Below are 115,343 nucleotides of genomic sequence, written 5' to 3'. Positions count from 1 at the left end.
GAGCTTGATGACGAGACCATCGAGTTGCTTGAAGCGAAGAACTACCATGCCGCGGGCACGCTCCACGCCGTCGAACATGCCATGATCGCGCTGTTACCGCTCTTCGTGCTTGGCGACCGGCGCGACGTTGGCGGCCTCTCGATTGTGCCCATGCACCCACAAACCAAACGAGCAACTATCTTTATCTACGATGGCTTCCCGGGCGGCGTCGGCTATTGTGATCAGGCCTTTATGAGCTGGAAAGAGCTCGCTCGCGCCACCCTGGAAATGCTCACAGCATGCACCTGTGCCAGCGGGTGTTACTCCTGCATTATGTCCCCGAAATGTGGCAATCAGAATCGCCCTCTCGATAAAGCCGGGGCTATTTTCCTGCTTCAACATCTGCTGCACTCCCATTTTTGAGTATGACTTTCGTCATATGGTCACAACATGCCTTTCCGCACTACCAGAAAAAGTGGGCCTCTTCTATACTTCGATAGAGTGATAAACGAAAAATGGAAGCAGACAAAAGGAGTACGATTGCAGTGCAAGAATCTCTCACTCAGCAGCAAGAACGCTCGCACCAGGCCCGCTCCACCTCTATCGAGGTCCAGAAACTACAGAAGAAGTTCGGGAAACACGAAGCAGTCAAGGAGGTCTCGTTTACGATCGCGACAGGCGAGATCTTCGGCCTGCTTGGCCCCAATGGTGCAGGAAAAAGTACCACTATCAATATGATGTGCGGCTATATCCAGCCTGATAGCGGCGATACAACCATAAACGGCATCTCAGTCGCCCATAATTCTCGCCAGGCGAAGCGTCAACTGGGCGTCGTCCCGCAAGAAATGGCGCTCTACACCGATCTGACCGCCATAGAAAACCTTGATTTTTTCGGCGAAATCTATGGCATTCCGGTTCGCGAGCGCCGCGAACGTGCTGAAGACCTCCTGCGACTTGTGGGGCTCTACGAGCGCCGTAAGGAGGCTATCAGAAATTTCTCCGGCGGCATGCAGCGACGCATCAATATAGCAATTGCGCTGATGCATCGCCCCTCATTTTTAATGATGGACGAACCAACCGTCGGCGTCGATCCACAATCTCGCGAACACATTTTTACGACGATCGAACAACTCCGTTCAGAAGGCACAACTATCCTGTACACAACCCACTACATGGAAGAAGCCGAGCGCCTCTGTGACCGCATCGCCATTATGGATGAAGGCCAGATTATCGCGATGGGCACACTGGAAGAGCTTCTCGCCTTGCGTGACCACACCCAGGAGCTTCGACGCCCTCACGGCTTACAGGAATTGTTCATTCAATTGACCGGAAAAACGCTTCGAGACTGAGGAAACAAAAAGTATGAAAACATTATGGGCAATTGCGAAAAAAGATATTATGCATGTTGTAAAGGATAAAACTGCTCTACTTCTGATGATTGCAGTGCCGTTGGCGGTCATCACGGTGATTGGTCTCGCCTTCAGCAGCCTCTTCAATGCGAATTCCGGGCAATTGACGATCTCAGTTGCCTTGAGCGATCAGGATAACGCCACCGTTGGCAAAGCAATCAAGCAGGCTCTCAACATCCATACAAAGGACCTTGACATCACCATCACGACCTATCCGAATGCGGAACGGGTTCGCCAGCAGGTTGAAGCCTCCAATGAGAGCGTTGGCATTGTCATCCCGACAGGAGCCAGCGAGGCCATAAACAAGGGCGCTTCACAGGCCATTCCATCGGATAAGCGGGTTCAGTTCTACACCCTGCCCAATAATAGCAGCGATGCCCGTGTGAACGTTATTCGCATGATAGTTGATAAGGTGCTTCAAACGCAGCTCATCAGCAATGAATCGGTTCGACAGGTCTATCAGGTCTGCAATCAACCGGGCAACCATTGCGCTCCGAACACGATCAACGGCCCGGCAATCAGCGGCGCCGTCATCCAGGCAACGAACGCAACGGAGAACGCGCTACAGCCTGTTTCAGCAGGAAAAGCGCCGGAGATCAACACCTTTGATCAGGTTATTCCGGGCTATGCGATCTTCTTCGCGCTCTTCGGGCTCAACTCGGTTGCCGCGACCATCTTGCAGGAGAAAGAAAGCGGCACCTTCCGCCGCCTGCTGATCGCCCCGATTCACAAATATGCGCTGCTTGGCGGCAAGCTGCTTGCTCAATTTGTCGTCACACTGGTGCAAATCGGCATCATCTTTGCCATTGGCTACTTCGTCTTTCATATGCACGTGCCCGATTGGCCTGCATTAATTCTATTGCTCTTCGGCACCAGCTTCGCCGCTACAGGCCTGGGTATCCTGATTGTCTCGCTGGTGCGCTCTCGACGCCAGATTAATCCGGTGGTGACGCTTGTGACGCTTGTTACCTCGGCACTTGGTGGCTCGTGGTGGCCTCTCTACATGGAACCCGAGTGGATGCGCAATGTCGCGAGAGTCGGTATTACTGCCTGGGCAATGGAAGGCCTGAATAACTCGATGCTCTTTGGAAAGAGCTTCATGGAGGTTTTGCCCAATATCATCGCATTGTTCGTCTATGGGCTGATCTGCTTCCTTATCGCGCTCAGGTTCTTCCGTTTCCAGGAGAAAACCGCGGCAGCCTAGCCCACATGGGGCGGCATTACAAGCCGTCCCATCTCTTACCTGTTGACAACACAGCATATCTTTCGTACTCTTTGGAAAAGGCAGGTCATTAGAAAGACAGAGCTATGACTATCAGCATTCTGCTATGTGAAGATCAGACCTTAATGCGTCAGGGACTTCGCACCATTCTTGAACTGGAACCGGGCTTTCAGGTTGTCGGTGAGGCAGCAGACGGCAACGAAGCAGTCCAGCGCTATCAGGAACTTACGGCGGCGGGCAAGCGTCCGGACGTCGTACTCATGGATATTCAAATGCCACGCATGAGCGGCGTTCAGGCGGCAGCGATCCTCACCACTCATGATCCAGAGGCCCGCATCATCATGTTAACGACATTCGATTACGAGGATTACGTGTATGACGCGATCAAGGCCGGAGCAATGGGTTATCTGCTCAAGGACGTGCCAGCGAACGAGCTCATCACGACCATCCTTCAGGTCCATGCCGGTGAGCCCTCGATTCAGCCACGTATCGCGAATAAGCTGCTCATCGAATTTGGGCGTCAGGGCCGGTCACCACGCTCAACCCAGCCTGACAAGCTGAGTCCCCGCGAGATCGAAATTCTGAAACTAATCTCAGAGGGAGCAAGCAACCGCAAAATTGCCGAGCAATTGTCACTGGCAGAGGGAACCGTGAAGAATTACGTCTCAACCATTCTGGACAAACTCCATACTGAAAACCGCACTCAGGCCGCTCTACTGGCTCGCGAGCGCAAGTTATTCTAAAGGGTCCGCGCATCATGCATATCAATCTGGAAGAGGAAGACCGTCTGTATCTTGGAACGCTCAAGAAGTTTCTACGCGTGCTCGCGCTTATTGTCACTTTGTTCATGTCGTTCCTTTCTTACAATGTTCTTTCAGGTCATCCTGCTTATTTTCAGGATTGGCGTGGCATTTCCTGCATTTTTCTCACGCTTGTCCTTGTTTTCCTCTTTGATCTCGTTACTGTATTTGGTTTCAGACTGCGCCGGTGGCCTCCCTCGTTTCCGCTGGCGCTGCTCTACTGGATACTGGCATATCTCTGCGTTTTCCTGCTCTCGTGCATCAACCCCGGCTATTCAGGCGCGTTCTACATCGCTTTCGGGCTGACCCTCGGGCTCTTTGGTGAAACATTGTTGATTCCAGCAGGCATTATAACCGCCCTCTCTATTTTCGCGTTTCAGGGAGCAATCTGGCCAATCAACAGCGAAAATCTGCTCTGGCTCTTCTCGATGGCACTCCCCATCGCCAGCATGATTGGCTTCCAGTATCTTATACAAAACCTGCTGAACGAACGCTACAAGCGTACCACGTTGATGAAACAACTGGCACAAGCAAACGCAGAACTGGAGGAGGCTCACCAACAACTGGCTCAATCGATCGAGCAGCAGCAGGAACTCGCCGTGCTACGTGAGCGCACGCGGCTGGCTCGTGAGATGCATGATACCATCGGACATGCACTGGTGCTGATCTCGGTCAAGCTGGAAGCCGCTCAACGCCTGCGCGAGCGCGACCCCGCCCGCTGCGAGCGTGAAATAGAGGAAACAAAGGAGATCACACGCGGCACCATGACAGCCCTGCGCGCCTCAATCGCAAACCTGCGCTCGCCTACGCTCGAACGCGAGCACATCTATCATGCCCTCAAGCGCTCCATCGGTGAGCTGGCACAACGCACGGGCATCCATGTGAGCTACACCCTTCCCGCCGAAGACGAGCCAGTTCCAGAAACGGTCTCCGAGGCGCTCTGGAAGGTCAGTCAGGAGGCCTTTACCAATATCGAAAAACATGCACATGCCCGAAATGTAACACTTGAACTCAGCAAGCAAGCAGACCAGTGTGCAATGAGTATTCATGATGATGGCGTCGGCCTGCCTGAGGAGTGCCTTCAGCGTGATCCTGTACAGAACGGACATTATGGGCTTCGAGGCATTCGCGAGCGTGTAGAAGCGCTAGGAGGACATTTTACGCTGCATTCCACCAGAGATCAGGGGACAACGATTGAGATTCTTCTTCCCATAACAGCAGATGCAAAAGAGGAGAACGAAAAAGAGAAAGAGCGTGCCAAATATCACAAGGGATAAGCGTTTTGTAGAACGAAAGGAATCCAGATAAGAACCCGATAGAGACACGCTCGTCTTCCCAGTTATGCCACAAAAGAGGTTGCTTGTCAACCCTCCATCCATCTGAAACAGCTATGGCTCTCGCTCGTCACCCTGCGGCTGATCCTGCTCCAGAAGCCGACGCGCATAGACTTCACCACCACGTAGCGCCTCGTAGATCAATGCCCCACACGTCGTCCCGAGTAGCGGCCCGAGCCAGTAGACCCACACCGTCGCAAGCGCCTGACCTCCTACCAGAAGCGCCGGCGCGAGGCTTCGGGCGGGATTCATACTGCCACCCGTCAGCGAGTCCGCAAACAAGCCTCCAACCGTAATCGTCAACCCGATCGAGAGCCCCGGCACAGCGCGACTCACACGTGTATCCGTCAGTGCCGCCAGCACCACAATCATCAGAAAGAAGTCTAGCAGCGCTTCGATAGCGATTGCCTGCACGATCCCCACCTGTGGAATGGTCGCGCCAAAGAGAGCATGCGCTGATTGGAGCGGGATCAACAGAAAATGCACACAACTCGCAGCCAGCGCTCCACCAACCTGAGCCAGCCAGTACAGCCAGACAAAGCGCCACGGGAAACGACGCGCTACCGCAAGCCCGAAAATCACCGCCGGGTTCAGGGGCGCACCCGAGATATGACCAAGCGAGTAGGTCATGATGAAAAGTGTGAAGCCAAAGGTGAGATGGACAGACAACAAATGTTCGGGATTTTCCAGCAAAATGCGCGTGCCACATCCAAGCAAGACATAAGCAAACATTCCGAGAAATTCAGCGCCACAACGCCTGAGCATAGGCCAGCCTCAGCAATCATTCAAGCATCCCGTTCCCTCTCTATTGTACAGCCACCCGAGAATCAGATTCGCTGACGCCGCACCAGGACAGCCAGTAGCAAGAACAACACGCCACCCAGCACAAACCAGATAGCATAGAAAAACATCGCGGCAACCGAGCTATCCACGATCCCCACCAGCCCGCGCAAGCCCAGACGCCACCCAGGCCGCCGTACGCAGCATCCAGAACGGGACGCTTTGCCCCCATCGCTGCACCAACATCAATGCCAGCAGCATCGCAATAATACACCATGGTATTGCTCCTGTATTGATAATCAGTAATACGCCCCCCGCCTGTTGAACTGACTGCCCCGGCAAAAGCCCGAAAGAGCCTCCCGCAGCTCAATAGATATGCAGAAGAGCAGCGCCCATACGCTTGCACAGTAGCCAATCCAGGCCACCCCACGCGATACGCTTCGTTCCATCTTCCGGACCTCCTTTTTTACGGTCCCTACTGGCAGATTTTACCCCTACAATACGCTTGATCGGGCAGAAAGTGCTAGCCAAAAATGAGAAAACGGACCGCTCGTAAAACAACCCGCTAGAGTGCAGTCCCTTGCTTCAATGAGTGCGAACGCGATAGCGTAGTGAAATGCTCATCAAACCATTATTTCTCTTTTCCAATCACCCAAAAAAGAAAGCAGGGACATGAAACATGTCCCCACCCTTCTTTCTTACATTGATCCTATTATCCGCATAAGCTGCTGTAGTTCTTTTTCCTCGTCTTTCACCGGTACCTGCATAATCAGCAGCTCATCCACTCCCTGCGTCAACAAAGCATCCAGGCGCTCAGCAACCTGCTGACCGGTTCCGCTGATTACCAGCTCATCAATCAGGGCGGGAAAGCCGGCATTATCCTTGCCAAGCGGAAAGCCCGCAGCCTCAAACATGTTCCGATAAAATGGCAGCGTGGTATAGCCCTGCAAGCGCTTCTGTGCGACATCCTGGATGGCAGTGCGATCATCACTCATCGCGACTATCACATGAGCAACCAGCGGAGGTGTCGGGCGCCGGGCCTCCTGAGCGCCCTGCTGAAGGGCCGGGAGCGAGGTTTTCAGCAGGTAAGGGACGGGACAGAGCCAGGAAATCGCCCCGTCGGCCACCTGACCGGCAAGGCGAAACGACTGCTCACCAAGCGCCGAGATAAGCACCGGAGTTGGCGAGGCAGATGGAAGCTGCGCATGAACATGATAGTTGTTGCCGTCGTAGTTTACTGAGCCCTCATTCAGAGCGGTGCGAACAATGGTAGTATATTCATGCAGATGTTCCAGCGGCCTGGAGAAATGCACGCCGTAGACCTTCTCCATGATCGGGCGGTGACTGGGTCCGATGCCAAGCCGGAAGCGCCCCGGAACCACATCGTTGATTGTGACCGTCTCAAGCACCATCGCGAGTGGATTGCGAGGGAAAATAGGGATAATCGACGTGCCCAGGCGGATACGTTGCGTTTGTGCACCGGCCAGCGCGAGCGTCATCAGTGTATCCCCGGGAGTCGGGGACTGCGTCATCCAAACCTGCTCTACTCCTGCCGCTTCTGCCTCTTTAATGCGCTCAATCGTTTTCACTGTTCCTTCATTCTGTATGTTCAGACCGAGACGAAGCCGTTTCGGCTGTTTCACACTTTCGCTCGCTGTATATGGTAAAGTATGTTCTGCCATACAATGTATCCTTTCCAATAGCTCTTATAGAGTATAACCTGAAAAAGACGCCCTGTATTCCCGGTCCTGCCAGCAGCATGCAGCGCATCAAAAATGCAACTTCGGGACAGAGCGCCTCTATTCGTAATATAAGAGAAGGAACAAAATCCAGGTATCATACAAAGAAGAATGAACACCTGATAGAAAAGGCCGGTCAGCAGCGAGCCACAGGAACTACACAAAAAGTTCAGCCCCTTCGCTTTTTAATACGCATGCAGAACATGCAGCATATACTCTTTCCGATTGAGCGGGTTCCAATCCAGCCGTGGCCGTGTCGGGTACTCTCCCTCCAGCTTGCTGAATCCAACAGGTTGCGTAATGAAGACCCCTTCACCTTTCGTCAGGGCGTGTAACTCTCTTTTGAGCGTTTCCGCCGTCGCAACGGGCATGCGTCCCTTCAACAGAAACTGCTCACGGCGCAACTCAGGCTGCTCGAAGGTCGCCCGCAGAGATGCCAACCTGAACATCACTGTGCTGATCGTCTCCGTGGGCGCGTTCAACTCGAACTGTAGAACTGGCTCATAGACAGCCGTACCCGCCTGGCGCAGCGCCTCCATCAGCACCAGCGGCGTCACCTTGCGGAAATCGCCGGCCGTCGAAATCGGGCTTGCGTAACCGGTATGGGTCAGCACAACGACCACATCCGTCACCTCCCACCCGTAAAGCCCCTGTCGCAGCGTCTCGAACACCGTCTCTTCAATAGCGCGATGAAATGCCAGCGGGAGCGCTCCAAGCTTCACTTCAAGCCGATAGGTGATGCCGCTGCCCGGCGCTCCGGGCTCAATCCTGATGCCAACGGTGGCGTAAAACAGATTCTCGCCTTCGCCCATCACCTCCAGGCCCTGCCCGACTCCGACCGGCTTTTCTATGCAGACAACGCCAGTTTCCGAGAACTGCACAGTGAGCCCGTATTGCTCCTGTAACATGGCCTCAATAACCTCTTTTTGGACCTCACCAAAAATGCGGAGGTAGGTAATATTATGGAGCTCATCGCGTATCACATGGATCAACGGGTCCTCCTCCGCCAGTTCGATCAATGCCCGATAGAGCAGGATATTCTTCTTCTTTGGAACAGCCTCAATGCGCGTCTCAAGCTGCGGCTCCGCAAAATGTACCTCTCTGATGGCCTCGGACCATTCGCCCACAATATCCCCGATTTTGACATCTTCCAGCCCCCAGAGCTTGCAGAACTCGCCCGCGCCAACCCGCTGCACTTGCTCTGTATGCCCATCCACGAAGATGTGAAGCTTCTTGACCTTCTCAAGATGCGTCTTCATATCACGCGCTCGTCTGCTCAACGGCACATGCGTCCGAACGACCAGGCAGCCGGAGAAAAGCCGTACATATGCAACCTTCTCCCCCGACGTCTCTTTTTCAAGCTTAAAAACGACTCCTGATAAAGGGGCATCCTCTTTTCCTTCAGTAATCGGGAAAAGCTGCACAATGCCATCGAGCAATTCTGGAACCCCGATGCCCGTCATAGCCGAGCCAAAAAAGACGGGGTAGATTTTCGCATGCTGTATTTGTTGAATGAGCAGCGCCCTGACCTGCTCCTCACTGAAGGGTTCATCATTCACATAGGCCTCAAGGATAGCTTCATCATTGGACGCAACCAGCTCAAGACAGCTATCGAGGAATGCTGCATCATCCCGGCGCACGATTCCCGCCTGCTTCGTTCCATCATTCGTTACAGAGTAGAAGGGGATCACCTGCTCAGTCAACTTTTCCTTGATTGTCTCAATCAGTGTCTCCCCCTGTGCGCCACCGCGATCGATCTTATTTACAAAAAGAATCGTAGGAATGCCCAGACGACGCAATACCGACATGAGCACTTTTGTCTGCGCCTGCACTCCTTCCACCGCGGAAAGCACCAGAATAGCGCCATCAAGCACACCAAAGGAGCGCTCAACCTCCGCAATAAAGTCGGCATGGCCCGGGGTATCAATCAGATTGATCTTGACATCCTGCACAAAAAATGAAACGACTGATGCTTTAATCGTGATTCCGCGCCTTCGCTCCAATTCCAGTGAGTCCGTCTGTGTATTCCCCTGATCAACCTTCCCGATTTCCGTAATTACATGTGTTTCATAAAGGATTCGTTCTGTCAGACTGGTCTTTCCTGCATCAACATGCGCCACAATTCCAATATTGAGCGTCTTCATCAAAAAGGAGACTCCTTTTCTGCAAGCAATAAGGATCAAATTGGAGAAAAATGAAGAAGTTCTAGAATGTGGAGGGTGCCCCGGGAGCTACAAAAAAGGGCAGCTTTCTAGAATATGCTCAACGTACCTTGCAGAAAAGATGAATTGTCAATCAGGCAGCAATACGCTGCTTACGGCAATAAACTCAAGGATATTCTGTCTTTAGCGGTGAGTTGAACAGAAAGGGGCACCTTGAAGATTGATCTTTCGCCGCATGATTTCCCCCTTTAGCAGTCAATGTATTTTCCTCTTCAGTATAGAGGATACACCGACCAGTTGTCAAGCACTTTTTTTACCAGATGTACCCGGCACATAGCATGCAAACAAATGCTGCTGTGGCAGGAATGCACGTACAAAGTAAAAATCGCTCCAAAGAATAAAGTATACAACTTTTCCCTTTCCATTACTATAGCTTCCGCAATAGACAGAGAGACAAAAATAGGCTACACTGTGCACAAGCGAGATGAATGCAATGGAAAGCGACTTGATGTATGGGCATACAAAACTTTCTTGATCTCCTACAAAACAAAAAGAGGGCACAGCATCGAAAACAACTGGCAACAATCCAGGCCGAACCCAACCCGATAACCCGCCTGTCCCTCTTGCGCAGTGCGTGTCAGGACATTCAACAAGCACCCGAAGACTACCTTGATTTCGGCCTCCGCTACCTGGAAAGCTTCTTCTATCCAGCCTTGATCCCACTTCTCACAGGCGACGATCTGCTGTCCATCGACAAAGCGTGCAGGCTCCTGACACAGCACTCGGGCAAAAAAGGCCTGAACGTCGCCCCGCTCGGTTTTCAGCTCGTTGAGCTCTATGAGAAGCATGGCAGTCTAAAACAAGCACATGATCTCCTGGCCTTTCTCTACAGCAATCCGGCCTCCACCCAGGAGCAAAAAGCACAAAGCATTCGGATGCTTGCTCAAAAAGGCGCATTCGACAAGCAATATATCAGCCTGTACGTCAACTACCTGCAACAGGTCGCATCACCCACAGCCGACATGCTGATACTCACGCAGCTTGAGGGCGCCTGCCGGGCCGATTTCTCGACCGAAACGGAACAGCTTCAACGCATCTATGCCATCGCAAACGCCCTTGTCACTGCAAGTGCCGCGTCCAGTCCCGGATTGCTCGTTACGCTCCATTCGCCTCTGCAACAGACATTAGAGCGGACACAGGGACTCTATCAGCTTCGCATCAGCAGAGAACTGAAGCAGGCATTAGAGCACTTCAAGCAGGCCTACGCGCTGGACAGCACCGACAAACAGAGCTTGCTTGGTCTGATCATCACACAGATACAGCTCAAACAGTACAAAGACGCCCAGAATTGGCTTCAAGAGCCCCGTCATCGCCCATACCTGCAACAGGATGAAGCTTTTCGCGCACTCAATGATCTCTGTCTCCTATCCGATTGGCTACAGAAGCCGCTTCCCGGGCCACCTCCCTGCACTATTGCTCAGTTTGAGCAGTTCAGGCATCATCCGCTACAACCCTATGTTGAAAACGCGCTCAATGCAGCTCTCGGGCGGTTGTATCTTCTACAAGGGGATGCACACAAGGCGTTCGAGCTGCTCTTTCCGCTGGTCACCCGGCGCGGTGAGCAGATCTACTATGCAGCCTGGGCCGCCATGCTGATTGGTAATCCTCAGGCGATGGTCGAGTGCTATACACAGAACGTCAACACAAACCGTCGCTGGCCGGTGGCGCTGCTGCTTCTCGATACAGATGCAGCGCTGGCTGAGCAGCAACATATCCAGGTGAAGCAGAAACCCAAAGAGCAGATCGAGAGCCGTATATCAAAAGTCATTGTCTCTCGTCTGGAACTGATCAAGAAGACGAGCGATATCACTGGATTGCTGCAAAAGGATTTATATACGCTTGAGGAACGCCTTGAGCTCTACAGGGCAAAGCTGGCAGAGGTGGCCCACGAAGGGAATATCGCGCTTTTTGAAGAGCTGGTCCAGCATCCAATCATCCAGCATCTACCGCACGCCTGCCAGCTTTTCTGGCGGGGTCTGCTGGCGCTCCGCAAGCACGATACCGAGCAAGGGATCAGGGATCTACACGAGGCAGCGATCACGTTCCAGTATCACCGAGCAGCTCTCTTTCTGGCCGTCTACTATGTCAAGCAGCACAGATTCAAAGAGGCACGACCATACATCACGCAAGCGCGTAAAATACAGCATGACTACACCACGAACCTGCTCTCCGCTTACATCGAGGCGCGAACGGGCTCCCTTGATACCGCGCTCCGCCAGAGCGAAACGCTGACCAGATACCAGCGAGCCGATGCGTTCTACCTGCACGGCCTCTTCTCGCTGTATCGCGCAGCGCAGAACGGCACTCCGCGCCAACTGATCGAGCATTATCGCACTCAGGCCGCGATCTCCTGGCAGCGTGCCCTTGCACTGGACCCACACTCCACCAACCTGCCAGCGCTGGAAAAATGCGCCTCATTCCTTGTCTATCCTGCCAAACGAGCACGCGACTATCGTCAGCTCTGGGAACTTGCTCACGAGCTCAAGCCGCCTCAGCCCTGGATAAGCTGGCATGCCGCTGTATTCCTGCTCTGGTATGGCACCGTGCAGGAAATCGCTGAAGCGACGCTGGAACTGCCAGCACTGCTCAAGATTACCCAACTGGAAGAGGAACCGGCGCTCCGCATCGCGCAAACGGTGGCAGCGCGTATCACCGATGGAGCCGATGCCCGGCAAGCAGACACATTATACACACTCCTGACACAATTTGCAGGACAAAATCCATCAATCCAATCACACTCGTTCTACTCGGCAAGCTTTTGTGCGACGTTTCTCCCCCGCTATCTCACTGCCAACAAACAGCGGAAGCAGGCGCTGCTGGACGAGGTATTGCGGTTAAAGAAGCGACAGACGCAGGGCAATGACTGGCTGCTTTCTCTGTTGCTCGCGTTCGTCCTCAGCCAGCATGAGCGGAAAGGGGACGCAATCAGCCTGCTGAACGAGATCTCAAGCGGCGATTCCTGGCTTGATACCGTCTGCCACTATCTGGCAAGTCTGCTTACTGATCCCGCTTCCAGCGCCATTCCCGAGAGTATTCAGCATCCAAACACTGAGATACAGCGTGCCTTCCTCAACACGTTGCGTGTTCAGGTGGGACTCGCACAAGGAGCTACGGAGCCGCTCTACACGGCGTTGCGTGATCCAGAGCGCTGGCAAGAGCTGGATAGTGAAACGATTATCGCCCACCTGCCCGCCTTCAGTCAGCAGGCCCAACAACCGGCCTTCGTTTCCGACATTGTGACGCGACTGGCACAGCAACCGCTCAGGGATGAAGACAAGGCGCAACTGGCCCGCATTGCCACCGCACTTGGAGAGACAAGCGTGGCCGTTTCGCTATGGGAACAGGTGCTCAAAGCAAACAAGCAAGAGGCCTGGCAACAGGAATATATCCGCCTGCAAAGCTTCCTGGCTGTACAGGCCTACAATAATGGCGCGTTTCTTGAGGCCGCTGCATCCCTGCGCAAGGCCGGTCAACAGATCAGCGACCGCAAAAGTCGCGCCTACCAGCAGCTTCAAGAACATGCTCGCTCGCTTGAGCTACAGGGGACAACTATTCACCTGCTCAGGTTCCTCTTCCCCGCGCTCGATATTCCCGTAGACACCATCGGGCGCTACAATTATATCGCGCAAATCATTGGGCAAAGCCCGATCCTGTATGCTGCCCTGTTTTATAAACGGAAACAGCAAATAGAGCAGGAATGGCAGGATGTGCTTTCAAAATACAGTGGAGAGATCCCATTTATGCATACGCTTGGCATCCTCTACCGTGAATCCGCGCTGGCCCAGCAGGCAAAGGGCACAACAGACGAGCAGGCATGGACCATCAGCACGGCGCTCTGGGTGCTGCTGCTCTGCTCGGACTCCTTCTGGTCGCACTTCGCGCACAGGAGTTCAAGCGCCGAGCCCGCCCAAATCGAGCAGGTCAGGACGAACATGCTGCAATCTATCCTGACACACCATAGCACGATCAGCAAAAAAGCCTTCAGTGCAGGCGACCATCAGCAAGCAGCCGCCCATCTCCGCTGTCTCACGCTCTGTCTAAAAGGCAAGCAGGCGTTACTTCAGGAACTCAAGCGGTATCACATTACCTATGCGATTGAGGTCAACGAGTCCAGAATGCATCAGGCAAGCGCGCAGGCGGAAGATCTCTTCGAGAGCTGGGTCGCGTCTCTGGTCGCAGAAGCCGAGCGCGAGGCCGAAAACGCCGAAGCAATCAAAAAGTTGCCCGAAGGCATACGCAAAAACTATCAACCTGCCCTCAAAATACTACATGATTTTCTTGCCCTGGAAATTCCATCGAAGCGCGTTCTGCTCAACGCGCTGAACTGGTATAACCAGTGGAGCTATGATTTGCATCTATTGCATGGCGAAAAAGTCATGTACGACAAGTTACAGGAAGCAAAACCTATAGCGGATCAACTGCATGTGCTTTGCGACAAAAAAGCGATCTACACGCGCGAGAACCAGATCCTTGCCACCTTTTACAACTATTATGGATTTACCCATGATGATCCACAGAAAGCCATTACATATCTTGAAGAATCCATTGCATGGTGTCCTAACTATATCGGCACGGAAGAGCTTTTGCAGAGCGCCAGACAGGTCGTTCTCGCACAGCTTGATCAAAAGGTGACAGCACTGATAAAAACCTATCACTTTACCGAGGCGTTGCAAGAGATTCAGGATGCAGAGCCTTATATTCAGAATCCCAAAGAGATCAACATTTTGCGAGGGATTGTCTACGCCGCTAAAGCATACTGGTGCGGCCTACGAGGGCTCCGTTCCGAGGCACAAACAAATATCAATACGGCGCTTCAATACGCTCCAGATGAAGAGGCTATACAAGAAATGAAGCAGACCATTGAGAGATTAATACGATATGCACGATAAATAGACAAAACTATAACTGAAAGGAAGGTTCCATGCCCGACCAGGAAAAGCCCAATCCTTTCTGCGTGCTCAGGCTCCCGACGGGCTCCACGCTGGCTGAAATCGTCGCTCGTGGCGAGGATCTGCACCAGATCGCCGAGAACAAAGAGCAGGCGATGCTTATCCACTGGGCAACCGAGCAACTCAAGAGCAATCCCGAAACACGCCTTGAATATGAGCTCCTCGAGCTTCCCGACACGCGGTACGAGAACGAGGAATGGGAGAACTTCGCCCGCAAACAGCGCCGCAAGCCAATCACGCTGGCCGCGCTGGCAAAAGAGTCGCAGCCGACACCGACGCAACAGGTCAATATGCCAGTATTACTGCAATCCCTTCTCAAACTCGCACAGAAGGTTGAGAAAGCGGACATAGAAAGCGTGCTCGATCACGCGCCCTGTGTTCCAGAATGCACAACACCAGCAATGGAGGAGTGGAATGTCATCAGTGAACTCATTTCCTGATTGGAGCGCTTTTCAAAGACGCGAGACTCTGAATCGAGCGGATGAGATGATACCACCCACAGCCGCGATCGAACAGGTTCTCCATATACTGCATAGTGAGCGGATGGCATTTCGACAACAGCAGGAAGCCTCTCTCTCAGCCACCTTCGATCTACTGGCAGAACAGGCGGTGCTCCTCTATCAGCTTGACATGCTGCTCGCCCGATACAAGGAACGATTTGAGAATGCTCCGTCCCCGCCGGAAGAACGACCTCCGTTCAAGCATATTCATAAGTCGCTCTCGATTCTGAAAGAACAAATGCGCGACGTGCTTACAAGGGCAGGCATTGAAATCATCGTCCCTCTGGGAAAGACCTATGCCGACGTTAAAAATATAGTCGAGATCGAGCACTGGCGACATCATCCCGACTACACCGAAGAACTGGTCATAGAAGTGCAAGAACCAATTATCCGTATGCAGACAGGCGATACCGTTTTGATCCGCCAGGGGCGCGTGATTATGGGCGCTCCCGAGACAGCGAAGGAGGATGCATGACCAAACAATTTGTCAGCAAAGCAGTGGGCATCGATCTCGGCACAACAAATAGCGCTGTTGCGATTATGAATCGAACCGATACTGAAATTATTATTCACAAGGATGCTCGTACTCGCCGCGAAACCACACCAAGCTGCGTCTGGAAAGATCCCAGAACGCACCAGATCGTGGTAGGCTCCAAAGCATTTCAACGCATCGGCACAACTCCTGAGCCGATTCGATCAATCAAGCGCTTAATGGGCCAGCAGACGCAAGTTCGCCTCAGCGACGAACTACTGACCCCCGAACAGGTATCAGCCCTGATCCTGAGCGAGATGAAGCGGCAAATCGAAGAGGATGCGGCAGCGCTCTCTACCGATGACACCACCTGGATCGTTGACCGCGCCATTGTCACCGTCCCGGCCTATTTCGATCAACCCCAAATCGAGGCGACGCGCAAGGCCGCCGAAATAGCAGGCCTTCAGGTTCTCGAGCTGCTCCACGAGCCAACTGCCGCCGCAAGCTACTATTGCTGGCAGAATCAGGTGCAGAACGGTGTCTTCCTGGTCTACGACTTTGGTGGCGGCACATTCGACGTCTCGATTCTTCGCTGTACCGAGGGCTCGTTCGAGGTTCTGGGCATTAGCGGAAACAACCGTCTGGGCGGAGATGACATCGATGCCACACTAGCTGAAGAGCTGCGTCAGCGCCTTATCACCGAGGGCTACGAGCTGGATCTAGACGTCAAGAACGATCCCGAAGATCGTCACCGCTTCGAGAAGCTCAAATTGCTTGCTGAAGGCGTCAAGAAAGCGCTCTCCACCGCCGATGAGTTCATTTTGCGCAGCCAATCGAACCTCTATGATAAAAATGGGCTTCCGGTCAACATCGATATCCCGTTTGAGATCGGCGACTTTGAAAAGCTCATTCAACCAATTGTAGAACGAACAATCCCCTATTGCCATCAGGCGCTCGATCTTGCGCGCCAGAAAGCGGGCATCACGCTTGCCGACGTGGATGCGATTATTCTTGCGGGCGGCACAACCCATATTCCACTGGTACGCGAGCTGGTGCGCAAGCATTTCTGTCAGGACCCGGCCATCAACGAGCCGCGCGCCAAATGCACAGAGCCAGTCTATAAGAAAGTTGATACCATCGTCGCGCTTGGGGCCGAGATCCGCGCCGCCGCAACGGGTGGGCTGGTGATCTACGATGAGCAACGCAGCATCCGCGCCCTCTTCCGCGGCATCAGTGCAACCTCGTCGAAACAGATCAACATCGGCGGTACCATTGAGGCACTCAAGCCGGGAATCGACCTTACGGGCGGCTTCATTCGCCTGACCATTGCCAATGTAAGCTTCGATGATGAGCAGGAGCTGAAAAATGGCGGCATCTTCGGCTTTACGCGCGTCCCACTTCAGCCGGGGATCGAGAATCAGCTTGTCTTCGAGATCTTTGACAGCAGCGGAACACCACTTGCTCGCCTGCATCGCACAATCTACCAGAGCCAGGACGCTCTTCGTCCGACCGGCGGGTCAGTTGGCACGGCCCTCCTTTCAAAATCGATTTACCTGGAAGTGAGCCGCGATGGCAAGCCCTATCGCAAGGAACTCATCAAAGCCCTTTCGGCCCTCCCTGCCAGCAAAGAAGACGTTTTCTCTCACCCCGGCGACACAACGCGACTGCGCCTGCCGCTCTACCAGAACAAGAAGAAAATCAAGGAAATCGTCGTCGATGATCTGCCGTTGCTCCCGAAAGGCACGCCTGTTCGCTTCACCCTGCATGTTGACGAACTTGCCAGTATCACCGTTCGCGGCAACGTCTCCGATAAGACCTTTGAGATGCATATTGACCCGCCACCCAAGCGCGACCTCCCACGCGAAAACGAGGTCCTGGCGCTCGATGAGGCCTTTCAGAATATCGCGCCCAGACTGTCCGATAGCCGACAACACATCGCCGATCAGTACCAGAAGGCCCGCAGGAGCTACGAGGAGGCGCTGAAACGCGAGGAGATCGAGCAGGCAATCCACGATTTTGAAGAAATGGAAGAGCTTATTGAAAGCAACAAACCAGTCGAACAGCAGCTCGAACCGCCTGTAGAGGTCTTTGAGGAGTTGATCCAGGATTGCAACGAGATCAATCGTCTCCTGGATGCGTATTTCGCGCAGCATGGCCAACGCCCACATAACTATAACGGGCCCGACATGCAACACGAGATCGAGAAGCAAAAACGCAAAGGCGAACAGGCCATTGTGGCTCACGATCAGGTCTCCTACGCTGATGTGCTGGTCGCGCTGCATGCGATCCGCGATCACCTGGGCATCGTCTACGGTCAGATCGTCGAGAACCCGGAGACGCTCACCGAACCCGAGCGAGCAGCCAGACAAATTCGCTATGCCCTGCTCGATGCGGATGAGATCGAGCAACTGGCGCGCGCCAAAAAACAAAGCGATGTCCAGAACGAGATCATTCTGCTTCGAAACCAGCTCAACGCGTCCACCCGCGACCTGCAAAGCAATCCGCTATTGGTGCTGCGTCGCGTCGCTCAGGTTCGCGCCCGCCTGCAACAGATCAAAACTATGGTAATGAATGCAAAAGCGGTTGGCTCAAGCATCGGAGAATTGGTCGAGGATATCTCGGCAGATGACGCCAAAAGGAGAACGCAAGAATGAAGCTCTTCTGCCCCGAGCCGAGTTGTCGAGCGGAAAACCTCCCCACAGCCGATATATGCGCACGCTGTGGTCTCCCGCTAAAAGCATACGCGCAGACCCTTGATTACGCGGCCCGGCTCTTTAACAGAGGACTGGACCTCGTCCAGCAGCATCAACTGGAGCAGGCGCGTGAATGTTTTGCCGCTCTCGTCTACTGGTACCCGCATGACCGAGAGGCACGGAACGCGCTTGCGATGACCTGCCTGATGCTCAATGACCTGATCAGTGCAACCGAGCACTGGCAAAAGGTGCACGAACAGGCGCCTTCTGATAGTATCGCCAATCAAGGTCTGGCGCTCACCACCTCCTGGCAGAAGGGGCCACATCTCATGAACGTGCTTCCTGAGTCGATGCCAGCGCAGAGCGGCAAGGGTACAAGAGTTGTGATCGTCAAGAAGAAGCGCAAGAAGAAATAAAACGCTTACCAGCAAGCGCCAGAAGTCCCACGGCTTGAGCCGGGAGGAGTGTCAAGCTTATGTGGTCCAGGAGTCGGGAGCCTGCCAGAGCAGCACCTTCCGCTCCAGGCCACCCGAGGCAATGCACGCGGTAGCAGGTGCCCAGGCAAGAGCCCTGATACCGCCTGTATGGCCGCAATAGACATATACCTGCTTCCCGCTGATGGCCTGCCAGACATGAATCTGTGCGTCGTCGTCTCCCGAAGCAATCAACCCACCATCAGGCGACCAGCAGACCGCAAATACACCGGCAGTATGCTGCTGATAGCACTGCACCTCTTGCCCGCTCTTGATATTGTAGACGCGCACCGTTGTATCATAGCTTGCAGCAGCCAGATACGTGCTATCAGGCGACCACGCTAGCGCATAGACCCCGGCCTCACAGCGATAGCTCATCAGCTTCTTGCCCGTCAGCGCCTCATACACATGCACCCGCGTATCGTAGCTCGCCGAGGCCAGATACAGGCCATCAGGCGACCACGCTAGCGCGAGCACCTCATCTACATGCCCGATAGAGGCTGTCAGATTTTTGCCGCTCTGCGCCAACCAGAGTTGAATAGTCCTGTCACTGCCTCCCGAGGCCAGATAGCGCCCATCAGGCGACCACGCTAGCGCGAGTACCTCATCTACATGTCCCCGGCAGATAGTCAACGTCTTCTCTCGTTCAACCTCCCAGATCTGAATACGGCGATCGCGGCCTGCAACAGCCACCAGAGTCCCATCAGGCGAACAGGCAATCGCGGTTGCCTCAAGCAAAGCACCGCGCCTGCACCCCAGATCTTGCCCGGTCTCTGCATCCCAACGATGCAAGGCGTTCTCGCGGCTTGCCAGCAAAAGTTGTGTGCCATCAGGTGACCATGCAAGCGATGTCATCAGATCAGCCTGCCCATCTAGCTCAAGCAGTGTCGTCCCGACAGGAGGCCTGCACGCCTGCTCGAAAGCCTCAACGAAATCGCTCACACTGGCAAAACGCATCCCGGGATTCTTCTCAAGCGCCTTGAGCACCACTTTCTCGACCGCCTCCGGCACGTCGGGGTTTTGCTCAACAATTGAGGGCGGCTCGGCTTTGAGATGCTGCGCCATGATTTCTGTCCAATTCCCCCGAAACGGTGGGACACCAACCAGCCACTCATATACAATAGCCGCCAGTGCATATTGATCGCTTGCGCGCACCGGCTGCCCCTGAATCTGCTCGGGCGCCATATACACCGCGGTCCCGGCGATCCCGGGAGCCGCCGCCGGATTCCAGCTCAGCGACGTGGTGACAATCCCGAAATCACTCAGGAGAATCTTGCCATCCGAGCCGACAAGCAGGTTCTCCGGCTTGACATCTCGATGTACCAGCCCCTCATTATGCGCGTATTGCAGCGCTGAACCGATTTGCCGAACATACGAGAGCACCGTCTTGAGCGGAAGCGGCTCCCGATGCGGGTGCAACTGACGCAGCGTGCCCCCTTCGATATAGTCCATGACAATAAACGGCGTCTCGCCATCAATGCCAAAATCCCTGATGCGCACAATATGCGGATGTTCCAGTCGCGAAGTGCGAGCTTCGTTCAGAAAGCCCCGGAGGCTCTCTTTCCCGGTCTGCGAGTTCAGGATCTTCACCGCATAGCGCTTTCTCCCGGGGATCTTTTCGGCAAGAAATACCTCTCCGAAAGCGCCCTTCCCCAGAGGCTGCAAGAGATAGTAATTATCAATTATTGTCTTTTTTGCCTCTGCCATACACCTGATGGTTTCCTTCCATACCAAGAATGGGGGTACCATTTTCACCGCCAGCACGCTTTTCTCATGCCGAGGATCGTGAAGGGAAGCAACACACAAAGCTTCCGATTTCATTGTACAACCAGAGGCAGGTTTTGGACAGTGAAATAGACCACAAAAGAGCGCTTCTGCTGAAATGGCGCTCTTTCACGGTCAGACATAGCACAATGAAACACAGTGGCATACTCCGTTCATGACCGGGATAAGATCATGCACGAAGGGACATTTTCAGGGTTGCGCAACCCCGAGATCGGTTCCATTATCAGCCCCGCCGCCGCTATAGGCATTGGTTCCCTGATTGATTGGTTTACGCCTTCTGATCTCCTCTTCCGTCGCTTCTTCAACCCGCGTCGGTGTGTCAACACCGCCACCGGTCAGTTTGCCGCTGGCATCGCGCAGTGTCTCTTCGCTGACTGCATCACCAGCATCATTCGTTTCCGATATATTCGTCATATCGCTCAAGCGACGAATCTCCTCCATCGTGCGCCGGTTTCGTCCCTCATTTTTCTTTTTTCCTGACATACCTTTTTCCTCTTTTCTTCTGAGCAAACGCGCATCAAACAACGCTTCCAGGTAGTCTACATCCTCTACACGAACCGGCGGCACAGATGATGACAGCAAGCGCTCACCGCCGTTTGTTTCAGGAAGAGTGGAGCCAATCAAGCAGCGTTTGCTCAAAACGGTCGGGCTCCTCATACATCGGGTTATGCCCGCTCCGCTCAAAGATGACCTTCCTCACGTGCTTGTTGGCAGCCTCGATCCCGTCCCAGAGCGCTACAGGCCCGATCAGGTAATCATAACGTCCCAGGCAGAGCAACACCGGTCGATCAAAGTGCAGCAGATGCTGCTTCATATCAATTGAGGCAAAGGCATTTCCCCACAAATAATCGATGATCGGCATATTTGGATGAACGCCCTCCCACAGCGGAGCCGTATCAAAGTGATAGTCATAGAATGCCTGAGCTCTCGTCCGAATCAGCAGATGCACAAAGCGATGCTCCGGGTCACGTTGCACGTCGCGCTGGAAGAGGGCGAAATCACGCTCAAAGCGCTCCTTTCGCTCTGGCTCGGCAGTCTCAACGAAATAGGCAACACTCTGTTCCTGTCGCGCCGGACTATTCGTCGGAGCCGAATTGAGTAAGACGACTCTACGCGCCGCTTCAGGGTACTTTTGAGCATATTCCAGCGCTAAAAAGGCGTGCCCGGAATGCCCCACAATCACGACATCGCCCAGGCCGAGCTGCTGTCTTGCTTCCTCAATATCATCAACAACGCGCTCAAAACGGTAATCTTCCGGCCCATAAGAAGCGGGAGCGACTCCGAAGCCGCGATGATCGATAAAAATCAATTGCACTTTTTTTCGTAGTGCAGGCGCAAAAAGACGCGAATAGTAGAGCGCACTACCAACCACCAGGAGCGGCGTTCCTTCCCCTTCAATCCGATATGTGAGCGTGAAACCGCCTACAGAAAGCGTACCTTGCCTTTCCATAGCCCTTTCTCCTTATACACTTTTCTACCTATCAGTATTTCTAAGCATGCCAATATCCACAGGCAACACCATAAGGAGTATTCCCCGACTGCTTCAAAGTCAGAAGCACAAGGAACTTCCACCTATCTCACCAGGTGCAAAAGCGCACAGTTCTGCGATCGGTTGTCTGCCTGTGTGTGCCACCAACAAGCATCGAAGCCGCCAACTGAAACAGGAAGCGAGCCTGTTGTGCTTCTACCCGGCAACGCTTGCCTTCGACGCCTGCAACATACGAACGAATGAGACAGGCTCAGAAGCCCACGCAATGCTGGCCAACTGATATCAACGCAAGAGAGCGCTTGATTGACACAATCACATATGCATGTTCATCAATCGTCATGGGTACCACCTGCGGCTGACACAGCCTCAAGATAGCGCTCGATATTTGTCCGTAGATCCTGAAGAGTCTTGATATGCTGGTCAATCTCTTCGATTTTCTGGTAAAATTGAGCAAGCTCGGTGTCATGAGGCGGAGTGCTTGTTTCCACGTGTTGCGTAAAACAGGGAGCAAGCAATTGAATATCATCCAGCGTAAAGCCCAGAGCAAGCAGCGAGCGGATCTTCCTGACCTGCTCGATTGCTTCCGGTTCATAAGAACGGTACCCATTTTCCTGACGCGTTGCCCGTAATACCCCCATCTGATCATAATAACGAAGGGAACGAATGCTCGCGCCCGTCTTTTTAGCCAGCTCTCCGATATGCATTGCGTTGTTCCTCTTTCTGCGCAGATCTTACACCCTGACAGTCATGTGAGAGTCAAGCCCTTTCCCGGGTTCCCTCTAAACTCATCTTATCATATCAACGCCACCATTGGCTTCATCAGCTTCAAAACAGGAAAACGCAACTATATCTTGTGCTCCTTCACACGCAATGCCAAACAACAAGGCAGTTCCCTTAACACCTCTATTCTGCTATACTCATTTTTGTCTATTTTACAACCAGAAAGGCCCTGTATTTTACCAGGGATATGAAAGCCCGAAAGGAACAAACACACCATATTCAATTATGTGAGCAGGGAAGCTTCCCCTATACGCAACCCATTTCAGTCATTTATCAACCCTGAAGCTCTGAGAGGTCTCCTGCTGGATCAGCATCGGCTCGTCCTTTGGCTGCTCTACGGTACGCAACAGGGCATAGCCGCTGAAGGCCAGCGCACAGAGCAGCGGGTAGGGAGCGATCTGAAAAAGAAACGTCTGGGTGGTCGCAATGCCCGCACTGATCTGCGGGTTATTCAGCAATTCTATGAGTGGGGCAAGAACACTGTTTTTGGGCATGACCTGCCGCGCAAGATCATTGAACAGAGAAAGCACGCAGGAAAACAGCGCGATCCCTCCGACCACCCAGAAACTCCATGCAATCGTTCGAGCATAGCGAATAACCCGCATCCGCCGAATACATAAAGCAAGCCAGAATGTGCCAAGTCCCATCGCGAGCGGTATCAGCACGTCAAACGGCTCCGCGATGAAGATCAGCAGGAAGCGCATAACACCCCACGGGACCGCCAACCAGTTCAGAAAGGCAAGCCCAAATGAGACAAAGAAGGTCGATCCAAGCGATAAGATAAGTGAGCTATACAGAAGGAAGAAACCCACTTTATCCCACTTTTTCAGCGTTTCACTTGAATGCGCATGTAAAGCATAGAAAAATGGGAATAACACAATAACTGTAATACGACAAACAAGATCAAAGAGATAGGGCACTGCTAGTAATAGAATGAGCGGCAGGTTTCTCGACAAATCAAAAGGAATTACGATATAGAATATCACATAGGAAAGGAAAAATGAGAAAATAGACCCCAGAGATGCCAGAAACAGCAACCTGCCAACCCTACGAGAACGCGCTATCGGTTCCATATGTTCCTCTTCTCAATTACATTAGCGAGGTAGAATATACTTTCTACTTCTATTATACGAATCCCGCAAAATAGCAATGGGTTTATTTCGCTTTCCTGCACTCGATATTCCCTCTATTTCCTCCCAAAAAGAATAATGCCGAACGAGTCATCCTCCTCAAAAGTGGTAACTCGTTCGGTCAACCGTCATTTTAGCCTGCCATGCGTTCCAGCATATCGGTTGCAGCAGCTACAGAGGGCGGATGAAGCACATTGCGTTCCGAGAACTCTTCCGCCTGTGGGTAGCCACTTTTGCGTATTTTTTGCGCCGCCGCTTCAACATCATATTCCGTCCGCCGAAATTCATAACCGTCGGGACCAAGCAGCAACCAGTACGCCCCGGGCTGATCCATAAACGGCATTCCGACACTGCCTGCATTGAGAATCTGGATATTGCCGGTCCGAAGCTCAAACTGCATATGTGTATGCCCACAGATCACCTGTTGCGCATCCACCTCTGCAAACAGCGCTGCCAGCCGCTCCGATGCCGTCCGAGGGGTAAAAATCTCGAGGTCACTCCGAGGAGTCGCATGGCAGAACAGGATCTCATCAAGGCGAAGCGTTTCAGGCCAGCTCGCAAGCAGATCGCGCTGCTCATGGTTGAGCTGGTCAGCGACCCAGCGCGTCACCTCCTGCCCCTTCTCTGACAGGTTGGCAGGCAGCGGCAAGCCATCAAAAGCGGTCACAACCTCGCGATCGCCATTCCCCCGCAGGAAGCGAACCCGCTCCCCAAGCGACAAGAGCCGTTCCAGCACTGCGAGCGGCTGCGGTCCAGAAACGACATCTCCACCAACCACAATGACGTCAGGGCGTACCGTCTTGAACTCGTCCAGCACGGCTTCTAATGCAGGCAGATTGCCATGAATATCATAGAGAGCTGCGATTTGCATCATTTTTCCTCTTTTTGAGTATCACTATACCAAAGAAGAGCAGGCACGGAAAAGCCTTTTTCTATGCTTAAAGCATAGGATGATAGAGAAATCAGCGCACCGAATACATCGAACAGGATTGCGCCATATCGTGAAACCAACGTCTATCAAGCCTTCCCTGGCTTTCTTGATAGCATATACAGTACAAGGATGAAATGTACAGATAGATGTTTTTCCTCCCCAAAAACTACCTTCATAGATATAGCATATATAATAAAATAAAACAAGCTATGAAACAGAAAACACTCTCTTTATTCAGAATAATGTGGTATACTGTAAATAGATTCGTCAAGGGCGTACAGAAGCCCGTTCACAGGAGATATAATGACTGATACTGTAACACTTCGAGAAGTTATAGAAAGCGATCTCCCCATCTTCTTCACGCATCAGCAAGATTCTGAGGCCGCATACATGGCTGCATTCACGCCTAAAAATCGAACCGACTGGGATGCATTCTCTCGTCACTGGACAATGATTCGTAATGCTGACTCGATTAAAAAAACAATCCTTGCCAATGGAGAGGTTGCAGGGCACATCCTACAATTCGAGCTTATGGGCGATCCAGTGGTTGGTTACTGGATTGGCCGGCAGTACTGGGGGAGAGGGATCGCCACACAGACGCTTACACTCTTACTCGATATCGTTAGCGTGCGTCCGCTCTACGCGATGGTCGCAGCCGATAATATCAGATCGCGTCGTGTCCTGGAGAAATGTGGCTTCACCATGCAAGGCAGCGAGAGAAGCTACGCGAACGAACGCCAGGAGATAATAGAGGAGTTGATATTCAAGCGAGAGGCCTGACGACTATTTGAAGAAATTTTGGCGACTCCTTTCGCATCAGAAAGGAATCGCCAGTGTCACGCTCATTGCTGATTGACCGTAACTGCTCCCTGATTCACCTGTCGCGTAGGATATACAACCATCTCTGAAACATCGACGTGGGCAGGCTGCTCAAGCGCATAGATCATCGCATTCGCCACATCCTCCGATGTCAGAGGCTGCAACCGCTGAAGCGCTGCCCTTACCTCATCGCTATATCCCGCTACTGTAGCGAACCCGGTTGTTACCGAACCCGGGGCAATGTTCGTCACTCGAACCCCCTGTGGAGCCACTTCCTGGCGCAGGCCCTCGGCAATCGCATTCACCGCATACTTGGACGCGCTATAGGCGCTACCTCCGGGATTCACGCTGCGTCCCGCGATTGAAGAGGTGACAATTACATGTCCATGACCCTGCTTCAAAAGCGGAGCCACTCCATACTTCAACGTCAACAGCAAGCCGTAGACATTGGTATCGAGCATCTCCTTCCAGCGCTGAATGTCACCATCCACCAGCGGTGCCCGATATCCGAAACCGGCGTTCGCGATCACAATATCAAGCCGTCCCCACCGTTCCAGTGCCTTCTGCACGGCTCCCTCAACCTCCTCTGGATTGCGCACATCGCCCGCCACCAGAAGCGGTTCTGTATATCCTTCTGCAACCGCTTTCTGAGCCAGCTCCTGTAATTTATCAGTACGACGGGCAAAAAGGACAACCCGAGCTCCACGCTGAAATAACAGTCTTGCCACCGCCTCCCCAATCCCGCTGCTTGCTCCCGTCACAATCGCCACTTTATCTTGAAGAGAGGTTCTCTGCTGATAGTCCATCACTATTTTCTTGTACTCCTTTCGGTCTAACCATAACAACATGTCCTTGTTCCTGTGAGGTAATGTACATCTTTGAGCGCACTCTAAGTCAAGTGGAATTTCTACCAGTTTTCAGAGAAGCCAGAGAATTTACTTTCCCGACCAGCCACACTGGCTAAGCGAAGTAGTCAAAGGGTATAATAAAGGAGCTCCTGTAAAAACAGGCGAGGAGTTCACTTCTTCTTTTTGTAGAATGGTGCGCATATCCAGGAGAGAAATAATGCAGAAGGAACAGTACTGGGCAACTTTTGATTGCTACGGCACGCTGGTCGATTGGGATACAGGCATGTATCAAGCGATTGCCAGCATCGCCCCCGAGCAGGTCGAGCAGCTCTTTCCCCTCTGTCACGCACTGCAAAACGAGATCGAGGCCGAGCAACCATTCCGCACCTATCGACAGGTGCTTGCGGAATCGCTGCTTCGTGCCAGCACGCAACTGGGCATAACCCTCCCCCCCGGCGGTGAGCACGTGCTTGCGGACACACTTCCCCGCTGGCCTATCTTTGCTGATGTTGGCCCGGCTCTACAGGCGCTTCGCGACAACGGCTGGAAACTGGTCATTCTCTCAAATGTGGATAATGATCTGATCGCGCAGACGCTGCAAGCCTTTCCCGTCTCAATTGATGCGGTTATCACAGCCGAAGAGGTACGCGCCTACAAACCTGCCCTGAACCACTTCAACATATTCCAGCAGCGTTTTCAGGTCGATAAAGAACACTGGGTCCATATCGCCAGAAGCGCCTTTCACGATATCGCGCCCGCGCACACGCTCGGCCTCCGCTCTATCTGGGTCAATCGCGCGCACGAGCCTGCGCCGCCTCTTCCACCCACAAAAGAGATCCCTGATCTCACCGGGCTGCTGGCAGCCGTACAGGAAGTGATAGCATAAGTTGTGCTGGAGAGGGAAGGGCGTGACCTCTTCCCTCTCGCGTCATTAGTACTTATAGAAATGCTGTAATGCTTCTTCTTCCGGAGTTTTCTCCTTAAAATAGGCGACCTCGTTTCGCTTGACCGCAAGATAAGCCGAGCTCAGCAGGGGACCAAGCGCCTCAGTCAGCACCTCGTCCTGTTCCAGCTCGTTAAGCGCCTCTTCAAGCGTCGTCGGGAAGCGCTGAATGCCGAGCCGCTCGCGTTCCGCATCACTATAGTTCCCCGGATCGATCTCCTGCGGCTCGCCGGGATCAATCTTCCGCCGAATGCCATCCAACCCGGCAGCAATCAAGCCGCCAAGCGCAAGATAGGGGTTGCCGCTATGGTCAGAACACTTCAACTCAAGGTTGCAGGACGCCGCCTCACGTCCGTTGAAAAGCGACGGCACGCGAATAGCTGCCTCCCGGTTATCAAAGCCGTAGACCCCATAGGCCGAGCTCCAATAGTGAGGAAGCAGACGCCGATACGAATTCGGGCTTGCGCATGTCAGGGCGATTAAAGCTCGAATATGGTAGAGGATACCGCCAATAAAATACTTACCAAGCTGACTGAGCCCACCGCGCTCGCCTGGATCATAGAGCAGATTCGTGGAATTGCCTGAATCATTGCTCCACAGACTGAAGTGAATATGCGCTCCGTTTCCTGCCTGATCCAGAAACGGCTTCGGCGCAAATGTGGCATAGAGTCCATGCTGATAGGCCACGCCGCGCACCGTCTCGCGTACCAGACATACGTTATCAGCAGCTCTCAACACATCGGCATGACGCACCGAAAGCTCCTGCTGTGCGGGGCCAAGCTCAGTATGAAATAGCTCAATCTCGATACCTTCGGATTCAAGCGCCCCTAAAATCGCGTCAATCACCTCAGCCTGCTGGTCAAGCCCGATGCTGCTATAACACAGGCTGTTATCGGCAGGCACAAACGCGCCATTCTCTCGCCGAGCCAGATAAAACTCATGCTCAATCGCTGCTTCCGCTCGCATGCCTTCACGAGCCAGTTCGGCACACATACGCTTGAGGAAGGTACGTGGACACGCGCCCCAGGCCGAACCATCGGTCTGACGCATATCACAGAACATGGTGCCACTCTTTGGAGCATAGGGCAGCACCACAAACGTATCAGGATCAGGGATCAGCCGATACTCACCAATCGGCCCCAGACCTTCCACCGGGGCCAGTTGCTCTACACCGCTAAACGCCTGCATGGCAAATGTCTGACCGATGCCCTCTTTCATTCGACTCGCCAGCCGAGACGCGTGAGTCGCTTTACCGCGAATGATGCCGCCATTATCACAATACAGAAACCGCACCAGTCGCAATTGCTCTTCCTGCGCTTTCTGTACGACATCCTGAATATCCATTGGTATTCTCCTTTTCCAAAGAATCTCACTCTTCCTAGAATACAACAAAAATAGCGCGAGAAGCCAGGAAAGAGTGAACAGGTACCAATCACTTGCACAATACAACAAGCATAGAATCATGTAAATAGAAAGTATTTGAAGAAGTACCTATTACCTATTGCGCTACAGGAAATGGCACTCTTTTTCGCACCTCTGGCTGCTTGCATCGCTTGAAGGAAGGGAGCGGTGTTTTCAGAGAAAAGCTCCATAAAACAAGCAGTATATCAATACATGTCATTACACAATACGCCCGCTGTCGAGTATAATAGAAATTTCAGAAACGATTCTCACTCATCACAGGGCAGAGGCGAGTGAGAAGAGGAGCCATCGCTTCTAGAAAAAGTGGAGAGAGGGAGGATGTGTTATGAGTAAAGCATGGTGGTGCTTGTTCATCGGCGGCCCGCTGGAAGTCATCTGGGTCTCGGGCATCAAATACGCCACGAGCTGGTGGCACTGGCTGATTACCGTTGCTTTTATCCTGTTCAGCTTTAAATTGTTTTTTGAGGCCGCCGAAAAATTGCCACTCGGCACCGTCTATACTGTCTTCACAGGCATCGGGACAGCCGGAACCGTGATTACAGAAATACTTTTCTTCGGTGAGGCGATCAATCCATTTAAACTATTCCTCATCGCGACCCTGACTGGCGGCATCATCGGACTCAAGATGCTCACCAGTGAGCGAAAGGAAGGGCAGGCCTGATGGCATGGGTTGCACTCTTTGCCGCGGGTCTCTGTGAAGTGCTTGGCGTGCTCGCTTCACGACGCGTTCTCAGCTATCGCCACTGGACATCATACCTCCTGGTCACCCTGGCCTTCGGGTCCAGCTTTGTGCTTCTATCGCTTGCCATGACCGGAATATCAATGGGAACCGCTTATGCTGTCTGGACCGGACTTGGCACCTGTGGCAGTACCATCCTCGGTATGTTTGCTTTTCATGAACCAAAGGAGTGGAGGCGTATTTGTTGCATCAGCCTCATTCTGGCCTCAGCTATCGGGCTAAAACTCCTCCTCTAAAGAGCGAATGCCCGGCCTTCCTATGCGGCGGGAGCCGGGCACGCTTTTTACTGCGTCAGGGATCGTCGTAGAGGGAATACCGTTATCAGCAGTAACAGGCTTAGAATCGTTGTCACTATCAGCGACCCAACAAAGCCAGCAAGTGGACTCCCGGTATTTGCCGTCCACAGCGAAAAGATCATGCCGATCACGGCCACACCGAGCGCCGCAGCAAGCTGCATAACCGTCATATATATTCCTGAAGCCGAACCGACATCATCAATTCCGATCCCTTCCAGTGTGCGATGCATCAACGGTGTAACCAGCAGCCCCATGCCGCTACCCAGGAAGAATAGCCCGACCAGAAGCGGCGTCATACCCCACATCGGTACAAAAAACTGAGCCGCAAGGACTGTCAACAGGTAGCTCACGGTGACCAACACTGCTGCCAGCGGCAGGGCAAGAACACCCAGACGCGGAGTCACCCGCGGGCTCAGACTCGATGCCAGGATAAAAGAGATACTGGAAGCCATAAAGACAAAACCAGACAGCAAAGGTGTGAAATGCAACATCGTTTGCAGATAAAATGCCAGCAGGAAGAGCAAGCCAGAGAACAGCGAACTTGAGAGCAGGACAGTAATCAGGCCAGATGGGAAGCGCAATGAACGGAATAAAGACAATGAGACAAGCGGTAACTTTCCCCGCTTCTTTCTCCGATATTCATACACCAGAAATACAAGCATAAAAGGTATAGAGAGCAGTAGACAGAGAATTGACCACAGGGGCCATCCTGCTTCTCCTCCTATCACGATCGGAAAAACAAACAGGAACAGCGTAATAGAGAGCAGTGCAACCCCGCCATAATCAAGGCTCGCTTGCTCTGTCTCAACACGCGACTCACGAATAAGCAGCATCCCGGCAAGCAGCGCGACCAGCCCGATGGGCACGTTTACCAGAAAGATAATTCGCCAGCCAAGCCCAAAAAGATTGGCCGCAATAAGAAACCCACCTAACACTTGCCCGACGACCGATGCAAGCCCACTCACCGCCGAAACCATGCCGAAAGCCGTTGGGCGCTCAGCAGGAGCGAAGCCAACTTGAATAAAAGATACGACCTGTGGGGCCATCATCGCCGCTCCAACCCCTTTCGTAATACGGAAAATAATCAACAGCAATGGCGAAGGGGCAAACCCACAGAGTGCAGAAGATAACGTAAACAAGCCAACGCCAAGCAGAAAAAGCCGCTTCCGCCCGTAGATATCACCCAGGCGTCCACCGGTGACCAGCAGCACCGCATAGACAAGCGTGTAACCGGCGACCACAAGCTGCATCTCCGCGAAGCTGGTATGTAATTCTCGCTCTATAGATGGAATAGCGACATTCACTATAAATTCATCGATAGTAGACATCAGGGAGGCACACAACACCACAACCAGCATCAGCCAGCGTCGAGGATCGAGTATTTGTGCTCCCTCACCAGATGAAGTTGACACATTTACTTCCATGCTAACATCTTCCTTTCACAAAAACTTTTCGGAAGCTTAACATGAAAATGTATCTCCTGCAACAGACGAAGGAACAGTCTTTTCTCGTCCTTCTAGACAGAAACCAACCTGTCACAAAGAACAGGCAGGGGGGTCCCGATCAGGCCATACCCGACAGAGAGCCCCCGACAAAGCTAACGCACAGGCACACCGAGACCAGGCGCACCGAGCTCCGACGTTCGATAGCTGGCATCGATCCGAGCTAATCCGAGTGAGGCGCGGCGCACCCGTTCCCGAGCCGATTGAAGGACAACATGCTCAAGATGGACACCACTGGGATAGATCGACGGCGCGTTCCTCAGGCCAAACTTCAGGTAAATCGGCGCTGCTACCCGAATAATCTCATTCAGCTCATGATATCTGGTAAAACCTCCCAGACCATCCGGGCTCTCGATATAGAGATCAATAGGGATTGAGACCACCTGACGCAAAGCTGCAAGCTTCGCCAGCGAGATATCTGAAGCCACATTGACCGTATTCAATCCCTGATCCGCCAGCAGCTTGATCCCGAGCGGGTTTGCCGCCCCGAGCAGGGCAGACGCCTTCACGACCAGATTTTCGGGAAGATACCCGCGCGCCCGGGCCTCCTTGACCAACCAGAGCAGCCCTTCATCGGCCACAAGCACACTTCGCAGGCCGAGCGAAGTTGCCCGCTCGATGTCGTTCAATGCATAGACAAGCTGATCCATGCCCATGTGACGCCAACCAAAATGCTTGCCATCGGGCGTCAACGCCTGGGCGTTCCCTTCCCAGGGTGCACGTGGGCCAACAAATAAACAGACTTCGATCCCGTGTTCAGCCCCAAGCTCGACCATTTCGCGAATCTCAGCATCGCTCAACAGCATGATCCCGCTTCCCTGCGAGATTCGGTGAATCGTGATCCCATACTCGTGCGCCGCCTCAAGCACCGCACGAAACGCCGCAGGCCCCTCAACGCTCGGTATCTCAACGCGGTACTGTGCCCCATCGGGAAACGTCAGGGAAGAGGTGGGATGCTCATAGAGATCACCAGCAGGAAGCCCGAGCTCCTTAAGAAGCGACTGCGCTACTTGCATGACTCGTCTCCTTTTGCTGGCTGCTGTGCCTGCCGCAAATGCCAGTTTTCGGCGTACAGGTTAAAGAAGATCCGCTCCTGTGGATGCTCCCGCGCTACATCTGGATCGAAGCGAACGCCCAGGCCCGGCCCCTGAGGCAGAGCAAAATAGCCATCAACGACCTCTGGATTGCCCGGAGCAGCCGTTTTCACCCATGAATCAGCAAAATCGTTGAAGTGCTCCTGAATCTTGAAGTTTGGCGTCGACGCGGCAAAGTGCAGTGCCGCAGCGGTCGAAATCGGCCCACCAACGTTATGAGGCGCGACAAGAACATAATAGCTCTCAGCCCAGGCTGCAAGCTTTTTCGCCTCCATCAGGCCACCCATCTGCGTAATATCGGGTTGAATGATATCCGCGGCTTGAAGCTCGAAGATCTCACGAAACTCATGACGAGCATGGATGCGCTCTCCGGTCGCAACAGGAATTGATACCCTGTTCGCGACCTTCTTCAAAGCCGCCAGATTCTCCGGTGGAACAGGCTCCTCGATCCAGCTTGGCTCAAACGGCTCTAGCAGCCGGGCCATCTCGATCGCTGTTGCCGGGTTAAAGCGCCCATGCATCTCAATCAACAGCTCAGCCTCAGGACCAATAGCATCACGAACCGCCTCGACAAGCGCCACCGCCTTGTGCTTCTCGGCTCGTTCCAGCTCATAAAAGCCCGCGCCGAATGGATCAAGCTTCAACGCCTGGTAGCCCTTCTCGACCACACGCCGGGCGGCTCGATGGAACTCCTCTGGCGTGCGCTCAACAGTATACCAGCCATTCGCATACGCCTTAATCCGATCGCGCACCGCACCGCCAAGCAACTGGTATACGGGCTTGTTCAGCACCTTGCCCATGATATCCCAGCAGGCAATCTCGATCGCAGAAAGTGCTGACATCGAGACCTCGCCAGCACGACCATAATCGTTGCGGTACATTCGCTGCGTCAGGTCCTCAATGCGCATGGGATCATGGCCGAGCACATGATTGGGCACCGCTTCCGAAAGGTAGCCTTTTAACGCTTCCGTGCGATTTACCATCCGCACCTCTCCGAAGCCAGAAACTCCCTCATCCGTCAGCACTTCAACACAGGTGATATTGCGCCAGGGTGTACCAAGCACATATGTTTTGACGTCCACTATCTTCATACAGGTAGCATCCTTCCTTTACAAAAACATTGACAGAATCACCTACCTCTGCTTTAATAATATCATACTATTGTCAGACAAAACAATCGAAGAAAAAGGCATGCCGAAAGATTTTTCACCACTGCAATATAAAACCCTACCCGCTCAGATAGCCCATTCGATCGGCATTCGTATCATGCGGCACGACTTTCAGCCCGGTGACATTCTCGCACGCGAACCGGAATTAAGTGCCCAATTGAACGTCAGTCGCTCGGTTGTTCGCGAAGCCTTGAAGCTCCTGTCTGCGAAAGGCCTGATTGAATCGCGCCCGAAAATCGGGACTCGTGTTCGCCCTCGGGCCGAATGGAACCTGCTCGATCCTGATGTGATCGCATGGCAGAGCGAGGCTGGGCCCGATCTTCATTTTTTGCTGGATATCTGCGAAATACGCCTGATGTTCGAGCCCAGAACCGCCGCGCTGGCCGCCATACGTGGGAGTGCTGAAGAAATAGCAGCGATCGAGCAAAGTTGCCGCTTGCTTCAGAATGCGCTCCATTCCGTTGAGGAGTACACCGAAGCAGACATCCTGTTTCATATCTCCATTGCGACCGCCGCGCACAATGACTTCCTGTGCACTATTGTGAAAACACTTGATATGCCCTTGCGTATCAGCCGCCTCATCACATCACAGCTTCCCGGGGCCAATGAAGAGGCCATGCCGATGCATCGCGCCATCGGCGAGGCAATCAGCCAGCGGAATGCTCCCGAAGCAGAGGCAGCGATGCGCACATTGATAGAACGCACAACAGAGGATATTCGCCGTCTTTTCAAAGCATAACGCCCAACGAAAGGACAAAAGCAGTGATAAGAGCGCTACAGATTACGGGAGCCGGGCAGGCCGCCTTAACCAGCCTGGAAATGCCGGCTATTGGGCCTGATGATGTCCTGATTCGCTCATATGCTGCGGGCATTTGCGGCAGTGACATCGAACTGTATCGTGGCACCCGTCCAACCGGTTTTTATCGCTACCCCGTCATTCCCGGTCATGAGTGGTCAGGGGAGATCGCGGCCCTCGGGGAGCGCGTGCATACCCTCTCAATCGGCCAAAAAGTGGTTGCGGAAGGTTTCCTTTACTGCGGCTCCTGCCCCTCTTGCCGAAATGGAATGACGAATCTCTGTGAGGCTGGTTACGACGAATTGGGCTTCACACGGCCTGGTGGGCTTGCCGAATATGTCGCAGTTCCTGCAAGGCAGGTTCACGCCCTCCCCGATGATGCCTCCCTGGAAGAGGCTGCTCTGTTAGAGCCAACAGCCGTTGTCGCTCACGCTTTTCTCCTGGCTCCTCCACAGCCTGGAAGTCAGCTTGCCATTATAGGCGATGGCACGATAGGGCTGCTGGCAGTTCAGCTTGCACGTCTGTATTCACCCGCCGTCCTGATGGTCCTGGGCGCGCATGACGAGCGGCTTGAACTGGCTCGATGCCTGGGAGCAACCCATATCCTCAATGTGCGCAAGGAAGAGCCTCTTCCCTCTATCGAAGCGGTCACAGGAGGACGGGGCATGGATCTTATATTTGAGGGTGGATCTCGTCCAGCGGGGGTTGATCTCGCTCTACAGGCCGTACGACGAGGTGGTACTGTTCTGCTCGAGGGCATTGCAGGCGCCAGCGCAACGCTTCAGCTTACAAGTGACCTTTTCGTCCTGAAACATCTGCATGTGCAGGGCATCTTTGGTGCAAACAGTGCAGCCTGGTCGTTTGCCGTCCAGCTCTTTACAGCGGGCATATTACAGCTCACTGACCTGATCTCGCATCGCTTCTCTCTGGATGATTATCAAGCAGCCTTCAAGACGGTCGAGCAACGAGAGAATAAGCCGCTGAAAGTGCTTTTACGTCATAACCGATAAGTATTTGTTAGCAAAGGAATGTATATGGAGACAGTACAACGCGTCGTCGTTCTGCCTCAGGAGCCGATTGGGCAGGTATCACCGTATCTTCATGGACACTTTGCCGAGCATCTGGGCGATTTAATATACCCGGGCATCTATGTTGGCGAGCAAGCGGACATCCCGCATACAAACGGGCTTCGGAACGCGGTTATTGAAGCTTTACGCCCTCTACAGATCCCTGTCTTACGTTGGCCGGGTGGTTGCTTCGCTGACGGTTACCACTGGCGCGACGGCATCGGCCCCCGTGAACGTCGCCCCTTGCGCCTCAACCCGAACTGGGGCATGGCCGAGGAACCCAACTCCTTCGGGACACATGAGTTTATCGCTTTTTGTCGGGCAATAGGAGCAGAACCATACTTCGCCGGTAATCTTGGCTCCGGCACTCCGGCAGAGCTACGCGACTGGGTCGAATACTGCAATTTTGCCGGTCGGTCCGCTTTAGCAGACGAGCGACGCGCCAACGGAGCGGAGGAGCCATTTCACGTACGCTTCTGGGGCATCGGAAACGAGAACTGGGGCTGTGGTGGTAATATGAGTCCTGAAGAGTATGCCGGGCTGTATAGCAGATTTCGCACCTTTGTACACAACTATTCCGGAACTCGTGTTGAGGCAATCGCCTGCGGCCCCAACGGCAACGACTGGCAATGGACACGTCGCTTCTTCGAGCATATGGCGCGCCACCACACGCATTGTCGCCTGAACTCGCTTCAGGGCTTCGCCGCGCACTATTATTGTGGCTCGGCGGGCACAGCCACCGACTATACCGAATCGCAATGGCTGGAACTGTTGACGAAGGCTGCCGCGATTGAGGGCATTATCACCGGTCATCGTCGTATCATGGACGAGTATGACCCGAAGCGAGCGTGCAAGCTGATCGTTGATGAATGGGGCACGTGGCACCCGGTCGAGCCTGGCAAGCCCGAGAGCGGCCTGTATCAGCAGAATACAATCCGCGATGCCTGTGTTGCAGCTTTAACCCTTGATACCTTCCACAATCATGCTGATAAGGTCTTTATGGCAAATCTTGCTCAGTTGGTAAACGTGCTGCAAGCGTTGTTGCTGGTCGAGGGAGATCGCTGTATTCAGACGCCGACGTATCACGTCTTCCGGCTCTATCAGCCGCATCAGGGGGCACAGGCAGTGCGTTTCCTCTCGCAAGCCGAGGTTATCAGTCATGGAGAGGCCTCCGAGGAACAGTGCCGCTCCTGCTCGGTTGATCGCCAGCCTTTCGCGCTTCAGGCTGTTCATGGCTCGGCTTCCATGCGCAACGGAACCCTCTGTGTGACAGTCGTCAATACACATCCAACACAGCCTGTAGAGCTGGATCTAGAGCTCTATCAAGGCAAGCTGACAGAGGTCGAAAAGGTGACGCTGGCCGCTCAGGACATGCACGCGCACAACACCTTTGCACATCCCAACACGGTGCAGCTTGCTCCTCCCCAGACGCTCAAGGCGCGGGATCAACGCCTGCGTGTCCAGTTACCAGCAGGCAGCATCACCAGACTGATGGGGCAGCTCGGGTAGAACAGCGGAGAGAGGCACCAGTAGATGTCTCTCTCCTTGCTTGTTCCCGTATAGCTGGAATTCTTTGTGCAGTATAAAGAGAGCTAGAGCGTCTGCCCGCTATCAACCGTGATAATCTGCCCTGTCATCGACTCTTGTTCCAGTACAGCACAAATCAGCCGCGCAACGTCTTCGGTGCTCGCGCTGTGCCCCAGAAGCGCGCTTCCTGCCACACGCTTCATCTGTTCCTCTTTCCCTTCCCACCAACGCGTTAAAACAGCTCCAGGAGCCACACTACACACTCTGATCTCCGGGGCAAGCGCTCGGGCCAATGATTTCGTCAGCCCATGAACAGCCGCCTTTGAGACGGCGTAAGGCAACGATGATCCGGAACCGGTCGAACCCGCAATACTTCCCAGATTCACTATTGCACCGCTTTTCTGCTGTTTCATCAAAGGAGCAACGGCCCGGGCACAAAAGAACATTCCCTTCACATTGATGGCATACAGTTCATCCCAGACAGCTTCAGTAGCCGCTTCAAGGTCATTCAGCGGAATATGGTGCGTGAGACTGGCATTATTCACCAGCAAATTAATGGTGCCAAATTGCTGCACAATGGTATTGACCATTGCACGAACTTCGCTATCACGTGAAACATCTGCCTGTATCGTAATTGCTGTTCCTCCATTATGCTGAATCATGCGCACCGTTTCCTCGGCATCATCTTGCGAACGCGAATAGTTAACCGCCACAAGTGCCCCTCGCTCTGCCAGCGCGATGCTTGTTGCTCTGCCGATGCCGGTGCCTCCGCCGGTTACCAATGCTACTTTCTGCTTTAAATCCATCTTGTTACTCCCTCATCTGTATAAATTCTATTATGACACCCCACACTATTCGTGCGCTGATTTGTTCCACTTCCCAAAGCATAGCAGGATATGATATATTGAACAAGGCAAATTTCTCAAAGATATTATTCGATTTTTCCGATAGATTATCTTTGCAGGTTACAACAAAACAGACATAGGAAATAAAAAGATGGATCTACGTCAACTTAATACTTTTAAAGCAATAGCCGAAGAAGGTAGCTTTGTTCGAGCAGCCGAGCGACTTCAATATGCACAGTCCACCATCTCGCTGCAAATTCAGCAGCTTGAGGAAGAGCTTGGAGTGGAGCTTTTCGATCGACAGCGCCGCAAGATTCAGCTTACGCCAGCCGGTCGGGCGCTGCTCATGCACGCACAGCACGTTATCAATCAAGTTGCACAGCTACAGCAGGATCTCGCAGCCATCGTGACAGGAGAAAGCGGACATCTTCGCATCGGTATGATAGAAGCTGTAGCACGGCTCTATCTTCCCGAGATCCTACGCAAGTTTCGTGCCCGCTACCCGCGCATTCAACTGACGATCGAGGTTCTCAGCACTATTCATGTACACGAGCAGCTTGCCGCCGATCAGATCGATCTGGGTGTTTCAACTCCCCCTGCCACTGATATGGGCCTCGTCTTTGAGCCGCTTCAGACTGCTCCTATCATGCTTCTCCTTTCCGAACAGCACCCTTTATGCCAGCAGCCAACTATCACCTTGAGCGACCTCAAGGATGAATGCTTGCTCCTCACACACCCGCCGTGCGCCTACCGTTCCGCTATCGAGCAGGCCTTTGTCGCGCGTGGCCTTCCACTTGCTACCAACATCGAGATTGGCAGCATTGAAGTAATCAAGCAGGCCGTGCAGCAGGGCTTAGGCATTGCCCTTGTGCCAGAACTCGCCACGCACTCGATACCACCCGGGATCGTTATACGGAACGTTTCGGATCTGCACCTGCACCTTCCCCTCGGCCTTATCACACGTGCTATTCCCATCCCGCAGGGCAAGGCGGCTCAGGCCTTCAGCTCGCTACTTCGGCAAACAATGACAGCAGCATAGATCAGAACAAGCTAGACGACCTATCAGGCGCTACAAAAGGCATTCAGAGCTGCGTTCCGGCAGAGGAGGATTCCACCTGGAGTTCAACACAACCAGAAAAGAAATAATTGATCTTCTATCGGATCGATAACGTGCATGCAATCATTTTATTTATAATGAATCCATGCACGTCTTTTTGCTTGATCAGATCTATTAATTGAGAACGACTTCTCCTCGAATACTCAGTGCCGCCGTTCCTCCTACTTTCACTGCCTCGATTGCATCAGGTGCGCCCACCAGTTCCACATATAATTGACTGGGGCGTTGTAACCAGTGGCCCTGTTCCGCGACAAAGTTCGATTGCTTGATCAAGCGATAGTGCCAGAGATATGCAGCCATGCCGCCCGTTGCAGAGCCGGTTGCCGGATCTTCTATTGTATCGGGAGGTACCCCGAAATGCCGGGCGAAGGTTGCCCCTTCTGGCGTGACTCCGCCCAGGCAGAACAGATGAGGGCTGAAGAAGTCGCCAGACGCACGAAGACGCTCATATGCGGCCATATCGAGGCGGGCTCGACGCAGCGCCGCATGATCGCGCACCGGAATCATCAATTGCGGTGTCCCTGTGCTGACCGTCTGGATCGGCACAGAAGCAAGTGCATCCTCCGGCGAGAGACCAAACGCTGGCATCACGTCTTCTGATCGATATGTTCGCAAGAAGAGCGGTTTCCGTTGCGTCATCACGATTCGTTCAACCTGCCCCTGTGTGCTGAAAATCTCCACGGGAATCGGCCCATCACGCAGCTCAAGCTGGATCGTCGTATGCTCGTTTTCCAGCTTCAGACGTCCCGAGAGAATCAGCGCCATCACAGTTGCAATCGTCGGATGACCGGCTAGCGGGATCTCTTCGGCAGGTGTAAAATAGCGAGCTGCGAAGTCGGCAATCTGTGAACGCCGGACAAAAGCCGTCTCAGACAGATTCATCTCTCGTGCCAGAGCAAGCATACGTTCGTCGTCGAGATCTTCGGTATCAAGCAAGACCGCGCAGGCATTTCCATGAAGCGGTCTCGATGTAAAAGAGTCAATCTGGAAAAACGGGTAACTCGGCATAGCTGATGCATCCTTTCATTCGCTCATTCCTTCTCAGTATTGCAGAAATACATCAGAAGGAACAAGAGCCAATCGGGAAAATGTCTAACAGCCATTTACCATTACTGCATAGTATGTATCCATTCCATTTCATAAAAAGAGGAATGCCCTTTTTCAGCTCATTTTACCCTTATTCCCTCATGTCTCAAAAGCCATTCTTTACGCGCAATCCCGCCAGCATAGCCAGTCAATGCAGCATTTGCCCCGATCACTCGATGACAGGGCACAATAATCGCGATCGGGTTCAGCCCATTAGCGGCCCCAACAGCACGGCTTGCATTCGGCTTCCCAAGCTGCTTCGCCAGCTCTCCATAGGCTCGTGTTGTCCCAACGGGAATGGTCCGCAGAGCTTCCCAGACCTGTCGCTGAAAATCCGTCCCACCTGTCACCACCGGAAGTTCATTTAAGGCCGCGTAATTACCCGCGAAATAGGCGCGCACACGGCTACTGAAGCCGCACGGGTCCACAACCCGTTGAAGTTCAAACTCACGATATCGACGCCGTAACAGCAGCAACATACGCTGTTCATAATCCTCATAATCAAGCGAGCAGATACGCCCATCATCCACCACCAGAAGGACGCCACCGATCGGCGTTTGGATAGTATCAATAGAGAGTTTCTTCATAGCATCTCAATCCCTTTCAAGCCGCTTCAGAAGCGCGCTGTACTTTCTCTCCTTGCGTTGTCATCGATCTCTATGATATACCAGAAGCAGAGAAAAAACTGGCAAAAATCGGACATGACCGTTTCCCAAGCGGCGCGTCACCATGTCCGAAATTTGCCAGGAGCAGCGGCGATTTTCGATTAAGATAGGAATATGGACAAACATATTATTCACGATTTCGATCTATGCTATCGGGCCGTTTGTAGCCGTGATGCTCGTTTTGATGGGCTCTTTTTCACCGCTGTTACCACGACGGGGATCTATTGTCGCCCTATCTGCCCGGCCACGACACCCCATGCGCAGCACGTCCACTTCTATCCCAGTGCAGCGGCTGCGGAAGCGGCGGGATATCGGGCATGTCGTCGTTGCCATCCAGAGGCCGCCCCCGGTTCACCGGATTGGAACACGCGGGCAGATCTGGTCGCCCGCGCCCTACGCCTGATCGCAGACGGCGTCATTGATACGGAGGGCGTTGAGGGTTTAGCAAGCCGCCTATCGGTAAGTGCGCGCCACCTGCATCGTGAGCTGATGGCAGAAGTAGGCGTCGGGCCGCTGGCTCTTGCACGGACACGGCGGGCCCAAACTGCTCGCCTGCTGATCGATCAAACAGACCTGCCCCTCACAACAATTGCGTTTATAGCTGGATTTGCCAGCATTCGCCAGTTTAATGAGACAATGCAGGCCACGTTTGCCTGTCCCCCTTCGGCCTTTCGGCGCCGGCCTCAGGAGGCTCAAAATGGGGAGGGAAAGCTGACACTGCGCCTGCACTACCGCCCGCCTTTTGATAGCGGTGCCCTACTCGACTATTTCGCGAAACGAGCAATAGCTGGAGTCGAAGAGGTCGTTAACGGCTGTTATCGCCGCACCATTGTTCTGCCTCATTCTCGTGGTATTATCGAGATACGGCCAATGGAGCACAAGCACGCGGTTTTGCTTCGCCTGCACCTCTCCGACCTCAAGGACCTGAACCTGCTTGTGCAGCGCTGTCGGCATCTTTTCGATCTGGATGCAATGCCAGGCGCCATCGCCGAGGTACTCTCAGAAGATCCGCTGCTTGCGCCTCTGGTGAGCGCGCGTCCCGGTTTGCGCATCCCCGGGGCTGTCGATGGCTTCGAGCTGGCCGTTCGTGCGATTCTAGGTCAACAGATCTCAGTTGCGGGAGCGCGCACGCTTGCCGGGAGGCTTGTCACCACGCTTGGGGAGCCGCTCAAAGAGCCACAGGGCACACTCACGCACTTCTTCCCATCGCCTCAGGTGCTTGCTCGGGCAGATCTATCCGGCAAAGGGCTAACAAATGGACGTATTCGCGCTCTCCAGGCGCTCTCGCATGCTGTTGCCGAGCACGGATTGCAGCTTGATCGTACCATTAACCGAGAAAAAACAATCGAGCAACTGCTGCAACTGCCCGGAGTCGGTCCGTGGACTGCATCATATATCGCAATGCGCGCCCTGGGAGATCCGGACGCCTTTCCTGCCACAGATCTGGCTCTCAGGCGCGCTCTGGAGCGGCTTGGGCTGACCACAACACTCAAAGGAATTGAGCAGCGCTCGCAACAGTGGCGACCGTGGCGAGCATATGCGACACATTATCTCTGGTCCAGCCTTACAAGTGTTTCAGGTACAATATGATATTCAAGCGGCCGGACTCTCCCTGTCGGGCCGCTTCACTATTTCTCGCGTTATCTCTTCAGGCATTTTTCCAGTATAACCACTTTTTCTTGACGACCTCCTCTATATCAATATGGTGCAAGCGAGCAAGCAGAAGCGTCTGGCAGAAAACATCCGCAACCTCTTCCTCAAATGCAGCTTGAAGCTCTTCAGGCGTCTTTCCCTTCTTTCGCGCCTTGCCCGCGAGCATCAGATAGCTCTGGATCAGCTCGCCGACCTCTTCCTGCAACTTCAAGAGAAACCAGGTGGCGTCGCGCTCAATCGCGTACTTTTCGGCATAGCCCTTTGAAATAGCCTCTATTTCTTCCGACAAGTGCTTTAATTCCACTATAGTCTATCCTCATTTCACTGTTTTCACAATAGTGCGCATTATATCATATACAATTCTTTTTCGACAAGAAACACCCGTTCGGAGCAAGGCAAGCCGCTTGACAGAGGCCTGCTGCACGTTTTAGAGTACATCACAGAATATCTCGCATGAGATGCATAAAGATGAAACTATTTCTTGACATCGGGGCGAAAGGAGAGCAGCAGATGCAGGACGAAGCAGATGTTATAATTGTTGGCGCAGGCCTGGCGGGTCTGGTGGCCGCTACCGAGCTTATCGCCGCAGGGCGGCGGGTCATCATCGTTGAACAGGAACCTGAATGCTCACTTGGCGGGCAGGCGTTCTGGTCTTTCGGTGGCTTATTTTTCGTCGACTCGCCAGAGCAGCGCCGTCTGGGTATTCGCGACTCATACGAACTGGCCTGGCAGGACTGGCAAGGGACTGCCGGTTTCGACAGGGAAGAGGATTATTGGCCGCGTCAATGGGCACAAGCGTATGTTGCCTTTGCAGCAGGAGAGAAATATTCCTGGCTGCATACGCGCGGAATTCGTGTTTTTCCCATTGTGCAGTGGGCCGAACGCGGCGGCTACCTTGCAACCGGGCATGGGAACTCGGTTCCACGCTTTCACGTCACCTGGGGAACCGGCCCGGGCGTGCTGGAGCCGTTTGTCTGGCGCGTACGCGAGGGAGAGAAGCAAGGTCGTGTGTCATTGCGCTTTCGGCATCGTGTCACCGCGCTGCACCTCAATGGCGGCGTCGTTGAGGGCGTTGAAGGCGATATCCTGGAACCGAGCAATATTGAACGTGGCATGCCCAGTTCGCGCACCGTCACAGGCACCTTCAGCCTGAAAGCGCAGGCTGTCATCGTCACATCGGGAGGGATCGGCGCGAACCACGAACTGGTGCGCCGCAACTGGCCTCAGCGCCTGGGGCCAGCGCCGCGAAAGCTCCTCTCAGGCGTGCCCGATCACGTTGATGGTCGTATGCTGGAGGTGGTCGCGGCAAACGGCGGCCATATCATCAACCCTGACCGCATGTGGCACTACCCCGAAGGCATTCACAACTATGCGCCGATCTGGAGCCTGCACGCCATTCGTATTCTCAGCGGCCCGTCTCCATTGTGGTTGGACGCTCGCGGGAAACGGCTACCGGTGCCGCTTTTCCCCGGATTCGACACGCTGGGAGCGCTGCAACATATCACCACTTCGGGCTATGAACATTCCTGGTTCCTGCTCAACCAGCGCATCATTGAGCGTGAGTTTGCACTGTCCGGCTCCGAACAGAACCCCGATTTGACCGGACGCAGCCTTGCGAAAACGCTGAGCCGCGTGTTGCCGGGCGCTCCCGGGCCCATCGAAGCATTCAAGCAGAAGGGTGTCGATTTCCTCGTTGAGCGCAAGCTATCCGATCTGGTGCGCGCCATGAACCAACTGACCGGCGAAGAGCTCATCGACGCTGCCGAACTGGAACGAGAGGTTGTCGCCCGCGACCGTGAGATCCTGAATCCCTTCAGTAAGGACGCCCAGGTGACTGCTATTCGTGGCGCACGGGCGTTCCTGGGAGATCGGATCATCCGCGTCGCCAGGCCGCACCGCCTGCTTGACCCCTCCGCCGGGCCATTGATCGCAGTCCGCCTCTCAATCCTGACACGCAAAACGCTCGGTGGTATCAAAACAGACCTCTCCGGGCGTGTGTTGAAAGCAGACAATCAAGCAATCCCGGGCCTCTATGCTGCGGGCGAAGTAACCGGCTTTGGCGGCGGTGGCATGCATGGCTATCGGGCACTGGAAGGAACCTTTCTGGGCGGTTGTATTTTCTCAGGACGCACGGCAGGCCGATCCGCAGCACAGGCAGTCAGCTAGAACATGCATCATAAAACGCAGAAAGAGCAACCGACATGGCTGCTCTTTCTCTTTTGCTATCGATACATTTCAATTTTTCTGATTTGAAAACGACCGCGCGACGCTCTCCCGGGAACCTGTTGCCAGTAACAGATAACCGCCAGCCCCGGCCAGGAGCAGTGCCAGCAGGATACCGATCTTCGCCATATTCAGCAATTCGGGATACGCGGGCAAGAACGCCAGATCAGCAATAAACATTGACATGGTGAAGCCGATCCCGCCTAGCCAGCCCACACCATAGATATGCCGCCAGCGTACCCCTTCGGGCAGCTCAGCCAGCTTGAGACGCACCGCGAGCCATGAGAACAGCGTAATACCAACCTGTTTCCCGGCGACAAGCCCCAGAAAAACGCCCAGGCTCAATGGACTGGCAAGGGAGGCCAGAGCGCTCCAATCAAGCGGGACGCCCGCGTTTGCCAGTACAAATAGTGGGATGATGAGAAACGAAACCGGCACATGTAATGCCTGCTCGATTCGTTGCAATGGAGCTTGAATCGCCTCGGCTCTCATCTCTAACGCCCGCACAGAGGCCTGCTGCTGATCGTCCATCACCAGACCGAGGCCCGGCGCGTTGCTTTCCTCAAATGAGTCGAGCATTTCACGACTCTGTCGCACAAAAGTTTCACTGTCAATCCGCGAACGTACAGGAATAGTAAAAGCCAGCAGCACGCCCGCAATCGTCGCATGCACCCCCGAAGCCAGCATAGTGACCCAGAGCAGCACGCCAAGCCCGGCATATACCAGCGGATGACGCACACCAAGCGCGTTACAGGCCAACAAAAGAACTATACAACCACCGGCAAGCGCCAGCGCTATCAGGTCGATTCCTTTCGAGTAGAACAGAGCAATCATCAAAACAGCTATCAGGTCATCCACAATGGCAAGCGCCGCCAGAAACACCTTGAGGTTCAGCGGAATGCGCGGCCCAAGCAGCGCCAGCACTCCTAATGCGAACGCGATATCGGTCGCCATCGGGACACCCCAGCCCGACGCTGCCTCCGTGTTCCAGTTGAACGCCAGGTAGATCAGAGCCGGAAACAGCACACCGCCAAACGCTGCCATCATGGGCAGGAGTGCCTGACGTAAGCGAGAAAGCTCACCAACGAGAATCTCGCGTTTGATCTCAAGCCCGACCAGCAGGAAAAATATCGCCATGAGCCCGTCATTGATCCAGGTATGGAGCGAAAGATCAAGCTGTAGACCGGTAAACCCGACGACAAAATGCCGTTCCCAGAGATCATGATAACTCTGCGCCCAGGGAGAGTTTGCCCAGATCAGCGCAAATATGGTGCAGAATAACAACAATACGCCGCTACTACTTTTCGCATGAACAAACACCTGAAATGGTCGCAAGAGAAGAGCAGCGACCGAGAGGTTTTTTGGACGTGCCACGAGTTCCTTCTGTTGCATGCCTGTACATCATCCTTTCTTCTCAACAACCTATCCACACCGACACTCTTCAGCATACAACGCAAAAAGAGCGCCGGTGGCCGACCAGGCTTCCCGGCACTCCTTGACTCTTTTCTTGAGCAAAAAGCCCAATTTCTTGAGCATATTTTGAGGTATCTCTATGTAGTGTACCGTATCGGGCACCCATCTGGCAAGGGGAAGGTGCTGAAAACGCTTATTCCCCCGCATCACCACAGGGCTTCCCAGCGGGCTCGCCTTCGCTGACGGCATCCTCTGCCGTGTCCGGAAGCTGTAAAGCGGCATGTGTGAGCTTTTGCACAAGAGGCACCACATCCTGAATTCGCTTCTCAGGCCCGGCCAGCAGATCAAACGTCTCGAAACTGGTCAGAGTAAACAGCAGATCCACAATCTCATCAAGCGGCTTGCCAGGCGGAAGCAGTCTGCTATCAGCAAGACGCTGGGTCAATACCTGAACCCCTTTGCGTCGCCACCCATCTCTTGTACGTATCACCTGCTCAAAATCAGGATTCAAAGCGGCCAGCGCTCGCAAACGCCGCATCACCAGCCGATCCTCATCCCAGAAGCGTCCAAACAGTTGGATATACATCTGAAGTGCCTTGAGCGGCCGAGGCTGCTGAAATATGGTTGCCATGTGCTCCATCCCGCCACTTGCCGCCAGCGAATCACATAACACTTCAAGAAGTCCAATTTTCGAGCCGAACTGATGATAAACGGTCATTCGGGCAACATCGGCCTCTTTCGCCACCATTTCAATAGAAAAGCTGGAAAAGCCGTCGGAGGCCATCAGCAACGAGCGAGCAGCCGCAAGAATTCGGGCGCGGGTCTGCTCGGTGCTTGCCTGGCGTTGTCCGAGGCGATAGGGACGAGGACTCATAAAGAGCTTGACACCTCCGCATAATTTATTGTATAGTCAGTACATCTAAAATTTCATTAGACAGTCTGCCTATATAATAGGCCGCCCACCGGGGAATGTAAAGCGGTCGGAAGAAAGGTATCCAGCATGCAACAGGAAATTCAAGATCTCGTGCAGCACTATGGTGAGGCAGAACAGAAGGGGGATGTTGCAGCGCTTCAGCAGCTTCTCGCCGACGATTTCATGTGCGTTGGCCCTCTCGGCTTCCAGCTTACAAAGGCGCAAACGCTGGCCCGGTTTACGTGACCTACGCCACGAGATGGTCAGGCTTCAAGATCCCTACATCCGTCTGTACGGAGATACGGCGATCGTTCTGGTGCGCGAAGAGCTGAAAGGCGCATCTCAAGGGAACCCGATTCAGGGTCAGTACCGTGTTACGATGGTCTTTGTTCGTCAGCAAGGGCGCTGGCTGCTTGCAAGCATGCAGTTCGGTCCTATTGCCGGAGCACACCCATAGACAAGAAAGGTCATAGCGATGCAGACACAGCTATTCAGGATCTCCCTAAAAATGGGAGCAGCTACCTGTTTCCAGGAAGTGAGCACGGAAATGCACCCGTCTCGTTTTTCCTCTCATACACACTTCCCGGTCATGGTCCCGGCCTCCATATGCACCCCTACGCCGAAACATTTATCGTTCAGAAGGGGCAGGTCACTTTCTATCTTGAGTATCAGGCAATAGAGGTAGAGGGCGGAACTATTCTCGTTGTACCGCCCAACACGCCGCATCGCTTCATCAACTCAGGCGACGAACCATTGCAACAGATCAGCATTCACCCGGTCAGCGAAATGATAACACACTGGCTTGAGGAGCCGAACCAGCCCACCAATGCATAACGGCTCTTGAGAGCGCTGGCCGCCTGCTGGACAGCGCTCTCAAACAGACAGCCATGCCGCCTGTCTCGCAGATCGCCCTTCTTTCGTTGTACAAGAGAGAGATCGTTCAAGCGAAAGGTGACGAAATGCGAAAATCTTTTTTCAGAGTGCTCAATGCCGTCATTCTCTTCCTATACCGCATCACGGGCGGCCGGATCGGCATGTTCGGCAAGCATAGCGGACTTCTTCTACTCACAACCATCGGGCGCAAATCGGGCAAAAAGCGCACACTGCCCTTGCGGTACATTTGCGAAGATCAGACATACATACTCGTGGCCTCCTACGCCGGTTCACCCCATCATCCCGCCTGGTACCTTAATCTCAAACATCATCCAGATGTTATCGTTACTATAGGTGCGAACACGCAGAACATGCGGGCGGAGATAGCCAGCCCCGAACAGCGTCAGCAGCTCTGGCCGCGGGTACTGGAACGCGCTCCACTCTACGGCAAATACCAGCAACGCACAACACGCGAGATTCCGCTTGTACTATTATATCCAGTAGAGAAGTAGACAAAAAAGACCTTTAACAACACCCGATGTATACTCCTTTTTCGCAGTATCGCCGGCCCAAACACAAGAGATAACGCCAAAAAGCGTACAAAAAAGAGTGCCAGCTACACAAAAGGATGACATCCCAGGCAAGTAAGGAGACAAGAAATGTCCCACAAAGAGACTATTCGCCAGGCGTTTACCAGGCAAGCAAACGCCTATGCCGCCAACCCGTTCATCACGAATGAGGAGTCGCTGCGTCGTCTGGTCGAGACGGTGCATCCCGCTCCCCAGGCACATGTACTCGATGTTGCCACCGGTCCCGGTTCTATCGCGATGGCATTTGCAGAGGCCGGATGCGACGTGATTGGTATCGATCTGACCGACGCTCCCCTTGCTATCGCCGAGCAGAAGCGCAAAGAGCGCGGGCGAGAGCGGCTTCGCTTTCAGGTTGGAGATGCGGAGCAGCTTCCATTTGAAGATCAGCGCTTTGATATTGTCGTATCGCGCTTCGCCCTTCATCACGTTGAAACACCCCGGCGAATGCTTGCCGAGATGACGCGCGTCTGTCGCCCGAATGGCTCCGTTGTCATCAACGATCTGATAACAAGTGAGCATCCAGCCCGTGCCGAGTATCAAAACCGTTTCGAGCGGTTCCGTGATCCCTCGCACACGCAGGCACTATCGATCAGCGCACTGCTTGCCCTCTTTACGGCCTGTGGATTAGAAATAGAACATATCTCGACTGAAACTCGCCCACAACAGCTTGAAAGCTGGCTCCGCAATGCGCACACGCCTGAGCAGCAAGCCGTCGAGGTTCGCGAAATGCTACAACGGGACAGCGAACAGGATCTCAGCGGAACACGACCATATGTACAGGATGGCCAGCTCTATTTCTCACATCGCATTGCACTGTGCATCGGGCGCAAACTCGCTCATTGATATACAAAAAAGGGATACCGCATACGTGATACGGTATCCCTTTCACACTTCTTTTTTGCTCCGAGAAGAGGCTTATAACCGCACTTCTCCCTTTAGATGCTCGCTTCAGTACTCAATGTTGCCTCGACCTGCTCTCTCGGCTGCTTCTTTCGCATTGTTGCCTCGGCCTCCTTGTCGCTCACACGGAAGGCGAAGAAGAGGGCGAACAGCGCAATAATTGCAGAACCGATAAAGGCAGCATGATACGCATTCAGATTCGGAACTGTTGCGCCCGAAGCCGTCACCGTCGTCGGCCCAACAGCCGTAATCACCGTACTGAGCACCGCAACACCAAGCGCGGAACCAACCTGACGCACGGTATTATAGAGAGCCGATGCATGCCCGGTCTCACTTGCCGTCACGTTCGCAAATGCCGCCGTCTGAGTCGAGATGAAGATGTGTGCCATGCAGTAACCGAGCAGGAACATCAAGAGGCGCATAATCCACAGATCGGTTGTCTGGCCCATCACGACCAGCAACGCCATCACAATCGCTGCGCTCACGATACCACCAATCATCAGGCGTCGCGGCCCGATAACCGGATAGATGCGGGAAGCGATCTGAGTGCCCACAATCACGCCCAGGGCCTCAGTACAGGTTGTCAGGCCAGAGGTCAGGGCGTCAACCTGCCGTCCCTCCTGCAAGAAGAGCGGCGCGACATACAGTACGCCCATAAAAGCGGCTCCGGTCAGCACCGTCACCAGATTGCTGTTGCGAAACAGGCCATTCGTCATCAAGCGCAGGTTTAGCATTGGAGCCTTTGCCCGAAGTTCCACGAATATAAATACAGCAATCAAAACCAGACCAGCAACCAGGCCGCCGAGAATAGTCGGAGAGAGCCAACCGTACTTGGGACCCTCGCTCATTGCATACATACCAAGCGCCAGACCAATACCGGCAAGGAAGAAGCCGGGAATGTCGAAGCGCTCCGCAGTACGCTCATCGAAGCCGCGCAGGAAGAGCAACGCAAACACCAGCGCCGCAATACCGATCGGAATATTGACGTAAAAAACCCAGTGCCACGAGAACTGATTCACCAGGAAACCACCAAGCACGGGACCGGTCGCAGGCGCAAGCACGGTAGGAATATTCAGGATGCGCGAGACCTGAACGCGCTCTGCGGGCGGGAAGGTGCGAATCAACATCGCATTACCAACCGGAGTCATAGCCCCACCAGCGATACCCTGTAAAACACGAAAAGCAACAAGAAGACCAAAATTATTCGCCAAACCACATAGCGCCGATGCCACCGTAAACATGCCAAGCGCACATAAAAAGACGCGACGCGTTCCAAAACGATCACCCAACCAGCCCGAAGCCGGAATAATCACGGCCAGACTTACCAGATATGAAACAACAATCGCGTCAACCGTCGTCCCTGGCATAGAAAACTGATGCCCGATTGCGGGCAGTGCCGTGTTCACAATCGTCCCGTCCATGATACTCATGAACATGGCAGCGACAAACACAACACTGACGCTCACCTTCTGACTTAACTTCCTCTGAAACATACTCGCTCCTGAGACAATTCGAGATAAAACCACACTCTGTACAGCACATTCCTAAAAACAGGTAAGAAACACCACACCCGCTGAAAGCTGTACTCATAACCCCCTGGTGTCCCCATATTTCTTCTACCGTACCCGACATACAAGTAGCACATCACCCGAACCAACCACAAAAAAGATGTAATAGCATGGCACACTTTATAGGGTACACCATAAACAACGACAAAATCCAGGGTATAAAAACAGACAAAAACAAAGAACAGCAACCTTGCTGCTCCAGATCATTTCAGTATTGAAAATGGTGATTTCAAGAGTAACGACATGTGCAGACAATGAAGGAAGGAGTTTGCCCCATTGCTCTCGTAACTACATAGGAAGTATCATTGCGCAACTATACAGCCGTTCCCTGCTTCCCTGCACTCTCTACGGTAATACCTTGCTGTATCCTCTGCGAAAATTTCTGAAGCAGAGAGGCAAATTGCAGCAGTTCTTCAGCAGTGAAATCCTGCAAATCATTGACAAAAGAGCTCTTGCGAAGCCGCTCCAGCTCATTCACGCAGACGCGTCCCTCCGCTGTCAGAGAGACAAGCACGACACGTCTATCATGTATATCAGGCACACGGCTCACCAGTCCAACTTTTACGAGGCGATCAACCAGACCTGTAAGAGATGCACAGGATTGACCGATCCGATGACTCAGAGTATTCATCGAACATCCCTCAGGAAACCCGATCAGCGCTTCTATCACCTTAGCTTGAGGAACCGTGAGTCCCGTCTGCTCAACAAGAGAGCGGTTTCGCTGGTTGACGCACTGTATGTGCTCATGGAGCACCTGTTCAAAATGGGCTACTAGCTGTTCTCGTGACTGCATCGCTTATTCTTCCGGTTCTTCTTCCCTTAATGGGAGCACTTTTACCACCATTTCCAATTACTCAACACCTTCAATATTTTATGTTGTTAAATATCAACAGTCAATATTTTTTCCTACGACAAAAGATCCACTTCTTGCCAGGGAAAAATAGCCAGAATAACCATAGCAGCCTCATTTTTCTCTCTTTTCTACACAATCGGCAGGCAATTTCGCATATACAGAGCCTTGCATGACGAATTTTCGCCCGAAACAAAAAATTGCCCGTTTTCGATGTCCCCATTTTGCCAGAACATCGTATATATGTATGACACGCGAAAACGCTGTGTCCGATGAAACGGTTACGGGCATGGAGGAGGTAACAGGAGCGCATCCTGTTCCTCTTCCGGCCCAAATGCTTGTGGAAGGGGAAGGAAGCGCTCCTATGAACGGATGGTTACCAACACTCATCTTCTGGTTGCAGGCAACCTGGATACTCCTAGAACGACACGTCCGAGCAGGTGTAGAACGCTTCGGGGCTATCCGAGCGCTGCCAGATGGAATAGATCAGGTGATGGCCGCTCTTGCCGGCTGGAACTGTGCCAGTCATCTGGTATGCACCGTTGACGATGGGAGGGTTGGTAGCTGTCAGGAAGGGGCCTTCCAGATCCGACCATTTCAACGGCTGTGTGGGATCATAGCCATTTCTCGTAATATACAGCGAAAACGTTCCTCGGTGCGCTGCTGTCACTCGATACTGGAACGTGTACTGCGCTCCCGATTGCAGCCGAGTCGTGTACCAGTCCGTGCGTGGCGTATCGAACGCCCCATATTTCGGATTATTGGCGCTACACAGCTTGCCATCAGGGATCAGCTCACGATGCCGACCGTTGGCATTGAGGATATGCACCTCGTTCCAGTCATAAAGCGGCTGCGTGCCTCCAACCGAGACCGCGTATTTGCAGGCCGCCGATTGCGGATGCTCGGGGCCTTCCAGATAGCAGGCATACACCCGGCTGATCGGGGCAGACATCGAGCCATGTGCTTGCGCACCCTGCGAGGGGACAAGCAGAACAGCACACAACGGTACAAGCGTGACGATAAGGGCGAGTGCCAGCAACTTCCATGTTTTTCTCGCCGAAGACAAGCCCATTTCTCGCATGGTAGAAACGCTCCTTTCACGTTCAGTGCCACGTCAACACGTGGCCGTACTTCCCTGTACAACACCATTGATACGGGCATAGAGACGATATCATCTCCTGTCGGGATGTCAATAAGATGTATAGGCCAGTTGCGCCGTGCAGTGCCTCAACACCAAATCCTGGAAAGCATACAGCATTCTGACAACCCAGAAGCAAGCGAGCTGGACACACCTCGTCATCCCGAAGCGCTCTTCTCTTTCATTATGTACCATAGAGTACGACCAAAAGTCAACAGAGCGACAACCATTTCAAAACCTCCTTGTACCCTTTTCTTGCCCTCTTCCCACTCTTGTAGCTCATACAAGGCGCGAAGCACTGGCATTGTAACGGCTCTCTCCCTTCGTCCGTGCTCTGGTATGAGGAGATACATACAATAACACAGGAGAGAATGTCATGAAACTTGAAATTTTTGTCACTGCTACTACTCCTGTCACTTCTATCGCTCATGATTTCCCTGCGGGCGATCATGATACGCTGCTCAGCGCAGATGAGAAGAACGGCGTCGTCACATTCCAGATAGGCGGGGATGTGCTTCCAGATTATCAGGTTTTCTGGATCGAGCAACAAAAAAGCCTGGGGAAGATCGAGCGCGTGGAGACGGCTTGAATGCCATTCCTTGAGTTCGCTGGAACATCGCGAGTTCGGGAGACGTGATAGAGTCAGGATCACCGAGGAAAAGTGCACTTCAAGCATGGCTTTCCTCTGTGGTAGACCGTCTGATCAGGCTAAAACAGTCTTTGCTAGAAAGGGAGCTTTTCCGTGAGCGACCAATCCAAGTACAACGAAAACAGGAAAGATCAAAACCTGGAAACCTTTCGCGAGCACCCCGAAGAGCAGTATCTGACAACCAATCAAGGGGTTCGCATTCCTCATACAGACGACTCGCTGAAAGCCGGTGAGCGCGGTCCAACCCTGATGGAGGACTTCCATTTCCGCGAGAAAATTATGCACTTCGATCATGAGCGTATTCCAGAGCGCGTAGTGCATGCTCGCGGTGCCGGCGCCTATGGCTACTTCCAGGTATATGAGCCAATGACCAAATACACGAAGGCCAGCTTCCTGCAAGATCCAGGCGAGCAAACACCGGTCTTCGTGCGCTTCTCAACCGTGGTCGGCTCGCGTGGTTCCGCCGATACTGTACGCGATGTGCGCGGCTTTGCCACCAAATTCTACACGAAGGATGGCGTGTTCGATCTCGTTGGAAATAACTTTCCGGTCTTCTTCATCCAAGACGCCATCAAATTTCCAGATATGGTCCATGCGGTGAAGCCAGAACCGGATAGCGAGATGCCACAGGCCGCTACAGCCCATGCCACAGCCTGGGACTTCTTCTCGCTCATGCCCGAGGCCACTCACATGACCATGTGGCTGCTCTCAGATCGCGCCATCCCGCGCAGCTTCCGCATGATGGAGGGCTTCGGCGTTCACACGTTCCGCTTCGTCAACGAGCAAGGGAAAGCGCATTTCGTCAAATTCCATTGGAAACCAGTGCTCGGCGCCCATTCACTGGTCTGGGATGAAGCGCAAAAAATGGCCGGTCAGGACCCCGATTGGCTCCGTCGCGACCTCTGGGAAGCGATCGAGATGGGCGACTATCCCGAATATGAGCTTGGCGTGCAGATCTTTGAGGAAAGTGAAGAGTTTTCGTTCGCCTTCGATGTGCTGGACCCGACAAAGATTATCCCGGAAGAGGTTATTCCAGTGCAGCGCATCGGGAAAATGACGCTGAACCGCAACCCGGAAAACTTCTTTGCCGAAACAGAGCAGGTAGCGTTCCATCCAGGTCACGTCGTTCCGGGCATCGATTTCACCAATGACCCTCTGCTTCAGGGCCGGTTGTTCTCCTATCTCGATACCCAGTTGATCCGTCTGGGTGGGCCGAACTTTGCCGAGATCCCGGTTAATCGTCCACTGGCACCGGTTCATAATAACCAGCGCGATGGCTACATGCGCCAGACGATCAATACAGGCAAAACCAGCTACTTCCCGAACTCCCTGGGTGGCGGCTGTCCGATGCTGGCCCCAGAATCAGCGCATGGCTATGTCCACTATGCCGAAAAAGTTGAGGGCCAGAAGATTCGGAGTCGCAGTGAGAGCTTCATGGACTACTTCAGTCAGGCAACCCTTTTCTGGAAGAGCCTCACGCCTCCTGAGCAGGAACATCTGGTAGAGGCCGCTCACTTTGAGCTGGGGAAGGTTCCTTCAAAAGAGATTCGCGAACGCATGGTCGGGCTCTATGAGCACGTTGATCACGAGCTTGCAGTCCGTATCGCAGAGGGTATCGGCGTGAACATCCCGACGAATAACCCGCGCCCCGGCGTTCAGCCTCCTTCCGGTAAGCGCACGGTAGAGCAGTCACCAGCCTTGAGCCTTGAAAATCAGAAGAATGATTCGATCAAAAGTAGACGCGTGGCCATCCTTGCCGCCGATGGGGTGAATGACTCCACAATTCAGCAGCTCAAAAAGACGCTGGAAAGCAAGGGAGCACATGTCTTTGTGATTGCTAACACGCTTGGCACAATCAAAGGTTCATCAGGGCAGGAAATTCCGGTCGATGTCAATGCACCAACAACCAGTTCTATCATGTTCGATGCCGTCTTTGTGCCCGATGGCCGCGAGAATCTCTCACAACTACAAAAGCAGGGCAAGGCGCGTCACTTCATCGCCGAAGCATATAAGCATGGGAAGGCAATCGCCGCTATTGGAGATGGTATTGACCTCCTCAAACATGCCAACATTCCCAACCTGACACTCAGCGATCCGACGTCAAACGGGGGGGTCGTTGATGCGGCTGGCGTTGTCACTGCCCAGAATGTGGCTGACCTGAATGTGCTGTCTGACCACTTCGCGCAGGCAATCGCCCAACATCGCCATTGGGACCGCCAGACCGAACTGGTTCCGGCATAGTCCTGAGAGGCAGGGGTACCGGCTTTTCGCGTACCCCTGTCCTTGCACGTCTTCATATCTATCCTATCATCTATCACGCCTTCTATTACCCCTTGCTCCATTTTTCTCCTTTCCTTTTTTACCAGCATTCCCCTCTACTTCCATACATCCATACAAATAAAAATATGATAAATATGCATAGCATTATGTTAAGAAAACTTCATGCAAAGTATCAATTTTTATGGTATTCTCTACGATAGAACTTACTCTTCATTTTAAGAATAGAAATTGTACTCTTGCAGCTTTCAGAAAAATGCGCCTGAGCAGGCGCCCGCACATTTCTAGCAACAACAGCGCGTTTCTCACTGCTTCAACGTCTGTCAGAAAGGGGGGCTGACATTGTTTCCACCATGAGGCGTATAGCCTCTTCGTCGTGAGATGGCACGTAAGCATTCATCAGAACGGGCACAGGTTGCCCACAAAGCCCAGATATCAAGTGGAGTGGTGGTTATGAAGGGTTATATCGGATATCTTGTAGCGCCGCGTGTAGGAGGGAACCATATGACACATGCTGTATGGAAACAGCGCAGGTTACGCCTCTTTATCGTCTCTCTATTCACCATTTGCCTATTGGCGGGATTTATGCAACCAGAGTCTACATTTGCAGCAACAACATCACAACATGCAAACACAAAAGGCATAAGCTGGCCCGAAAACCAGGAACTTCCCACATTTGCGCAACCAAACCATCTGGACGTTATCGACCTGGAACATGAGACAGGTGAGATGAGCATGCTCCTTGCCACGCTGCAAGGCATTGTCAATCGCGAACGACCCAGAATCTACCTGATTGAACATATGGTGGATGACGGAAAATATACCTGGCTTCAGGAAACTGGCGTCCCCTACAAGATGTATCAAGATCCCTGGCAACTCATCAACAAATACAAGAAAGAACTCAAGGGGATCATTATTTACGATCCGAATGTTCCCGATACCATCAATGCCGCGACCACGCTCGCAGGGCTACGCACAGGCATCGTTGCTCATCCTGATCTGGTCGCCAAACTGACCACGCCTCCGCTGAAGCTCCCCATCCTCGAGGACCTGCGAGGCCGCTTCACAGGCAAGCTAGACGTGATCAACTGGCAGATGACAAACCTGTGGCCTCAAACCACACATCGCATGCTTATCGGGCTCGATCCAATGACCGGCATCATGGTCCCCGAGGACAACTGGAAGGACTTTCAGGTGATCGCCGAGGAAACCCGCGAGATTATGGACAGCTCGAACCGCAAAGTCTACGACCTCGACGTGTCCAAATTCCTGGGCAACGAGGCCGTTTATCTGCGCTTTGAGGACGCCTTCCAGATCGGCGGGTGGGGCGCTGCCGTCCATCAGGTGACGGTCAAGGCCGATGGCAAGGTGATCGCGCAATTCATCCCCTGCACCGACGCCGAAGAGCAGTATGTGTTTGATCATGGCCGCTCAGCCTGCAAATATGATCCGAAAAATCAGCATCGCTTCGCTGATGGGAAACGCTACTTTGTCTATCGCTTCGCCCCGCCTGCCGGAACCAAGCAACTGATCGTTTCGGTTGACATGTGGAATCAGTACAAAGTGTCGGCGTCCAGTGTACGGCCTCGCGTCACCTCTGATACCCGCGTGCCCTATGGCTACCTGCGCGACTATGCGGTTGCGAACAAGGCTATGGTCTTCTGGCTCTCGTCCAAGCTCAGCGATGAAGCACAACTGCTCGACGAAATTGCCTCCAAAGTCGAGCCTGAAACGCCGTATCTCGGTTGGTTCGATAGCGAGGCCGATGGTGTCCGCATTATGTCGAACCATAGCGTCTACGTGATTGCAGCCGACTGGTTCTCTAACCTCACCGTGCACTCAGGCATTCAGCGCCCCATTCAGGCCCCGAAAGTGCCTGCCACTCCGCCGCTGGAAAACAAAATCTATGTCACCTTTGTAATGAGCGAGGGCGACAACTTCCAGTATAACGAGCACCACATGCGCATGCTCTGGAATGATCCCAATCGCGGCAAGGTGCCTATCACATGGTCCACATCGCCGCTCCTCATGGAGGGCTCGCCGCTCATCCTGAACTACTACCAGCGCACTGCCACACCAAACGACGTGCTGGTTACCGGGCCTTCAGGCATGGGCTACTTCTATCCCTCCCAATGGCCGCGCGAAGAGCTTGCGACCTACTTCGAGCACTCGAAGCAGTACCTGAAAAAGACTGGCCTTGATACGGTCTATGCGCTGGATGTGCAGCAGGATATTTCGCCCTTTGTTGCACAAACCTATAACCAGAGTATGGGCATTCAGGGACTCTTCTTTAATGCCTCTTCGCAGGGCAAGACAAGCGTCATCGAAGGGCTCCCAGTCTCGATACAGATTCGCGATACAACCAGAGAAAAGATTCTGGAACGAATCAAGCAGAATGCGGCGAACTGGGATGGCAAATCGCCCCTGTTCCTCTCGGTCCAACTTGTGGCCTGGGATAGCACCCCGTCCGACGTGGTCTATTTCACACAACAGCTCGGCTCGAATTTCGTGACGGTTCGCGGAGATCATTTCTTCCAGCTTTTCCGTCAAGCAAACGGCCTACCTCCGACCCGATAACACGGTAGAAGGCGTCTACAGGCTCTCTCCGGGAGTCTGCGGGCGCCTTTTTTCTTGCCTCCTGATCTGCATGTTCGTTCAATGTCCATATATGTATAGACAAAGAGCGGCCACATATGTCTAGCATTCACCTGTACAAAGTACCGAATCATATGGTAATATGTCACGGAGAGCATGTTCTTTCACGCCAAAAGAAATATGTGCTCTTACCACCTTTGCAGAAGTTCACACCCGGTGGAAGCGCAATGGACGCGCTTTCAGCACATGGTTGTTCTGCAAAGCCTTTTGTCAGAAAAAGGGCTGACTCGCTCCGATACAAGGTGCATGTTCCGCCTCTTTTTCCATGTTATGCCGGATCAGGACGGACGTTCTTATCCAGGCCTTTTGCAGTGACGCACATCAGGAGGGACCCAATGACACAAACCACCTGGAAGCGGCCCGGCGTAATAAGCCTTCTTATTGCCTCCCTGCTTACTCTCTGCACGCTCGTCAGCTTCCTGGAACCTCAATCCGCGTCCGCAGCGACAGCAAAGCCTCAAGGTATAAGCTGGCCCGAAGGACAGGCACTTCCTAGGTTCGCTCAAGCAACCCACCTGGACGCGATTGACATGGGCAAGCAATCCTACGAAATGGATCTGACACTCTCCACGCTCGAAGGCAATGTCAACCGGACCAAACCCCGACTCTACCTGCTTGAGGACAATTCAGATGAGGGAAAATACACCTGGCTCAAGCACTCTGGTATCCCCTATACGCTGTACAATGACGCCTGGTATCTCATCAAAAAGTATAAGAGCGAGATCAAGGGCATCATTATTTATGATCCAACAGTTCCCGATACCATCAATGCTGCAACCACGCTGGCAGGTATCAAAACAGGGATCGTCGTTCACCCTGATATGGTCGCAAAACTAACCACCTCACCGTATACACTCCCTATTCTTGAGGATCTACGCGGGAAGTTTAAGACCAAATTGGATGTCATCAACTGGCAGATCGCGAACCTGTGGCCCCAGGCTTCACACCGCATGCTGGTTGGCCTCAGCCCCACACTCGGCGTTGGCGTTCCCGAAGACAACTGGAAAGACTTCCAGGTTGTCGCGCAAGAGACTCGCGAGATTATGGATAGCTCGAACCGCAAAGTCTACGACATCGATCTGTCCAACTTCCTGGGCAACGAGGCCGTCTACGTGCGCCTTCAGGACTCTTTCCCTCAGGGTGGATGGGGGCCCGCGGTCCATCAGGTGACAGTGAAGGCAGATGGCCAGGTGATCGCGCAATTCACGCCTTGTAGCGATGAGGAAGCACAATACGTCTTCGATCACGATAGCTCTTCATGCCTGTATGACCCGAATAACCAGCATCGCTTTGCTGATGCAACAAGCTATTTCGTCTATCGCTTTGCGCCGCCTGCTGGTACGAAACAGCTCGTTGTCTCATTCGACATGTGGAACGAGTTCAAGGTTTCGGCGACCGGCATCAAGCCACAGCAGACCTCTGACGTCGGGCGGCCTTATGGTGCTTTGCGCGATTATGCCGTCGCAAACCGCGCTATGGTCTTCTGGCTCTCGACCGTGAATCCCACCCAGTCGCGCCTGTTCGAGCAGCTTGCCTCGCAGGTTCAGCCCGAAACACCTTACCTCGGCTGGTTCGATATCGAGCCTGCCGGTGTGCATATGCTATCAAAACATGGCGTCTATGTGGTCGCAGCAGATGTGTTCACCAATCTCACCGTACATTCAGGCACGCGACGCTCGATGCAGCCTCCCGCCGTGCCAGCCACGCCGAAGCTGGAGAACAAGATCTATGTCTCGTATGTGATGAGCGACGGCGACAATCTCCAGTATAACGAGCGCTACATGTATAAGCTCTGGAACAACCCAGATCGAGGCAAGGTGCCCATTAGCTGGACGATCTCACCCCTGCTCCGTGACGCCTCGCCGCTCATTCTGGACTACTACCAGCGCACGGCCACCGCGAACGACGTCTTGATTTCCGGACCCTCGGGCATGGGCTATTTCTATCCAACCGAGTGGCCGCAGGACGAGCTTCCCACCTACTTTGAGCACACAAAGCAATACCTTCGGCAAACCGGCCTGACCACGATTGCGGTGCTCGATAGCGGCAATGTCAACACGCGCGTCGCCCAGGCGTATAAGAAGAATATGGGCGTGAACGGTGCCTTCTACATGTATGACACCAAAAGCACGACAAGCGTTGTCGAAGGGCTCCCCGTTTCGGTGCAGATCCACGATCTCACCCGAGATCGAATCCTGGCCGATATCCAGCAAGCAGCCGCGAACTGGGATGGCACGTCTCCACTGTTCATCTCGGTGCAGTTGATCGCCTGGGAAACGACCCCCTCTGATGTGGTCTACCTCACACAGCAGCTTGGCTCGAAATTCGTGCCGGTTCGCGGTGACCACTTCTTCCAGCTCGTGCGCCAGGCAAACGGCTTACCCAAATAGCCTGCTGAAATCGAAGTAGACTCGCTCGTGCACAGGCGTCTACCGGCTCTCGATTGAGGGCAGGTAGATGCCTCGCACACACGCTCAGCAAGCATGGACCAATGTCGGCTCAATATCTCTATATGTCTATACAATAATCCCCTTTCACAGTGAACATTCCATAAAACAACTGTACAAAACGTTCCTTTCTATGGTATTATTTCCCTTAGAGCTTGCCCTTTCATTCCTGTACTCTTGCACCTTCCAGGAGAGCTTATGCATGGTAAAATCCCTTTGCAGGGCCCATTCGACGGTATCTACTTTTCTCTATCATTTGATGAATACCTACCAGCAAGGAGGTCTTCAGCTATATCAACCATGCAGGCGCACGAGCTGCCTCTTTATGGCGGAGCGCAAGAACGCGCTATCGATCTGATCTCTTTTGCAGTGATGCACATCAGGAGGGACCCAATGGTACACACTGTCTGGAAGCGGCCAAAGGTAAGCCTCTGTATCGTCTCCCTGCTTACCCTCTGCACGCTGATGAGCATAATACATACACCAACTGCATTTGCTTCCCCTGCAGCACCAGATGCCAACCAGAAAGGAATCAGTTGGCCCGCTGGTCAACAACTCCCGACGTTCGCCCGGCCAGGGCACCTGGATGTGATCGATATGGGCGAGCAATCAGCCGAGATGCAATTGACACTTGCCACACTCGAAGGCAACATCAACCGGGAGCGACCGCGCATCTATCTGATCGAACACAACGCGCGTGAGGGAGCAACCACATGGCTGGAAAAGTCGAAACTCCCCCTTACTACGTACACCGATCCCTGGAAACTGATCAGCAAATATACGCATGAGATCAGAGGTATCATTATTTATGACCCCGATACTCCCGATACCATCAACGCCGCCACTACGCTCGCAGGTATCAAAACGGGTATTGTCGTTCACCCTGATATGGTCGCAAAATTGACCGCCGCACCGTACAAACTCCCCATCCTTGAGGATCTACGCGGGCGCTTCAAAACCCGGCTTGAGGTCGTCAACTGGGAGATCGCAAACCTCTGGCCACAAGCGAACCATCGCCTGCTCTTTGGTCTGGCCCCGACGGCAGCCAGCTCGATTCCAGAGGACAACTGGAAGCATTTCCAGGTCGTTGCCGAGGAAACCAACGAGATCACAAACGGCTCAAATCATAAGGTGTATGACATCGATCTGTCCAACTTCCTGGGCAACGAATCGATTTACGTTCGCCTGCAAGACTCCTTCCCACAGGGCGGTTGGGGCCCTTCGGTGCACGAAGTCACGGTCAAAGCAGATGGTCAGGTGATCGCCCATTTCATCCCCTGTAGCGACGACGAGGAACAGTACGTCTTCGATCACGATAGCTCCTCTTGCTCGTATGGCCCGACCGATCAGCATCGCTTCGCGGACGGGACAAGCTACTTCGTCTATCGCTTCACGCCGCCTGCCGATACCAGACAGCTTACCATCTCGCTTGACATGTGGAACGAGTATAAGATCTCGGCGACCGGCATCAAGCCCGAACACACCTCCGATATCGGGAAACCGTTTGGCAATCTACGCGATTATGTCGTCGCGAACCGTGCTATGGTCTTCTGGCTCTCAGCCAACCGGCCGAGCGAAGCCAGGCTTTTCGAGCAGATCGCCTCGCAGGTCCAGCCCGGAACGCCATATCTCGGTTGGTTCGATAGCGAGCCCGACGGCGTGCGCATGCTCTCGCGGCACGGCATCTACACCCTGGCAGCCGATTGGTTCACCAATCTCACCGTGCATTCTGGCATCCCTCGCGCGAACCAGCCACCCGCCACGCCTGCCACACCAAACCTGGAAAACAAGATCTACCTCACCTATGTTGCGAGCGATGGCGATAATCTCCAGTATAACGAGCATCACATGTACGAGCTCTGGAATGATCCCAATCGCGGTAAGGTGCCTCTCAACTGGACCATTTCGCCCCTGCTCCGTGACGCCTCGCCACTCATCCTGAACTACTACCAGACGACGGCAACCCCGAATGATCAGTTGATCGCTGGCCCGTCGGGCATGGGCTACTTTAACCCGTCCGAGTGGCCGAAGAGCAATCTTGCTGTCTATTTCGAGCACTCGCGGCGCTACCTGAAGGAACTGGGCATCACCACCGTTGATGTGCTGGACACGCAATATAGCCCCTCCGATGCGATCGCCCGGGCCTACAAAGACTACATGAACCCGCCTGGTGTCTTCTACAACTACGACAGTCACGGCAAAACCAGCACCGTCGCCGGCCTTCCTGTCTCCCTGCGCGTGCACGAGGTCAACGTAGATCGCACCATTGAAGCGATCAAGCAGGATTCGGCGAACTGGGACGGCACGTCGCCGCTATTCATCTCGGTGCAGCTCTCCGCCTGGGATACCATCCCCGCCAGAGACGCACTGAAAATTACGCAGGCACTTGGCGCAAACTATGTTGCGGTTCGTGGCGACCACTTCTTTCAGCTCTATCGACAGGCGAACGGCCTGCCGCAATACCACCCGTAACAGCATGCAAGGCGTCTACCGGCTCTCCATCGAGGGCCAGTAGATGCCTCCCTCATCAGCCTTTCAATCCCATTCCCTGTACACCTTCTTTAAAGTAGCGCTGCAAGAACAGGAACAACAGAACAATCGGAATCGTCGTCAGTGTCGCCAGGGTGAACGCCAGCGGATAGTTCAACATATGGCTATGCTCATCGGAAACCATCGTCATCGCGCGCTGCACGCCAACGGAGATGGTCCAGAGATCAGCGTTTCCGCCAACCGTCGCAAGCGGCCAGATATAGTCATTCCAGATATGCATACTCTGAAAAATGACCAGCACGGTCAACGCGGGCTTGAGCATTGGCAGATAAACATGCCAGAGCACTTGAAGCGTGTTCGCGCCATCGACCCGCGCTGCATCCTCATAGTCAGAGGGAATCGAATAGAACGTCTGACGCAACAGGAAGATATAGTAAGCGTTCACCAGATTGGGCAACAGCAACGCAGGCCAATCGTTAATAAAGCCATGCCCACCCTGCCCAACAATATCATTCCCGCCCGCCAGAGGCCAGCGCGCAAGCAACAGATACTGTGGCAACATATAAACGATCGAGGGAACGATCATCGAGGCCAGCAGTACCACAAACATCGCCTCGCGCCCCCGCCACTGAAGCCGCGAGAAGATATAGCCTCCCAGAACCGCCACAACACCTGGCACCAGAATATACCAGACGATTCGCACCAGCGTATTGAAAATCCAGACAAGCAGATTGCCCGTTTGCAGCGCCACAAACGCCTGCACATAATTTCCCAGGTAGAGCGAATCGGGAATCGGAAACCAACCGCTGTGCAAAAACGCCTGCTGTGTACAGAACGAGGCGACAAGCTGATAGACCAGTGGAAACGCCATAAAGATACTGCCTGCAATCAGCACAAGCTGAGCAAGCGTCTGGCCCCAGATTTTCCGCGGCGATAGCTGCTGAACAGCCTTCATCCTTTCCTCCTTCATTAGCCTCGCTGCAATAAGCGGATGTTCAGGATACTGAAGCCAAGCAGAATCAGCATGAGAATCGTTGCCCCCGCGCTCGCCATGCCGAAATTACCGTTCGCAAAGGCATCGTTGTAGATCTGCACCAGCATCACGTTCGTCTGATTGAGCGGGCCCCCCTTCGAGATGATATAGACCGCCTCAAAGATCTGAAAGCCACCAATCGTGCTGGTTACAAGCACAAAAGCGATCATGGGGCGCATCAAGGGAAGAGTGATATAGCGCAAAACGTTCCAGCCCGACGCGCCATCCACGCGAGCAGCCTCATAAAGCTCGACCGCGATCCCCTGCAAACCCGCCAGAAACAGGACGACCGGGTTGCCAAGCCCGCGCCAGATTGAAAAGACGATAATAAACACGCGCATAAAGGTCGCGTCCGTCGTCCAGACGAGCGGCGAGAGCCCGAGCGCTTTTGTCAGCTCAGTGAGCATTCCCCCGTATGGATCGATGAAGAGCGAGGCCACCTGCGACATGACCGCAGCCGAGGTGAGCGTGGGCACATACCAGAGCGAGCGATGCAGCCCCCGCGCCAGCACCTGCTGATTGAGCAACAGGGCCACCAGAAATGCAAGCGGCGTTTGAATTGCCAGAATCACCAGCGCAAACACGGCGGTATTCACCAGCATCAGCAGATAGGCAGGATCGGTAAAATATGCGATATAGTTCCGCAGGCCGACCCATTGTATCTCGCCAAACCCGCTCCACTCGGCAAAGCTGACAACCAGATTCAGAATGACCGGAATCACATTAAAGATGCAGTAGTAGACCAGCAGAGGGGTAAGGACAGCCCAGGCGAAGAGGCTCTGTCGGTGCCGCACGCGCCAGCTTGACCGGCGCGACGGCATCGTCGACGCATCCTCTTTCACCGAAGCCTTCGTTGGAACATCCATAAAACATCCTCCACAGCCCTATTGCACCGCCTGCTCCGCTGCTTTCTGCGCATCAGAGAGCAACTGAGGAACGGGGGCATCCGTTGTCAGCAGCTTCGTTAACATATCGTTGTAGGCGCTCCACACCTTCTGTGGATTCTTCGTCCATTGGGGCAGGGAATGCAGTTCACTGTTGAGCAGCGTATCAATAAATTGTTGCGTTGCGGGATCAACCTGCGAGCGCAATTTCTGGAGTGCCTTCTTGTTAGTCGGGAGCGTTTGTCGCTCTTCGTACGCCTTGAGCTGCGTATCATCCCGCGCGATAAAGCGCACAAACGCCTTTGCCAGATCCGGGTTTTTACTCTGTTTCAGAGCCGCATACTGCACATCAGCCACCAGCACGCTTGCATTCTTGCCTCCCTGAGGAATCGGTACCGGACTATAGCGACAATCGCCACAGCCGTTTGTTTTCGAGGCAGCAACATGCCAGCTCCCTCCGATCTGATAGGCGGTCTTGCCCTTATGAAGCTGCATGTAGAGCTGACCTTCATCGGAGTTAAAGGTCAGACCCGGCGGGGTTGTCTTGTTCAGTTTGCGAATGAACTCGTATACCGGAACCGCTTTCGGGTTGTCAAACCAGGGTTTGCTACAATCATCCTTGCATAGCGAGGCTCCAGCCTGTGCCAGATAGACTGAGAGGCGCAACACCGCCCCGATAGAGAAGCCAGCGGGCCCCTGTAACGTGTAGCCGTAATGGTTGGGCTGCTCTTTCTGCGTGATTGTTTGAGCCTGCTTCAGCAACTCATCCCACGTTTGAGGAGGCTTGTCACAATCGAAGCCAGCCTTTTTCACTACCTCACAGTTGCGTTCAAGTCCGAAAACGCCCGTATACGCCGAAAGCGTATAGATGTGCCCCTGATACATGCTTCCCTCATAGGTTGCAGGGACCACATCGTTCTTCAGGTCACCAAGCTCATTCTCAAGCGGAAGCAGCGCATTCAAGGCCGCAAACTGCCGAAAAAACGACTCACCAATCACCACATCAGGAGCAGTTCCACCGAGCAAGGCCGTGGTCAAATTCTGCCGAAGCTCTTCGTCCCATCCATGATCCTCCAGCTTTACCTTTACATTTGGATGCTCTTTCTGGAACTGGTCCACCAGATAGTGCGCATAGACTCCCTCCTGACCGGACTTGGCCAGCCGGTTCGCCTCAACCGTCCAGACAACCAGCGTGGTCGTACCATTTCCCGAAGACCCACAGGCGGCCAGTAAGGGAACAAGGACCAGAAAACAAATGAACAGCCCTGCAATTCTGAGATCGGGAGGAGCAAACGGCGCTTTCTTCATTGAAAAATCCTCCAGGAATGAAATAAGCCACAGGCTACAAATATCTATCTACAAAACGTTTCAGAGAAAAAGTCTGAACATTTGGGCCGTTCTTTTCTTCTATCAGTTCGCTTTTTTCCCCCAGAAAGTTGGATAAAATAAGTATATATGACATCTTAAAATAAAGTGAAAGCATATGTCAATTCGCAAATAACGAATCAAAAAATCAGCTCCCTGGATAGAAGAAGAGCTACTCTCAACTTATCCCCTCGAAAATCTATTCTACATCACTATTGTAACTCAAGTAGTCTGGAAGGAAAAGGCTTCTATACCATTCTTCCTATCATATATCACCAGAAAATAGATGTTTTGCTGCTTGCTTGGAAAATAGCTTCTCTCCTTCGCTTCCTCAGCTCAAACAGCAGGCTTCTTTAGAAGAGTGGTATAGATGTCTTGACAAATAGAGTTTTTCATTTTATAGTAACTTGTAATGAGCTCGTTTGCCCCTTTACCTCACTCATTCAACAGAAGCCAGTGTTGATTCTCGTTGCGCGAGGGATTGCGCAACAAAAGGAGCACAAGCAGATGAAACAACGGACGTTTCTTCTTCCAGGCATCTGCGCGGTCATGCTGATGATCGTGACTGTAAGCCTGGTTCTCTGGCAAAGCAAGGACGCGCATGCACAGGGCATTCCGGCCAGATACACGGCCCCCTATGCGGATGTCACGCTCTCGCCCCCGATTGCCGAAGCGATCCAGAATGGCGGCTCTCGCTTCTATACGCTTGCTTTCGTCATCGATGGAGGCAACTGTAAAGCCTCGTGGGCTGGCTTGCCACTCACCTACGAGCCGGTACAGTCGATTGTCTCTACGGTCCGAAATGCAGGAGGAGATGTTATCGCCTCTTTTGGAGGCGCAAGCGGCGTTGAACTGGCGCTCGTCTGTCCATCCGTGAGCGCGCTTCAGGCGCAGTATCAGGCCGTCATTGACCAGTATCACTTCACCCATCTCGACTTTGATATTGAGGGCGGCGCGCTCGGTTACGCTGATAAGAACGACCTGCGGAACAAAGCAATTGCCGCACTACAACGCGCCAATCCCGGCTTGAAGATCTCCTTCACCCTACCCGTCATGCCCTCCGGTCTGACGCAATACGGCCTTGATATGCTGAAGAATGCCGTGCAGAACGGTGTTGATATCAACATCGTAAACGTCATGGCGATGGACTACTACAACGGTACGACCGATATGGGGCAAGCTGCCATTGATGCCGCAAATAGCACCTATTCGCAGCTACAGAGCATTATTCCCGGGATGTCCTGGGCAAAAATTGGCGTCACTCCTATGATTGGCGTGAACGATGATCGCTCGGAGATTTTCACCACTCAGGACGCCCAGGAACTGGTCTCGTTCGCCCAACAGAAGCAGCTCGGCATGCTCTCCTTCTGGTCAATTGCCCGGGATCGAGCCTGCTCCAGCACGGGCCAGCTTTCGCCCACGTGTAGCGGCGTCCAGCAAAGCCCGTTCGCCTTCTCGCAGATCTTTGGAAGCTACGGCGGGGGCGGCGGCACACCGACCACACCCACACCGACCAAAACCACAACCCCAACACCCACCCAGACAGTGACGCCTACCAGCACGCCTCAAACAACCTGGCAGGCGGGAACCGCGTATAAAGTGGGTGATCGCGTCCTCTATAATGGCGTGACATACATCTGTCTTCAGGCTCACACCGCGTTGCCCGGTTGGGAGCCACCCAACGTCCCGGCGCTCTGGAAGCCCGCGTAAGCAAGCAGGAGAGTCAGGAATGTACTGGCTCTCCTATTCATGGACATCGCGTCTCGCCATCAGCACTGTCGCCACCACCAGGAAAACAACCGTGTAGACAGCGATAACGCCCAGCAAACCCGCAAACGGCAGATTCGCCTCCTGTGGACCAAAAGCAACCCGTATTTTGTCACCGATCAGCTTTTTGGGCAGAATATTGATTGCGGGCCCAAGAAGATATTGCTGCACATCCACAAAAAAGGCATTATGCGTGAAACTGGCCGCAAGCGAGAGAAACGAGGGGAGCATATTATCAACGGCAAACCAGCTAAAAGCAGCAGTCATGCCGAATGCCAGCGAACGACCAAGCACTGTCACCCCCATCGTCATGATAACCGTCACCACCTCGCTCATCACGAGCGTCAAAGCGTACAGACCCACATCGCTAAGAAGCCCGCTATCTACCGCCTTTAGTACATTTAGATTGCCCGTCACCAGCAGCGCCACCAGCAACGAACCAAGCGCGTGAGCCAGCAGGCCCCCTACCAGCACCACCAGCGCCACCAGCAGCAGCGCAATTCCCTTCGCATACAGTAGAGCAAGCTTGTTCACGCCCCGCCCGATCAGCACGCGAATCGTGCTGTGCTGGTACTCCATACCAATCAGGTAAGCAGTGGCGAACATCAGAAAGGCACCACCAAACATGCGCAACCCGATCAGAAAGCTCATTTGAAACTTCCAGAACAATGCTGCCTGATGTGCCGGATTTTCCGCTAGATCCGGAGAAGAGGAATAATTCATCAATGCAAGAAAGTTCATCCCGGCAATCGCAGCGAGCACGACAAGCGCCGCCACCCAGATCAGCGGTTGCTTATAGAGCTTCATCAGTTCCGCCTGCACCAGTCCCCAGAAACGTGGTGTCCTTCCTTCCATCGATACGTCTGCCTGCATATTGGACCTCCGACTTCGTTATCTTCTGGTCCAATATTACCCTCACGCTGTCGCATATCTATCGCGAAATGGTCGCAAAAGTATCGCAACAAGCAGCCGTATCGGGCTTTTCCACTAAAGAAGCAGGCGCTCAACCTTTGAATAAATCAACATATACTTCTCCGGGAGAAACGCTTCATCTTTGCCATGGAAATGGATGGTTGCTCCAGTGGGGATAACAGGCGGTTCCTCGTTCTCCTGGTAATAGGTATTATAGCCCGAAACCACAACTTTCCTCACATGTTGATGTTTTCTCAGCTCTGCAAGCGCCACCAGATCAGGCGCACCACCAGCTCTAAAAGATGGATCTGTCAGAATAGAGAACCACTGCCCGCTTTTCTCATCATACCCCTGCACGACATCAACGTTCATGCGTGAAACTACTATTTCTTCGTACAGGCTCAAGGCGCGATGAAACGCCGCGACCTGCTTGATGGCTTGCTGCAAGTACTCGTCAAAGGGCAGGAGTCGCGCCAGCTCCTCGTATTCACCACGAACCGCCACCAGATCGGTTCCACCATACTCGACTTCTTGTGTCTCTTTATCCTCTATCTGCCTCTGTTTCCCGTAATAACTAATTATATCACCATTTATACGACTCATTCCAACACACAACGTTCTGGCCTGCAACAAATTCCGCTCAAAAATGTAGCCATTACATGCCAGCTTCTCATCATCAAGCCGCGCAAGCAGCGCTTCCAGCTCAGCAAGTGAGCGTATCACTGTCTGTCCCCTGCCACTTGCACGCGTGGGATCTTTCGCTCGCACCGCGCCAGCCTCGGCCAGAAGCAACCGACCGGCCTCACGCGCATCTTCCTTACTGAAAGCCGCAAAACCTACCGGGACGGCCTCACGCCTGCTTTCAGCAAACTGATCAGACCAGCCCCGAGGCCGCTGTGCATGAGCAGAAACCAGCGGATGCATGATCACTTTTGTTGCAAGAAATGGCTCAGGAACCAGCCCACCATAAAAATCGTCGCTACTCCTGATACCCATGTCAGCAGCCGTCTTCAGCGACATCAGCAGGATATCATGCGGGAAAAAAAAGGGTGGTTCCGCTGCCGTGTGTTCCCCCTGATATTCACCCCCATACGTCCACTGATAGGCCTCTACCAGCCGCTGTATATAGCTCTCGTTCCTTTTAATCACATGATGATGAGACCGAGCACGCCGCGGTGTCGGCACGGTTACAGTATAGATACAGCGCGATCCATTTTTGCAAGAATTCATCCGGGCATCTCCACTCTTCTCTTGCTAAAGAACATGTTCTGCTTCTCTCTGCTGATTATAGTATACATGAAACGGCAATGTATTCTCTACTCTCCTTTTCCCCGGTTTTGCCCGGCTGGCTGCTAGCAACGCAGATCAGGACAAGGGCTTGAGGAAACGCTGTATTTCAGAAATACCTGAGCGGTTCTCGTCAAAATGAAGCACCAGAATTCCTCATCGTTGCGCGGCCAGTATGTTTTCAAGCCGATCATCAAGAAAAAGCGTCTCTTCAGGAGCCACTCCAAGCCGCGTTAAGGCCAGACGGTAGATGCGCTCATCCGGTTTGGCAAGCCCTTCCTCAGCAGAAAAGATCTGAAGATCAACAAAGCGATCCAGGTGGAACAGACGGTTGAAGTCGCTTCTCGCCTCCGACCAGGCATTGCTGAGCAAAGCCACTTTGTAGCGCGGACGCAGACTATGCAAAAACGTCGCCAGTTCGTGATGGAGGTGCAAATCATATCTCCTCTACAAATACTGTGAGATCAATCCCGACCCGGGCGCTCGCCTGCTGAACAAGCGCTTCCTGCGACACGCGACCAAAGATAGCCGCCTCATCCAGTTCTGTTGTGAAGAGCGCCCGCATGATCTCGCCCTCTTTCAGCCTGGCATGTTGCTCCCATTGGCGTCGCACGGCCTCCCACGCGGGTCGCTTGAGCAACAGGACCCCGGCAATATCACTGATGATCGTCGTGACAGGCATCACACTCACCTTCCTCTGCTTTGATACTACCTGAAAAACCTGCCGAAGTCCAGCGCTCTCGGGCCACAACAGGGCTTCCTACCGCAGCTAATCGACTTCAGGCCATTTCCAGCCCAGTTGGAAGAAGAGGCCGAGCCGATCACTTACCCCCCGTATTTCCGAGATTTTCCCATCCTTCAGCGTGAACAGCAACATGATTTCAACTGTAAAGCTGCGATATGTGGGCTCCGGCATGCGAGGATGAAACCCTGAATGTACCCCACGCTGGATAATCCGCGCAACTACCCGATCATTTTTCGCAATCAGCTCTTCCACGTCTATATGATAAGGATTGAAGGCGGCCAACTGCTGTCGTATCCCATCAAAGGCGGCTCCAGGCTCATCGGCTTCACCGAAAATGATCTTGTTATAGTCGATCACATCAGACGCAATATAATCTGTCAGACGATCAAGCTGACGATCATTGATAGCCTGAAACATGCCCATGACAACCTGTTCGTTTTGCCCGTAATTCATTATTCTACCCCTTTTTATTTTACGATGTAAGTTTATAAACAGAGTATAATCTTACGTTGTAAGTTTGTCAAGGGGTATATGAACGAATCGATGTACACAAAGCAGCAAACGACCTGGAGAAAATCTATCCGAACAATGAACTTACTATAGAATGAGGGGGCAGGCAACCTGACCCACTATCGACCATTCTTTATATCGGAGGCGCTAGAAATTTCTCTTATGAGAGAGGCTCATAGCAGGCGTACAGGCAGAACGCGCTTTCTTCTTTTTCTATACCCAACCATAGCAGAATTTCGTCTCGCTGTCTATAAAGCATCTCACAGCATTTCTGTCCTGCTTCAGGTATACTTTCTACAGTCTCACAGAGGAGAAAGATCAGAAAGGAAGACGAACATGAACACAACCGCAATTCAGCGTCTCTATCTCTTGCAGGTTGTCACCGGCTCCCACTTCTCGGGTATTGCAAACGCCGTCTGCTATCTGCTCGAAACCATAGATGGCAAGCGCATTCTGATTGACAGCGGGCTTCCTCCCGAGTATTTGCAACATATGCCGGTCGAGGAAGAGAGAAATGTACTGCTCCAATTAGCCGATTTAGGTATACAGCCCGAAGACATCGACATACTTATCTGTACGCATTTTGATGTAGATCATGCAGGCTACCATGATGCTTTTACCCGGGCAGAATGTATCGTCCAGCGCAAGCACTACGAGCAGGCGAAAAGCGGCCACGAGCGCTACGCCCCGGCCCGCGCGCACTGGGATCATCCAGCGCTGCGCTATCGGCTCATTGATGGCGATACAGAACTGCTCCCCGGTTTGACGCTGCTTGAAACCAGCGGACACGCCTACGGGCATCAATCAGTACTTGTACGTCTGCCACAAACGGGCCCCGTCCTGCTTACTATTGATGCCGTCTCATTACAGCGCCTGTTTGTTCCCGACCGGCCTAAGTGGCCTCTTGACGACAACGAAGACCAGTTGCGAGCCAGTACGCAAAAACTCCTTGATTTGGTGGAGCGTGAACAGGTACGACTGGTTATTTTTGGGCATGACGGGCAACAGTGGAAGTCTCTCAAGAAGGCACCGGACTCCTATAACTGAGAGCCTCCCTGAGACCCAGAAACGAGAAAGCAGAATCCCTATTTTCATGAGAAAAACGGTATTGCCCCCGTGACAAAAGGTACCTCATGCGCTACAATGGATATCATAAGGAACAGACTAGAGGAAACAATCATGAAGCAGAAAAGATATCCAAGTTGGATCGTGGAGCGTACTCGCTACTGGCAGCCGACCGGTAGGCAGCGGGTTCACGCGCTCCTGCGCAGCAATCCAAAACTGACCCTGGAGGACGTACGTACCCTTCTGGGGCCTCGCGCACGAGGTTCTGTCCGAACATGGTATCATACCTTCTTCGGCACGCCCGCACAATAAAGCGGGCAAAGCAGGGATGAGAAGCGGCATTTTGTCGTTCACAATCGGCATGTCGGGTATTTTTCCACCTCTTTCACGACAGGCCGCTTCTCTCGTGCGCTTCAACAGGAACAGGCGAACGCGCTATTCGCCTGAGCGGATCCGTATTGTTCTGATTCGGGCTTCTGTTGCATATGATTTCCAGCATCTCAAGCTGTGGATGTGCTGGTTGAGTCAGAACAGCCTGCGTTGCCCGTCCAGCAAGCACAGCGGCACCTGCTTGTTCCCGGATACTGCACTCGCTCTCGACCGGCCTGTATATTGCTCTAGCACCATCATCGGCGCTTCTTTCATTTTTCATTCCTCCTATGATTCAAATCCAATATCTACCACCACTATAGAGCGCTCCCCTGGATGCTTGTATCAGCCAATTAGCATTTTCTGGTCTTTTGGACAGGTGAAGGTATTCGCACCTCTCAAGCTTATGGTTTATACTATAAGGTGCAGAGAAAAAGGGAGAATCGGGAATTTCTATCAGCATTGTGGAGGATAGAGTAACGGAATGCGTCTGGTTTCAGAAGGGCAGCGAATCATTGCCCGCTTTACTGTGCCCTGGGAAATCGCCTTTCTGGCGGAACAGGGGAATGTCTGGATCGGGCTCCACAGGCCTGGTGAGAAGGATCCACTGGGAGCAATTCATGCGCAAACGCACGAAGTGCGCCTCTGGCAAAACACCATAGAGCGACAAGTTGTCGTGCTTGGTGCGCCGCTTTCCCTTCCTGACTGAAAAGGGGAGCAAGCGGCCAATCAGCATCATTGACCTCTTTCACTGCACACCCCCTGTTTCGGGTCGGGCGCATTTTACGAGGAATACACACGCCTTTCGCCCACCGAAAAGAAGCCGGGCAAGCAGAAGCTCCCCGGCCTGCTTGCTAGACGGCTTCAAGAAATTGAATACTGAACCACTCCTGCGGGTCTGTCCAGACCTGCCTGACCCTGAAACCCGCTGACTCGGCCAGCAGAGCGAACTCTTCAAGGGTATACTTGTATGAGTTCTCGGTCCAGATGCTTTCACCACGCTTGAACTCAATGTCCACATCGCCGATACGCACTATCTGATTTTGCAGGCTTACAAGGTGCATTTCGATTCGCCCTTCTCCAGGATTATAGAATGAATAATGGGCAAAACGATCAAGCTGGAAATTTGCATTCAATTCCCGATTCATACGCACCAGCAAATGGCGATTAAAACGCGCCGTGATCTGCTGTCGATCGTTATATGCGGCATGCAACAGGTTGAAATCCTTCTTTAGATCAACCCCGATCAGCAGGCCACCACCCCGGCAGGCCCGAGCGACGTGGCTCAGGAAGTGCCGCGCGGGCTCCGGGTCAAAGTTGCCGATGGTGGAACCGGGAAAATAGGCAACACGACGAGCAACCGGCTTTTGTGGTGTCGGGATCTCAAACTCGCTGGTATAATCGGCGCATACCGGCAGTACCTCCAATTGGGGGTAAGCCGCCACCAGAGCCATTCCAGCCCGCAACAGGAAGACACGCGAGATGTCAATCGGCACATAGCCTGCCGGATCGTGCAGTGCTTCAAGCAACATACGCGTCTTCATACTATTACCGCTTCCATATTCGATCAGCAGGGCTTGCGGACCGATAAGCTCAACCATCTCAGGAAGTTTTTCCTGCATAATCGACATCTCAGTACGTGTGAGGTAATATTCCTCCTGCTCGCAGATTTGCTCGAACAGGCGCGATCCCTCCTCGTCATACAGGTACTTGCTTGGTAGCTCTTTTGGTGACTTCTGAAGCCCCTGCAAGACCTCTTCACGAAAGGTCTGAAGGCGCGGCTCGAAGTCATAGAGCACCAATGAGCCTCTTCTATGTACAGAAATGTTACACCTCCCGTGCGAGTCGAATACCCATAAATTGCCATTGTGCGTTTGCCGGGAAGAAGTTGCGATAGGTCGGGCGGATATGTGAGAGCGAGGTTGCGCAAGAACCGCCGCGCAGCACATATTGATTGCACATAAACTTTCCGTTATACTCTCCGACCGCTCCTGCCGAGGGCCGATAGCCCGGATACGGCGAATAGGAGCTCTGGGTCCACTCCCATACATCCCCATACATCTGCGTCAGCGTGCCTGCTTGCGGTGCGCTCGCCAGCGGAGTCGGATGGAAATGCCCCTGCTCCACAAAATTGCCAGTAACAGGAACGGTACGCGCCGCGACTTCCCATTCAGCCTCGGTCGGGAGCCGTGCGCCCGCCCAACGAGCGTAGGCGTCGGCCTCGAAGTAACTCACATGGCACACGGGTTCAGCCGGATCAACCGCGCGCAGCCCCGAGAGCGTCAGCGCCCACCATTGGCCGTCGCGTTTCTCCCAGTAGAACGGAGCCTGCCATTCCTCTTGCTGCACGGTTGCCCACCCTTCAGAGAGCCAGAGGAGCGGGTTTTCATAGCCACCATCTTCCATAAAAGCCAGATACTCCCCGTTCGTTACCAGACGTGAGGCCAGTTGAAACGCCTGCACATACTGCTTGTGGCGTGGTCCCTCGTTGTCATACGCAAAGCCGTTGCCCTCGTGGCCAATCTCATACACCCCTTCCGGAAACGAGACCCATGCCAGCGATGGAACCTCTGTCACGCCTGGCCTCTTGTATTCGGTGTAGGCGGGGTACAGCGGATTCGAGGCAAACACATGCTTGATATCAGTGAGCATCAATTCCTGATGCTGCTGCTCATGGTTCAGGCCAAGCTGGATCAGCGGTGCAAGCTCGGCCATTTGTGCCTCATCAAGCTGCTGAAGATAAGCCAGCACATGTTCATCTACATAACGCCGATACTCGTAGGTCTCCTTGACCGTCGGGCGCGAGATCAGGCCTCGTTTTGGCCGACAATGGCGCTGCCCGAGCGAGTTGTAATAGGAGTTAAAAAGGTAGGCATATTGGGGATGAAGCGAGCGGTAATTCGCCTGTCGGCTTGCGAGCAAAAACGTTTCCCAGAACCAGGTGACATGAGCAAGATGCCACTTCGTCGGGCTCACATCTGGCATTGACTGAATCACATAATCTTCGGTCTCAAGCGGCTCACAAAGGGACTCAGTGAAGCGACGCACTCGCTGATACTGGTCGATCAGGCTGCGCGGCTCAATGAGCTCCTGCTTGAAAGAAGTCATGTTGTTCCTCCTGGCACGCTTTCTTGCTTGCGTGAAATCACATGAAAGCGATGCCTCTTCTACTGGATAGAAACTGATGCTACGACAAACGCTCAAAATGATGTCTTTATCTCTCCCATCCGCCCAGGAGCATTTCTGAGCACAAAGGCACCATGTTTCATTGCTCAATCACACACCTATCAACATTTATACCATAAAGAGGCGCGTTTTGTCTATTTCCACAGAATAAATGTTCTTTTTCATCTTTTTATCCATCATAACTATATAGCAGCCCCAGAAAAAAGAGGATAGCTCGCGCTGCCGCTCCCCTTCTTGCTCACCCAATGGAGCATTTACATGCTGATCGAGCGGCTCAAGCGGAAACAATAAAATACATTTCGCGATACATAGTAGATATAGAACATATTTTTCGAGCGTAGGGCATCATTGCACCTATCCGAAAGGGTAGACGTACAGCGCATTCTCGTTGTATACTATAATTATTAATTAATCAGTCAATTATATTAAGAGAGAAAAAACCGAACCTTCAAAGGAGCCACGATGACCAATTCGCTACTTCTTCCTTTTACAGCCAGTTCCTCTATTGAGCGTACTGGCGGGAAAGCCTATAATCTAAGCGAGCTCACGCGGGCGGGGTTTCCGGTTCCTCCCGGCTTCACCATCACAACCGATGCCTACCTGCTGATAACGCAACAGCTCGACCTTGCGCCGCTGCTGGACGAGCTTGAGCAGACAAAAGAGCCCGAGCGCCTGGCCGAACTTGCCGCTCGCATGCGGGCACGGATTCATGAGGCTCCGATCCCGAAAGAGCTGGAGCAGACCATCATACAGGCATATCGACAGCTTGGCCCCTCGCAGCCGGTGGCGGTGCGCTCCTCTGCAACCTCCGAAGACCTGCCGTTTGCCAGCTTTGCCGGTCAGCAGGATACCTACCTGAACATCGTCGGCGAAGCTGCTGTGCTGGATGCCGTACGGCGTTGTTGGGCTTCCCTCTGGACTGAGCGAGCGGTCAGCTACCGAGCAAAAAATGGCATTGATCCGCATACGGTGCGGCTTGCCGTCGTGGTGCAACGGTTAATTGATTCTCGGGTCGCAGGCGTGCTCTTCACCGCCAACCCGCTGACCGGGAAACGTCGACAGGCCGTCATTGACGCCAGCCCTGGCCTGGGCGAAGCTGTGGTATCAGGCGCGGTCAACCCCGATCATTTCGTCGTCGATACCCTTGCAGGGCGGATTCTTGAGCGCCATATTGGCGAGAAGCAGCTACAGATCCGCGCCACAGCAGGTGGCGGCACGGAACGCGTCGCGCTATCTTCAGCGAATGAGGCCTGCGTGAGCGATGAACAGATCAGAGAGCTGGCGCGGCTCGGGCAGCGCGTCGAACAGCATTACGGAGCACCGCAGGACATCGAATGGTCTATCGACGTGCAGGGAAAGCTCTGGCTGCTTCAGGCACGACCGATTACCACGCTCTATCCTCTGCCCGCCGATGCACCGGACAGCGACGACAAGCTACGCGTGTACTTTTCGCTCAACGTTGTACAGGGCGTATTTCGGCCCTTTACGCCCCTGGGAAGCTCGCTTCTGAAGCGGGTAGGCACAGCGATTGCGACCTTTCTCGGCATGCCGCCAGCCACACCCGAGCCCACGTTTCTCAAAGATGCTGGAATGCGCCTCTTTCTGGATATGACAACGCCGCTCAGGAACGTGGTTGCCCGTCAACTCCTGATCGCGTTGATGGGCAGCGCAGAAAGCCGAACGCAACCCATCTTCAAGCAGCTCGTGCAGGACAAGCGGCTCTCACTCACGCGCACCTCACGCGGCGCCTCGCTGCTCTTCACGCTTCGTATCCTGTTACGACTTCGTCTCCCGTCTCGCATCCTGCGGGGAATGTTGCGACCAGAGCAGGCCGTACAGATGCGTGCCACCCTGCTCGCAGAGCTTGAACGCACGCTTCAGGTACCCGCTTCATGCGACCGCAGCCCAACGGCTCGCCAGCATAGAGGCCTGCTTCGCCAGAACGCCCCAATACATCGAGCGCATCATTCCATTTCTCGGCGCGGGTATGCTCTCAATGCTGCTGACAAACAAACTGCTGAAAGGGCTTGCCACCGCTGACGAGCTGCAACAGGTCATGCGCAGCTTGCCTCTCAACGTCACGACCGAGATGGACCTGACCCTCTGGACGCTGGCACAGAAGTTCGCCCGGGACAATGAGATACGTCAACTGCTCCTGCATGAGAGCTCCGCCCGGCTGGCCCAACGCTATCATGAAGGGACACTTCCGCACCTCGTACAAAGCGAGCTTCAGACCTTCCTTCACCAGTACGGACAACGTGGCATCGCTGAGATCGATGCCGGCCTGCCGCGCTGGTCCGAAAAGCCTGAACCCATTTTTGATATTCTGGCAAACTTTCTCGGACACACACAACCGGAACAGGCCCCCGATATCCAGTTCAAGCGAGGCACCAGAGAAGCCGAAGAGAAGATCAGAACGCTGATCCGTCGCGCCCGCCATAAGAGCTGGCTGAGAGGAAAGGCCGTCGCTTTTGCCCTCCACCGCATGCGTCTGCTACTTGGCTTGCGCGAGTTGCCAAAATTCACTATCGTCTCGCTGCTGGCCTTTGCACGCGCTCAACTCTGGCCTATTGGTAGGGAGCTTGCAGCCATACATCACCTGGAAACCCCCGAAGACATCTTCTTCCTGACGCTTCCAGAGGTGCATGAGGCCCTTGCAGGAAAGGACTTTCGCGAGCAAGTCCGCGAACGGCGGGCAACCTATGCGTTCGAGCTGCGCCGGAAACATGTTCCACGCGTTCTACTCTCGGATGGCACCGAGCCAGAGGCACGATCCATCCCGCCTGATGCTCAAGGAACGATCACGCTTCACGGCATCGCGGCTTCGCCCGGCCACCTTACCGGCACAGCACGTGTGATCCTGGACCCGACCAACGCCCGCCTTGAGCAGGGTGAGATCCTTGTAGCTCCCTCAACCGATCCCGGCTGGACACCGCTGTTTCTCACGGCGGGTGCGCTGGTCATGGAAATGGGCGGTCCAATGTCACACGGAGCTGTCGTAGCCCGCGAGTACGGCATTCCGGCAGTTGTCGGCGTTCCCGGTGCAACCGAGACCATCGCCACCGGCCAGACGATCACCGTCGATGGCTTTACAGGCACTGTAAGCATCACCCCTGAAAGCTAGACGACAGGCGATCCCGATACATCCTATTCAGTTTTCGAGGTCTCCCGAGCGGCTGGTATGCAGGGTCAATCGGCCTGCATCCAGCGCTCGATAGATTTATAACAATGTAGCTATCTTTCTTCCCTTCCTATCTCAACTCCCTGTCAACTGTGTTCAAAAGCGTCGAAATCGCTTGTTCTGAGAGCGGCTGCCCCTGTTGATAATCCAGCAGAGAAATGGGCGTAATTCTCGCCGTACTGAAGATTATTTCATGCGTTTCATTAGGTTCGATAGAAATCGCATAAAAAGGTTTTGTATAAGTACCAAGAAATTTCATAGCCGTGCATAACTGTTTAATCCCATCCAGCTTTTACCATTTTTGTCTGATTTTGCCTCAATAATACCGAACTGATTCTGAAAGCAGATCGCAATATCAATATCAAGTTGCCCGTTCAATCCTTTGACTCCCAGCATGACTTCATACCCGTGAGCCCGCAGCGCTTCAGCAAGTACACCCTCAAAATGAGCGCCATCTTTCTTCGGGTCAGGACCACATTCCTCCCATTTGCCGGGACCCAGGTAGAGGTTAAACACATCCTCCAGATGAAGATAGCTTCCCTCCAGTGGCTGCTTGTGCGAGATCAGCCTGTGATCCTCCCACGTATGATAATAAAAGTTATATTGTTTCCCCTCGCTTTCAAGATAGACCATCGGCGATCGATACTTTTCCGCAAGCAGTGTCGCGGCCAGCGCCATAATCTTTGTACCACCAGTCGCGTTAAACAGAAATTCATGCTCATCAAATGGGCTCAATGCATGAGCGATATCTTGAATAATCGTTTCCACGTTATAAGCATCAGTCTACAAGCCAAGAACTTTTGTCTCCATTTCAAGTGTCGACTTCAGATTGTGATACTGCTTCTCTGTCCTATCCGAATAGACAAGGAGAAGCTGATCAGGGCGATATACCTTCACCGGAAAAAAGTTCGGGAGCGTCTGTCCACCAACCAGAGCAATCATCGTCACAGCCATAAGAGTGGGTCCATCCTTTCCAGGTACTTGAAGTCACAGCATCAGGAGACCAGCAAACAGGGTACACACGTTGGGATGATATTTTTATGCATGCCTATACATCGGCAAAGACAGTATAACATAGCTCAGTCTGAAAGAACATCAAATTTATAAAACAGGGAAAAAAGTTCTATTTGATGATATTGGCTAAGCTTGGCTTAACAATTGTGGAAATAGAAAGCAAGCAACAAGCCAGAAAAGCATCATTCCTCGATTGTTTGTTGAACATCATTCCCTCGATAGTCCTCTTTATGATATTGTTGAGTAATACAAAAGTTTCTTTTTATGAAAGAGGGTATATAGAAAGCGCATATTCAACGACATGGAAATAGCTTACAGCATATGGTGGAACCGAAAGAGAGGATCTATTTTTGAGCAAAAAATCAAGGCTTCAAAAGCTCGCGAAGAAGTGGAAACTGATTACACTTTTTCTCGTTCTGGCGCTACTGGCGGCGCTGCTCACTACCGTATTTACCGAAAAATTCTGGCCGAACACCCTGTTCGCTTCAGCATATCCGGTTCAGGGGCTCGACGTTTCAAGCTATCAAAAAGAGGTCGATTGGAAGACAGTCGCTCAAAGCAATGCCTACTCGTTTGTCTTTATTAAAGCCACCGAAGGAAAAAATTATAAGGATGCCTACTTCGCAACAAACTGGCGTGAAACGAAGGCTCACGGCCTGCTCCGAGGTGCGTATCACTTCTATCGGGAGAATCGAACCGCAGCCGAGCAAGCCGCAAACTTTATCAGTATGGTTCCTCGGGAAAAGGGGATGTTGCCCCCGGTCATCGACCTCGAAGTATCGGGGCAGGATCATGATGCGCCCCTGCTCGAGCTTCGACTATTACTGCATTTGCTAGAAGAGCACTACCAGATCAAGCCAATCATCTACACTGATGCCGAGCGGTACAGGGAGTATGTCAGGGGTAATTTTGATGAGTACACCATCTGGTATCGTGATATATTTCTACCTGTTCAGATTACGGGTGCTCGCTGGTCATTCTGGCAATATTGTAGCCGTTGTCATATCGCTGATATCGTGGGGTCGTGTCGATCTGAACACCTTTGCCGGAACAAAAGAGCAGCTTCACAGGTTGACCCTCTGAGCTGCTCCCAACTCCCTTACCTAGTTGTTTGCTGCTTCTTGAGCCGTCAGAACGCGCACCGCATCACCAGGACGAACCCACCCGCTTCGCAGAATGCGCGCCAGGACGCCTGCATTGAAGCGGGTGCGCCCCTCATCCTTCCGCACAACAGCCTGCAATAGACGCGGATCGATCCCATTCAACTGATGGCAGGGATTGCGCACTTCAGTAATCTCAATCAGCGCCTCACCGATCTCAAGCTGCGTTCCGACGGGGAGCTGCATCACGGCAATCTGATCTAGCGTGAGATTCTCACCCATCATGCCCGGCGCAAGCCGGATATCCTGGCTCGCAAGATCATCAAGAATCGAGGTATCGGTCAGCAAGACTTGACGTTGATTCGGCCGCGTGGGGAACTTTCGGGCAAGGAAGCGGTGACGCACAAAGCGACCGGCATGATAATCGCCCTCGACACCCCACCCTTCTAGCAGATGAATAGACTCTACAACTGGCTTCGGAAGCCCGGGCTGAGGATTACGGCAAACGGCAACAACAGTCCCACGGTTATTTGCAGGCATGGTAGTTCTTGTCCTTTCTGAGTATATGTCAAAAACACGTCATGCCTACTTCCTGGTAGACCCCCGTTGCCACACCTTTGGAGCTGGTTAGTATAGTGTAGCATATTCCGAGCATTCCATCAACACTGCTTACAGGCGCATTCAGCAATATCCAGCATTTTTGGCTTCTCATACATCTTTTGGATACGGGAGTTTCTTGAACTGTTCATTGGGCAACATATGCAGGCTCATTTGCTCGTATGTTCCCTGCTGAATCAATTCCTCGGATACCCGGGCAAGCGACCCAAGTGCAACCTTCATCAACTCACCACCAAAGCTCACCCGTGCGACTCCCATCGCTTCCAGAGCGGATAGCGAAGGCATTCCCGGGCTGGCAAGAATATTCACTGGAAATGGACAATCCTTCACAATATGGGCTATTTCGCCAGGATCCCTCATTAAAATGGGGTAGACGCTATCCGCACCGGCTTCATAATAGAGCCGCGCCCGCCGCACTGTCTCCTCAAAGCGCTCTTCACCTGTCATTGTGCCAGACACGTATGTATCAACTCGTGCGTTGATGACAAGATGTAGCCCGAGAGAACGACCAAGCTCACGAATCGCCCGAATACGCTCCTGCTGTACCTGCGGATCCACCAGCCCCACTGCTAAGCGCTTGCTGGAATCCTCAAAATTGATACCTACAGCGCCTGCCTGTACGATAGCCTGTACTGTTTGCAGGATCTCATCCAGAGAATCACCATACCCGGCTTCAATATCGACTGTCAGCGGACAGGAGAGCACTCGCGTTATGCGCTCAACCGTCTCGCAGAGCAGCTCGCGCGGTATATGCTCTCCATCCGCATAGCCGTAGGCCGCCGCTACCCCTGAACTGGTCGTCGCAACCGCTCGGAAGCCCTTCTGCTCAAACAGCCGGGCACTTGCCACATCCCAGGCATTCGGCAGGACCAGCAATGGCGGCTCCACATGCCACCGCCGAAACTGCTCTGCTCGTTCTTTCTGCTCATGAGAAACTAGCATATACATCTCCCCTTCTTCATAATGATGAGAAGAGCGTACCAGAAAAGAATGAGCGTTCACAAGAGCCAATAACACGTATTCCATAGAGGCCATTTCGCCTTTTATAGCTCCATCAAGCCCTGTCGCCATGCCAGAACCGCCGCCTGCGTACGATCTTCGATATGCAGCTTATTCAGAATATTGCTGACATGTCCTTTCACCGTTTTTTCGCTTATCACCAGTTTTTCCGCAATTGCTGTGTTAGAAAACCCCTCCGCGATCAGGCGTAACACATCAAGCTCACGCTCGGTCAGATCAACAAAGACAGGCGGCACGGCACGCCGAGCCTCGCGAACCTCTTGAATCACGCGGTTCGCCACCTGAGAATGCAGCACTGATTCCCCATGTGCAGCCTTGCGAATGATCTCCGCAAGCTCGGTCGAGCGAATATCTTTCAGCGTGTAGGATGTCGCACCGGCCCGCAATGCAGGAAAAATATCCTCATCATCGTGGTACGAGGTCAGGACAACGACGTTCGTACTGGGACTGATCCGCTTTATCTGCCTGGTTGCTTCAATGCCGTTCATCCCTGGCAGCATCAGATCCATCAGCACAACGTCCGGCACGATATCCTGAACCAGCCGGATAGCCTCTTCGCCGGTCGACGCCTCACCCACAATATGGAGATCCTTCTGTACCTCAAGAAAAGCCCGAACGCCCTGCCGCACAACGCTATGATCATCGACCAGCAGCACCGTAATACGATTCGTCATTATTTTTAACCATCCTTTCTCACACGCTCTCCGACCATACGCCGGGCCGTGATCGTCGTCCCCTGCTGCTCGGAGCTCTCAATTGTTAACATTCCGCCAAGCGCGTTCATTCGCTCACGCATCGAGGCCAGTCCAACGCCTTGAGAAGTGCGTTGAGCATCAAAACCTCGCCCGTTATCTGTCAACGTCAACGACCAGCCCTCGCTCTCACAGGCAAGCTGCATGCTGACCTCGGTCGCTTGACTGTGCCGCGCCACATTTGCCAGCGCCTCCTGTGCAATTCTGAACAGCGCCTCTTCCTCTTCTGGTGAAAAAGTACAATTCATCGGCAGTTGAATCTTTACAGGAATAGAATGTTGTCGACTCCATGAGGACACATATTGACGCAACGCCTCAAGAAATGGTCGATGTTGTAGTGCAGATGGGCGCATCGCTTTAATCAGGGCCGTGAGCTCCTGGCGCGCCTGATACGCCAGATTATCGGCTTCCAACAGGTAGCGACGCAGCGGGTTTTCGCTCTCTTCAAGCAGCGCCAGGCCTGCCCCCAGTTGCATCGAGACAGCGAAGAGATGCTGCTTGACGCTATCATGCAATTCACGCGCTATATGGGTCCGCTCCTCAAGACGGGCGTTTCGCTCTGTCAGACGGCGCTGAATTTCCAGGCTCTGCACCAACTGGTCAGCCATGTGGTTGAAACCGGCCTCCAGATCACCCAGTTCGTCGTGATGCTGCACCTGGAGCCGTTCCTGATAGTATCCCTGCGCGAAGCGCTCGGCTGCTTGAGCCAGTCGTTGAATGCGCCGAATCAGCCCGCGCGTTGATATCACACCAAACAGCAAGCCAAAAGGCGTAATAATCAGAAGCGTCACAGCCGCAAACTCAAACCAGCTAAAGAAGAGAAAATGCAGAAATGGCCCATGCACGGCAGGTAACGCGGAGATAAAAACAGCCCCGATCACCTTCCCGAGCCGCTTCACAGGCAGAGCAACCCGAGGTTCCCTGCCCTCTTCTGTCACCACAATTCGGCTGACCGTACGTCCTTGAAGTGCCTCGCGAATCATCGCTTCATAGGGATTTCCAGAAATAGTCTTTCCTTCTGTACACTGCTGCATATCAGAACAGGCCAAAATTTTCCCATTGGTGGATACAAGCGTCACAGCAATCTGGCCGCTCAGGCTGTAAGATGAGCGATGACGAGGCGTCTCCTCGTTCTCCTCTTTCAACATCTCCCAATCCGACTCATCTACAAATGCTGTAATATCCAGTGAGCCGGGCTGTCCTTGCTGGAATGTGCTCTGCTCAGAAAGGGTATCTCCATCGGCCTGAGAAGCCGCAACAAGGGCATAGAGGCGAGCCATTTTTTCCGTTCGCGAGAGGGCTTTAGAATCCAGCGCGCTGGTGTTATGGAGCACCTCAAAAATGATACCACCCACTATGGTGAGGAGCACCGACATAATCGAAACTGTCACTACTATATAGGAGAGCGCCATGCGCGCCCGTAAGCCCGAGAGGCGCAGGCAGCCGCGCCGTTTTTGTCTGGAAGTTCCTGTCATATATGTAACCCGCCCCTATTCCTCCACAAGAGGACTACGTGAAATTGAGTATCTAGTGTTTAGCTTGTACTACGAACAAGACGTACAATCTGTTTGAAGAAGGGCCATTTTTAGCATGTGTATTGAGTGTTCAAGCCATACTTGTTCTGCATTCAGCAATATTTGAATATGGTTCAGCAACAATTCCTGCACTATTTCAGGTGCTTCGGCATGTCTTGCCCGCCACTCCTCAAGCCACTCACCCAAACGAAGCATCAGCGCATGCCGCTCCTGTAGTACGCTCAGCGCCTCTCCTGGCTTGAGCGTCGTAAGAAAAGACAGCCCCGGGTCAACCATTGATGGATGCAAAGGATCTCCGCACTGCGCTCCAAACAGAGACAGGAAGCGCCTCCGCTCGTCAGGGAGCATTGCAGGCGGACAAAGACATATGACCTGCCAGAGATGCATACTGTACTCCTTTCCATCCTGAGTATAGCGCATTGAAGAGCGGAAGAAGACCGTCTACAGGTGGGATGTGCTCCTTCTTCAGTCGCATGTTCGATGAAAATGGAAGAATGCCGACTCGGGACGGGGGTATCCCCATCTGAAGACCGATCCGAATTCCTCTTTTTACGCATATACTATCCACATCAGCGGTGAAGTAGAAACAAGGTTCACCAAAATCATGCAGGCAATTACTTCACTGCTGAGCAATATATGGCTTATGAGTATACGTAAAAGTATGGGTCAATCTCCATAGAAGAGAGGAGCAATTGTATGCATTGCGGTTTTGGTCCCTGGGCATTTATGCCATTCATCTGGTTCCTTTTCCTGGCCGGACTTGTCGGGTTTCTGATCTTCCGCGCAGCCATCCGCAATCGAGCGGCATTCTTCAACATGCAACAGAACCATCCAGCACGCGTTTCAGCGCTGGAAATTCTCCGGCAACGCTATGCACGGGGCGAAATCGATGGTACTACCTTTGATATCATGCGTGAACGCCTTGAAGGATCAATTCACCCCAAAGAATAGAAGATTGGACGGAGAGGGCGCTTTGTCCTCTCCGTTTGATTCCAGACATCGAGAGGTATCTATGTCCGTAAAAAAAGCTGGAGCCTGGTGGTGGATTATTGCCATTTTTGCTTTTATTGCCGCTTCGTTCCTTGCAGAACCATACGCACTTTTCAATCCTGCGCTCAGTCGCCTGGAACTCAATCCAGCATTTCCGCTGCATTATCCCTTGCTTGTCGCTCATGTACTGCTCGCTGCAGTTGCACAAATAATCGGACCATTTCAGTTCCTTAACGGCCTGCGAGCTCGACGTCCGCAACTGCATCGCTTGCTCGGTCGCATATACCTGCTCTGCATCCTGCTTGGCAGCATTAGCGCTGTTGCTATCATCATCGTTTCTCTGTCCAGTTTTGAGCGTCGAGCAGGCTTTGCGGTTCTGGCAATTCTGTGGCTCCTCAGTGCTGGACAGGCTTATAGAGCCATCCGACAGCGTCGTATTCAGGATCACCGTACCTGGATGATTCGCAACTATGCGATTACGCTGGTTGCGGCAATGGCACGCGTGATGAGCGTGTTCAGCGTGTTGCTCCTGTTACCGCAACGTAACACGACCTTTGCGGGACATTTTGATCTTCTGCTTGCACAGGCAATGGAAACCGGCTTCTGGATTGCACTTGTACTCAATATTCTATTTGCCGAGTGGTTGATTCTCTCACGTCGCAAGCGGCTAGACAGGCAACAGGCCACAGAAGCCCGAGAGGTGGCATAAAAGAAAGCAGCCCTGAGTGTCAGGACTGCTTTCTTGCTTCCAGAGCGGAATCATGCTCGATAAAGAGAGCAGGCAATCAATCTCCCGGGGCAGTTTCGGGCGAGAGCTGTGTTCCATCTCGCTCCCCCGTTTCGATGAAATCTACGCCATGCGCCTCACGCCCGATTGCCGCCAGAATAATGACCGCCAGGAACGCGCCAAGCGAGAAGATAGACAGCGCCATCGTGAAGTTCGGATTCTTGGCCGTTCCGAAGTAATCGTAGGCCATCAACGTTTCAATGAAGACAATCCAGGACGCAAACAGGTTGCCTAGCTGATAGGCAAAACCCGGGAACGTGCCCCGCACATCGGTCGGCGAAAGCTCGTTCAAATGGACTGGAACCACTCCCCAGGCTCCTTGAACCATAAACTGCAAGAGGAATGCACCTATAGGCAACGAGATCAGCGGGTTGAGCCCGGGAATCATCAGCAGGCCGGACCAGAGCGGGATCATGATCACGCCAATGATACAGGAAACCAGAATCGCCCGCCGTCTTCCCCAGAATTGCGAGTAATGGCCGAAGAGCGTTCCACCAATAATCGCACCACAGTTCGCAATGGCTGTCAGAATAGTCGTTTGGGTCACGTTATACTTCCATTGCCCCTGCAAGAAAGTCGGGTACATGTCCTGCGTGCCATGCGACAAACAGTTGAAGGCAGTCATAAGAATAATCAGATACAGGAAGAGCCAGGGCCGGCGCGCGACAGCCGTGATCATGCCCTGCCAGACACTCACGCCGCGCTCGCGATGTACCATCTGTTGATGCTCCCAGACAGGCGACTCCTTCACGCCAAGCCGGATAAACACAACAACCAGCGCCGGAAGTGCCCCGATGGCAAACATGACGCGCCAGGTATTGAATGGAGCCGGGAAAACATTGTAGACCAACGCAAATACCAGCGCCCCAAGCAGATAGCCGACCGCGTATCCCTGTTGCAGAATACCCGAAAACAGGCCTCGCGCCTCTTTGGGCAGCGATTCCATTGCGAGCGAAGCCCCAATGCCCCATTCACCACCCATCGCAATCCCAAAGAGAATACGCAAAATGAAGAAGAATGTATAACTGGGTGAAAATGCGGTCAGCAATTCCAGGAAGGAATAGAACACAATGTCGATCATCAATGGGAGCCTGCGCCCGAACCGTTCGGCCAGCAGCCCGAAGATGAGCGCACCTACAGGACGCAACATCAATGTTAACGTCAGGGTGAACGAGATCGCTGGAGGCGAAACGCCCAGATCATGGGAGACCTGAATGACAACAAAGGTGAGCAAGAAGTAATCAAATGCATCAAGCGTCCAACCCAGGAAGCTCGCCAGAAAGGCGTTTCGCTGTGAGCGATTCAGCGAGGTAAAAATGCGCCATGCATTCATAGGTAACTCCTTTCAGCACCCGCTTCTCCCGCATCCCCACAGAAGCGGAAGAAGGGTCCTACCCATTACAGTGAGTTACAGAGGATACCTTTATCATACCACTTTATCGCTATTTATCGCATTGCTTTTTACTCCGAAAGAGATAGATCTACTCCATAAGCAGACAGATAGAAGAACGTTGTCTACTCCTTTTTCATACCACTATAGGATACAGGCAATAGAAATCATAGGATGCGCACTATACATGCACCACAATCCTGAGTATCTCACCTCCGCAGATATGGGAACGGACTTTGTTTCTATGTGCGACACATTGTGACAATTTGGACACATTTTCCCTGCTTTTTGGACGCACTTTCTCAGCATCTGCCTGATATCATTGCATCCATAGACAACAAAAAGAGCTATTAAAAACTACTTAATAAAGGGAATATAAATGAAAAACGGAAATGCAAAATCATCAGGGAGAATCTACTTTTTTGACTGGCTTCGTGCAATCGCTTTTCTCGCAGTTGTGTCCATTCATTGCATTCAAATGTTCGGCGACCTCTACAAGCCATTTGGCAGCACTCCACTGGGAAACGGCGTACGCTGGTTGAGCCTGAATGGCTTCACCTATTGGAGTATGGCGCTGTTCTTCCTGCTGGCCGGCGCAAGTAGCTGGTTCGCCCTCAAACGCAGAACAGCCGGAGCGTTCATCAAAGAACGGTTTCAGCGCCTGCTCGTTCCGTTTGGTATTGGCTTTGTCCTGCTCGTCCCGCTTCAGGCCTATTTCGACATGATCAGCAACCAGTTGTACAACGGTTCCCTGCTTGCCTTCTACCCGTATTTCCTGGGTGACATTCTGCGGGGAAATCTGGGCCTCATCACCGGCTACATTCATCATCTCTGGTTCATTGTTTATCTGTTTGGCTTCTCGCTGCTCACGCTTCCACTCTGCCTGTATCTGCGCGGCGCCGGACAACGCTGGCTAAACCGAATAAGTAACCTGAGCACTACGCCTGCTGGTTTGTTTGCTCTGGCTCTTCCGCTGCTCTTGATCGAATGTGGCCTGCGCACCGCCTTCCCGCAATATTGTAGCCTGACTGATGCTCTTTCGTGGACACTCTACTATATGTATGGATTTATCCTGTTCGCCAGCCCACGCCCCCGACAGATGATCCAGAAGACAGAATTGCTCACAACAGGCCTCACCGTAGCTGGCAGCATAGCGCTGATCTGTCTGTGGAAACTGGGTGGGGCCCAGGTACAGACCGCGTATACACCTGGCTATATGCTCTTCCGCAGCCTGTGCGGCCTGACGCTCTGGTGTAGCCTTCTGATGACCCTGGCACTCGGAGACCGCTTCCTTAACCGGTCGAACAGCTTTTTGCAGTATAGCTGTAAAGCCTCGTTCCCGTGGTATCTGGTTCACTTTCCGCTTGTTGTGATCCTGGCATATTGCTTGCTACCGCTTCACATGGGCTTTCTCGTCACCTTCGCGCTCCTTATCACTGGTTCATTGCTGCTCACCCTGCTCGTGTCTGACCTCCTGCTCCTTCAAGCAAGTGGCACCCGGGCCATTCTCGCGGCACAAGCGGCTGTTCGGCAGACACAGCTTGCCCGGCAGGCAACGATCAAGCTTCAGCCCCTTACACTGAGAACACAACCGCTCTCCTTGTAGTCACAGGCCGCCCGCAACCACGTGGGCGGCTTCCTCAAAAACTGCTACAATACAGATTGAGAGGAATGTTTGACACAAGGAGACGATATGAAACGGTATTTTACCCGTGCGCACACGGTTCGTTACGACGAATGCGATTGTAACACGCTCCTGACACCAACCGCATTCGTCCGGTATATGCAGGATATCGCATCACAAGACGTAGAAGATGCACAACTACCAGGTGAAGGCCACTGGCTCGTCAAGCGCACACTGATCGACTTCGCCGCACCCATCCCCATTCACACCCGGCTTGAACTCAAAACTTTCGGCATCTCATTCAAGCGCATCACCTCTCAACGCGGCTATGAAGCCCGCCTGGCAGACAGCCCCCACAGTGAGCCCCTGATCTCAGCGCGCACCCTCTGGGTCTACATCGATGCCCGGGGTAAACCGGCCCGCATCCCCGAGGAAATCGTGCGCGTCTGGCTTCCAGATGGGCCTGAAGCGCCCTTGTCTGATCCTCCTTTTCCCGCGCCACCCGAGCGAACACCCGAAACGTCAACCACCACCGTGCGCTTCTCGGATATCGATCTGATGCACCATATGAACAATGCTGCCGTGGTCGAGGCGCTGGACAATGCCGCCTGGGAAATGTATGCTCGACATGGCATCAGACCCGATACGACGCGCTTTGAGCCTCTGCATTACGATATCGAATATATGGAAAGTCCGGCCTTCGGCGATTCGCTCAACATCCAGAGCTGGCTTGAACCGGCAGACGAGCAGATAGTCACACTGCACCAGCAGATCGTGCGCGAGGGCAAGGTGATGGCTCGCGCCTGCTCGCAATGGAAGCGCTTCGACAAGAGATCCTAGTTTTCGCGAAACCAGAAAAGAAGAGGCAGCCCGCTCACTGCCTCTTCCGTCCATACAAGCAACGCAAACAACGAAAAACGAGAATATCTACTTTTCCTGCTGTTGCAGCTCTTGTTCAAATTGTTCGATCATCCAGCGACACCACGTCACATATTCGCGCTCATAGGCCACGCCGACACGCACCGTCGCATAGTCGCCGAAACGCGGGTCCGAGGGTTTCGGTATACCTTTCTCCTCGATTCTCTGTTGAATCCCCGCAAAGATAGCGAGCCGCTCACTGTGCCATCGCAACTGGCGGCGATAAAATGCAAGCGCCTGCTGCGGCTCTGTCAGCCAGATGGAATAGGTCTTTAAGAGCAGCTCGTTCCGCTCAGCAGCAGGCATCGGAGGCATGACAAGCCACGCTTTGAGTGCCTCCCGTCCTGCTTCAGTGATCGTGTAGAGCTTCTTGGCGGGACGCTGCTTCTGCTCTATCAGCCGGTGCGTCACATATCCTAGCTCCTCCAGATGAGCAAGCTCAGGATAGATTCGACTGTGCTGTGTTTTCCAGAAAAAATCGATAGCATTCTTCATCCATTGCGCAATATCGTAGCCCGAAAGAGATTCACGGGCCAGAAGGGCAAGAATGGCATACCCCGATGTTGACAACACAGAACGTTCCTCCCTTCTATGTCTCGTAGTACATACGTCAGGGAAGACATATTCTTCACAAGTGCCACACTCTCGAGCACGCCGATCACCCTTGATTGCACCCTCAATTTGAGTTATAGTACCGACAGAGATGGGCGTCACTTTTGAGGAGATCCTGAAGTCCTCACAGCCAACGCGCTCCACGGTTGTGTGGCCTATCTGTGACGCTCAACTCTCCGTCTCATGCAACCTCTTCTGCACGAGATCACGTATTGTTCTCGCCGCTTCATCTAACGCTATAATCTTTCCTTCCTTTTCATGCCGCCACTTGAGCTCAACGCCGCCATTTTTCAATGAGCGCTTGCTTACCACCACACGCAGAGGCACACCTATCAGGTCGGCGTCGTTCAGCTTCACGCCCGGGCTCTCAATGCGATCGTCGAAGAGCGTCTCCACTCCCTCCGCCTGCAAGTCTGCATACAGCCGCTCGGCTGCCGTCCGCGTCGTCTCTTTGTCCATATCAAAGCCGACCAGCGCCACATGATACGGTGCCACACGCAACGGCCATACAAGCCCTTTCTCATCACTCCTCTGCTCAACGAGCGCTGCCAGAATCCGGCTGACTCCGATGCCATAGCAGCCCATGAGCAGCGGCCTGGACGTGCCATCTGCCGCAAGAAAGGTCGCATGAAACACGTCGGAATAGCGCGTGCCAAGCTTGAAGATATGGCCTACCTCGCAGCCACGCACCATATGGAGCGAACCGCCGCAACGCGCACAGGAAGCGCCGTCATATGCTGAGGCAATGTCATCAAGGATCGCAACGCGAAAATCACGAGGATAGTTTACATGCGTAACATGATAATCAATACGATTCGCGCCTGCGACGAAGTTCCGGCCCTGTGTGATCGAGTGGTCGGCTACAATCAGAATCGAGTCATCTTTGTCCAGAGGCGAGGTGAAGCCCGCCACAATGCCGCTTCGTGCCAGCTCTTCAGGCGTAGCAAGATGCAGATCAGAGACATCAAGCTTCGCCCGCGTCAACACATTGGTTAATTTGACCTCGTTCAGCTCCAGATCACCCCGCAGCACCGCTATCACGCTTCGGCCCCCGGCAGTGTAACAGACACATTTCAGCGTCCGCTCCTCCGGCACATGCAGGAACTCAGCCAGCTCGGCGATTGTCTTTACCCCGGGTGTATAGACCTCTTCAAGCGCTTCCAGAGCCTCATCAGTGCCTACCGGATCGCGCACAAACTCGGCCTTCTCTCGATTCGCCGCATACCCACACTGATCGCAGATCAGCGCGTCATCCTCGCCTGCCTCAATTGGCACAAAGAATTCCTGCGAGTCCTTGCCACCAATGGCGCCGCTGTCGGCATCGACCAGGAGAAAGCGCAATCCGCATCGCTCTAAAGCCGCCTGACACGCCTCACGCACCACGCGATAGCTTTCGTCCATGCTCTCAGGATCAGCATCAAAGGTATAGAGATCGAGCATCACAAACTCGCGGGTACGCAGCAGCCCCCCACGCGGCCTTCGTTGGTCACGAAAGCGAATATGAACCTGAAACGGGCGTTGTGGTAGATCACGGTAACTGGTAATGAATTCGGACGCAAGCAGCGTAATCACCTCTTCGTGGGTCGCTCCGAGCACCAGATCACGGCCCTTGCGATCCTGCAAACTGAACAACTCCGCTCCATACGCCTCGGCACGCGAAAGACCACCATTCAGCGGCGGCTGCTCCCAGAGCTCGCGCGGCTGTAGTATCGGCAACATTACTTCCTGACCTCCAGCTCTTTCCAGCTCGGAGCGCAGTAGATCGGCGATCTTGCGCAACACGCGATTACCCAGAGGGAGAAAGCTATAAACGCCCGCTGCGAGCTGCCTGATAAAACCCGCTCGCACCAGCAGCTCATAATTGCGCCCTTCCGAGTCACGCGGCGCTTCTCGTAGCGTCCGGGTAAACAGATGAGATAGTCGCATGGTGTTCTCCTTCTTCTGAAGCGCGCCAAAATAAAAAAAGCCCCGTCCCTCCATGAAGGACGAGTTTTCCCGTGGTACCACCTTCGTTCAGATTGTGCATTACAACACAATCCACTCATTACGGTCAATAGCATAACCGTTCCTCTGCGCTAACGGGGAGGCTCCGGTCAGCTCTTCGCTGACGCTCTCAGGTGGGTTCAACGTGATTTCGTCTACCGGCTTTCACTCTCTCCGGCTCGCTGACAGACGGTCCTCACGCCTACTATTCCTGATCGGCGCGTTTACACTGTATCGTTTCTTCTTCCCAGAATACATGATTTTTATGCAGGTTGTCAAGCCCCCATTTCTGGCGATATGATAGAGCCAGTAACAGCAAAAGGAGGTCAGTATCTATGTTTGGCTGGCGATTCTGGAGCCTTTCGGCGCTCTATGCCCTCGGGGCAGCGCTTCTCATCGGCATTCCCACCGTATTGATTCCGAACGCGTTTTTCGTGCGCATGACGCCGAGCGGGACGCTGGACTATGGTATCTGGCTGCTTTCCGCGCTGCTGATCGGGCCACTACTGGCAACACTCTACCCGACGCCGCCTCAGCAGCCCAAAGAGCGCACCGGCACCCTGCGGACACTGTTCGGCTTTCTGCTTTCGTTCTTCTCGGTCGGTTGCCCGATCTGTAATAAAATCGTCGTCCTGCTGCTTGGCATGAGCGGCGCCATGACCCTGTTCGATCCACTGCGCCCCTTGCTCGGGCTCGCGGCGCTGCTCCTGCTGGCAACAACGTTGTATCTCAGAATCCGCGTTCTGCGTCTCGGTTGTCGCCTTCCTGCACCTCGAATCCAGTAGGTATACTGAATAGAGAATCCCCGGAAGCTCCTTCACACCAGGCGAGCAGTCAGCGCTTCGGGGAAACGAGAGGTGGCAGCTTTTGGTACATGAAACCGTCGTTCTGAGTTTTATTTTGCTGTCCGTGATTGTGGCGCTGGCGATTCTGGCGACGCGGCTGCGCATTCCATACCCGATCCTGCTGGTGATCGGGGGGATACTGCTCGGCTTTTTACCCGATTTGCCGGATATCCATCTCGATCCGAACCTGATCTTTGTTGCCTTCCTCCCTCCTCTTATCTTTACTTCAGCCTGGTTTACGTCCTGGCGCGATTTTCGTGAATCACTACGCCCGATTCTCTTGCAGGCGGTCGGGCTCGTTCTGCTGACCATGTTGCTTGTTGCCTGGGTGCTCCATACCATTCATCCCGATCTTCCCTGGTCGGTTGCTTTTATCCTCGGCGCGGTCGTCTCGCCGACTGACACCGTCGCAGCAGGGACCGTCATAAAGAACTTCCGCCTGCCGCACCGCCTGACGGCCGTGATTGAAGGCGAGAGTCTGGTCAACGACGCCACGGCGCTTGTTGCCTACCGCTTCGCTCTGGCTGCGGCTCTCAGTGGGACCTTCTCGCCAGGTGCGGCGGCACTCCAATTTGTCCTTGTCAGCGTGGGGGGCGTGCTGATCGGACTGATTATCGCGTGGCCCGTCACCTGGCTCTACCAGCGCATCGACGACGCAACCAGTGAGATCGTTATTTCGCTGCTCACTCCCTATGCGGCTTACCTCTTCGCGGAAGCGCTCCAGCTCTCCGGCGTGCTCTCGTGCGTGGCTGCCGGGCTCTTCCTGGGACAGCGCTCCGCGACGCTGCTTTCGGCCAATACGCGCCTGCAAGCCGGGGCCTTCTGGAACGTGGCGGTGTTCCTGCTCAACGGCTTTATTTTCATGCTGATCGGGTTGCAGCTCCCCGATATCATTGCGGCACTCTCGGGGATGCCCTTCCTGACGCTGCTGGGGCATGCGGTGCTGATCTGTCTGGCTGTGATCGTGATTCGCCTGATCTGGTGCGTTGCCAGTACCGCCATTGCGAAAATGCTCAGCCGGTTGATCCCCTCATTTCAGCCTATCACGCGCTGGCGCTCGGCTCTGCTGATCGGTTGGTCGGGCATGAGAGGCGGCATCTCACTTGCAACGGCGCTCTCGATCCCCCTGACGCTCCCCAATGGCGCCGCTTTTCCCGGGCGCGATGTCGTGATCTTCCTGACCTTCAGCGTGATTCTGGCAACACTCGAGCTACAGGGACTCACGCTTTCACCGCTGATACGCCTGTTACACCTCGGCGAAAAGCATGCGTCCGGCAATGAATACCGGGTTGCCGTGCGCACGATTCTCGAGGCCGCGCTTCAACGCATTGAAGAGCTTCAGAACGAGGAATGGGTCCCGAAAGATGTTGCGATGGCGCTCCACAGGCGCTACGAGAAGCGAATACAGGATCTGCGTCTGTTTCGCTATAAATGGAAAGGTTCTCAACCATCACTTGAACGGCCCAAAGCGATAGGCCGCTTCTATTATGAAATTCTGCATGCCAAGCGTCTCGCAGCAATCGATCTACGCGATAGTGGATCGATCAGCGATGAGATCTTTCATGCAATTGAACATGATATCGATCTGGAAGAAGCACAATTCCATCGGGGAAAGATGCCATAACAAGCGAGGGTTCGAGAAAAGAGAGAAGAGCCTGTACGCGAAATATCCATACAGACTCTTTGCATCATTCCTACATCCCTACAAGTGGAGCCAGAAAACGCGCGACAGCGGCATTAAAAGCAACCGGGTGCTCGTGATGAACCCAGTGACCACATCCATCAATCACCAGAAGTTCCCCCTGTGGAGCCAGATGAGCGGCCTTTTCAGCGTATTCTCGTGGCACCAGCTTATCCTTTTCACCATGAATAAACAGCGCCGGACACTGCAGCTTCGGCAGATGAGGCATATGGTAGGTTTTCGGCCCTTTCCAGCGCGTTTCATCAATCACCCAATCAGGAAACAGCGTCTTTCGATTCTTGACTTCCTGATGCACCTCATCCACAATCGTGTCAAAATTGGGTACCTCCGACTCAAACAGGTAATGCCGCACAATGAAGCGAATCGTCTCCCGGCTGGCTACAGCAGTTCCCAGACGCGAGGCCAGCGGCGTGCGCAGCAGGAGCGAATTCAAATGCTCACGCTTCTCATGCTCCAGCAGCCCGACGCAGCTCCCGAGCACCAGCCGCGTGACCCGCTCAGGATGTTTCAGCGCGAAACCAAGCGCCACGCTACTCCCTATCGACATGCCCACGAGTGCCACCTGCTTCAATCCCCAGACATCAAGCAGGCGCTCAAGACAGTCTTCAAGCGCGGCCTGCGTTGCACGCCCACGATACGGAATGCTCTTTCCCTGTCCCGGCCAGTCAGGGGCCTGTTCCTGATAAGCGACCGCAAGCACGGGGAACAGCCGTTTCCAGCACAATAACGCGTTGTCCATACCCCCATGAAGCAATACAACAGGCGGGCCGTGCTGACTCGCTTCATAATAATGCACTGGCCCGTCGGACAGCTCTACAAGCCCTTCAACGAGGAGAATCGTAGTCATCGTTGTGCTCCCTTCTCAGCACTATTCCACACGGCACAGGTTGTTCGCTCTACCATTTCTACAGGGAGTATTTTCACAATAACATATCATACGCTGAAAGGAAAGCTCGACTATTCCTCGTTTCCAGTAAAGCTGTCGTATTATCGTTGCGCCAACCAGGCAAGCACCTCATTGACATGCTTATCAGGCGGAAAGATCGGATAAAACACCTTGATAATCTTGCCGCTTTCCACGATCAATGTCAGGCGTTTGACCAGCGTCATGCCCTCAACGGTGAATGTGGGCAGGCGGAGCGCCTGTACGAATGTCAGATGCTCATCACTGAGCAGCGAAAATGGCAGGTGCAGACGCTCGACAAGCTCCTGCTGCACCTCAGGCGTTTGCGTGCTGAAACCAAACACCCGGGCATCGAACTGCTGGAGTTCCTGAAAATGGTCACGAAACGAGCAGGCTTGTGGCGTACAACCACGCGCTCCCGGGATCAGATCCCATCCCTCTGGATTGGGCACGCCGGGCCTCCCTGTGCGCGGAAAGCAGTATAGAACGGTTAATCCGGGCAATGAGGCAACATCGATCATCTCGCCTGTTGTGGCAAGCAACGGGACCGATGGCAGTTCAATTCCCGGCAGATGGCGACAGGCCCCGTCATCCTCGGGTACCGGTAAGTTATCAGGCAATACATACACATTTTCTACCATAGTGGCTACCTCCTTCTACCGCTTTAGTGTACAGGATACAGAACCAGCCCAAAAGAGCCAATAGCGCTCACGAGAAGCAGGCCAAAGGGGAAAAAGGCGCGGGCTCATCCAGAGGTACCGCGCCTCCACAAACATGAGGGGACGATTGTCATTCGTGTATTTCTGCAATTACAGAGGGGGTGAGCGAACGAACATTGACGTTCACCAACCCGAGTCGAATATAGATCCGGGCTAAGATGTCATCGGTCCGGTCGCGTCCAATGCATTGATCCAGTTGCAGCACACACTGCGCGATCCGCTGATTGCACCGTCTGATCGTGCGTGCATGCTCAGGGGTGACTCCATCTCGAAGCAACTGTCGAATCCGCTTGCACTCTTTTCTTATCTGTCTGCGCAAATACTCATATCTTTCCTGTTCCTTCATTCTTTCACTCCTCTTCACACACCATTGTATGGCTTGCGCATCTACACAACCATGCTGCATCACCGCAACAGAGACGACGCCAGTGAAATGCAAGCACCTCCAGGAACAACGCGATATCGATTTTTCAAGCAAGAAAGCAGGTTTGGTAAGCCTGCATCCTTTCTACACAAACAGCGTACCATTTCATTTCGTAGGAAAAAGACAGAAATTCAACAGTAGGATATACAAGTACCAATCGGGGATGAAACAGTAGACAGAGGAAAAATGCAAGCATATAATAAGTTATAGATAGTTCTCTAGTAGCTGGGAGAAGGAAGGTATGGGAAATGGCGTGAGAGTCTATTGGGGCATGCGTGGCGAGTACGGGCCCTACTCAAAACAGGAAGATGGGTGGCCGAATGCGGGCGAAGTCCTCCTCGATTATCACCGTCGCTCTGGCAAAAGCGCACAGGAAATTGCCAGGCTCTACAACGAACGAACAGGCTCTTCAATTAAACCGGATTGGATTTATAAAATGGAGTATCGGAACAAAGTACCCCTCGATATTCATCGACGACGTGCATTGGCGGAAATTGTAGGGATTCCTCTTGGATTGTTTGGTCTTGCGTCGCTTTCCAGCATTGCAGACACCAAAACCGCATATGCAGCTCCTGCTGTATTGCAGTATGCACAAATCGATATTGACCGTTATCACAAGGATATTCAACTTTTCTGGAAACTGCATTATTCCAGCACAGCAGGCGACTCGCTGACTGATATCCTTGCGCAGCTCAAGCATCTTGAAGGCATAGAGAAGCAAGCGCGAGGTGACTTGCAGAAACACTCGCGTGAACTTCTCAACAGTTACTATCGACTTGCCGCGATGCTCTTTCGGGATCGTGGCGACTTCCTTCGGGCCTATACCTATGCGAATCATGGCGTTCGCGTTGCCCGGGAGCTTGGTGATGACTCGACCTCGCTCCAGCTCCTCGCCGCCTCGCAGTACACGCGTGGCTTCGTGCTGCTCGTCTGGGGCGCGATTGGTGACAGCGTGCAGCAGGGGCAGATCACATTGAAACGAGATAAAATCGCAGCCGCCCTGACCGACTTTGAACGGGCATTGCCAAACGCTCGCCCGCAACTTAAGGGCATTATCTATTCAGAGATGGCGCGTGCCCGGGCGCTTCAGCGCTCATCTCCCATCGACGAAACGCTTGCGCTCACCCTGCTGAAAAAAGCAGAAGATCTGGTCGGGCTGGAGAGCGACGTTGATGCCTACAACCAGATCCTGCTTGATGGGGATATGAAGGGGCTCGACGAGCGGCGTTGGCGCATCGGCAGAGCGAAAACAATGCTTGCGTTACGGCGCCCAACGGAGGCAATCGAGGAGCTGGACGAGCTCGAACTGCTGAGCGGCCAGACTCATACCCGCCGCCGCGCCTGGACCGACATTCTCTATGCGCAGAGCTCGCTTGCTATGCAAGATTGGTTTATGGCGACGCAGAAGGCTATCAGCGCCTGTAATGAGTGCAAGGAGGTGCAGTCGCTCGCGCATATCACCCGGGTTCGCGACATCTATAAGCAGTTGTTGCACAGTCCCTATAAACAGAATCGCGAGGTGAAACGGCTCGGCGAGCTGCTGAACGCGAAAAAATAGGAGGAAGGGGTTTCCCTTCCTCACCTGAACCATGTTTTCTCTCGTCCCACTCATAAGACAAAAGAGGGAAAGAACGTCTCCCACTATGTAGCATACCAGAGCCTCCAAATGGAGGGAAATAAATGTAGGCCATTGACCAACGCATCTCAACTGAATAGCGCAAAAAAGAGCAGCCGACCGATCTGATCGACTGCTCACACAGACTGTTCTGCCTTTACGGGAGCTGGAAAGGACAGAACTGTTGAAGCTGCGGCTGTACGCGGTCATACACGGTTTGCAGCGCTTGCTGTGGCGTACTATCGCCAAGCAACACCGCTTGCTTCGCTGTCTCCATCGCGTCCCAGATCTGGGCACCCACCGGCATCGGCGGGCGGCTCAGCGTAAAGGGCATCATAGAAGCGAAGAACTTCTGATTGCCGGCGGTAATCTCGGGGTCATCGATCAGCGATTTCAGCGTTGGCAGGTGCTGTGTCTGAAGAGAGTAGATACGCTGTCCCTCAGGACCGGCGATATACTGCATCAGTTTCCAGGCACCATCCACGTTCTTCACGCCCTTCGGCATAACCACCGCATAGCCGCCAGCCCAGGTAAACGGCTTGTCCCCCTTTTGCCCGACAGGCAGATAGGTAATGCCGTAGTCCAGCTTGGGAGCGTAATCGCGGATGCTCGACAGCAACCAGTTTCCGGTGATCGCCATACCCAGGTGATCGGTGAAGAACGGGGTCTGGCTCGGAGGCGCATTGGGTGGCTGGTAGGTTGCCATAAACGTATCAACCTTGTGATAGTCCAGCTCCTTCGACCACTTCGCGTAGTTCTCGTACGCTTTCTTAAAGGCGGGCTCGAACGCGGTAAACTCGCACTTGACAGGGTCGTAGTATTTCGCGCCCATGCTCAGGCCCCAAGTGGCGGGTGAAGCCTGGTCATCCCAGGGGATCAGACCGAGTTGTGTATAGTTCCCCCTGCTATCCTTCTTTACCAGCTTGCGCGAGATCTCCATAATCTCATCAATAGTTGGGGGGCCATTTTTCGGATCAAGAATAGAAGGATCAATGCCGGCCTCGCGGAGCAGTTTCTTGTTATAATAGAGCCCACGAGCATCGCTATCAAACGGCAGGGCATACGATTCACCCTGGTACATGGTCTCTTTCCAGGCAAACGGGAAATATTGATCGCTGAAGGTCTTGCCACCTTCCTTCTCGATCAGGGGCTGAAGGCTGCTCAAAAGACCAATCGATGCATACTGACTGACAGTAAAGCGGTCAACTTCAAACACATCAGGCGGGGTTCCACCACGCACGGCAGTAATCAGAGCAGTCGCATCACCCTGGGAGGGCGATGGCTTGCCAACGAGTTTGACATGATAGCCAGGATTCGCCTTTTCAAATCCTTCAATAATCTTCTTCCATCCCCCCATATCCACCGTTCCGGTACGCGTCGTCCAGAACGTAATGGTATGAGGATCGCTTGGCCCCATAGAGCAAGCAGAGATCAGGACCGCCAGCATCAGGGAAACCATAAGCAGCGACCCTGCCTGCAACAACTTCCTCGTATGTATCATCTTACAGATTCCTCTCATCATCGTACTTATCTGAAGCTACCAACGGTAATACCCTTAATGAAGAATCGCTGGAAGGCGAAGAAGAGAACCATGATTGGCAGGATAATCAGGACAGAAGCCGCCATTAACAGGTTGAACTGGATATCATGCGTGGAGCGGAACATCTGCAAGCCAATCGAGAGCGTCTGCAACGATTCATCCTGTAGATAGATCAAGGGTCCCATAAAGTCGTTCCATGCGCCGATAGCGGCGAAGATCGCGACCGTCGCCAGTGCCGGACGCGCCGTCGGTGCAACAATCGTCCAGAGAATACGCCACTCGCTTGCACCATCGACACGCGCAGCATCGAGCATATCCTGCGGAATCTGCAAAAGGAACTGCCGCAAGAGGAACGTGGAGAACGCGCTTGCCAGAAAATGAGGGACAATCAATGGCAGGTAGGTATTTACCCAACCAAGCCACGCAAACAGATCAAATTGTGGAATAAGCGCGATAGGGAACGGAACAAACAGCGTTATCAGAACGAGATAGAACAACTGATCCCGTCCCTTCCACTGGATGCACGAGAAGCCATAGGCGACGATAAGGTTAGAAACGACGGTACCAATGACCGTTAAAACGGTGATGAGTAGCGAATTCATGAAGAACGTGCCGAAGGGAATAATCGTGACTGCCTTCACAAAGTTTTCCCAGAGCCAGCTTTGTGGAATAAATGTGGGCGGCGTCACTGACATCTCTTCGTTTGACTTTAAGGCAGTGGCAACCATCCAGTAGAGCGGGATCAAGAAGAGCACGCTCATAACAACCAGGAAAATACGGGCAACAATGCTATCCCAGATCTTCTGCCAGATGCTGACTTTGTAGCCTTCGCGCTTGACAGGGGGAAGATCCTGCTGCTCAATTGGTTCCATACTAAGAGCCGACTTCATAATTGCTATATCCTCCTCTCGCACCATCACCAAAGATGGGCGGGTCTCGTATTGATCTGAAGATCCCTTACGCGCCAACCTCGTAGTTGACAAAGCGCTGTGCCACAGTATAGAGCACTACTGAGAGCACCATACCAACGAGGAACAGTGCTACTGCCAGGGCAGATGCATAGCCCAACTGAGCATAGCTGAAGGCGTTTCGGTAGAGGTAGAACATGTAGAACAGGGTGCCATTGTTGGGGCCACCATTTGTCATGATGTATGCAGGGGTGAAAACTTGCAGACCACCGCTGATCGCAGTAATGAGATTAAAGAGGATGGTGGGCGAAAGCAGTGGAAGCGTGATCCGAAAGAAGCACTGAAGCTTGCTCGCGCCATCAATGCGCGCTGCATCATACAGGGTCGTCGGGATGCCGTTCATACCCGCCAGGAAGATCAGGGCTGCATTCCCTGCGCCAAGCTGAGCCAACATGATAATGACCCACTTTGCGCTTGTCGGGTCACCGAGGTAGTTGGTTGCAGGCACACCAAAGAGGCCCAGGAACTGGCTCACAATACCAAACTGGGGGTTCACCAGCACGATAAAGATAAAGGCGATGGTGAATGCCGGTACCAATGAGGGCAAATACAGCAGTGTGCGGTAAAGGGGAGCCTCCCGAACCGGACGGTTCATCGCGATTGCCAGCAAGAGAGCAACAACCAGGCCGATAGGAACTGCAAGAATGGTGTAGAAGAAGGTGTTAAACGTTGAGGTGCCAACCAGGGGATCAGTGAACATACGCTGATAATTCTGCAAACCAAGCCAGACGGGCGTTTGCATACCACTATAGCGGAACAGACTGATGACCAGGGAGTACACAAGCGGGAAAAGCACAAAGGCAATAAAGCCAATGGCCCAGGGACTGATAAATAACAGCCCTTTGACGATGTTCATCCGCTCACGTCGTGTGAGACCGGCTTTCTTGACAGCTTGCATTACTGCAATGCCTCCTTCAAAAACGTTTTCCGCGTGTTAACAGAACACGCAAAAGCCACAGCAATGTATCGGAAACGCAAACGTCACAAAGACATGCTCGCCGTTGAGCGCGTAGGATCTATGCAAGCTCACAGTGTCCTCGTTCAGCACAGAACTCGACACAGAACACAGGGTTCAATCTCTCCACGATCGAACCAGATGTATTCGGCATATGAACCGATATACCCTTTACCACCACCACGCTTGCTACAGTATTTCCGCTTTCCGTCTTCTATAAATAAAAAGAGAAATGGACAACGTTTTTCTATTAAAAGTTCGAGATGCCCTTTTATGATGAGAGGCAAAGAAAGCACTTGCGTCATGCTGTCAGGAGTGATGTCACCGGTTCGGGTCGCCAGGCTGCTTCCTGGGTCAAGCGGTCATACCCCGGGAGAGTTCCCGGAAGGCTCAGTACAGCAGAGCTTTTGAACGAACCGCAAATAAGTTGTATACAGATAGTCTGAGCAAAGTCGTAAATGATTGAACTTGTACATCACACCTTTCATGGTCTAATCATACCATGCAAAAAACCCATTTACAAGTCTTGAAACAATGCCAGCTACAAATTCATCTTGTCTTACGAGGAAAGATCCACTTTCTTGACGATGAAAAGCCTCTTTACAGGCTGAGCTTATCCTGCGTTCTCCCCTTATTTGTATGAACAAATATCGTCCTTATTCCTCTCTTTTTGTCCATACAAATATCAGCCTGGGACAGGGTCTGTGCATGCAAAAGTGCAAAGCTGTCGAATCTGAAGAGGAACGGGCAGTCACACCATATCCTCCTAACTGGCGCCTTTTTCCTGGATTTACTCTAAAAAAATGCGTATAGTACAGAAAGGGGAGGAACTCGATTCAACCATGAAGAACGTGTGAGAATACGTCCTCATGCAGCGTTTTTGCATCGCCATCGATAGAGAGATAGAAAGATCTCATGAGTAAGAGGATTTTGAACAATGAAGGACTTTTTCAAATCAATCAAAACATATAAGCTTATCTATCTCGGTCTGATTATTCATATGCTGTACTATATTTCTGCATTTCACACGGGGTGGTTTAACGGACTCTTTACAGGAAGTGCAATTCATTATTGCTGCAAAGGACTCGATTTTTATCAAGTTCCCGACGGAGCATACGCTTACTGGCATAATGGAAAATTGACCGGGGAAAAGCTGCCAGATGGTACCCGTTTTTCACAGGATCATCCAGCGAACAAGAATGTCTACCATCCGCTGTTTACGTTAATAGTCGGCACGATACTGCTGCCCTTCTCACCAGAGCACGCCTTTACGGCATGGCTGATGCTCAAACTGGCGCTCACTATCAGTGCTGTATGCTACTTTATCTGGATATTTCAGGACAGTAAATATATATCGTTTGCAGTTTTTGTGTTGCTGGCCTTTGCGACCAATTATCTCGAAATTGCAATTGCTCAGTTTCATAGCGTGCTGAACGCGTTTCTGCTGCTCTTTCTTATCGACCTGGTGAAGAGAAAGAGTGTTGTCAGCAACTCCATTCTGTCTTGTCTCACGATGCTTGTCAAGCCGATTGTCCTCTTATGGACGCCGCTGCTCATCATCAAGAAGCGCTCCGGGATCGCACTCGGGGGCCTGCTGCTGTTTGCACTCTACACCGGGATTTTCACCTTTGATGGAGCGGCAAACTACTATATTGATAATTTACGTGAGCAGCTTCTAGCATCTTCTGTCTTTGGACCGGATCAGATCATCACGCTCGGGGCGCTCATCCGCTTTGATACCAACCTTCAGGATGTGGTCTACCAGTTTATTCGTTATGGGACGCTGGCTGGAATTCTGGTGCTCAGCCTGCGCAAGCGCTTCCACATTGTCAAAGGCTGCTTCCTGCTCACAGTGTACTATCTCTTCTTCTACAGTCTGGTTTTCGAGTATCACTATACCAGTCTCGCACCTGTAATCGCTATCTGTCTGGTCTGTTGTCCGGAATTTCAAACGCTTCGTTCGCGTATATGTGTTCTACTGACCTGTTTACCGAGTGCATTTGTATTTCTCAATATCCTGAATATCGGAACCAAGCACGATTCTTTCTACGGCACAAGCGTCGACCTGCTCGGCTGGCGTATCATGGTCATCAGTAAGGTGCTTCCAGTCCTGTTTCTCTGCATCTTCGTGCTGTCCGATGATGTCATAGCACTCTGGAAGCGGATTTGCAAGTACATTCAGCAATGGAGACGGCATGTACAGCCTGTTCCCTCTCATGCCGATCCAGCGTCAGGATTCTCAACACATCAGGAGCACACTGGTGTAGAAAGCTGTACACCATCATAAGAGCGGCGCCGCTTTAGCTGAAAGTATACACGATTTGATGATCATGGGGAGTTAAATTATAAAAGCAAAACAGGTAAAAGACGCGCGCAGCCGGCCCTTGCAAGCAGCATTCTATCGCCTGGCGACCTTTTTCCTCGTCTCTTCTCAGAGGACCGGCAGCAAGCTGTGCCCGGTTTCGTTGTGATGCAGATCTATTTGTAGGCGCTCTTGTATCTATTTGTACACAACGTTGCATACAAGAACAGATATGTTCCTGTGCTTGCAAGCGGACAACGACGCATTCGGGTTTGCTCCCTTACCACCCGCAGCATGTTTCCATCTGGCCCGCTCTCTATATGCCCTGTCAGGCAGTTCTACGCATTCCCAATTCCAACAGAGGTTCACACGAGCATTACATTTTGTTACAAATGTTTCGTATTTTCTCTCTATTCTCTTGCTTGTGCAACATACTTCTTCAAACATGTGATATTACCATTGACATGACGCGATGAATATGTTACATTACCTGTGATGTTTGTGGAAGGACATTGAAATCACATTGTAGGTGGTTTTGATTGTCTGAAGGTAGCATAAAGCCCGGTGAGCATTCCATGCTCCCCCTGGTAACTGGTGTGGTGAGAACCGAATTTACTCTCCTATCATTTCTGTTCTCAGTCCACCTTTGCTCTTTTGCCTTTTTTCGTCCCTGAGCGGTCGATGAAAGGCGATACCGGATTTTGTGGCGGAGCCGGTCCCTGAACTGGCCCGCCACTTTTTTGGCTACCCTTCCTGACAGTTGAGCAACAGGCAGTCAATGCAGCCTTCCAGATCCGAGCAGCGGCACTTCAGGCCCTGCTCAAGCAGCCGCTTCATCTTCATGGTACGATCGAGCAGCGAGGAAATCTCTATCAGTTTGCCTCGGGCCAGCGTTTGCCAGCGGTCTGAGACGGGCGACGCCTCGCGTTCATCGAGCAGCGTTTTAATTTCCGTAAGCGAGAAGCCAAGCTGCCGAGCGGTTTGAATAAACTCGATTCGCGTCACTGTCTCCTCATTGTACCGTCTGCGCATACTCACCCGACGAGGCTCAGGAAGCAGCTCAATGCTTTCATAGTAGCGAATAGCCGAAGGACGTAACCCCGTGCGCCGCGCCACCTCGGTAATCGTAAGATCGTCATTTTTCATGCATCTTTCCCTCTTGACTTCAAGTTAACTTGAAGAAGTACAGTGAATGGTGAGCCGCAGTTCTCTGGCTCGAGACAAAAGAAGACAGAAAGAAGGTCACATTATGGCTAGCAGTCAAACATCTCAGGTCTTGCATGTGGGAAGCACCGATTTTTCAGATAAGGTGTTACAGGCAGACACTCCCGTTATTGTTGAATTCTGGGCGGAATGGTGTACCTATTGTCGGGCGCTGACACCCCATTTCGAGCGCCTGAGCAATGCGTATCAGGGGAAGCTTCAGTTCGCCATGCTCAATGCCGACGATCACCACGAAATTCCGATCCAGTATGGCATTCAGGGCCTCCCCACGCTGCTGATTTTCCATAAAGGGAAAGAGGTTGCTCGGCTTATCGGACCGCATCCCACGCGGCTTCAAAGCCAGATAGACAACGTTCTTGCCCGCATCTGAGACCAGATAAGCCGTGTGGTGAAGCACCGTTCACTGCACGGCTAGTGCACTTCTGACTCGCTACGCAGTTTTTCCCGCACCTCCATCAATATAATGCCAAGCATGTTTTTCCCGCTTCCATCGCGACCAATACCCCAGTAGTAGTCTCCCGGGGCATTTTCTACGATTTCTTCGTCGCCCGTCTCAAGCAGCAGCTTCTTGAGTTTCGGGTGCGTCTCGAACTTGCAGAGCACCGCGCGCCGCATCACGTCATCCTTGACCTCTTCCCAATCGGGGCGCAGCGGCACCTCCCGGGAACGGCCCAGTTCCGCTGCCTGTTTGGCCGAGGGAGCCTCACGAATCCGGTCGGCATAGGGCGTGTTGACGAACTTCTGTGCCTGAAAGAAATGCTCCACGGTCGGCCACCACTTTCCGTCAAGCAGCACGCCATGACGCGAGAAGTTAGAGAAGCAACCATACGGATTTTCTCGTGTGCTATAAAAGTAGATTGTCATAGTATTATCCTCTCATTCCTGTTTTTCTCCTCTTTCCTGAAGAAAACCATCCCCCACCTCTGAGACACCTTACCACTTACAACAATTCGCAGTCGGGATTTTATCCCCTCGCGCTCACAAAGATCGGGGACAACGGAGCACAGCAAGGCGTATCAAGCCCGATCCACTCCATTCTGCATCACTCCGAAACGCCTCAAGCTGCAAATATGCATAGGATAACCTATCGCGCAATTGATCTGCTGTGAACCGGTGCACAAAGCCCGCGCCATTACAAAACATGTGGCCTGGCTCCAAATCTCTGCTTGCTACTATACTATACGACCGATAGAAAAGGGTCAATTTTTCTCGAATGCCAAAAACTCGTGAAAAATGATGTCCCCATTTGGAAGTTTCATCGTACATAATAATAGACACTGAAACGACAGTGCTCTGTATCAGCTTTGGAAACGTGAGGTTGTGTGCAGTATGGACGTGTGGCTTTCCTTCGTTGCCTGGTTCACGGTGCTTCTGGTGGTGCTCTGGTGCGGCTTCGACCTGTGTCGCGAAGGAGGCCATGCGGCTCACCTTACCCTTCCTCGGCCACTGCAGCTCCTGAACCGTTCAAGACGCTCAACCATTCGCGCCGGGCCATTCGCAATCCCTCCACAGATATGAGAAGTCACAACGCTCTGCCCACCTATGCAATACAAGCAGGTGCGAAGTCAGTGCAATGTATTGACATTCCACAACAGTACTGGTATGCTTGTACTGGAAACTTGCTGTATTTCAGAGGGAGGAACGTTCAATGCCAGTCTCCTGCCGTCTGCGCATTCTTCTTGCCAGACTCAACCTTGAGCTAGCCCAAAAAGGACAGGCGCCAATTAGCCTGCGCCGGCTTGCGGACGAAAGCGGGGTCTCTCTCAGCGTGATTGTGGCGCTGCATCGAGGGCGCAGCCAGCGCGTTGATTTTGCAACGCTCGATAGGCTGCTGACGTTCTTCAATCACTTTTTTCCTGTGAGCATGAACGACCTGCTTGAATGGGAAGAAGATCCCATCGTTGCAGCCGTGTAGCGTGTCAAAAAGGAGCAGACAGAATGGCAATACGCAAGATCGTGCTCCTCGGAGACCCTATTCTCCGAGAGAAGGCAAAAAAGATTCGCACGTTTGATACATCATTGAAAAAACTTGTTGATGATATGTTTGAGACCATGCATCAGGCACATGGTGCCGGGCTCGCTGCGCCGCAGATCGGACTCCCAATCCGCCTCTTTGTGGTCGAGCTGGATGATCCCGATACTGGCAAACACCATAAGGTTGCGATCGCCAATCCAGAGATCGTCAAAGCAGAGGGCGAACAGGTCGGCGTCGATGCCTGCCTGAGCATCCCCGGCTATTATGGGGTCAATGTGCGCCGCGCTGAACACGTGATCGTCAAAGGGCAGGATATCAAAGGGAAACCGCTTCGCGTGAAGGCAAATGGCTATTTCGCATGGGCACTTCAACACGAAACAGATCATCTAAATGGCATTCTCTTTCTGGATCTCCTCGACCGCCCTGAGGATCTACGCGAGGTGAAACCCGGCGAAGATATCATCATCGAGGATGAGGCGGGAAGTCAGGTGTAGTCTTCGCTGACTCCTGCTTTTTGAGCAGTGGCAGTGTCAAGGATGCTGGCAACAACGGAATATCCAGATCAAGCAGCGGCAGGTCTGTGCGAGCCACAAAAAGCTGATTCAGGCGTCGATACACGTCTTTTGGGGAGTCTCCTGCGCTGCTTTGCGTGGCAAGCAATACTCCACTGCTCGCGCGCCAGCGGATTACCTGCTGCTCGTTCGCCAGCTCGTAGAGCTGAACGCGCGTATACATAGTGAGCGGCCTGTAATAGGTGACGAACAGGCGCATCTCGTCCCATCCCATCGTCTGGCCACGCAGGCTGATTCCCTGCTCGCTAACGATGAGTTTCTGCGGTCTCGTGCGCACCGCATAATACAGGGCTATCAATACAAGCAACGCCACGGAGCAGGTAGGCAATACTGTCCACCATTGGGAATCGGAAGCAGCTAATCCGGCAAAGAGCATCAGCCCGACAACGGCGAACCAGATCAAGACCCACGCAAGCGGCGTCCAGCGCAGATGAATCGTGACTGGCAGAGGGAGCACATCGGAGTCAGCAACTGGCTGCTCTTCCGCACGGTTGCCTGCTTCCTCGTTCGACAGCGCCTCCGCCCGACGCTCAGCGATACGCTTCCAGATGTCGATTCGCCACAGGTAGCGCCAGAAAAACGCACTGGCAACCATAAGCAAGGACCAGATCCGGCCAAGCACGGCAAGAAATGAGGTCTCCGGGCGCAACGTATGGGCCGATCAACACGCACGCGCAGAAACAGGCACGCCAGATCAGCACCCACAAGACCTCCTTCCTGAGCGGGTCAAATAGCTTTTTCATTTCACGCTTCTTTCATCCACTATGGTTCGTTCAAGCAGCGGACGCCCGGTATGCGCGTCAGCACAACCCGATTTACCTGTCGAAAGAGCTCAGCCTGAGACATCGCCACGAACGGCTTCGTCTCCTGTATCCCCTCTAGCGGAACCCTCCAGTGCACAACAGACTGCTCGTTCACCAGCTCAGAGTATTGGGTATCTATGCGATAGCAAGCAAACAATCGCACCTCATCCCAACGGATCGAGCGCCCCTGCCCCATGCAACGCGAAAAAAGTCCTTGCTCGTCCAGTAACAGCCTGTCAGACTCTTTCTGACGCCGTGCCCGTAGCATGGAATTCAGCCAGAAAGGAAGCAGCCACAGGTACATACTCAGCAATACGCACGCGAAAAAGCTTCTGCTATTCAGCAATTGCAGAAAAAGTATGAGATATAGTCCAACATATGCTATAAGGTTCAACCACCAGATTTGTCGCATTTTCTGATATTCCACGCGGAGAGGCAATGAGAACGAGATGGCGTCGAGAGTCAGCATTTTGCCGGGAACGCTATCTCATTCGGCTTTTCAAGCGCTCGCGCACGATTCCGATTGACGCGTTGATAGCGGCGCCACTGGAAGAAAGATCCCGGGCCGAACAGACAGAACAGCACCACGCTCACCGCAACAACCACGAGTAGTTGATATAATGGCAGCAACTGGCTCCCCAGGCCAAGTACAAGCATCTGGAGCGCACAAGCAACACAATACTATCTGAACGGCAGAGTTCATACAAAATGTCCTGAAAGCAGAAGATGACAATACAGAAATAGGGAAATGGATGGAGCAGGTTTTTCCCTTTATACTGTCGTGGATATTCGCCTTTTTGAAGATTCATTCCTTTTATAAAGGAATATCTCGCTGCATGCGCATGCTTGTGGTTAAGACGTACCCTCTCGATTAGGCCCTTTCTCCTATGATTCACGCCATTTCATGAAAGATCAGCATATCTCACTATTATCACCATTGCAGACAAAAATATGTCTATTGAAACCTGAAAAGGAGGCACATGTTATGAACTATGCCCTGCCGGGATTCTGGCAGCAGATCAGGGAGCATCGAACAATCAGCCTGGTGCTGGCGAATGCCGTGGTCCTGCTGGCGATGCTCCTGGGCGTGTTCGGGCTCTTTGGGGATCGAATTCTCGATACGTTTGCGGCAACACCATGCAGTTCGGGTGATCAGTCCTATATCGTGCGGGGTGGCGATACGTTGAGCGGCATCGCGGCACGCTACAAGACGACCTATCAGCGCCTCGCCGACTACAATAAACTGGCAAATCCAAATCTTATCTATGTGCAACAGCGCATCTGCATCCCCGGGGCGAAGCCACAAAGCAAGGCCCCGACGCCCTTTAGCTATACCCTGCCCAAAACAAGGGGCTCGGGGAACTGGTTCGCATTCCCTCAGTGCACATGGTGGGCCAATCAACGATACTACCAGTTGCACGGTGTTTATGTCCCCTGGACGACGAATTCGGATGCCTGGCAATGGGTCAATCGGGCGCGTGACTTCGGATGGCGTGTCTCATACAGCCCTGTCCCGGGCTCGATCATCGTGTTTCAGCCTAATGTACAGGGAGCGTCCTGGCTCGGTCATGTGGGCATTGTCGAGCGAGTGAACAGCAATGGCTCGGTGACGGTCAGTAACACCAACTGGGGCGCGAATCCAACCAGCGTCACCTATACCACCGCGTGGCCTGGCAACGGAGTAGCCTTCGTCTACTAGTGTCTGCAAGAACGTGTGGCTGTGCGAACGGCTACACGTTTTCTTCACTTTTCATTCTATTCGAGGACGTGGTATTTGATAAAAAAAGAAAATCTGCGCTATTTGCTTATTTCAGTATACTTTCTATCAGGGAGATCAATGCTAGAAAAAGGAGACAGCGCAGTGATGAACGACCGTTTCTATCTGGAACTGGCAATGCAAGAAGCCGAGCGTGCTGCACTGGAAGGCACCTTTCCCGTCGGTGCGGTCATCGTTGGGCCAGACGGGCAAATTCTCAGCAAAGGGCGCAACCGCGTGTACACCGATGGCGATTATACCGCGCATGCTGAGGTGGTCGCGATTCGTGAGGCAGGCAGCCTGCTGATGCAGCCCGAGAACCGCCACCGCAGCACACTGTATACCACAATGGAGCCCTGTCTGATGTGCACGGTTGCCTTCCTGTTCGCCTATATCACGCGCGTGGTGTGGGTGCTGAATGATGACCTGTGGGGAGGCCTGCGCTGCGAGCTGCATCACCCTCCCGGTATGACCACGCTCAAGCAAGTCGAACGTATGCAGGCCCCTGAACCCGACCTCTTACAACGCATGGAAGAGCTGATAGAGCTCTGGACGCAGAACGAGCCAAACAGCCGGGCCCGCTGGAAAGAATTGTAATCCCCCGCAAAACGAAGCGAGCTGTTAGCCAGCAACGCAGCATTCCGCGCCGCTTCATCGTATACTATGATAAGATGGTGAAAAGGGGGATACACGTTCATGAATTACTCGATCAGCAAGCCAGTGAAGCCGCTTCTGCGTGGCTGGTCTCATGCGCTTGCGGCTGTCGCTTCACTGATTGTTACAATCATCCTCTGCTGGCTCAGTCGAGAGGATCTCGCACGCATGATTTCAATGCTGGTTTTTGGTCTCAGTATGATCGAATTGTATACCATCAGTGCAATTTATCATATTGTGACCTGGACGCCTGAACGGCGGCGCTTCTGGCGTGCGCTTGATCACGCAAACATCTTTGTACTGATCGCCGGAACCTACACGCCTCTTTGCTTCAATATCCTGTCAGGTTGGGTGCGGCCCGCGCTGCTCATCAGTATCTGGGTGCTTGCAACGCTCGGTGTCTGCCTGGCCGTCTTTACGCTGCATCTGCCGCGTTGGGTCACGGCTCTGCTCTATGTCTGCATGGGGTGGGAGGTCGTTTTTGCGCTTCCGGCGTTTCTGGCCGTGCTCCCCTGGGTGGCTGTTGGCATACTGCTTCTGGGTGGCGTGCTCTATACGCTTGGCGCGATCATTTATGCAATCAAGAAGCCCAATCCTTTTCCACGCGTCTGGGGCTATCATGAGATCTTTCACCTGTTTGTGATTGCCGGAAGCGTGGCCTTTACCGCCTGCGTCTGGATCTGGGCGCTTCCTTTCCCGCGCGTCTGAAGCCCAATGGACATACAAAAATGCCACGTGCCCGAACATGACACGTGGCTTTTGTACAGATTAGAGATTCCAAAGTTTGGCATTAATGAAGTCGGCAGTGGACGGAGAGGAGCCGCACAGGATCGAGGTTCCGATCTGTCCCTTTGAAGACTCGCGCGGAATCGAGGTCAGCTTTTTCCCTTCCACAAAAAAGGTCAGCTCGGAGTCGTCGGCCTTCACACCCAGTCTGACCGGGAAACTGATCTTTGTGGGCAGGTCGTTCTCTTTCAGGATCTTAAACTGATCGCCCTGCTTGGCGCCCTCATCGTGCTTGTAGATGCCATAGCTGTTGCCATCTTTCGACACGACAAACATATAAGCCGTTTTCTCAACATTATTTGAGTCAGCGAGGAGACCGGCCATTGTATTATTTGCACCGGTTATTGCCTTCACCGTTACCTCATACGTGTAATTGGTAAAGTTGGTGTCGCGGCTACACATCAGGTAGTAGTCCTTCTCTTTCTCGGACATCTCATAGGCACCGTTCTTAAAGCCGCATCCAGAGCCGGTGTACCATGTGCTTGTGTCAGAGGTGAGCGGCTCATCAAAGGCCTGATCGGTACTGAAGGGGTAGCCGTTGTCACCCGACGTTGTGGTCGTCTCTGTTGGTGCTGCCGTTGCAGTTGCCTCCACGGTTGGCGTCCCTTTCGTATCGGTCTTGCGGTTGTCGTCCGGCTGGTTAATCGCCCAGGCAACCAACCCGATACCCGCGACCAGAACGATAATCAGAGCAACCACACAACCGATGATGAGTCCATTATTGTTACGCTTCTGTGGCGGCGGATACGGAGGCTGCATCCCTGGTCCGTAATTGGGTTGCGGGTACGGAGGCGGCTGCTGCGGATATGGCTGCCCCTGATATGGCGGTGGTGGCGGCGGCGAATATGAACCACTTCCCCCTTGAGGGGCGTACTGAGTTGGCTCCATAGGCGGGTACGGCTGCCCCGGAGGAGGTGGCGGATACTCTCCTCCCCCCTGATATGGTCCCTGTGGTGGCATGTTATCATATGGAGATGACATTGTTAGACCTCCCTGCTAACAAAATACGAGATGACAGATGGGCAGAAATAGCGCCCTCTCTTGATCAGAACGAAGTATCTAGATCTGTACAAAGAAATCGCATGTATCATACCACGCTTCAGGGGCAATGTGAACAACAGCGCGGATCCACCAGCCAGGCCCTGTAACATGCGATCGCGATACATTTCCTTCTTCCATTACTACGCATGGCTTGAGAAAAGGGTTCAAATAGCTGAAAAGTACCAAAAGAAAAACCGCCTCACCGTACCCAGTGAGGCGGCTGACAAGAGAGCTAGTTTACCAAAAAGCGGCAGAAGGCCGCTGGCTTCAGCCAAGGGGATGGATGGCGCAGGAAGCCAGCAGCGGCAGGACGTTCCCCTTCGCTTGACAGAAGACAATCGTTGTGTTAGGATACGCGAAGATAGTGAGGACGAACAAGGAGCAAGGGATGCTGATCTACGAAGACAAGCTCGATGGGTCGAAAGCGCAATTCGCCGCCATCGAGGAAGCCATCCGCACCACCCAGTTCATTCGCAATACGTGCCTGCGCCTCTGGATGGATGCACGTGGCATCTCCAGGAATGATCTGCAGCGGTATTGTGCTGTGCTGGCCAGACAGTTCCCTTTTGCGCTCTCCCTCAACTCGCAGGCCCGGCAAGCTGCCGCTGATCGGGCGTGGGCTGCCATCTCCCGCTTCTATGAGCATTGCA

108 protein-coding genes, 2 pseudogenes and 1 other annotated feature (1 of these 111 running past the window's edge) are annotated in these 115,343 nt (G+C 53.2%); of the genes and pseudogenes, 53 read left to right on the top strand and 57 right to left on the bottom strand.

Annotated elements, in window-relative coordinates; all coding sequences use genetic code 11:
• The 5 genes from EI42_RS16635 to EI42_RS16615 all read left to right on the top strand — a co-directional run.
• A protein-coding gene (locus EI42_RS16635) for a DEAD/DEAH box helicase (protein ID WP_111323749.1) crosses the window boundary here: on the top strand, positions 1-402 show its 3' end. 1,836 nt of this gene lie to the left of the window's left edge; only the last 402 of its 2,238 coding nucleotides appear in the window; its start codon lies beyond the left edge, outside the window; it ends in the stop codon at positions 400-402.
• Positions 403-524: 122 nt separating this feature from the next.
• Positions 525-1,328, top strand: coding sequence for an ABC transporter ATP-binding protein (locus tag EI42_RS16630; RefSeq protein ID WP_246046551.1), 804 nt, complete (start codon positions 525-527; stop codon positions 1,326-1,328).
• A gap of 13 nt (positions 1,329-1,341) precedes the next feature.
• Entirely contained in the window at positions 1,342-2,592 is a 1,251-nt protein-coding gene (locus EI42_RS16625) for an ABC transporter permease (protein WP_111323747.1), read from the top strand.
• Between the two features lie 104 nt (positions 2,593-2,696).
• Positions 2,697-3,353, top strand: a complete 657-nt coding sequence (locus EI42_RS16620) for a response regulator (RefSeq protein WP_111323746.1) — start codon at positions 2,697-2,699, stop codon at positions 3,351-3,353.
• A gap of 14 nt (positions 3,354-3,367) precedes the next feature.
• Positions 3,368-4,687, top strand: coding sequence for a sensor histidine kinase (locus EI42_RS16615; RefSeq protein WP_111323745.1), 1,320 nt, complete (start codon positions 3,368-3,370; stop codon positions 4,685-4,687).
• A 111-nt stretch (positions 4,688-4,798) separates the two neighbouring features.
• On the opposite strand, the gene EI42_RS16610 is transcribed toward EI42_RS16615, so the two are convergent.
• From EI42_RS16610 to EI42_RS16600, 4 genes are all read right to left on the bottom strand, one after another.
• Complete coding sequence (locus tag EI42_RS16610; protein ID WP_111323744.1) at positions 4,799-5,509, bottom strand: MIP/aquaporin family protein; 711 nt, start codon at positions 5,507-5,509, stop codon at positions 4,799-4,801.
• A gap of 314 nt (positions 5,510-5,823) precedes the next feature.
• On the bottom strand, positions 5,824-5,973 hold the full coding sequence (locus EI42_RS32605) for a hypothetical protein (protein ID WP_170142690.1): 150 nt from the start codon (positions 5,971-5,973) through the stop codon (positions 5,824-5,826).
• 249 nt (positions 5,974-6,222) lie between these two features.
• The gene (locus EI42_RS16605; RefSeq protein WP_111323743.1) at positions 6,223-7,206 is read right to left on the bottom strand and encodes an LLM class flavin-dependent oxidoreductase; all 984 of its coding nucleotides are present in this window, start codon (positions 7,204-7,206) and stop codon (positions 6,223-6,225) included.
• A 242-nt stretch (positions 7,207-7,448) separates the two neighbouring features.
• Positions 7,449-9,407, bottom strand: a complete 1,959-nt coding sequence (locus EI42_RS16600; RefSeq protein ID WP_111323742.1) for an elongation factor G — start codon at positions 9,405-9,407, stop codon at positions 7,449-7,451.
• 530 nt (positions 9,408-9,937) lie between these two features.
• Between EI42_RS16600 and EI42_RS16595 the strand changes: the two genes are divergently transcribed.
• The 5 genes from EI42_RS16595 to EI42_RS16575 are packed head-to-tail and all read left to right on the top strand — an operon-like array spanning position 9,938 to position 18,515.
• Complete coding sequence (locus EI42_RS16595) at positions 9,938-14,374, top strand: tetratricopeptide repeat protein (protein ID WP_111323741.1); 4,437 nt, start codon at positions 9,938-9,940, stop codon at positions 14,372-14,374.
• Between the two features lie 32 nt (positions 14,375-14,406).
• Entirely contained in the window at positions 14,407-14,874 is a 468-nt protein-coding gene (locus EI42_RS16590; protein ID WP_111323740.1) for a hypothetical protein, read from the top strand.
• Positions 14,849-15,409, top strand: a complete 561-nt coding sequence (locus EI42_RS16585) for a hypothetical protein (protein WP_137686421.1) — start codon at positions 14,849-14,851, stop codon at positions 15,407-15,409. Before EI42_RS16590 ends, EI42_RS16585 begins: the two co-directional genes overlap by 26 nt.
• Positions 15,406-18,060, top strand: coding sequence for an Hsp70 family protein (locus EI42_RS16580; protein ID WP_111323738.1), 2,655 nt, complete (start codon positions 15,406-15,408; stop codon positions 18,058-18,060). The genes EI42_RS16585 and EI42_RS16580 overlap by 4 nt, the downstream gene beginning before the upstream one ends.
• On the top strand, positions 18,057-18,515 hold the full coding sequence (locus EI42_RS16575; RefSeq protein WP_111323737.1) for a hypothetical protein: 459 nt from the start codon (positions 18,057-18,059) through the stop codon (positions 18,513-18,515). The genes EI42_RS16580 and EI42_RS16575 overlap by 4 nt, the downstream gene beginning before the upstream one ends.
• A gap of 57 nt (positions 18,516-18,572) precedes the next feature.
• Here EI42_RS16575 and EI42_RS16570 read toward each other — a convergent pair whose 3' ends face one another.
• The 6 genes from EI42_RS16570 to EI42_RS16545 all read right to left on the bottom strand — a co-directional run bounded on the left by EI42_RS16570 (position 18,573) and on the right by EI42_RS16545 (position 24,630).
• Positions 18,573-20,279 carry a WD40 repeat domain-containing serine/threonine protein kinase gene (locus EI42_RS16570; RefSeq protein WP_170142689.1) on the bottom strand — a complete coding sequence of 569 codons (1,707 nt, stop codon included), beginning with the start codon at positions 20,277-20,279 and terminating at the stop codon, positions 18,573-18,575.
• A gap of 267 nt (positions 20,280-20,546) precedes the next feature.
• Positions 20,547-20,996: a hypothetical protein gene (locus tag EI42_RS16565; protein WP_111323735.1), complete on the bottom strand. Its 450-nt coding sequence runs from the start codon at positions 20,994-20,996 to the stop codon at positions 20,547-20,549.
• The gene (locus EI42_RS16560) at positions 20,959-21,807 is read right to left on the bottom strand and encodes an alpha/beta fold hydrolase (RefSeq protein WP_111323734.1); all 849 of its coding nucleotides are present in this window, start codon (positions 21,805-21,807) and stop codon (positions 20,959-20,961) included. The genes EI42_RS16565 and EI42_RS16560 overlap by 38 nt, the downstream gene beginning before the upstream one ends.
• A gap of 368 nt (positions 21,808-22,175) precedes the next feature.
• Positions 22,176-22,550 carry a MerR family transcriptional regulator gene (locus tag EI42_RS16555; RefSeq protein WP_111323733.1) on the bottom strand — a complete coding sequence of 125 codons (375 nt, stop codon included), beginning with the start codon at positions 22,548-22,550 and terminating at the stop codon, positions 22,176-22,178.
• A 342-nt stretch (positions 22,551-22,892) separates the two neighbouring features.
• A complete protein-coding gene (locus EI42_RS16550; RefSeq protein WP_137686420.1) occupies positions 22,893-23,438 on the bottom strand; it encodes a hypothetical protein in 546 nt (181 codons plus the stop codon).
• 451 nt (positions 23,439-23,889) lie between these two features.
• Positions 23,890-24,630: a metallophosphoesterase family protein gene (locus EI42_RS16545; RefSeq protein WP_246046548.1), complete on the bottom strand. Its 741-nt coding sequence runs from the start codon at positions 24,628-24,630 to the stop codon at positions 23,890-23,892.
• A gap of 360 nt (positions 24,631-24,990) precedes the next feature.
• Between EI42_RS16545 and EI42_RS16540 the strand changes: the two genes are divergently transcribed.
• Entirely contained in the window at positions 24,991-25,467 is a 477-nt protein-coding gene (locus EI42_RS16540) for a GNAT family N-acetyltransferase (protein ID WP_111323730.1), read from the top strand.
• A 62-nt stretch (positions 25,468-25,529) separates the two neighbouring features.
• Here the strand turns inward: EI42_RS16540 and EI42_RS16535 are convergent, their stop codons facing one another.
• Positions 25,530-26,312: an SDR family oxidoreductase gene (locus tag EI42_RS16535; protein WP_111323729.1), complete on the bottom strand. Its 783-nt coding sequence runs from the start codon at positions 26,310-26,312 to the stop codon at positions 25,530-25,532.
• Between the two features lie 259 nt (positions 26,313-26,571).
• On the opposite strand from EI42_RS16535, the gene EI42_RS16530 reads away from it, so the two are divergent.
• Positions 26,572-27,240: a haloacid dehalogenase type II gene (locus EI42_RS16530; protein ID WP_170142688.1), complete on the top strand. Its 669-nt coding sequence runs from the start codon at positions 26,572-26,574 to the stop codon at positions 27,238-27,240.
• 45 nt (positions 27,241-27,285) lie between these two features.
• On the opposite strand, the gene EI42_RS16525 is transcribed toward EI42_RS16530, so the two are convergent.
• Positions 27,286-28,641 carry a glutamine synthetase family protein gene (locus tag EI42_RS16525; RefSeq protein WP_111323727.1) on the bottom strand — a complete coding sequence of 452 codons (1,356 nt, stop codon included), beginning with the start codon at positions 28,639-28,641 and terminating at the stop codon, positions 27,286-27,288.
• 403 nt (positions 28,642-29,044) lie between these two features.
• Here EI42_RS16525 and EI42_RS16520 point away from each other — a divergent pair, with 403 nt between their 5' ends.
• Both EI42_RS16520 and EI42_RS16515 read left to right on the top strand, forming a co-directional pair.
• Positions 29,045-29,380: a DMT family transporter gene (locus tag EI42_RS16520; RefSeq protein ID WP_111323726.1), complete on the top strand. Its 336-nt coding sequence runs from the start codon at positions 29,045-29,047 to the stop codon at positions 29,378-29,380.
• The gene (locus EI42_RS16515; protein ID WP_111323725.1) at positions 29,380-29,694 is read left to right on the top strand and encodes a DMT family transporter; all 315 of its coding nucleotides are present in this window, start codon (positions 29,380-29,382) and stop codon (positions 29,692-29,694) included. Before EI42_RS16520 ends, EI42_RS16515 begins: the two co-directional genes overlap by 1 nt.
• Before the next feature lie 47 nt (positions 29,695-29,741).
• On the opposite strand, the gene EI42_RS16510 is transcribed toward EI42_RS16515, so the two are convergent.
• The 3 genes from EI42_RS16510 to dgoD form a co-directional block, all read right to left on the bottom strand.
• Positions 29,742-31,178, bottom strand: a complete 1,437-nt coding sequence (locus EI42_RS16510; protein ID WP_111323724.1) for an MFS transporter — start codon at positions 31,176-31,178, stop codon at positions 29,742-29,744.
• A gap of 173 nt (positions 31,179-31,351) precedes the next feature.
• A complete protein-coding gene (locus tag EI42_RS16505; protein ID WP_111323723.1) occupies positions 31,352-32,272 on the bottom strand; it encodes a U32 family peptidase in 921 nt (306 codons plus the stop codon).
• Positions 32,263-33,441 carry a galactonate dehydratase gene (gene dgoD / locus EI42_RS16500; RefSeq protein ID WP_111323722.1) on the bottom strand — a complete coding sequence of 393 codons (1,179 nt, stop codon included), beginning with the start codon at positions 33,439-33,441 and terminating at the stop codon, positions 32,263-32,265. Before dgoD ends, EI42_RS16505 begins: the two co-directional genes overlap by 10 nt.
• 100 nt (positions 33,442-33,541) lie before the next feature.
• Here dgoD and EI42_RS16495 point away from each other — a divergent pair, with 100 nt between their 5' ends.
• Genes EI42_RS16495 through EI42_RS16485 form a run of 3 tightly spaced genes read left to right on the top strand, consistent with a single transcriptional unit; the run spans position 33,542 to position 36,891 of the window.
• Complete coding sequence (locus EI42_RS16495) at positions 33,542-34,258, top strand: FadR/GntR family transcriptional regulator (RefSeq protein WP_111323721.1); 717 nt, start codon at positions 33,542-33,544, stop codon at positions 34,256-34,258.
• Positions 34,259-34,281: 23 nt separating this feature from the next.
• A complete protein-coding gene (locus EI42_RS16490) occupies positions 34,282-35,325 on the top strand; it encodes a zinc-dependent alcohol dehydrogenase (protein ID WP_111323720.1) in 1,044 nt (347 codons plus the stop codon).
• Between the two features lie 24 nt (positions 35,326-35,349).
• Positions 35,350-36,891, top strand: coding sequence for an alpha-N-arabinofuranosidase (locus EI42_RS16485; RefSeq protein WP_170142687.1), 1,542 nt, complete (start codon positions 35,350-35,352; stop codon positions 36,889-36,891).
• An 83-nt stretch (positions 36,892-36,974) separates the two neighbouring features.
• On the opposite strand, the gene EI42_RS16480 is transcribed toward EI42_RS16485, so the two are convergent.
• Positions 36,975-37,715: an SDR family NAD(P)-dependent oxidoreductase gene (locus EI42_RS16480; RefSeq protein ID WP_111323718.1), complete on the bottom strand. Its 741-nt coding sequence runs from the start codon at positions 37,713-37,715 to the stop codon at positions 36,975-36,977.
• Positions 37,716-37,905: 190 nt separating this feature from the next.
• Here EI42_RS16480 and EI42_RS16475 point away from each other — a divergent pair, with 190 nt between their 5' ends.
• Positions 37,906-38,793 carry a LysR family transcriptional regulator gene (locus EI42_RS16475; RefSeq protein ID WP_111323717.1) on the top strand — a complete coding sequence of 296 codons (888 nt, stop codon included), beginning with the start codon at positions 37,906-37,908 and terminating at the stop codon, positions 38,791-38,793.
• A 192-nt stretch (positions 38,794-38,985) separates the two neighbouring features.
• On the opposite strand, the gene EI42_RS16470 is transcribed toward EI42_RS16475, so the two are convergent.
• Both EI42_RS16470 and ogt read right to left on the bottom strand, forming a co-directional pair.
• Positions 38,986-39,879: a PhzF family phenazine biosynthesis protein gene (locus tag EI42_RS16470; protein ID WP_111323716.1), complete on the bottom strand. Its 894-nt coding sequence runs from the start codon at positions 39,877-39,879 to the stop codon at positions 38,986-38,988.
• 158 nt (positions 39,880-40,037) lie between these two features.
• Positions 40,038-40,544 carry a methylated-DNA--[protein]-cysteine S-methyltransferase gene (gene ogt / locus EI42_RS16465; RefSeq protein ID WP_111323715.1) on the bottom strand — a complete coding sequence of 169 codons (507 nt, stop codon included), beginning with the start codon at positions 40,542-40,544 and terminating at the stop codon, positions 40,038-40,040.
• A gap of 192 nt (positions 40,545-40,736) precedes the next feature.
• Between ogt and EI42_RS16460 the strand changes: the two genes are divergently transcribed.
• Positions 40,737-42,212, top strand: coding sequence for a DNA-3-methyladenine glycosylase 2 (locus tag EI42_RS16460; RefSeq protein ID WP_111323714.1), 1,476 nt, complete (start codon positions 40,737-40,739; stop codon positions 42,210-42,212).
• A gap of 58 nt (positions 42,213-42,270) precedes the next feature.
• On the opposite strand, the gene EI42_RS16455 is transcribed toward EI42_RS16460, so the two are convergent.
• Positions 42,271-42,579: a MazG nucleotide pyrophosphohydrolase domain-containing protein gene (locus EI42_RS16455; RefSeq protein ID WP_111323713.1), complete on the bottom strand. Its 309-nt coding sequence runs from the start codon at positions 42,577-42,579 to the stop codon at positions 42,271-42,273.
• 206 nt (positions 42,580-42,785) lie between these two features.
• On the opposite strand from EI42_RS16455, the gene EI42_RS16450 reads away from it, so the two are divergent.
• Positions 42,786-44,441, top strand: coding sequence for an FAD-binding dehydrogenase (locus EI42_RS16450; protein ID WP_111323712.1), 1,656 nt, complete (start codon positions 42,786-42,788; stop codon positions 44,439-44,441).
• 69 nt (positions 44,442-44,510) lie between these two features.
• Here EI42_RS16450 and nhaA read toward each other — a convergent pair whose 3' ends face one another.
• Both nhaA and EI42_RS16435 read right to left on the bottom strand, forming a co-directional pair.
• The gene (gene nhaA / locus EI42_RS16445; protein WP_111323711.1) at positions 44,511-45,890 is read right to left on the bottom strand and encodes a Na+/H+ antiporter NhaA; all 1,380 of its coding nucleotides are present in this window, start codon (positions 45,888-45,890) and stop codon (positions 44,511-44,513) included.
• 214 nt (positions 45,891-46,104) lie between these two features.
• Entirely contained in the window at positions 46,105-46,785 is a 681-nt protein-coding gene (locus EI42_RS16435; RefSeq protein ID WP_111323709.1) for a TetR/AcrR family transcriptional regulator, read from the bottom strand.
• A gap of 126 nt (positions 46,786-46,911) precedes the next feature.
• Here EI42_RS16435 and EI42_RS32600 point away from each other — a divergent pair, with 126 nt between their 5' ends.
• From EI42_RS32600 to EI42_RS16415, 5 genes are all read left to right on the top strand, one after another.
• Complete coding sequence (locus EI42_RS32600; protein WP_170142686.1) at positions 46,912-47,070, top strand: nuclear transport factor 2 family protein; 159 nt, start codon at positions 46,912-46,914, stop codon at positions 47,068-47,070.
• Positions 47,071-47,083: 13 nt separating this feature from the next.
• Positions 47,084-47,281 carry a nuclear transport factor 2 family protein gene (locus EI42_RS32595; protein ID WP_170142685.1) on the top strand — a complete coding sequence of 66 codons (198 nt, stop codon included), beginning with the start codon at positions 47,084-47,086 and terminating at the stop codon, positions 47,279-47,281.
• A complete protein-coding gene (locus tag EI42_RS16425) occupies positions 47,230-47,658 on the top strand; it encodes a cupin domain-containing protein (RefSeq protein ID WP_307722245.1) in 429 nt (142 codons plus the stop codon). Before EI42_RS32595 ends, EI42_RS16425 begins: the two co-directional genes overlap by 52 nt.
• Positions 47,659-47,783: 125 nt before the next feature.
• Positions 47,784-48,209, top strand: coding sequence for a nitroreductase/quinone reductase family protein (locus EI42_RS16420; RefSeq protein ID WP_111323822.1), 426 nt, complete (start codon positions 47,784-47,786; stop codon positions 48,207-48,209).
• A gap of 147 nt (positions 48,210-48,356) precedes the next feature.
• Entirely contained in the window at positions 48,357-49,130 is a 774-nt protein-coding gene (locus EI42_RS16415) for a class I SAM-dependent methyltransferase (RefSeq protein WP_111323706.1), read from the top strand.
• Between the two features lie 92 nt (positions 49,131-49,222).
• Here EI42_RS16415 and EI42_RS16410 read toward each other — a convergent pair whose 3' ends face one another.
• From EI42_RS16410 to EI42_RS16400, 3 genes are all read right to left on the bottom strand, one after another.
• Positions 49,223-50,680: an MDR family MFS transporter gene (locus tag EI42_RS16410; protein WP_111323705.1), complete on the bottom strand. Its 1,458-nt coding sequence runs from the start codon at positions 50,678-50,680 to the stop codon at positions 49,223-49,225.
• Between the two features lie 388 nt (positions 50,681-51,068).
• Positions 51,069-51,548, bottom strand: coding sequence for a MarR family winged helix-turn-helix transcriptional regulator (locus EI42_RS16405; RefSeq protein ID WP_111323704.1), 480 nt, complete (start codon positions 51,546-51,548; stop codon positions 51,069-51,071).
• Between the two features lie 475 nt (positions 51,549-52,023).
• Positions 52,024-52,686, bottom strand: coding sequence for a lytic polysaccharide monooxygenase auxiliary activity family 9 protein (locus tag EI42_RS16400; RefSeq protein ID WP_211326210.1), 663 nt, complete (start codon positions 52,684-52,686; stop codon positions 52,024-52,026).
• Positions 52,687-53,119: 433 nt separating this feature from the next.
• Here EI42_RS16400 and EI42_RS16395 point away from each other — a divergent pair, with 433 nt between their 5' ends.
• From EI42_RS16395 to EI42_RS16375, 5 genes are all read left to right on the top strand, one after another.
• Positions 53,120-53,332, top strand: coding sequence for a hypothetical protein (locus tag EI42_RS16395; protein ID WP_111323703.1), 213 nt, complete (start codon positions 53,120-53,122; stop codon positions 53,330-53,332).
• Between the two features lie 153 nt (positions 53,333-53,485).
• A complete protein-coding gene (locus tag EI42_RS16390) occupies positions 53,486-55,633 on the top strand; it encodes a catalase (protein WP_111323702.1) in 2,148 nt (715 codons plus the stop codon).
• A gap of 540 nt (positions 55,634-56,173) precedes the next feature.
• Complete coding sequence (locus EI42_RS16385; RefSeq protein ID WP_170142684.1) at positions 56,174-58,246, top strand: GxGYxYP domain-containing protein; 2,073 nt, start codon at positions 56,174-56,176, stop codon at positions 58,244-58,246.
• A 413-nt stretch (positions 58,247-58,659) separates the two neighbouring features.
• Positions 58,660-60,714 (top strand): GxGYxYP domain-containing protein, encoded by a 2,055-nt coding sequence (locus tag EI42_RS16380; RefSeq protein WP_170142683.1) that lies wholly within the window; start codon positions 58,660-58,662, stop codon positions 60,712-60,714.
• 357 nt (positions 60,715-61,071) lie between these two features.
• On the top strand, positions 61,072-63,243 hold the full coding sequence (locus tag EI42_RS16375; RefSeq protein ID WP_249033465.1) for a GxGYxYP domain-containing protein: 2,172 nt from the start codon (positions 61,072-61,074) through the stop codon (positions 63,241-63,243).
• Between the two features lie 55 nt (positions 63,244-63,298).
• Here the strand turns inward: EI42_RS16375 and EI42_RS16370 are convergent, their stop codons facing one another.
• From EI42_RS16370 to EI42_RS16360, 3 genes are read right to left on the bottom strand one after another with little or no spacing between them, the layout of a single operon-like run.
• The gene (locus EI42_RS16370; RefSeq protein WP_170142682.1) at positions 63,299-64,216 is read right to left on the bottom strand and encodes a carbohydrate ABC transporter permease; all 918 of its coding nucleotides are present in this window, start codon (positions 64,214-64,216) and stop codon (positions 63,299-63,301) included.
• Positions 64,217-64,230: 14 nt separating this feature from the next.
• Positions 64,231-65,160, bottom strand: coding sequence for a carbohydrate ABC transporter permease (locus EI42_RS16365; protein ID WP_111323698.1), 930 nt, complete (start codon positions 65,158-65,160; stop codon positions 64,231-64,233).
• An 18-nt stretch (positions 65,161-65,178) separates the two neighbouring features.
• Positions 65,179-66,486, bottom strand: a complete 1,308-nt coding sequence (locus tag EI42_RS16360) for an ABC transporter substrate-binding protein (RefSeq protein ID WP_111323697.1) — start codon at positions 66,484-66,486, stop codon at positions 65,179-65,181.
• A 564-nt stretch (positions 66,487-67,050) separates the two neighbouring features.
• On the opposite strand from EI42_RS16360, the gene EI42_RS16355 reads away from it, so the two are divergent.
• A complete protein-coding gene (locus EI42_RS16355) occupies positions 67,051-68,253 on the top strand; it encodes a carbohydrate-binding protein (RefSeq protein ID WP_111323696.1) in 1,203 nt (400 codons plus the stop codon).
• Between the two features lie 33 nt (positions 68,254-68,286).
• On the opposite strand, the gene EI42_RS16350 is transcribed toward EI42_RS16355, so the two are convergent.
• From EI42_RS16350 to EI42_RS16330, 5 genes are all read right to left on the bottom strand, one after another.
• A complete protein-coding gene (locus EI42_RS16350) occupies positions 68,287-69,183 on the bottom strand; it encodes an ABC transporter permease (protein WP_111323695.1) in 897 nt (298 codons plus the stop codon).
• A 114-nt stretch (positions 69,184-69,297) separates the two neighbouring features.
• Positions 69,298-70,452, bottom strand: a complete 1,155-nt coding sequence (locus tag EI42_RS16345; RefSeq protein ID WP_111323694.1) for a DUF3182 family protein — start codon at positions 70,450-70,452, stop codon at positions 69,298-69,300.
• Between the two features lie 213 nt (positions 70,453-70,665).
• Positions 70,666-70,944, bottom strand: a complete 279-nt coding sequence (locus EI42_RS16340) for an HAD-IA family hydrolase (RefSeq protein WP_111323693.1) — start codon at positions 70,942-70,944, stop codon at positions 70,666-70,668.
• A gap of 1 nt (position 70,945) precedes the next feature.
• Positions 70,946-71,194 carry a hypothetical protein gene (locus EI42_RS16335; protein WP_137686419.1) on the bottom strand — a complete coding sequence of 83 codons (249 nt, stop codon included), beginning with the start codon at positions 71,192-71,194 and terminating at the stop codon, positions 70,946-70,948.
• Positions 71,195-71,278: 84 nt separating this feature from the next.
• Positions 71,279-71,707, bottom strand: coding sequence for an ester cyclase (locus EI42_RS16330; RefSeq protein ID WP_111323691.1), 429 nt, complete (start codon positions 71,705-71,707; stop codon positions 71,279-71,281).
• Positions 71,708-72,100: 393 nt separating this feature from the next.
• Between EI42_RS16330 and EI42_RS16325 the strand changes: the two genes are divergently transcribed.
• Positions 72,101-72,811: an N-acyl homoserine lactonase family protein gene (locus tag EI42_RS16325; protein ID WP_111323690.1), complete on the top strand. Its 711-nt coding sequence runs from the start codon at positions 72,101-72,103 to the stop codon at positions 72,809-72,811.
• Positions 72,812-72,943: 132 nt separating this feature from the next.
• On the top strand, positions 72,944-73,141 hold the full coding sequence (locus EI42_RS16320) for a hypothetical protein (protein ID WP_111323689.1): 198 nt from the start codon (positions 72,944-72,946) through the stop codon (positions 73,139-73,141).
• A 73-nt stretch (positions 73,142-73,214) separates the two neighbouring features.
• On the opposite strand, the gene EI42_RS31965 is transcribed toward EI42_RS16320, so the two are convergent.
• On the bottom strand, positions 73,215-73,481 hold the full coding sequence (locus EI42_RS31965) for a hypothetical protein (RefSeq protein ID WP_137686418.1): 267 nt from the start codon (positions 73,479-73,481) through the stop codon (positions 73,215-73,217).
• A 201-nt stretch (positions 73,482-73,682) separates the two neighbouring features.
• Here EI42_RS31965 and EI42_RS16315 point away from each other — a divergent pair, with 201 nt between their 5' ends.
• A complete protein-coding gene (locus EI42_RS16315; protein ID WP_111323688.1) occupies positions 73,683-73,907 on the top strand; it encodes a hypothetical protein in 225 nt (74 codons plus the stop codon).
• Positions 73,908-74,052: 145 nt separating this feature from the next.
• On the opposite strand, the gene egtD is transcribed toward EI42_RS16315, so the two are convergent.
• Positions 74,053-74,997 (bottom strand): L-histidine N(alpha)-methyltransferase, encoded by a 945-nt coding sequence (gene egtD, locus EI42_RS16310; protein WP_170142676.1) that lies wholly within the window; start codon positions 74,995-74,997, stop codon positions 74,053-74,055.
• Positions 74,998-75,025: 28 nt separating this feature from the next.
• Positions 75,026-76,306 carry an ergothioneine biosynthesis protein EgtB gene (gene egtB, locus EI42_RS16305; protein WP_111323686.1) on the bottom strand — a complete coding sequence of 427 codons (1,281 nt, stop codon included), beginning with the start codon at positions 76,304-76,306 and terminating at the stop codon, positions 75,026-75,028.
• A 540-nt stretch (positions 76,307-76,846) separates the two neighbouring features.
• Here egtB and EI42_RS33335 point away from each other — a divergent pair.
• On the top strand, positions 76,847-78,424 hold the full coding sequence (locus tag EI42_RS33335) for a PEP/pyruvate-binding domain-containing protein (protein ID WP_211326209.1): 1,578 nt from the start codon (positions 76,847-76,849) through the stop codon (positions 78,422-78,424).
• Positions 78,372-79,508: a PEP-utilizing enzyme gene (locus tag EI42_RS33330; protein ID WP_211326208.1), complete on the top strand. Its 1,137-nt coding sequence runs from the start codon at positions 78,372-78,374 to the stop codon at positions 79,506-79,508. The genes EI42_RS33335 and EI42_RS33330 overlap by 53 nt, the downstream gene beginning before the upstream one ends.
• Positions 79,509-79,820: 312 nt before the next feature.
• Here the strand turns inward: EI42_RS33330 and EI42_RS16285 are convergent, their stop codons facing one another.
• The gene (locus tag EI42_RS16285) at positions 79,821-80,333 is read right to left on the bottom strand and encodes a hypothetical protein (protein ID WP_111323683.1); all 513 of its coding nucleotides are present in this window, start codon (positions 80,331-80,333) and stop codon (positions 79,821-79,823) included.
• A gap of 15 nt (positions 80,334-80,348) precedes the next feature.
• Positions 80,349-80,519, bottom strand: a complete 171-nt coding sequence (locus EI42_RS32590; protein ID WP_170142681.1) for a hypothetical protein — start codon at positions 80,517-80,519, stop codon at positions 80,349-80,351.
• Between the two features lie 410 nt (positions 80,520-80,929).
• On the opposite strand from EI42_RS32590, the pseudogene EI42_RS16275 reads away from it, so the two are divergent.
• A pseudogene (locus EI42_RS16275) lies at positions 80,930-81,532 on the top strand (GH25 family lysozyme); the annotation flags it as partial.
• Between the two features lie 150 nt (positions 81,533-81,682).
• Here the strand turns inward: EI42_RS16275 and EI42_RS33900 are convergent.
• From EI42_RS33900 to EI42_RS16250, 5 genes are all read right to left on the bottom strand, one after another.
• Positions 81,683-82,219, bottom strand: coding sequence for an MOSC domain-containing protein (locus EI42_RS33900; protein ID WP_111323680.1), 537 nt, complete (start codon positions 82,217-82,219; stop codon positions 81,683-81,685).
• A 168-nt stretch (positions 82,220-82,387) separates the two neighbouring features.
• Complete coding sequence (locus EI42_RS16265; RefSeq protein WP_170142680.1) at positions 82,388-83,239, bottom strand: isocitrate lyase/PEP mutase family protein; 852 nt, start codon at positions 83,237-83,239, stop codon at positions 82,388-82,390.
• Positions 83,240-83,340: 101 nt separating this feature from the next.
• Complete coding sequence (locus EI42_RS16260) at positions 83,341-83,991, bottom strand: response regulator (RefSeq protein WP_111323678.1); 651 nt, start codon at positions 83,989-83,991, stop codon at positions 83,341-83,343.
• A 5-nt stretch (positions 83,992-83,996) separates the two neighbouring features.
• The gene (locus EI42_RS16255) at positions 83,997-85,544 is read right to left on the bottom strand and encodes a HAMP domain-containing sensor histidine kinase (RefSeq protein ID WP_111323677.1); all 1,548 of its coding nucleotides are present in this window, start codon (positions 85,542-85,544) and stop codon (positions 83,997-83,999) included.
• Between the two features lie 69 nt (positions 85,545-85,613).
• Positions 85,614-85,991, bottom strand: coding sequence for a hypothetical protein (locus EI42_RS16250; RefSeq protein ID WP_111323676.1), 378 nt, complete (start codon positions 85,989-85,991; stop codon positions 85,614-85,616).
• A gap of 309 nt (positions 85,992-86,300) precedes the next feature.
• Between EI42_RS16250 and EI42_RS16245 the strand changes: the two genes are divergently transcribed.
• On the top strand, positions 86,301-86,555 hold the full coding sequence (locus EI42_RS16245) for an SHOCT domain-containing protein (RefSeq protein ID WP_111323675.1): 255 nt from the start codon (positions 86,301-86,303) through the stop codon (positions 86,553-86,555).
• 61 nt (positions 86,556-86,616) lie between these two features.
• Positions 86,617-87,303, top strand: coding sequence for a DUF2306 domain-containing protein (locus tag EI42_RS16240; protein ID WP_170142679.1), 687 nt, complete (start codon positions 86,617-86,619; stop codon positions 87,301-87,303).
• A gap of 76 nt (positions 87,304-87,379) precedes the next feature.
• Here the strand turns inward: EI42_RS16240 and EI42_RS16235 are convergent, their stop codons facing one another.
• Positions 87,380-88,714 (bottom strand): MFS transporter, encoded by a 1,335-nt coding sequence (locus tag EI42_RS16235; protein WP_111323673.1) that lies wholly within the window; start codon positions 88,712-88,714, stop codon positions 87,380-87,382.
• A gap of 436 nt (positions 88,715-89,150) precedes the next feature.
• Here EI42_RS16235 and EI42_RS16230 point away from each other — a divergent pair, with 436 nt between their 5' ends.
• Together EI42_RS16230 and EI42_RS16225 are read left to right on the top strand one after the other, a co-directional pair.
• Entirely contained in the window at positions 89,151-90,377 is a 1,227-nt protein-coding gene (locus tag EI42_RS16230) for an acyltransferase family protein (protein ID WP_111323672.1), read from the top strand.
• Between the two features lie 87 nt (positions 90,378-90,464).
• Positions 90,465-91,235 (top strand): acyl-[acyl-carrier-protein] thioesterase, encoded by a 771-nt coding sequence (locus EI42_RS16225; RefSeq protein WP_111323671.1) that lies wholly within the window; start codon positions 90,465-90,467, stop codon positions 91,233-91,235.
• Positions 91,236-91,322: 87 nt separating this feature from the next.
• On the opposite strand, the gene EI42_RS16220 is transcribed toward EI42_RS16225, so the two are convergent.
• Both EI42_RS16220 and EI42_RS16215 read right to left on the bottom strand, forming a co-directional pair.
• Entirely contained in the window at positions 91,323-91,886 is a 564-nt protein-coding gene (locus EI42_RS16220) for a PadR family transcriptional regulator (protein ID WP_137686416.1), read from the bottom strand.
• A gap of 207 nt (positions 91,887-92,093) precedes the next feature.
• Positions 92,094-93,851 (bottom strand): proline--tRNA ligase, encoded by a 1,758-nt coding sequence (locus EI42_RS16215; protein ID WP_111323819.1) that lies wholly within the window; start codon positions 93,849-93,851, stop codon positions 92,094-92,096.
• A gap of 52 nt (positions 93,852-93,903) precedes the next feature.
• Positions 93,904-94,136 (bottom strand) — a binding site (T-box leader).
• A gap of 107 nt (positions 94,137-94,243) precedes the next feature.
• On the opposite strand from EI42_RS16215, the gene EI42_RS16210 reads away from it, so the two are divergent.
• Both EI42_RS16210 and EI42_RS16205 read left to right on the top strand, forming a co-directional pair.
• The gene (locus EI42_RS16210) at positions 94,244-94,693 is read left to right on the top strand and encodes a hypothetical protein (protein WP_111323669.1); all 450 of its coding nucleotides are present in this window, start codon (positions 94,244-94,246) and stop codon (positions 94,691-94,693) included.
• A gap of 82 nt (positions 94,694-94,775) precedes the next feature.
• Positions 94,776-96,377, top strand: coding sequence for a Na+/H+ antiporter (locus tag EI42_RS16205; protein WP_170142678.1), 1,602 nt, complete (start codon positions 94,776-94,778; stop codon positions 96,375-96,377).
• Between the two features lie 70 nt (positions 96,378-96,447).
• On the opposite strand, the gene EI42_RS16200 is transcribed toward EI42_RS16205, so the two are convergent.
• The 3 genes from EI42_RS16200 to EI42_RS16190 all read right to left on the bottom strand — a co-directional run bounded on the left by EI42_RS16200 (position 96,448) and on the right by EI42_RS16190 (position 98,424).
• A complete protein-coding gene (locus EI42_RS16200) occupies positions 96,448-97,302 on the bottom strand; it encodes an alpha/beta fold hydrolase (RefSeq protein WP_111323667.1) in 855 nt (284 codons plus the stop codon).
• Positions 97,303-97,442: 140 nt separating this feature from the next.
• Positions 97,443-98,000, bottom strand: coding sequence for a peroxiredoxin (locus EI42_RS16195; RefSeq protein ID WP_111323666.1), 558 nt, complete (start codon positions 97,998-98,000; stop codon positions 97,443-97,445).
• 148 nt (positions 98,001-98,148) lie between these two features.
• Positions 98,149-98,424 carry a hypothetical protein gene (locus EI42_RS16190; RefSeq protein ID WP_111323665.1) on the bottom strand — a complete coding sequence of 92 codons (276 nt, stop codon included), beginning with the start codon at positions 98,422-98,424 and terminating at the stop codon, positions 98,149-98,151.
• 319 nt (positions 98,425-98,743) lie between these two features.
• Between EI42_RS16190 and EI42_RS16185 the strand changes: the two genes are divergently transcribed.
• On the top strand, positions 98,744-100,060 hold the full coding sequence (locus EI42_RS16185; RefSeq protein WP_111323664.1) for a hypothetical protein: 1,317 nt from the start codon (positions 98,744-98,746) through the stop codon (positions 100,058-100,060).
• Positions 100,061-100,274: 214 nt separating this feature from the next.
• Here EI42_RS16185 and EI42_RS16180 read toward each other — a convergent pair whose 3' ends face one another.
• The 3 genes from EI42_RS16180 to EI42_RS16170 form a co-directional block, all read right to left on the bottom strand.
• Positions 100,275-101,618: an ABC transporter substrate-binding protein gene (locus EI42_RS16180; protein WP_111323663.1), complete on the bottom strand. Its 1,344-nt coding sequence runs from the start codon at positions 101,616-101,618 to the stop codon at positions 100,275-100,277.
• A gap of 26 nt (positions 101,619-101,644) precedes the next feature.
• Positions 101,645-102,547 (bottom strand): carbohydrate ABC transporter permease, encoded by a 903-nt coding sequence (locus tag EI42_RS16175; protein ID WP_111323662.1) that lies wholly within the window; start codon positions 102,545-102,547, stop codon positions 101,645-101,647.
• Between the two features lie 67 nt (positions 102,548-102,614).
• Entirely contained in the window at positions 102,615-103,523 is a 909-nt protein-coding gene (locus EI42_RS16170) for a carbohydrate ABC transporter permease (protein WP_111323661.1), read from the bottom strand.
• A gap of 994 nt (positions 103,524-104,517) precedes the next feature.
• Between EI42_RS16170 and EI42_RS16165 the strand changes: the two genes are divergently transcribed.
• Entirely contained in the window at positions 104,518-105,867 is a 1,350-nt protein-coding gene (locus tag EI42_RS16165; protein WP_111323660.1) for a hypothetical protein, read from the top strand.
• Between the two features lie 759 nt (positions 105,868-106,626).
• Here EI42_RS16165 and EI42_RS16160 read toward each other — a convergent pair.
• Positions 106,627-107,028 carry a MerR family transcriptional regulator gene (locus EI42_RS16160; RefSeq protein ID WP_111323659.1) on the bottom strand — a complete coding sequence of 134 codons (402 nt, stop codon included), beginning with the start codon at positions 107,026-107,028 and terminating at the stop codon, positions 106,627-106,629.
• A 103-nt stretch (positions 107,029-107,131) separates the two neighbouring features.
• On the opposite strand from EI42_RS16160, the gene EI42_RS16155 reads away from it, so the two are divergent.
• Positions 107,132-107,476 (top strand): thioredoxin family protein, encoded by a 345-nt coding sequence (locus tag EI42_RS16155; protein WP_111323818.1) that lies wholly within the window; start codon positions 107,132-107,134, stop codon positions 107,474-107,476.
• Positions 107,477-107,517: 41 nt separating this feature from the next.
• Here the strand turns inward: EI42_RS16155 and ybiA are convergent, their stop codons facing one another.
• A complete protein-coding gene (gene ybiA, locus EI42_RS16150) occupies positions 107,518-107,970 on the bottom strand; it encodes a riboflavin biosynthesis intermediates N-glycosidase (RefSeq protein WP_111323658.1) in 453 nt (150 codons plus the stop codon).
• A 465-nt stretch (positions 107,971-108,435) separates the two neighbouring features.
• On the opposite strand from ybiA, the gene EI42_RS31960 reads away from it, so the two are divergent.
• The 3 genes from EI42_RS31960 (at position 108,436) to def (ending at position 109,575) form a co-directional block, all read left to right on the top strand.
• A complete protein-coding gene (locus EI42_RS31960; RefSeq protein WP_137686415.1) occupies positions 108,436-108,624 on the top strand; it encodes a hypothetical protein in 189 nt (62 codons plus the stop codon).
• Positions 108,625-108,754: 130 nt separating this feature from the next.
• Positions 108,755-109,021 (top strand): helix-turn-helix domain-containing protein, encoded by a 267-nt coding sequence (locus EI42_RS16140; RefSeq protein ID WP_111323656.1) that lies wholly within the window; start codon positions 108,755-108,757, stop codon positions 109,019-109,021.
• A 23-nt stretch (positions 109,022-109,044) separates the two neighbouring features.
• Positions 109,045-109,575, top strand: coding sequence for a peptide deformylase (gene def / locus EI42_RS16135; protein WP_111323655.1), 531 nt, complete (start codon positions 109,045-109,047; stop codon positions 109,573-109,575).
• Here the strand turns inward: def and EI42_RS16130 are convergent.
• The 3 genes from EI42_RS16130 to EI42_RS33325 all read right to left on the bottom strand — a co-directional run bounded on the left by EI42_RS16130 (position 109,544) and on the right by EI42_RS33325 (position 111,113).
• Positions 109,544-110,302 carry a hypothetical protein gene (locus EI42_RS16130; RefSeq protein WP_137686414.1) on the bottom strand — a complete coding sequence of 253 codons (759 nt, stop codon included), beginning with the start codon at positions 110,300-110,302 and terminating at the stop codon, positions 109,544-109,546. The genes def and EI42_RS16130 overlap by 32 nt on opposite strands.
• Positions 110,303-110,415: 113 nt before the next feature.
• Positions 110,416-110,760, bottom strand: coding sequence for a hypothetical protein (locus EI42_RS31955; protein ID WP_211326207.1), 345 nt, complete (start codon positions 110,758-110,760; stop codon positions 110,416-110,418).
• A 158-nt stretch (positions 110,761-110,918) separates the two neighbouring features.
• Positions 110,919-111,113 carry a hypothetical protein gene (locus EI42_RS33325; RefSeq protein ID WP_211326206.1) on the bottom strand — a complete coding sequence of 65 codons (195 nt, stop codon included), beginning with the start codon at positions 111,111-111,113 and terminating at the stop codon, positions 110,919-110,921.
• A 328-nt stretch (positions 111,114-111,441) separates the two neighbouring features.
• On the opposite strand from EI42_RS33325, the gene EI42_RS16120 reads away from it, so the two are divergent.
• The 3 genes from EI42_RS16120 (at position 111,442) to trhA (ending at position 113,574) form a co-directional block, all read left to right on the top strand.
• Positions 111,442-112,155 carry a LysM peptidoglycan-binding domain-containing protein gene (locus tag EI42_RS16120; protein WP_246046546.1) on the top strand — a complete coding sequence of 238 codons (714 nt, stop codon included), beginning with the start codon at positions 111,442-111,444 and terminating at the stop codon, positions 112,153-112,155.
• Positions 112,156-112,320: 165 nt separating this feature from the next.
• Positions 112,321-112,809 carry a nucleoside deaminase gene (locus EI42_RS16115; RefSeq protein ID WP_111323652.1) on the top strand — a complete coding sequence of 163 codons (489 nt, stop codon included), beginning with the start codon at positions 112,321-112,323 and terminating at the stop codon, positions 112,807-112,809.
• Between the two features lie 99 nt (positions 112,810-112,908).
• Complete coding sequence (trhA, locus tag EI42_RS16110) at positions 112,909-113,574, top strand: PAQR family membrane homeostasis protein TrhA (protein ID WP_111323651.1); 666 nt, start codon at positions 112,909-112,911, stop codon at positions 113,572-113,574.
• 60 nt (positions 113,575-113,634) lie between these two features.
• Here the strand turns inward: trhA and EI42_RS16105 are convergent, their stop codons facing one another.
• Complete coding sequence (locus tag EI42_RS16105) at positions 113,635-114,633, bottom strand: hypothetical protein (RefSeq protein ID WP_111323650.1); 999 nt, start codon at positions 114,631-114,633, stop codon at positions 113,635-113,637.
• Positions 114,634-115,081: 448 nt separating this feature from the next.
• On the opposite strand from EI42_RS16105, the pseudogene EI42_RS16100 reads away from it, so the two are divergent.
• Positions 115,082-115,343: pseudogene (locus EI42_RS16100) on the top strand (vacuolar protein sorting-associated protein 35); the annotation flags it as partial.

The organism is Thermosporothrix hazakensis (assembly GCF_003253565.1).
Lineage (GTDB): Bacteria > Chloroflexota > Ktedonobacteria > Ktedonobacterales > Ktedonobacteraceae > Thermosporothrix > Thermosporothrix hazakensis.
The sequence above is the reverse complement of the archived record's forward strand: the minus strand, read 5'-3'. Positions and strand labels throughout refer to the sequence as shown.

Excerpts from the sequence above, each read along its gene's own strand:
- EI42_RS16530 (WP_170142688.1), top strand. The coding sequence starts at position 26,572 with ATGCAGAAGGAACAGTACTGGGCAACTTTTGATTGCTACGGCACGCTG.
- EI42_RS16350 (WP_111323695.1), bottom strand. The coding sequence starts at position 69,183 with ATGCAGGCAGACGTATCGATGGAAGGAAGGACACCACGTTTCTGGGGA.
- EI42_RS16605 (WP_111323743.1), bottom strand. The coding sequence starts at position 7,206 with ATGGCAGAACATACTTTACCATATACAGCGAGCGAAAGTGTGAAACAG.
- EI42_RS32590 (WP_170142681.1), bottom strand. The coding sequence starts at position 80,519 with ATGGCTGTGACGATGATTGCTCTGGTTGGTGGACAGACGCTCCCGAAC.
- EI42_RS16460 (WP_111323714.1), top strand. The coding sequence starts at position 40,737 with ATGGACAAACATATTATTCACGATTTCGATCTATGCTATCGGGCCGTT.
- EI42_RS16225 (WP_111323671.1), top strand. The coding sequence starts at position 90,465 with ATGAAACGGTATTTTACCCGTGCGCACACGGTTCGTTACGACGAATGC.
- EI42_RS16485 (WP_170142687.1), top strand. The coding sequence starts at position 35,350 with ATGGAGACAGTACAACGCGTCGTCGTTCTGCCTCAGGAGCCGATTGGG.
- def (WP_111323655.1), top strand. The coding sequence starts at position 109,045 with ATGGCAATACGCAAGATCGTGCTCCTCGGAGACCCTATTCTCCGAGAG.
- EI42_RS16140 (WP_111323656.1), top strand. The coding sequence starts at position 108,755 with ATGCCAGTCTCCTGCCGTCTGCGCATTCTTCTTGCCAGACTCAACCTT.
- EI42_RS16195 (WP_111323666.1), bottom strand. The coding sequence starts at position 98,000 with ATGGTAGAAAATGTGTATGTATTGCCTGATAACTTACCGGTACCCGAG.
- EI42_RS16255 (WP_111323677.1), bottom strand. The coding sequence starts at position 85,544 with ATGACAGGAACTTCCAGACAAAAACGGCGCGGCTGCCTGCGCCTCTCG.
- EI42_RS16370 (WP_170142682.1), bottom strand. The coding sequence starts at position 64,216 with ATGAAGGCTGTTCAGCAGCTATCGCCGCGGAAAATCTGGGGCCAGACG.
- EI42_RS16160 (WP_111323659.1), bottom strand. The coding sequence starts at position 107,028 with ATGAAAAATGACGATCTTACGATTACCGAGGTGGCGCGGCGCACGGGG.
- EI42_RS16395 (WP_111323703.1), top strand. The coding sequence starts at position 53,120 with ATGAAACTTGAAATTTTTGTCACTGCTACTACTCCTGTCACTTCTATC.
- EI42_RS16525 (WP_111323727.1), bottom strand. The coding sequence starts at position 28,641 with ATGGATATTCAGGATGTCGTACAGAAAGCGCAGGAAGAGCAATTGCGA.
- EI42_RS33330 (WP_211326208.1), top strand. The coding sequence starts at position 78,372 with ATGCTCTCAATGCTGCTGACAAACAAACTGCTGAAAGGGCTTGCCACC.
- EI42_RS16230 (WP_111323672.1), top strand. The coding sequence starts at position 89,151 with ATGAAAAACGGAAATGCAAAATCATCAGGGAGAATCTACTTTTTTGAC.
- EI42_RS16265 (WP_170142680.1), bottom strand. The coding sequence starts at position 83,239 with ATGCTAGTTTCTCATGAGCAGAAAGAACGAGCAGAGCAGTTTCGGCGG.
- EI42_RS16380 (WP_170142683.1), top strand. The coding sequence starts at position 58,660 with ATGACACAAACCACCTGGAAGCGGCCCGGCGTAATAAGCCTTCTTATT.
- EI42_RS16620 (WP_111323746.1), top strand. The coding sequence starts at position 2,697 with ATGACTATCAGCATTCTGCTATGTGAAGATCAGACCTTAATGCGTCAG.
- EI42_RS31960 (WP_137686415.1), top strand. The coding sequence starts at position 108,436 with ATGGACGTGTGGCTTTCCTTCGTTGCCTGGTTCACGGTGCTTCTGGTG.
- EI42_RS16115 (WP_111323652.1), top strand. The coding sequence starts at position 112,321 with ATGAACGACCGTTTCTATCTGGAACTGGCAATGCAAGAAGCCGAGCGT.
- EI42_RS16415 (WP_111323706.1), top strand. The coding sequence starts at position 48,357 with ATGTCCCACAAAGAGACTATTCGCCAGGCGTTTACCAGGCAAGCAAAC.
- EI42_RS16200 (WP_111323667.1), bottom strand. The coding sequence starts at position 97,302 with ATGACTACGATTCTCCTCGTTGAAGGGCTTGTAGAGCTGTCCGACGGG.
- egtB (WP_111323686.1), bottom strand. The coding sequence starts at position 76,306 with ATGACTTCTTTCAAGCAGGAGCTCATTGAGCCGCGCAGCCTGATCGAC.
- EI42_RS33335 (WP_211326209.1), top strand. The coding sequence starts at position 76,847 with ATGACCAATTCGCTACTTCTTCCTTTTACAGCCAGTTCCTCTATTGAG.
- EI42_RS16560 (WP_111323734.1), bottom strand. The coding sequence starts at position 21,807 with ATGGAAAGGCAAGGTACGCTTTCTGTAGGCGGTTTCACGCTCACATAT.
- EI42_RS16175 (WP_111323662.1), bottom strand. The coding sequence starts at position 102,547 with ATGAAGTCGGCTCTTAGTATGGAACCAATTGAGCAGCAGGATCTTCCC.
- EI42_RS16325 (WP_111323690.1), top strand. The coding sequence starts at position 72,101 with ATGAACACAACCGCAATTCAGCGTCTCTATCTCTTGCAGGTTGTCACC.
- EI42_RS16240 (WP_170142679.1), top strand. The coding sequence starts at position 86,617 with ATGTCCGTAAAAAAAGCTGGAGCCTGGTGGTGGATTATTGCCATTTTT.
- EI42_RS16475 (WP_111323717.1), top strand. The coding sequence starts at position 37,906 with ATGGATCTACGTCAACTTAATACTTTTAAAGCAATAGCCGAAGAAGGT.
- EI42_RS16250 (WP_111323676.1), bottom strand. The coding sequence starts at position 85,991 with ATGCATCTCTGGCAGGTCATATGTCTTTGTCCGCCTGCAATGCTCCCT.
- EI42_RS16480 (WP_111323718.1), bottom strand. The coding sequence starts at position 37,715 with ATGGATTTAAAGCAGAAAGTAGCATTGGTAACCGGCGGAGGCACCGGC.
- EI42_RS16625 (WP_111323747.1), top strand. The coding sequence starts at position 1,342 with ATGAAAACATTATGGGCAATTGCGAAAAAAGATATTATGCATGTTGTA.
- EI42_RS16410 (WP_111323705.1), bottom strand. The coding sequence starts at position 50,680 with ATGTTTCAGAGGAAGTTAAGTCAGAAGGTGAGCGTCAGTGTTGTGTTT.
- EI42_RS16365 (WP_111323698.1), bottom strand. The coding sequence starts at position 65,160 with ATGGATGTTCCAACGAAGGCTTCGGTGAAAGAGGATGCGTCGACGATG.
- ybiA (WP_111323658.1), bottom strand. The coding sequence starts at position 107,970 with ATGACAATCTACTTTTATAGCACACGAGAAAATCCGTATGGTTGCTTC.
- EI42_RS16540 (WP_111323730.1), top strand. The coding sequence starts at position 24,991 with ATGACTGATACTGTAACACTTCGAGAAGTTATAGAAAGCGATCTCCCC.
- EI42_RS16385 (WP_170142684.1), top strand. The coding sequence starts at position 56,174 with ATGACACATGCTGTATGGAAACAGCGCAGGTTACGCCTCTTTATCGTC.
- EI42_RS16545 (WP_246046548.1), bottom strand. The coding sequence starts at position 24,630 with ATGATGCAAATCGCAGCTCTCTATGATATTCATGGCAATCTGCCTGCA.
- EI42_RS32600 (WP_170142686.1), top strand. The coding sequence starts at position 46,912 with ATGCAACAGGAAATTCAAGATCTCGTGCAGCACTATGGTGAGGCAGAA.
- EI42_RS16155 (WP_111323818.1), top strand. The coding sequence starts at position 107,132 with ATGGCTAGCAGTCAAACATCTCAGGTCTTGCATGTGGGAAGCACCGAT.
- EI42_RS16170 (WP_111323661.1), bottom strand. The coding sequence starts at position 103,523 with ATGCAAGCTGTCAAGAAAGCCGGTCTCACACGACGTGAGCGGATGAAC.
- EI42_RS31965 (WP_137686418.1), bottom strand. The coding sequence starts at position 73,481 with ATGAAAAATGAAAGAAGCGCCGATGATGGTGCTAGAGCAATATACAGG.
- EI42_RS16190 (WP_111323665.1), bottom strand. The coding sequence starts at position 98,424 with ATGAAGGAACAGGAAAGATATGAGTATTTGCGCAGACAGATAAGAAAA.
- nhaA (WP_111323711.1), bottom strand. The coding sequence starts at position 45,890 with ATGCAACAGAAGGAACTCGTGGCACGTCCAAAAAACCTCTCGGTCGCT.
- EI42_RS16165 (WP_111323660.1), top strand. The coding sequence starts at position 104,518 with ATGAAGGACTTTTTCAAATCAATCAAAACATATAAGCTTATCTATCTC.
- EI42_RS16245 (WP_111323675.1), top strand. The coding sequence starts at position 86,301 with ATGCATTGCGGTTTTGGTCCCTGGGCATTTATGCCATTCATCTGGTTC.
- EI42_RS33325 (WP_211326206.1), bottom strand. The coding sequence starts at position 111,113 with ATGCTTGTACTTGGCCTGGGGAGCCAGTTGCTGCCATTATATCAACTA.
- EI42_RS16180 (WP_111323663.1), bottom strand. The coding sequence starts at position 101,618 with ATGATACATACGAGGAAGTTGTTGCAGGCAGGGTCGCTGCTTATGGTT.
- EI42_RS16510 (WP_111323724.1), bottom strand. The coding sequence starts at position 31,178 with ATGGAAGTAAATGTGTCAACTTCATCTGGTGAGGGAGCACAAATACTC.
- EI42_RS16585 (WP_137686421.1), top strand. The coding sequence starts at position 14,849 with ATGTCATCAGTGAACTCATTTCCTGATTGGAGCGCTTTTCAAAGACGC.
- EI42_RS16345 (WP_111323694.1), bottom strand. The coding sequence starts at position 70,452 with ATGAATTCTTGCAAAAATGGATCGCGCTGTATCTATACTGTAACCGTG.
- EI42_RS16330 (WP_111323691.1), bottom strand. The coding sequence starts at position 71,707 with ATGAATTACGGGCAAAACGAACAGGTTGTCATGGGCATGTTTCAGGCT.
- EI42_RS16615 (WP_111323745.1), top strand. The coding sequence starts at position 3,368 with ATGCATATCAATCTGGAAGAGGAAGACCGTCTGTATCTTGGAACGCTC.
- EI42_RS16320 (WP_111323689.1), top strand. The coding sequence starts at position 72,944 with ATGAAGCAGAAAAGATATCCAAGTTGGATCGTGGAGCGTACTCGCTAC.
- EI42_RS16590 (WP_111323740.1), top strand. The coding sequence starts at position 14,407 with ATGCCCGACCAGGAAAAGCCCAATCCTTTCTGCGTGCTCAGGCTCCCG.
- EI42_RS16535 (WP_111323729.1), bottom strand. The coding sequence starts at position 26,312 with ATGGACTATCAGCAGAGAACCTCTCTTCAAGATAAAGTGGCGATTGTG.
- EI42_RS16185 (WP_111323664.1), top strand. The coding sequence starts at position 98,744 with ATGGGAAATGGCGTGAGAGTCTATTGGGGCATGCGTGGCGAGTACGGG.
- EI42_RS16400 (WP_211326210.1), bottom strand. The coding sequence starts at position 52,686 with ATGCGAGAAATGGGCTTGTCTTCGGCGAGAAAAACATGGAAGTTGCTG.
- EI42_RS16210 (WP_111323669.1), top strand. The coding sequence starts at position 94,244 with ATGTTTGGCTGGCGATTCTGGAGCCTTTCGGCGCTCTATGCCCTCGGG.
- EI42_RS16375 (WP_249033465.1), top strand. The coding sequence starts at position 61,072 with ATGCAGGCGCACGAGCTGCCTCTTTATGGCGGAGCGCAAGAACGCGCT.
- EI42_RS16595 (WP_111323741.1), top strand. The coding sequence starts at position 9,938 with ATGGGCATACAAAACTTTCTTGATCTCCTACAAAACAAAAAGAGGGCA.
- EI42_RS16580 (WP_111323738.1), top strand. The coding sequence starts at position 15,406 with ATGACCAAACAATTTGTCAGCAAAGCAGTGGGCATCGATCTCGGCACA.
- EI42_RS16435 (WP_111323709.1), bottom strand. The coding sequence starts at position 46,785 with ATGAGTCCTCGTCCCTATCGCCTCGGACAACGCCAGGCAAGCACCGAG.
- EI42_RS16470 (WP_111323716.1), bottom strand. The coding sequence starts at position 39,879 with ATGCCGAGTTACCCGTTTTTCCAGATTGACTCTTTTACATCGAGACCG.
- EI42_RS16360 (WP_111323697.1), bottom strand. The coding sequence starts at position 66,486 with ATGAAGAAAGCGCCGTTTGCTCCTCCCGATCTCAGAATTGCAGGGCTG.
- EI42_RS32595 (WP_170142685.1), top strand. The coding sequence starts at position 47,084 with ATGGTCAGGCTTCAAGATCCCTACATCCGTCTGTACGGAGATACGGCG.
- EI42_RS16105 (WP_111323650.1), bottom strand. The coding sequence starts at position 114,633 with ATGTCATCTCCATATGATAACATGCCACCACAGGGACCATATCAGGGG.
- EI42_RS16235 (WP_111323673.1), bottom strand. The coding sequence starts at position 88,714 with ATGAATGCATGGCGCATTTTTACCTCGCTGAATCGCTCACAGCGAAAC.
- EI42_RS16215 (WP_111323819.1), bottom strand. The coding sequence starts at position 93,851 with ATGCGACTATCTCATCTGTTTACCCGGACGCTACGAGAAGCGCCGCGT.
- EI42_RS16495 (WP_111323721.1), top strand. The coding sequence starts at position 33,542 with ATGCCGAAAGATTTTTCACCACTGCAATATAAAACCCTACCCGCTCAG.
- EI42_RS16315 (WP_111323688.1), top strand. The coding sequence starts at position 73,683 with ATGCGTCTGGTTTCAGAAGGGCAGCGAATCATTGCCCGCTTTACTGTG.
- EI42_RS16260 (WP_111323678.1), bottom strand. The coding sequence starts at position 83,991 with ATGACGAATCGTATTACGGTGCTGCTGGTCGATGATCATAGCGTTGTG.
- EI42_RS16515 (WP_111323725.1), top strand. The coding sequence starts at position 29,380 with ATGGCATGGGTTGCACTCTTTGCCGCGGGTCTCTGTGAAGTGCTTGGC.
- EI42_RS16420 (WP_111323822.1), top strand. The coding sequence starts at position 47,784 with ATGCGAAAATCTTTTTTCAGAGTGCTCAATGCCGTCATTCTCTTCCTA.
- EI42_RS16520 (WP_111323726.1), top strand. The coding sequence starts at position 29,045 with ATGAGTAAAGCATGGTGGTGCTTGTTCATCGGCGGCCCGCTGGAAGTC.
- EI42_RS16355 (WP_111323696.1), top strand. The coding sequence starts at position 67,051 with ATGAAACAACGGACGTTTCTTCTTCCAGGCATCTGCGCGGTCATGCTG.
- EI42_RS16450 (WP_111323712.1), top strand. The coding sequence starts at position 42,786 with ATGCAGGACGAAGCAGATGTTATAATTGTTGGCGCAGGCCTGGCGGGT.
- EI42_RS33900 (WP_111323680.1), bottom strand. The coding sequence starts at position 82,219 with ATGCCTGCAAATAACCGTGGGACTGTTGTTGCCGTTTGCCGTAATCCT.
- EI42_RS16405 (WP_111323704.1), bottom strand. The coding sequence starts at position 51,548 with ATGCAGTCACGAGAACAGCTAGTAGCCCATTTTGAACAGGTGCTCCAT.
- ogt (WP_111323715.1), bottom strand. The coding sequence starts at position 40,544 with ATGAAGAAACTCTCTATTGATACTATCCAAACGCCGATCGGTGGCGTC.
- EI42_RS16575 (WP_111323737.1), top strand. The coding sequence starts at position 18,057 with ATGAAGCTCTTCTGCCCCGAGCCGAGTTGTCGAGCGGAAAACCTCCCC.
- EI42_RS16600 (WP_111323742.1), bottom strand. The coding sequence starts at position 9,407 with ATGAAGACGCTCAATATTGGAATTGTGGCGCATGTTGATGCAGGAAAG.
- EI42_RS16555 (WP_111323733.1), bottom strand. The coding sequence starts at position 22,550 with ATGCATATCGGAGAGCTGGCTAAAAAGACGGGCGCGAGCATTCGTTCC.
- EI42_RS16570 (WP_170142689.1), bottom strand. The coding sequence starts at position 20,279 with ATGGCAGAGGCAAAAAAGACAATAATTGATAATTACTATCTCTTGCAG.
- EI42_RS16120 (WP_246046546.1), top strand. The coding sequence starts at position 111,442 with ATGAACTATGCCCTGCCGGGATTCTGGCAGCAGATCAGGGAGCATCGA.
- EI42_RS32605 (WP_170142690.1), bottom strand. The coding sequence starts at position 5,973 with ATGGAACGAAGCGTATCGCGTGGGGTGGCCTGGATTGGCTACTGTGCA.
- EI42_RS16610 (WP_111323744.1), bottom strand. The coding sequence starts at position 5,509 with ATGCTCAGGCGTTGTGGCGCTGAATTTCTCGGAATGTTTGCTTATGTC.
- EI42_RS31955 (WP_211326207.1), bottom strand. The coding sequence starts at position 110,760 with ATGTACCTGTGGCTGCTTCCTTTCTGGCTGAATTCCATGCTACGGGCA.
- trhA (WP_111323651.1), top strand. The coding sequence starts at position 112,909 with ATGAATTACTCGATCAGCAAGCCAGTGAAGCCGCTTCTGCGTGGCTGG.
- EI42_RS16505 (WP_111323723.1), bottom strand. The coding sequence starts at position 32,272 with ATGCAAGTAGCGCAGTCGCTTCTTAAGGAGCTCGGGCTTCCTGCTGGT.
- dgoD (WP_111323722.1), bottom strand. The coding sequence starts at position 33,441 with ATGAAGATAGTGGACGTCAAAACATATGTGCTTGGTACACCCTGGCGC.